This window comes from Lentzea alba (genome assembly GCF_047445655.1).
Classification (GTDB): domain Bacteria; phylum Actinomycetota; class Actinomycetes; order Mycobacteriales; family Pseudonocardiaceae; genus Lentzea; species Lentzea alba_A.
In genome coordinates, this window is sequence record NZ_JAJAEG010000020.1 from 1 (window position 1) to 115,343 (window position 115,343).

Here is a 115,343-nt window from a genome sequence, read left to right on the forward strand (position 1 = left end):
TCGTCGCGAAGCGGCGATGACGCAACCAAAGCCCGTCTAAGGACCGCCCAACCACGTGAGCAACTACCGGCGCCGCCACCGGAGCCCGAGCAGAGCCCCGACCACTGCCCCAGCCCCGAGCATCAACGAAGGCGAAGGCCCGGACCGGACCGAGACCACGGGCTGGATGACAGCGGGCGGCGGTGCGGGAACGACCTCGGGCTCCCGGTTCTCCCGAGCAGTAGCCGTCCAAGCCGCGATGAACAGCAAAAACTGCGCCACCAGGTTCGCGAACACCAGCACACCGATGACCGACCCGAAAGCAGCCGAGGTCGGAGACGAGGTGACGAACGACAAGAACACCGTGGCGGCCTGCTTCAACACCTCAAAGCCAATGGCAGCAGCGAAAGCGCCGCGCAGAGCCGAGCGCCACCCCACCGGTTTGCGCGGCAGCCGGGCCAGCACCCACAGGAAGACCATCCAGTTCGCCAGCAGCGACAGGATGATCGTCCCGAGACGCAGCAGGGCGTGCGCCCATCCGGCGTTCTCCAGGCCCAGCCACTCCAGCATCTCCTCGGCGAACCAGGACCCGGCCGCCGTGATGCCGAAGGACAGCACGATCGCCAGGCCGAGGCCGACCAACGACAGCAGGTCGCGCCACAACGTGCCCAGGAACGGCAGGTTCTCCTTGGCGTGGCCCCACTGCGCGGTCAGCGCGTCGCGGAGGTTGCTCATCCAGCCCAGGCCGGAGTAGGCCGCGCCGAGCAGGCCGATGATGCCGACGGTGCCTTTGGAGTCCAGGGCGGTGTTCACGGCCTCGTTGATCTGCTCGCGCAGGTCCTTGTCCGGCACGGCCTCGGCGATGGCGGAGCGCAGTTGGGCCAGCAGGTCGGGCTGTGACTGCAGCACGAAGCCGGCGATCGCGAAACCGATCATCAGGATCGGTACGAGGGACAGCACGCTGAAGTACGTGACCGCGGCTGCGTAGTGCGTGCCGTACTGCGCGGTGTAGCGCTCGTACGCCAGCATGATGTGGTCTAGCCACGCGTACTTCCGCCGCCACTTGTCCACGGTGAAGACGCTAGTGCAAGTGCACTACTCGGGCAGAACAAACCCGATCTTCTCGTACGAGCGGCGCAGCGTGACCGAGGCGACCTCGCGGGCGCGCTCGGCGCCGCGAGCGAGGATCTTGTCCAACGAGGCCACGTCGTCGAGGTACATGCGGACGCGTTCCTGGACCGGCGTGACCCATTCGGTGAAGACCTCGCCGAGGTCCTTCTTCAGGTCGCCGTAGCCCTTGCCGTCGTAGTCAACAACCAGCGACTCGACGGAACGGCCGGTCAGGGCCGAGTAGATCGTCAGCAGGTTCGAGACGCCCGGCTTGTTCTCCACGTCGAAGATGATCTCGCGGCCGGTGTCCGTGACCGCCGAGCGGATCTTCTTGGCCGAGCGCTTCGGGTCCTCCAGGAGCTCCACGACGCCGCCGGGGACCGACTTGCTCATCTTGGCGGTCGGGTCCTGCAGGTCGTAGATCTTGGCGGTGTCCTTGACGATGTACGCCTCGGGCAGCCGGAACGTCTTGCCGTAGCGCGAGTTGAAGCGCGTCGCCAGGTCGCGGGTCAGCTCCAGGTGCTGGCGCTGGTCCTCGCCGACCGGCACGTAGTGCGCCTGGTACAGCAGGATGTCCGCGGCCTGCAGGATCGGGTACGTGAACAGGCCCACGCCGACCGCGTTCTCGGAGCGCGAGGACTTGTCCTTGAACTGCGTCATGCGCGACGCCTCGCCGAAGCCGGTCAGGCACTGCATGATCCAGCCGAGCTGGGCGTGCTCCGGGACGTGCGACTGCACGAACAGCGTCGCGCGGTCGGGGTCGATGCCCAGCGCCAGCAGCTGCGCGGCCGAGACGCGGGTGTTCTGGCGCAGTTCCTTCGGGTTCTGCTCCACGGTGATCGCGTGCAGGTCGACGACGCAGTAGAACGCGTCGTGGTCCTCCTGCAGGGCCACCCACTGCCGCACCGCGCCCAGGTAGTTGCCGAGGTGGAACGAGCCTGCGGTCGGCTGGATGCCGGACAGCACTCGGGGGCGACTGGTGGGTGCGTTCTCCGTGGACACGGACGAAATCTTCTCAGACCGGGTGAATCAGTTCTGCGCGGTGTCCTGCGGCGCCAGGTCGATGCGCTGGTTCGCCGCCGGGATGGTGGCCGGCTTGCGGCGCTTCACCAGGCCGTACACCAGGCCGCCGACGCCGGCTGTGACCGCGACCAGGCCCACGGGACCCGCAGCAGTACCGGTCATGCTGCTCTCAACCGCAGCGCTCAGTACCAGACTCATGCCGTGCACTTGCCGAGCCTCCCCAAGGCACAGGTCCACCCCGGAAGGGTGAACCTTGCTGACTGATTGGCCGCCAAGCTACCGAAGGCCGGTAGCGTCGATGCGCCGAAACAGACTATCGGTCACTGTTGATCGGTTCGCACTCGCCCATATGTCGTAGTCCGCTGACGGGCGTTACGCCCTGCGAGCGAAGCCATGGCTTCAAGCTCACGCACAGTACGCGCGGACCCGTGTTCGGAGCCCGCCATGCGGCTGATGGTCTCCTCCATCAACGTCCCACCCAGGTCGTTTGCGCCTCCGTTGAGGATTTCGGCGGTGCCCTCGTCGCCGAGCTTGACCCAGGAGCACTGAATGTTGTCGATTCGGCCGTGCAACGCCAACCGCGCGAACGCGTGCACGGCGCGGTTGTCGCGGCGGGTCGGGCCGGGGCGCGCGACGCCGGCGAGGTAGATCGGGGCGTTGCGGTGCACGAACGGCAGCGCGACGAACTCGGTGAGCCCGCCGGTCTGGTCCTGCAGCTTGGCCAGCACGCGGAAGTGGCTCAGCCAGTGGCCGGGGTGGTCCACGTGGCCGTACATCATCGTCGACGACGAGCGAATGCCCAGGTCGTGGGCCGTGCTCACGACGTCGAGCCAGGTCTGGGTCGGCAGCTTGCCCTTGGTCAGCACCCACCGCACGTCGTCGTCGAGGATCTCGGCGGCGGTACCGGGAATCGTGTCGAGTCCCGCCTCCCGAAGCTCCGTCAGCCACTCGCGCACGCTCACGCCCGCCTTCGCCGCGGCGGAGACGATCTCCATCGGGCTGAACGCGTGCACGTGCATCTCTGGCAGACGCTTCTTGATGGTGCGCACGACATCCGCGTAGTAGGTGACCGGCAGCTTGGGGTCGATGCCGCCCTGCATGCAGACCTCGGTGGCACCCGCGTCCCACGCCTCCTGCGCGCGGTCCGCGACCTCGTCAGCCGAGAGCCGGAACGCGTCCGCGTCGCGTTCCCGTTGTGCGAAGGCACAAAAGCGGCAACCGACGTAGCAGACGTTCGAGAAGTTGATGTTCCGGTTGACCACGTACGTGACGTCGTCGCCCACCACCTCGCGGCGCAGTTCGTTCGCGAGACGCGTCATCTCCTCCAACGCGGCGCCGTCCGCCGTGAGCAACGCCATCGCTGCGTCGGTGTCGTCGAGCAACGCGGCCGGATCGTTCGAGGCGATCTTCAGTCCACGTTGGACGTCTTCGGGAAGCCGGTGCGGCGCAACGGGAATCTTCAGCTCGTCCCAGTCGCCGTAGACCTCGTCGAAGTCACCTCGCCGGTCGCCCGTGCGGCCTTCGGTGTCGATCGCGGTGTTGAGATCCGCGCGCCCGAACGTGTCCAGCCCGCCGTCCGGCTCCTGCCACTCCCGGCCGACGACCTCAGCGTCGGGGTTCGCGAGGCCGTTCTCCAACGACAGCGCGGAAACGTGCGCGGTGAGCCGGGTGTCGATCCACTGCCCCGCCGCCGCGCGGACGTAGCGCGGGTAGACGTTCAGCCGCTCCTGCAAGGAGAAACCGGCCTCACGCGTGATCTCCGCGAGCTTGTCGACCTGCGGCCACGGCTTCTCGGGGTTGACGTGGTCGGGCGTGATCGGCGAGACGCCGCCCCAGTCGTCGACGCCGGCGCGCAGCATGAGGTCGAACTCCTCGCCGACCAGGTTCGGCGGCGCCTGCACGCTCGTGGTCGACGGCATCACCAGGCGCGCAACGGCGATCGTCGCCGCGAGCTCGGTCAGGTCGGCGTCGGGCATGCCGCGCATCGCCGTGTCCGGCTTGGCGCGGAAGTTCTGGATGATGACTTCCTGGATGTGCCCGTACTGCTTGGCGACCTGCCGCATCGCGAGCAGCGACTCGGCGCGCTCAGCGATGGTCTCGCCGATCCCGATGAGGATTCCGGTGGTGAACGGGACGTTCACGCGGCCGGCGTCGGTGAGCACCCGCAACCGGACCGCGGGCTCCTTGTCCGGGCTGCCGTAGTGCGGCCCGCCCTTCTCGCTCCACAGCCGCTCGGCCGTGGTCTCCAGCATCATGCCCATGCTGGACGCGACGGGCTTGAGCCTGGTCAGCTCCTCCCAGCTCAGCACGCCGGGGTTGAGGTGCGGGAGCAGACCCGTCTCCTCCAGCACCGCGATGGCGCTGGCCCGCACGTAGTCCAAAGTGGACTCGTAACCGCGCGCCTCCAACCACTCCTTCGCGGCGGGCCACCGGTCTTCCGGCCGGTCCCCGAGCGTGAACAGCGCTTCCTTGCACCCCTGCGCCGCACCGGCCCGCGCGATCGCCAGCACCTCGTCGCGTTCCAGGAACGCGGCGGGCACCTTGTGCGGCACGGTCGCGAACGTGCAGTAGTGACAACGGTCCCGGCACAGCCTGGTCAGCGGGATGAACACCGACCGGCTGTACGTGACGATCCCGGGACGCCCCTCGGCGAGCAGGTGCGCGTCACGCACCTTGCCCGCCGCGACGAGTAACGCGTCCAGGTCGTCGCCGCGCGCGTGCAACAGCACGGCGGCCTCGGTCGCGTCGAGCACAGCGCCGTCCGCAGCCCGGCGCAGCGCACGCCTCATGGCCGCCGCGCTCGGCCGGGGCTGCGGTGCGGTTAGCGAGATGTCCACTGCCACGTCAACGACCTTAGGCCGCGTAAATTCCTGATCTTGCGGATCAGGATGTGGCACATCCCATATCAGCGCACGCTGACCAGCAGCTCCGTGTTCCGGTCCAGGGGCGTGCCGAGCGGGTTCGTTCGGGAGTGGATGTCGTTGTAGGTGAACTCCCGGCACAGGCTCGCCACCGCCGTGTCCGACCTGTCGTCGTAGTCCACCTGGTACGGCGCGTCAGCCTCCAACAGCGTCGTGAACAGCGACAACGTGCCGTCGCCGTTGTCCGCCACCTCGATCACACGGGCGTGCTGCGGGTAGTCGACGTGCGCGGCGGTGTTGATCTCCCAGAAGCTCCTGCCGGGCGTGTCGTGCCGGTGTGGCGTGATCACGTTGCGGTGCGTGTGACCGTTGACCCACGCCAGCACGTTCGGGAACCGGTGCAGCAAGTTCACGAGCGCGTCGCCGTTCATCCGCGGGTCCAACGGTCGCCGCCGGTCCGGGAGGACGTTGCCCATCGACTTGGATGTGTGGTGGCTGAAGAGGACGAACAGCTCGTCGGTGACGTTCTGCCGTGTGGGCCTGCCGAGCCAGTCGTAGTAGAGCGAGCTGTTGCGCTTGAGGGTCTTTTCGATCCAGTTGAGCTGGTGCAGCCCGATCGAGCCTTCGGAGAACCCGGCGAGGTTGGTCGTGTCCATGCTGATCCCGGTCACGCCCGGCGCCATCCGGAACGTGTAGAAGACGTCGACACCGTCCGCGTTCGCCTCCGTGTAGCCGTGTCCGCCCGTCGGCAAGTGCTTGCGCACGTACTCACCGGTCGTGAACAGCCGTCGTCGACTGTCTGGCGTCACGGTCCGGACGACGCCGCCGTTCGCGATGATGGCCAACGCTTCGGGGAGAGCTTTCGGGTCGTTGAAGGCCTTCGCGACCTTGGCGTTCTGCACGGGGTCGCCGAACCCGACGATCTTCTTGCGCCCGGTGTACCAGCTGTCGAGGAGGCCATCCGGCAGCGCGCCGACCACACTGTCGTCGTGGTTGCCGATCGTGGCGTACCAGGGGATGTTCAGGCCCGGGCTGCTGAACTCTCTTACGGCCGCGTCGAGGAGCCCCTGCAGCTGCGGGAAGCCTTTCGCCTTGTAGTCGTCCGCGCCGCTGAGGTCCGGCTGCCAGAACGTGCTGATGCCCGCGTTCTGCACGCCTTCGTACCTGCTGTCACCGGTGTTGGGCGTGATCCGGCCACCGTTGAGGACCGTGAGGAACCAGTCGAGCTCGATGTGCTCGTGGTTGTCGGTGTTGTCGCCGGTCGTCATGAGGAAGTCGAACGGCCGGCCGGTCAACGGCCCGTTGCGGACCGCGTTCACGCGCTTGACCAACGACGTGGAGCCCTGCGCGGTGAGCGTCTCCTGTGGCCGGTGCGCGCTGGAGCCCATGATCGGGTGCAGGTACTCGAACCGCAGCGGGCTCTGCGCGTCGCAGATGTGCATGTCGGAGAACTGCACGAAGCTCGTTAGTGCTGCACGGCGCGCCTCCCTGCCGGCCTTGGCCTGCACGAGATCGCTGCGCACGACGGTCGGCCACCCCGGCCCGGCCGCGAGCCTGCGGTAGCCGCCGGCACCGATCGGCGCCGCCGTGACGTCGAGCGTGGTGCCCGCCGTCGACGCAAACGCTTGGGAGTCGAGCAACGGCACGCCCGCCGCGCCCACACCCATCGCCAGTAGGAACGAACGCCTGCTGAAACCCGTCATGAGCCGCCCCGATCTCATCGATGGTGAATCATGTTCAGGTTCGATGAGCCGACAGGTGAAATCGAGCCGTCAGGCGGGGGACGAGAGCGGTAAAGGCTGGTCGGACTGGGTCAGTCGGAGTACTGCAACGACCACGCGCCGGTCAGCGTTGAAGTGCCGGAGGTGTGCTGTGACGGACGGGTTCCTCCCCGCCCCTGACGACGACACGGAAGCCGATCGGCATCGCTGGTTCGCGGCGGCGGCGCTCCTCATCGGCGTGCTGATGCTGGCCTTCAGCCTGCCGGCGCTGCCGAAGGCGACCAGGATCGCGTTCGAGATCGGCACGCCCGGCACGTACGTGGTCGACAACGTGCCCGAGTGCGCTGCCTCCCGCTGCTACAGCCGCTCCGGGACGTTCATCAGCGACGACGGAACGCTCACACGCACCGACGTCCACGTGCGCAACGCCATGTCGAGAATGCTGAAGCAGGGTGACCGGATCCGCGCACTCGATCTCGGCGACCCGCACGAGGTGTTCACCACCGAAGGGCACGGCGACTACCCGTTCGAGTTGCCGATCTTCTTCGGGCCGTTGGGGCTGGTCGCGATCGGGCTGGCGCTCCGCCACTTCTGGCGCCGCAGGAAACGCCGTCAGTCCCCGTAGACGACCGTGACCGGCGCGTGGTCCGACCAGCGCTCGGCGTACGTCGCGGCCCGCTCGACGACCGCGCTCTGAGCCCGAGCCGCCAACCCGTCGGTGGCGACCTGGTAGTCGATCCGCCAGCCCGAGTCGTTGTCGAAGGCCTTGCCGCGGTACGACCACCACGAGTACGGCCCGACTGCGTCCGGGTGCAGGGAGCGCATCACGTCGGTGTACCCGGAGGCGAAGACCGAGGACATCCACTCGCGCTCGTACGGCAGGAACCCTGACGACTTCTGGTTCGTCTTCCAGGCCTTCAGGTCCTCAGCCCGGTGCGCGATGTTCCAATCACCACAGACGAGCACCTCACGGCCCGATACGGCCGCCTTCTCGCGCAACGACACCAGGTACGGCAGGAAGGCCGCCATGAAGCGGTCCTTCTCGTCCTGCTTCTCGGTGCCGACGTCGCCCGACGGCAGGTACAGCGACCCCACGACGACGTCCGGCAGCTCGATCTCCACGTAGCGGCCGCTCGACTCGAACTCCGCGGTGCCGAAGCCCACACGGACCGATGTCGGCTCAACGCGCGACATGATGCCCACGCCCGCGCGGCCCTTCAGCGACGACGGCGCGTACACGCCGTACCAGCCGGCGGGTGAGTGGACGTCGGCTGCGAGCTCGGCCGGTTCGGCGCGCACTTCCTGCAGGCACACCACATCCGCCGAAGAACTGGCCAGCCACGAGAGGTAGCCCTTCTTCGCGGCAGCGCGCAGACCGTTGACGTTGATCGTGGAGACCGTGAGCACGACGGAGGAGCCTACTTGGAGGCCAGACCCCAGGGCTTCGGGTACTCGGCGCCGCAGCCCGCGCAGTGCGCGGTCAGGTCCAGGTACCCCACCAGGGTCGCCATCTCGTCGCGGGGCAGCGCCAGCTGACGCTGGCCGTCGATCTCGGTGTAGAGGCCCTGCCACTCGGGCGTGCAGGAGCACTGCGTGACGGCCTTACCCCGGCCCCACCGAAACATGTTCCGCAGCATGCCCCCAAGTTTGCCACACGCCACCGAAGCCGTTGACCAATGCAAACCGGCATTTCGGTGAACACGAACAAGTAAAACCCGCCTCTTGAACGTGCGGATCGCCGTCGGCCAGATTTTCACCGGGCCCAGGAAATCTCCCCAAAGCACGAAGCATCAAGGAGAAGAAATGAACGCGATCAAGGGTGTTCTCGTCGGTCTCGCCGCCACCGCCGTGCTGTTCGGTGGCGCTGCCCAGGCCGTCGCCGCGCCGGCCACGAGCCAGTCGGCCGAGGCTTCGGCGAACGTGACCGGTGAGGTCGTCGCGGTCGTCAAGGGCAAGTCCATCAAGGTCAGGATCGACGCCTCCACGACCGTGGACGTGGACTACGACGTCAAGAAGACCGTCATCTCCGGCGAGCTGAAGGTCGGCGCGTCGGTCAACGTGAACGGCAAGAAGGTCGACGGCAAGATCGTCGCGTCGGGCATCGTCGTCATCAAGTGACACCCTGAGCGGAAAAGGCCGGCGCCGCCCTCACGCGCCGGCCTTTTCCAATGCCGCCGCCAGATCCCGGCGACCGGAAATTCCCAGTTTTCGATACGCACGCGTCAGGTGGAGTTCAACGGCTCGTGGCGTCACGAACAACTCCGCTGCGATTTGCCTGTTGGTCAGACCGTGCACGGCCCGGCGCACGATGTGTTCCTCCTGTGCCGTCAGCACCGAACCCGACGGCGTTCGAGCCGGACGACCGCCCGCCGCGCGCAGCTCCCGTGCCGCCAGGCCCATCAACGGGATCGCACCGCACTTCTTCGCCACGTCGTGCCCCTGCCGCAACGCCGCCAGCGCCTCCGGACCGCGCCCGGCAGCTCGCAGCACCACACCCCAGTCGACCAACGCGCGCGCCAGCTCCAGACGGGCAGAGGACGTCCGCAACGTCGACACGGCTTCTTCCAGCAACGCGACATCCCCCGTCACCACACCGGAAATTCGCAGTGCCACGCCGATCGGGACCGCAAGGCCCCAGTCCCGCGCCAGTTCCAGCTCCTGCGCGACCAACCGCTGAGCGTGATCCCGTTCCCCCAAAGCCAAGTGCGCCAACGCCGCGTGCGAACGCCACGGCTGCAACGCCGGGTTGCGCGCTCCACGCCGTTCCATCCGCCGGCCGCAGTCGAGGTGGTCGCGCAAAGAAGAAACCGGGTCACCCAAAGCCATGTGCAGCCGGCCGCGCTGGTGCAGAAGTGCGTGGTAGTGCGCGTATTCAGGAAGCTCGCCGTCCAGCTCGCGTTCCCGCACGAGCCGCAACGCCGACGCGATGTCACCGGTGTCCACCCACGCGCCGACCAGTCCGGCGACGGTGATCACCACGGTGCCGTCCTGGTTGGCGCCCAACGCGTCGAGCTTCTCCAGCGACGTCATGCCGAGCCGTTCCGCGTCCGGCAACGACCCCAGCCGCCGCGCCACGTGGCACCGCAGCCCCTGCACCATCGCCGCGCACACGGCGAGATCGCGCTCCGCCGTCACCCGCAGCGCCTCGTCGCACTGGCGATCCGCCTGCTCGTACTCGTCGATGCCGATCAACGCCACGATCAGGTGCGCGAACGAGAACTGGTCGATCAGGTCACGTCCGATGTGCAACGGCAGCGACGACTGCACCCGCCGCCGCGTCTCGCCGGGATTCGCACCCACGCAAGCACCCCGGTACGCCAGCAACGTGTTCAGGAACCGCTCGTTGCGCCCGGAGGTCATCCGCGAGCCGGACAACCGCGCGATCCGGGTCTCCACCTCACCGGAGAAGAACGACTCCTCCAACCCCAGCGACAACGCGTACAGGTCCAGCCGCTGAGCCAGATCCGCGTCGACGCCGGACACCCGCGCGATCACCGACTCGACCTTCGCGACGCCGTCCCGGTACAGCCGCCGCCCGGCCAGGTCGTAGGCGAGCAGCAACGCCATCCGCCCCTCCGCGAGCACGTCCATCGACGCGCTCGCGGCCTTGTTCAACGACGCGATCGCCGCACCGGGATCGACCAGCGACTGCGCCTCGCTCAGCTCGACCAGCACCTCGCCACGCAGGTCGTCCGGCAACGGCTCGCGCAAGAGCCTGCGCAGACAGGCGATCGCGAAGTCCGAAGTGGACCGTCGGGCGGCGATGCGCAGCACGTCCCGCACCCAGTCCTCGCCGATCGGCGCCGCCTCCAGCAGTTGCGCGGCCACGTCCTCGACCGGTGCCTGGTCGTCGTGCCGGAACCGCGCCGCCCGCGCGTGGATCGCCGCCCTGTCCAACGCGGTGGTGCTCTGCGCCAACGTCGTCAGCACCATCGGCACCCCCGCGAAACCCAAGCCGCTCAACGCCCGTGACGCGTCGACGGCCTCGCGCGGCCCCAGCCCGGCCGCCGCGCCGGCCAACGCCAGATCCGCCTCGCCGAGCACCGCGAACGCCCGCGCCAGCGCCACCACCTGCGGCCCTGCCTGCGCCAGCCGCGCGACCAGCTCGCTCGACCGTTCGCCCAGGTCGCGAGGACGCAGACCGAGGAGATACGGGTTGCCGCAGGTGGCGACGCGCCAGTCGGTGACCACCTCGTCGGTGACCCCGCTCGAGAAGATCGTCCGCAGGAACCGGCCGCACGCCGCCTGGTCGAGGCCGGCGAGCCGAACGCGAGTAGCTTCACCGACCACCTCGCGCAGCAACGGCGTGGCGTCGACAGCGAGCCCCCGCGTCACGACGACGGCCACGGGCAGCTCGCCCAACCGTCTTCGCAGGTAGGACAGGAAGTTCAACGACGCTGCATCGGCCTGCTCGACGTCGTCCACCGCGAGCAGCACCGGAGACCCCGCGGCCATCTCGCGCACCAGCCGGTGCAGCCGGTGCATCGCGGCCTGGTCCGCGTCACCGTCGAGGATCTCGTCGGCCTCGCTCTCGAAGAGCTGCGCGGCCACGCCGAACCGGAACCCGGTCTCCGACACCGAACATTGCGCGCGGAACACCGCGAAACCCAGTTCGCGAGCCATCCGCACGGTCTCGGTCAGCAGCGACGTCTTGCCCATGCCGACCCGGCCCTCGACGCACACCACCGAAGGCACGCCGACCGCGGCCTCCTCCAGCGCATGCCGCAGCACCGTCAGCTCACGCCTGCGGTCGGACACCACGGAACCCGTGACCGCCACCTGGATACGCCCCTTCGCCGCAACGCAGTTCGAACACGTGGCGGCGCGTTCTGGGCCGTCCTGCCTAGTCCAGCCGGATCAATCCTAAGGAGGGCCACCCAGCGGTGGAAAGGGCTTTCCCAACCGGGAAACCCCTCGAACTTTCGGAGCAATCCTCACGTGCAGGTCGAGTCACTGGTCAGCGCGACGAACTGGCTGCTGACCCAGCGGCGATCGCTGAGCATCCGGTACCCGTTCTCCACCCGCGCCTGGGCGTCGGCCACGGCGTCGCGCTGCATCGTCGAGACGATCGGCTGCATGTCACCGGGACCGGACCGGACGTTCAGGATGTCCGCGGTCACCGTGACCTTGCAGATCTGCGGGCCCTTCTCGCTGCCCATCGGCTTGCCGCCGTTGGCCACGTACATGACACCGGCGATGCCCAGCACGCCAATCACGATCATGCCCCGGACGGGAACACCCAACATGGCAAGCCTCCCAATAGCGCACTGCCCGCACTGCACTGTGCTCAATTCCCTCTGGAGCTGCAGATATAGCGGCTGCGAAGGCCCCGTGGAGGGCTCGAAGCGGCAACCACCCGCAAGAGGAACCGACCGGGTGACGCGCAACGAGAAAGGCCACCCCGGCGTGACCGGGGTGGCCTTCAGAACTACGTGAATCAGGCGAACGCCAGAGTCGGACTCAGAACGACGCCATCTTCTTCTTGAGGTTCTCGTCGAGCGCACCGAGGAAGTCCTCGGTGGTCAGCCACGCCTGGTCCGGGCCGACGAGCAGGGCGAGGTCCTTGGTCATCTGACCGGCCTCGACCGTCTCGATCACGACCTCCTCCAGCGCCTCGGCGAAGCGGATCACCTCGGGGGTGTTGTCCAGCTTGCCGCGGTGCATGAGGCCACGGGTCCACGCGAAGATCGACGCGATGGGGTTCGTGGAGGTCGGCTTGCCGGCCTGGTGCTGGCGGTAGTGGCGCGTCACGGTGCCGTGCGCGGCCTCGGCCTCGACCGTCTTGCCGTCCGGCGTCATCAGGACCGACGTCATCAGGCCGAGCGAGCCGAAGCCCTGCGCGACCGTGTCGGACTGGACGTCACCGTCGTAGTTCTTGCACGCCCAGACGTAGCCGCCCTCCCACTTCATGGCAGCGGCGACCATGTCGTCGATGAGGCGGTGCTCGTAGGTGAGGCCCTTGGCGTCGAACTCCGCCTTGAACTCCTCGTCGAACACGCGCTGGAAGATGTCCTTGAAGGCGCCGTCGTAGGCCTTCAGGATCGTGTTCTTCGTGGACATGTAGACGGGGTAGCCCCGCTGCAGGCCGTAGGAGAACGAGGCGCGGGCGAAGTCCTCGATGGACTTGTTGTAGTTGTACATGCCCATCGCCACACCGCCCTCCGCCGGGAACTCGGTGACGACGTGCTCGATCGGGTCCGAGCCGTCCTCCGGCTGGAACGTGATCGTGAGCTTGCCGGCGCCGGGCACCTTGAAGTTGGTGGCCTTGTACTGGTCACCGTGCGCGTGACGGCCGATGATGATCGGCTTCGTCCAGCCCGGGACCAGACGCGGGACGTTCGAGATGATGATCGGCTCGCGGAAGACGACACCGCCGAGGATGTTGCGGATCGTGCCATTCGGCGAGACCCACATCTTCTTCAGGCCGAACTCCTCGACGCGCGCCTCGTCCGGCGTGATCGTGGCGCACTTGACGCCGACGCCGTGCTTCTTGATGGCGTTGGCGGCGTCGATGGTGACCTGGTCGTCAGTGGCGTCCCGGTGCTCGATGCCCAGGTCGTAGTACTCAAGGGTGACGTCCAGGTACGGGTGGATCAGCTTGTCCTTGATGAACTGCCAGATGATCCGGGTCATCTCGTCGCCGTCGAGCTCGACGACGGTGCCCTGAACCTTGATCTTGCCCATAACTCCGGGCGCTCCTCTCGCGACGATGCAAGCAAGACAAGCGTACTGGTAAACCGCTCGGGTGTGCCTGCGACCCTGGTTACACCGATTCAGGCGCTCTCAAGATCGAAGTCCGTCGACCGGCTCACGTGCTCCCACTTGTCGATTTCAGCGTTTCGTGCCTGGTCCGCCATGCGCACCATGTCCACCGCGTCACTGCCGAGCAGAAGACTCAGCGGAGGCTCGTCCATGGCTACCACGTCCAGCATGACCCGCGCGGCCCTGGCCGGATCACCAGGCATGTTGCCGTGCGCGCCACGCATCATGTCGAGGAGGGCCCCGACAGACGGAACGTAGTCCTCTCCCGGCTCGGTCACCACCAGAGAGGGGCCGGTCCAGTCCGTCTGGAAGCCGCCGAGCTCGACGATCGTGGCCTTGACGCCGAACTGCGCGCACTCGGCGGCCAGCGACTCCGTGAAGCCGCGCAGCGCGAACTTGCACATCACGTACGGGGCGAGCCCACCGCCGAACGCCATGTGCCCCGCGGTCGAACCGACCTGCAGGAAGTGGCCGGACCGCTGGCCGCGCAGGACCGGCAGTGCGGCCTTGGTGACGTTGACGACGCCCATGAGGTTGATCTCCAGCTGGTCGCGGAAGTCCGCCTCCGAGCACTCCTCGATCGACGTGACGCGACCTGCGCCGGCGTTGTTCACGACGACGTCGAGCCGGCCGAACTCCCTCACCGCGGTCGCGACGGCCTCTCTGGCTTGCGCGGTGTCGCGCACGTCCAGTGCAACAGATCTGACCCGGTCGCCGTGTTGAGAGACGAGGTCGTCGAGATCGCGCGGGTTGCGTGCGGTGGCGACGACCTGGTGCCCGGCGGCGAGCACGGCTTCCGCGGTCTTGCGGCCGATGCCGCGGGAACTGCCGGTGATGAGCCAAACCTGCGCCATGTCCGTGCTCCTTCGGAAGGGAATCAGTTGTCCGGACATATGGAGTTTCGGCTCTGGCGCTTGATACCTACGGCTACTGTTCCGACCATCGGGTGATCACTAGAAGGGGCGTAAGTGTCAACTGGGCCAACACATGCGATGAGCGGGCTGCTCGCCTGGAGCGCTGTCACCGCACTCGCGTCGAGTCACCCGATCGGCCAGCTCTCACCGCAGAGCTGGGCCGTTGGCGCGGTTCTCGCTACTGGAGCGGCACTTCTGCCGGACCTGGACCACCCCGGATCGACCATCTCGCGCACGTTCGGAGCATTGAGCGGCGGGCTGTCGGCCGGCATCAACGTGGTCAGCAGCTTCGTTTACCGCACAACACGCCTGAAGAGGGATTCCAAGCGAGACGGCGGGCATCGCGGTCTCACACACACGCTCGTCTTCGCGATTCTCGCGGCGCTGTTCACCACCGCAGTCGTGCAGAACAGCCAGAAGTGGGCGCTGCCGGCGCTGATGTTCGTGTTCGCAGGCCTCGCGGTGCGCGGGATCCTGAACGACTGGAACCCCAAGCAGGACGCGCTGATGATCACCGTCGTGTCCGCGGGCGTGACGTGGGCGATGATCGCGTGGACCTCGCAGACGAACGCTTCCGCCGCGGCGTGCGGGATCGCGGTCGGCGTCGGGTGTTTCGCGCACTACATCGGTGACGCGATCACCGAGCAGGGCTGCCCGATGCTGTGGCCGATCCCGATCATGGGCAAGACGTGGTTCCCGGTGGCGCCGCCGAAGATCATGCGCATGAAGACCGGCGGCGTGGTGGAGATGGCGATCGTCGGCCCGGTGGTGACGATCCTCTCGGTGTGGCTGGGACTCGCGGCGTTGCAGGCGACCGGTGCGTTGCCGTTCCTGGACTGGGTCGACCTCCTACCGATCTAGTTCGTCTGCCAGCCATTCAGCGGCTACCTGCGGCTCACCCGATCGGTCTAGCCTCCACGGACCCCGACCTGTCGCGTGGAGGATCAGCCGTGTCCGAAGTAGCCCGCAGACGCTTCCTGCAGGGAGCGAGTGCGTTGGGTGTGGCAGGAGTCCTGGGCACGGGACAGGCCTCCGCGTCCTCCCGCTATCACTGGCTTTCCGGTGACCACCACACGCACACGCAGTACTCGTACGACGGCATGTACACCATCGAGCAGCAGATCCGCGGTGCGTTGCGGCACGGCACGGACTGGCTCGTGATCACCGATCACGGTCACGCCTCGCACGAGGCGCACTCCGTCGAGGCGACAGCGGCGGACATCAAGCGGGCGCAACGGAAGTTCCCGCAACTGCTGCTGTGGCACGGCATGGAGTGGAACGTCCCCGGCGCCGAGCACGCGACCCTCTTCTTCGAGGACTGCCGCGACGAAGCCGGTGTGCTGCGCGACTTCGAGCGGCAGTTCGACTGGCGGTTGAACGGGCAGGAGGCCTCGAACCCCGCGAACGAGAAGAAGGCGCTCGACGCGATCCGCTGGCTCCAGACCAAGATCCGCAACGGCACCATGAAGTCCGCGCTGGTCTTCGTGAACCACCCGATGCGCAACGGCCGCGTGGCGCCCTACGAGTTGCGGAACATGCGCGACCTCGCTCCCGACATCGTTGTCGGCATGGAAGGTGCGCCCGGTGCGCAGGGCGACGGCGACCCGTTGCGCGGCCCCGGCGGCCACCGCGGCGGTTACGCGAACAGCCCCGGCTCGAACTCGTACCCGGCCTATCCGGTGGAGGCCTACAGGTCCTACGGCGGCTTCGACTGGATGACCGCGAAGCTCGGCGGCGTCTGGGACTCGCTGCTCGCCGAGGGCCGCGGCTGGTGGATCACGTCGAACTCCGACTCGCACTTCAACTCGCGCGACACGATCGTCCGCGTGCCGGAGCCGGGCAACCAGTTCGACCTCACCGGCAAGCACCTCGACCCGCTCGACATCGGCCCGCCGCAGGTGTTGCCGCCCTATGTCGACTTCTTCCCCTGCGAATTTTCGAGGACCGTCGTCGGCGCGACACGCCGGACACGCGGTGCCGTGATGGAGGGTCTGCGGGCCGGTCGGGCATGGGTTTCGCACGGCGGTCTGGTGGACAACCTGGAGTTCTCGATCTACGGCATCGGGGGCTCCGCGACGCTGGGCGAACGGCTGCGCGTGCGACGTGGATCCGACGTGACGGTGCTGGTCAAGGCACGTCTGGCGACTCGCCCGAACAGCGCGGGATTCGTGCCGCGCCTACGCCGTTTGGACCTCATCAAAGGCCTGGTAACCGGTCCGGCGTCATCCGAAACGTTGTCCACGCCACATGTGAAGGTCGAGCGATCCTACGAGCCGCGCTGGCACTATGCGGTCTTCACGCACACGTTCCGCAACATCCGAGAGCCTTTTTACCTCCGATTGCGCGGAACCGACGGCAACCGCGGCGCGTTCGAACCGCAGGCGGACACTCCGGGAGCCGCGAACCCGTGGGAGGACCTGTGGTGCTACACCAACCCGATCTTCGTGGAGGTCAGGTGACCAGCACCTTCATCGGCGTCGACGCCGGCTACGAGAACCGCTGGGAAGCGGAGAAGATCGCGCTGGAGCTGCACGACACGTTGCTGACCACGGCCCGAACGGTCGTGGTGCACGAGGTCGAGGGCCACTACGCGATGTCCTTCCTGGTCCCCGTCCCCCCGTCCGACGCAGTGGTGAACACGCTGGTCGAACAGGGTTTCGGGGTAGCCGTGCGCGGCGCCTCGTCGGGGCGCCTGGTAGGTCCGGAGGCGCTTCGAGTAGGCGCCTCCGTTGCTGCTGAGGCCCACCAGTACCGGCGTGAGGGGCGCGCTCTGCGGTTCCAGGGCCAACGGTCGTTGCGCGGTCGTCACGGCGTGTCGGACATCCTCGCGTTCACGGCGATCGAGGCCGTATTACCGCGCGGCACGCACACCGTCGACACGCGCGGCAACCTGACCCCGTTCTTCCAAGACGGCAAGCTGGTGCTGGTCATCGACTAGGTTCGGGGTGTGCGTGACATCGCTGTCTTCAGTGGTTCTGCCCATCCCACCCTCGCTCACGAGATCTGCCGACATCTCGGAGTCGAGCTGTCACCGACCCGCGTCACGAGGTTCGCCAACGACTGCCTGGAAGTGCAGTTGCAGGCGAACTGCCGGGAGCGGGACGTGTTCCTGATCCAGCCTCTCGTGCCACCAGTGCAGGAGAACCTGGTCGAGCTGCTGCTCATGCTGGACGCCGCCCGCGGCGCCTCAGCGGCGCGAACAACGGTCGTGCTGCCGCATTACGCGTACGCACGATCGGACAAAAAGGACGCGCCACGGATCTCCATCGGCGCACGGCTGGTAGCCGACCTGATGGTGTCCGCCGGTGCCTCACGCGTGCTGGCCCTGACCTTGCACTCACCGCAGGTGCACGGTTTCTTCTCCGTTCCCGTCGACCACCTGCACGCGCTGCGCGAACTGGCCGGCTACTTCTCGCGCTACGACCTGTCCAACACCGTCGTGGTGTCCCCGGACCTCGGCAACGCCAAGGAGGCCGCGCACTTCGCGCGGATCGTGAACGTGCCGGTGGCGGCCGGTGCCAAGCAGCGGTTCGCCGACGACAAGGTGCAGATCTCGACCGTGATCGGTGACGTGTCCGGGCGCGACGTGATCGTGCTGGACGACGAGATCGCCAAGGGCAGCACGATGATGGAGCTGCTGGACAAGCTGCGAGAGCGCGGGGCTCGCTCGATTCGCGTCGCCTGCACGCACGGGCTGTTCACGTCCGGCGCGCTCGACCGGTTGCAGGCGCAGGAGGACGTGCTGGAGATCGTGTCGACGAACTCCGTGCCGATTCCCGAGTCGAAGATGGTGCCCAAGTTGAAGGTGCTGTCGATCGCGCCGGCGCTGGCCGAGGCGATGCGGCGGATCAACATCGGCGAGTCGGTCTCAACCCTGTTCGAGGCTCCCTGACTTCACGGCAACACGATCAGGTTCGGCATCTCGCGTTTGAGCGCGGCCAGCATCTTGCGCGTGGTCGGCCCATGATCGACCGCCACCACCTTCTTCAAGGAGCCTTGCCATCGCTCGATGCCGTCGAATGAAGCCAGGGAACCGCCTGTGACCCTCAGCTCGACGACGGACTCCACGAAGTCGAGCGAACGGAGGTCCGGCAGCCTCATGTTCTCGAGGACGAGCGTCGCGAGACGGAACCTCGTGCCGATCAGGCGGAGATCCGATCGCGGCCAGCTGTTGAGCCGCAAGGTCGAGACCTGTGGCAGCAGGCCGTACCGGTGTGCGAACGCGCGGGTGTCGTCGAGGTGTTTGAGCCCGAGCTGGTCCAGCGAGGTCATGTACCTCGCCGCCACCAGCTTGAGCTCGCTGTCCACGTACATGCTGGTACGCCTCGACTGAGACAGGACGGACTCGCCGTACGCGCGCTCGTCGAAGAAGGACGCACCGTGGACGATCTCCTCGAACACGCGATCGCTCGTGCTCTTGGCCGCAAATCTCGCGAGCACGGGCAGGGCCTCGTCGAGACGGGTCTCAGCGAGCGCCCGGACGGTCGCGGTCTCCTCGTCGATCGTCTGCGGCCGGCAGTCCGCGAGCAGATCGATCACGTACTCGCCCGCCGACGCGATCGCCTTGGCCTTGTTCATCGAGTTCGGCGGCAACAGGCGCATCGTCTTCACCTGGATCTCGCCCCGCAGTGACGTGCTCAGCTCAGGCGCCGTCTCCATCGAGGCGAGGACGAGCAGGTGCAGGTCACCCCGGTTCAGGAGGCCGTGAAGCAACTCCTCGCGTTGTCTCTGGGACGCATGTCCCACTGCCATCACGACAACCTCGTGCCACTGGTCGAGGTGAGCGCTTTGCACGACCGTGCCCACGTCGTCGGTGGTCATGGCGTCCCTTGCCGCCAAGTACTCCTGGAAGGTTCGGTGCACGAAGTCGACCCGTCCTTCGACCGGCTCGCGGAGCAGGCCGGAGCGTTCCAGCAGATGCCGGTACACGTCCTGGATGCTCGCTTTGGCCTGCGGCATGTGGCTGAGGCGCTGGGAGAGCCGGTAGAGCGCCCGCGGCACGTCCACCTCGGTGTAGCCGTTGCGGATCAGCCAGTAGGCGAGATCGCCCAGCAGCAACAGCTTCTCGGTCCGGCCCAGCCCGTCGATCGCGTTGATGCCGCGTTCGACGTCGCGGCGCTCCAACAACATCTGGAGCGCCACTTCGTACAGCTCCATGCGGTTGGACGGCAGGGTGGCACGGCGATCCTGGTACAGGGCGCACAGCAACGCGCACAGCAACGGGTAACCGGCCAGCTTGCGCAGGTGTGCGCGGCTTGCCAGCAGTTCGAGCAGGCCTTCCTCGTAGTCGTGGAGCCGCCTGCGCGACTCGTCGTCCACGCACGTCACCTGCATCGCCGCGTGCCAGCGTGCGACGAACAGCCGGACGTCTCCCCTGCTCATCGGTTGCAGGTCCAGCACGGAGAACCCCTCCGCACCAAGCCACTGGGCCGGAGCGCCACCCGGCCGGGACGTGACGACCACCCTGGTCCGGGGGAAGGCGTTGACCAGGTCGCGCAGCCACGTGCGGGCCTCTTCGCGGCGATCCGCCACCATCTCGTCCACGCCGTCGATCAGCAGCACCGCGCTGCCGTCGCGCAGCTTGTCCTGCACCCAGCCGCGCGGCATCTCGTCCGCGATGTACCTGCCGACTTCGTCGAGGAACCGCTCCGGCGCAGGCAGCTCGCGTCCCGCATACCGCCGCAACGGCACGAAGAAGGGGATGGTGCCGTTCCAGTCCGCCAGCTTCTCCGGGAAGTCTCCGAGCGCACTGCGCACCGCGATCCACTGCAGCAAGGTCGTCTTGCCGAGCCCGGCTTCACCGCGGATGAAGAAATGACGGGCACCAGCCAGTAGATCCTCGACCCGGTGCACCGACCCGAGGTCATCGTCGGTTGAAGCGGTGAGGCTGATGTAGGCCACCGAGAGCGGATATCTACGGCTCGCGTCGGCGAGTGTCACGCCGAACATGTCGACGCGATCCAGCTTGCGAGCGACGAGCTGCCGGTAGTCGTAGTCGAAGCCGGCTGTCCGGTCTCGTTGCGGCAGACGGGCCAGCACCTCGCGGATGCCGTCGAGCATCTCGCGGTCCCGGCGGAGCAGCTCGGTGAGCGCGTTGGCCGAGAACACCGGCAGGCCGCGGGAGATCTCGATGACGTAGCCACAGCACTCTCGCAGCAGCAGGTCGTACAGCGCGGTCGCGTCAGCCGACAGCAACCTGGTCCGAGGTGGGACCCGGCGGCGGATGGAGCGGTCCAGGTGGCCCGCGTCGAGGTCGGCCGCGAACAGGTCGGCGTCGTCAAGTGACGCCTCTTCGAACGTGTCACGCACCGCGTCGATCGCCGCGAGCTGCTCGTTCTCCTTCAGGGCGCGGAACTCCGCCTCGATGATGGGCTCGAGCCGGTCGACCACGGCCTCGGCGAAGTTGTCCATCAGTCGCACGAGCTTGCGCTTGTCCCGCTCCTTGGTGAGCTTGAGCGAGAGCTGGTCGACCGCCGCCGCACCCACCTCCGCGGCGACCTTGTGGTCGCCGAGCCAGAGCTTGGTCGCCGTGCGGACGGCGACCGTGCCCAGTGAGATCAGCGCGGTTTCGACGGGCATCCGCCCATCAAAACTCATTCGGGCCGGTACGGCGGGGTACGTGACCCGAATGCACCAGCGGCTACTTCAGGTGCGCCAGCGCGGTGATCAGGCGGTCGGCGACGTCGGCTGGTCCCGGCATCTTGCGCACCACCGCACGTTGGTGCGCAAGGCCGTGCAACCCCAGCCACAACGCCACCGCGTCGCCGTAGAGGTCGTCGCTGGCGTGCGCGATCCCTTGTGCCACACAGGCTCCGAGCACCTCGGCGAGCAGCGTGAGTGCCTTGGCGCCCAGTGACTCCAGGTCCTCATCGGTGATCGACGTGTCGTCCGCGGACGGCGTCCAGAGGCCGCCGAACATGATCCGGTAGCGCTGCGGGTGTGACTTCGCGACGTCCAGGTAGGCGTTGCACACCGCGAAGAGCCGCTCGCGCGCGTCCGGGCCCGCGTTCTCGTCGGCCTCGCGCAAGGCTGCCGCCAAGCGGTCCATCTCCTGGCTCACGACCGCGAGCATGATCGACGGCTGGTCCGCGAAGTGCGCGTAGATCGACGGCGCCGCGATGCCCGCCTTGCGTGCGACCGAGCGCAGCGTGACCGCGCGTTCGTCGCCGCCCTCGTCCAGCAGCGCCACGGCCGCGGCGATGATCTCTTCCCGCAGTTTGCCGCCTTCACCTCGGCGGTTGCGCCTGCGCGGCTCCGTGTTCGTCACAGCCGTAACCATACACCTGAAAGTTTATGGGTGTTAGGTCTTGCACTCTTAGACTTACGGACGTTAGCTTACGTCTGTCAGTACAACACGGAGGAGCCACCCATGAACGCCATCACCGAGATCGTCCTGCCGGGCGTCGTCGAGCCGGAGGGCCTGCAGGTGCAGGTCCGCGACCTGCCCGCGCCGGGTGAGGGTCAGGTCGTGCTGCGGATGGAGGCGACCGGCGTCTCGTTCGCCGAGCAGCAGATGCGCCTGGGCAAGTACTTCGACCAGCCGGCGTTCCCGTTCGTGCCCGGTTACGACGTGGTGGGCACGGTCGTCGCTGTCGGCCCCGGCGTGGACCGCGACCTGCGTGGTCACCGGTTCGCCGCGGTCACCAAGGTCGGCGGGTGGGCCAGCCACCTGATCGTCGAGGCGGCCGACCTGGTGCCGGTGCCCGATGGTGTCGACGCCGCCGCCGCGGAAACCGTTGTGGTCAACGGCGTCACGGCGTGGCAGATGATGCACCGGACCGCGAAGGTCAAGCGGGGCGACACGATCGTGGTGCTGGGCGCGAACGGGGGCGTCGGCTCGACGTTGGTGCAGCTCGCCCGCCACGCCGGGATCAGGGTGATCGGCACGGCCTCGGCCCGCCACCACGACGCGGTGCGCGAGCTCGGCGCGATCCCCGTCGACTACCGCGACCCGCAGATGTACTCGCGCATCCGCGAGATCGCGCCGGACGGTGTCGACGCGGTGTTCGACCACGTCGGTGGCGCCGGCCTGATGGAGTCGTGGAAGCTGCTGCGCCGCGGCGGTGCGCTGGTCAACTACGGGTCGGCCGCGACGAAGGACGAGCCGGGCAACGCGATGCTGCCGGTGCTGAAGCTGTTCGGGCGCTTGATGATGTGGAACCTGCTGCCCAACGGCAGGCGCGCGGGCTTCTACAACTTCTGGGCGGGCAAGCGTTTCCGTCCCGCCGCGTTCCGCGCCCGCCTGCGCGACGACCTCTCCGCTGTACTGCGACTGGTCGGCGAAGGTGTGCTCACGCCGCAGATCGCCGCGCGCATCCCGTTGTCGGAGACCGCTGCCGCGCTGGCGCTGGCCGAGTCGCGGACCGTGCTGGGCAAGGTCGTCATTGTCCCCGAGCCGTGAGGCCGTCGTAGCCGCTGCGGCTGCTTTGGTGGACCGCGGCTGCGCCGTGACGCTGCGCGCCGTCGCACGCGAGGCGCAGGCCTCCACTTCGTCTGTCCACCAGCACTTCGCTTGTCCTTCGGCGATCTTGCAGACCGTGTGCCACGCGGCCTTCGCCGAACTCTCCGCCGCTGTGCTCAGCGCTTCCGACGTCCACGCGGCAGGCCTCGCCTACCTGGACTTCGCCGCTCGCCATCCCCGTCGCTACCGCGTGATGTTCGGCGTTCTCGACCTCGTCGAACCCGCACTCCAGCTGTTCACCTGCCACACCCCGAACGCCCTGGCGCTCTGGCTGGGCCTGCACGGCCTGGCCGACCAGCGCGCCGCAAGCCGCTCGTGGCGGTTCGCCGAACTCGCACCGCGCCTGATCACGTCCCTCATCTGACTTCTCGGAGGTTCCCACGATGAACGCCACCGCCCTTCGCGCCGACGCCCTGGCGACCGAGGTCGACAACGGCGCCGCCTACCTGGGTTTCGCGTTCGCCTACGTCTTCGGCCACGGCGCCGCGCTGCTCGCTCGATCCGGTGCGGTCGCGCTGCCGGGATGGCTGCCGATCGCGTTGCTGGGCGGCGGACTCGTCGTCGGCACGATCCTCGCCATGAGCGCCTCGTTACGTGCCCAGCGCGGCGCTTCGGAGGCCCGACGCCGTGCGGAGAAGCTGGTCGGCACGGCCTGGGTCACCGGGTTCGTCGCGCTGGCGCTGGCGATCACCGGGCTGAGCACGGTGTTCGACAAACCGGAGCTGCAGACCGTGCTCTGGCCGGCCGGTTCGACGATCGTGGTCGGGCTGATCTACATCGCCGAGGGAGCCGTCCGAGCCAACGCGTTGCACTACAACCTGGGCACGTGGCTGGCGCTGGTCGCGGCCGCTTCGCTGTTCGTACCGGCGCCCGGGTTCTTCGGGGTGCTGGCGGTGCTGGGCGGCGGCGCCTACCTGGCGGCCGCGTTCCTGGAACGCCGCCGATTGGCTGCTGTGTAAGGGTTTCAGAGCTGCACTCGCACCGTGACCCGACCTCGGTCGTCACGGTGCGATGTCGCGTGTCCGACCTTTTCGGCGCCGTCGAGTTCGAGCGTGAGCGGGCCGCCCTCGCCGTTGAAGTTGCGCCACCACGTCTTCGCGTCCGGCATCATCACCTGGATCTCGACCTGGTCGCCTTTTCGTCGGTAGCCAACGGGTGTGGTGAACGTGCGACCGGAGCGGCGGCCCGTGTAGGACACGACGGTGATGCCCTTGCGCACGAGCTTGCCCACGATCGGCGCGTCGCGCAGTGCGACCATCACGTTGTTGATGCGGCGCACCCACGGTCCCTTGAAGTCCATGGCTTCCAACGTAGCCTGCTAAGTGGAGACCCCCGTCCGCTTGGCCGGAAGTGAGAAGAAGTGACCGCCTCGGATTCTCAGTTGCGTGCAGACGCGCGGGCGAACCGCGCACGAGTGCTGGCCGTCGCACGGGAGTTGTTCGCCGAGCGCGGCCTGGAAGTGCCGATGGCCGCGATCGCCCGACGCGCGCGCGTTGGTGTAGCGACGTTGTACCGGCGCTTCCCCACCAAGGAGTCGCTGGTCCTGGAGGCGTTCGGCGAGCAGTTCGCGGTGTGCCAGGCCGTGATCGAGGAGGCGCTGACCGATCCTGACCCGTGGCGCGGGTTCCACACGGTGCTGGAGAAGGTGTGCCTGCTGCAGGCGACCGACCGCGGGTTCACCGCCGCCTTCGTCGCCACGTTCCCCGACCTGCACTCCGAGGTGCGGGACCGCACGTGGCACGCGTTCGCGGCGCTGGTGGAACGCGCGCAGGCCAGCGGACAGCTGCGAGCCGACTTCTCGCCGCACGACCTGACGCTGGTGCTCGTGGCCAACGGCGGCCTTGCGAGCGTGCCGGTGGAGCAGGCGGTGGCCGCGTCGCAGCGCCTGGTCGCCTACCTCTTGGAGGCGTTCCGGGTGGGCACGGACGAGCTGCCGCCGCCCGTGCCTCTGAGCCTGGACCTCGTACTCGGTTAACCCGGATGGGCACCCACGGTGTCGCGGATCTGCGCACCCAGGTCCGCAGACGCGGAACGCGCGCAGTGGGCACAGCAGAAGAAGCGGCCCTCCACCTCCACACCGTGCCCGATCACGCGGCAGTCGCAGTGCTCGCAGCGCGGGGCAAGGCGCTGGATCGCGCACTCGAAGCTGTCGAACGTGTGCACGCCGCCGCCGACGGTGCGCACCTCGAAGGCCATCCAGTACTCGTTGCCACAGACGTCACAGGTCGCCATGCGCGGAAGACTGCGGCAGGTCAGCCGGGTCGGCAACTCGATCGTCGAGTTGCGCGACCAGCGTCTTCGGGGCAATCACCCGATAGGCGTCCTCGACGAGGTCCGCGATCACGTCCCAGTCCAGGGGGACGTCGAGGTAGACGCCGAGCCAGCCGCGGTGGCCGACGTAGGGCGGGCGGAAGTAGCTCTCCGGGGCCTGGGCCACGAGTGTTTGCTGGACGTCCGGGCCCGCGGCGCACCAGAACGCTCGCCGGTCGTCGTGGTGGTGGTCGGCGAACGTCACGAAGGTCTTCTTGCCGCGGACGAACCAGGTGGGTTCGCCGTGGCTCAGGCGTTCGGTGACCTCGGGCAGCGCAAGGCAGAGAGCGCGCAGGTGTTCGAGTGCGTCCACCCGAACATCCTGCGCCGATCCGACCCTTTGTGTCTGGTCAAATGCCTCGATCACACCGTGAACCCGGCTCTACGTTGATCCTGTGAAGAACAAACTGCTGACCAGTGCAGCCGTGACCGCTGGGCTCACCGTCGCGATGCTCGGTGGCGCCACGGCCTCCGTGAGTGCCGCTCCGACAGCAGCGCCGGTGACGGCTGCCGTCACCTGCACGGGCGCCGGCTGCGACCACAAGGACCCGTACGACAGCGGGTGCGGGGCGAGCCGGGTCGAGGCGGGCCGCAAGGCGAGCTCGAAGGGCACTTTCTTCCTGTACTACTCCACCGTGTGCAAGACGAACTGGATCGAGGTGCCGAACTACGGGGGCGGCACTCCCAGCCTGGAGCTGTCCGTGGAGGACACCGGACGGGGCAAGATCGTCCGCTACGACGCCAGGCCCACGCCCGGCCGGCACTACGGCAACCTGATCTACTCGCCGGGAAGCACCTGCGCGTTCGGCCTCGCGGACTGGGACGCGGACTCCACCTGGGAAGTGATCGTCCCGTCGAGCGGCTGCTGATCGTTCGTGCCGGACCCGGTTTCGCCGGGCCCGGCACGCGTGGTTCGTCAGCCGATGCCGCTGCGGATCGCGCTGATCAGCTCACCGTTGGTCGTGTCACCGGAGAGCTCCCAGAAGAACACGCCGCCCATGTTCTGGCCGCTGGCCCACGAGATCTTGCTGCGGACCGTGGCCGGGGTGTCGTAACTCCACCACTGGCTGCCGCACTTGGCATACGCGGTCCCGGCGACGGTTCCGTTGGCCGGGCAACGGCCCTTGAGGACCTTGTAGTCCTCGATGCCTGCCTCGTAGGTGCCCGGTGCGGCGCCGGTGGCCGTGCCGCCGGGTGCGGACTGGGTGACGCCGGTCCAGCCGCGGCCGTAGAAACCGAGGCCCAGCAACATCTTGTTCGCCGGGATGCCCTTGCTCTTCAGCTTCTGGATCGCCGCGTCGGTGTTGAAACCCTGCTGCGGGATGCCGGGGTAGCTGGTGAGCGGCGAGTGCGGTGCGGTCGGGCCCTGCGCGGCCCAGGCGCCGAAGAAGTCGTACGTCATCGGGTTGTACCAGTTCACGTACTGCGCGGCGCCGGCGTAGTCCGCCTTGTCGATCTTGCCGCCGGTGGACGCGTCCGCGGTGATCGCGGCGGTCACGAGGTTGCTGCTGCCGAAGCGGTTGCGCACGGCCTGCATCAGCGTCTTGAACGAGTTGAAACCGCTGGTGTCACAGGTGAGTCCGCACGCGTTGGGGTACTCCCAGTCGATGTCGATGCCGTCGAACACGTCCGCCCAGCGCGGGTCCTCGACGAGCCGGTAGCAGGAGTCCGCGAACGCCGCCGCCGCGCTCGGACTGCTCGCTGCCGCCGGGAAGCCGCCGGACCAGGTCCAGCCGCCGAACGAGAACAAGATCTTCAGGTTGGGGTGCAGCTTCTTCAGCTTGCGCAGCTGGTTGAAGTTGCCGCGCAGCGCGCCCGTGTCCCACGTGTCGGACGTACCGTCCACAGAGGACGCCGCGTCGTAGAACTTGTCGTAGTCGGCGTAGGCGTCGCCGAGCACGCAACGGCCGCCGGAGACGTTGCCGAACGCGTAGTTGATGTGCGTGAGCTTGCTGGACGAGCCGGACGTGCGGATGTTCTTCACGTGGTAGTTGCGCTGGTAGACGCCCCACTGCACGAAGTAGCCGACGACGCGGTTGGCGATGGCCTGAGCGCCGACGTCTTCCTGCGCTGCTCGTGATGCCGGTGCCGCAAGGGTGGCTGCCGTTAAGAGGGCTGTCGCTGCCGCGATGATTCTGCGCCTGAACATGCGGTCTCCTCGATGGGTGACGGCGCGGCGGCGCTTGCTCCCCAAGCTAGGTGGACTAGACCACTGACGTCAATGGCTGAACCGGGAACGCGACCGGGCCGTAGACGTTCGAGGGAAGGACCGAGCCAGGGAGGATGCCTCGTGCTGAGCGGGACCGGCCGGATTCGAACCGGCGTTCTCCCTCCGTGCCGGAGGGCGCGTCGACCACTGCGCTACAGGCCCCTTCGCACTGCGTACGACCACACTAGTCCGTGAACTCCGGGCCGTATGCCCTGCGAAAGTGTTGGACCCAATAAGGTTCATGCACCAACCTCGGACTGGACGGTGTCGTGCCAGGGATCGACTACTACGAGTTGCTCGGTGTCAGCCGGGGCGCCAGTGCCTCGGAGATCAAGTCGGCCTACCGCTCTCTCGCCAAGGTCATGCACCCCGACGCGGGTGGGACGTCTGGCAGCTTCCGCCTGCTCCAGGAGGCCTACGAGACGCTGAAGGACCCGGTCCGGCGCGCCGACTACGACCGCCCGGCCGCTCCCCCGCCACCGGTCGTACGCCCCCAGGCACGCCCGCGACCTCGCCGAACGGGGCGCGCGGGCCGGCTGCGCGACTTCGGTGACGACCCGAACTTCCACGCGCCGCGACCCCGTGTCGACCTCGGCTCGATGGACTGGTGGAACCGCATCGACCTGGGCCAGCGGGTCCGCTACGTGCCCGCAACAGGCCTCGGGCACGCCCCGGCGGCGGCCGCGATCGGCGGGTGGTTCGTCCTGCTCATCCCGTTGGCGATGCCGTTGTCGCCGCTGTTGCTGGCCGTCTGGCTGCCGCTCGTGGCGGGCGCCGGTTACGGGGCGTTCCGACTGGTGCGCCGCTACATCACGACCGTGCGGGCCGAACGGGCGTTCGCCGGGGAGTACGACGGGAACACCATTTTCGGCCGTCCGGGTGAAAACAGACGCGAACGGCTGACGGCCGGACTGCTGACCGAGTACATGACGCAGCTACCGGGAGTGCGCATCTTCCACGGCCTCGCGTGGCCCGGTTCGGTCTTCACCGACATCGACCACGCACTGCTGTGCGGCAGGCGGTTGGTCTTGATCGAGTCGAAGTCGTGGCTGCCCGGCCACTACTACTGCGACGAGGACGGCGAGCTCTGGCGCAACGGCCACCCGTTCCGCGGCGGCGGCTCGCAACTGCTGGACGGCGTCGAGCGCTTCGCGGAGATGCTGCCGTGGCTGGAGATCCGCGGCGCCCTGATCATCTACCCGAGCCGCGCCGGCGAGGTCACGTGCGACGACGACCTCGACTTCGAGGTGCCGCCGATGACCCCGGACCAGTTCGTGCGCGAGATCGGCGACTGGCTGGCCGACGACCCGGCCACGGTCGACCGCGAGGCGCTGCGCGTGCTGGTGCGCCAGGTGGTCTCCGAGGTCAGGGTCGCCGGCGCCTGACCCGACCTCGTCCGGCCCGTCACGCAATCCGTCTCATCTGGAACTTCCCCTTCTCCGGAACCCTTGCGCCGGGGGACGGAAGCAGTCGCCGCACGCGTTGCAGACCGGCCCGGTGACCGGGCCGAGTCGTGAAGGACGGACGAGCGAGCGTTACGCGATATGGGCCACTTTAAATGAGTCTTGACTTGGCGACCACAGCCTGAAATATTCCCTCCAGCACTGGGGGGATCTCACACATCACGTTCGACCTGCACAGGTCTCACGCGTACCTCAGCGCGCTTTTTTGACATGAAAACAATCTTGGGGGAAATGCTAGATGAAGATCGCCGGTAGAGTCGCCACGATCATCGCCGCCACCGCGGCCGCCGTCTCGCTCGCGTTCGCCGGCTCGGCCCAGGCCGCGCCGAACTGGGACCGCGCCGACATCCCGAGCAAGTCCGACATCAAGGCTGCCGCCGCTGCGCCGACCGACCCGTTCTACTGGGTCCTCTCGCCGAAGCACATGGACCTGCTCCAGTGCGTCGACCTCTTCAACGGCGGTGCCGACAACGGCGCGGCCATCATCCAGTGGGACTGCCACGGCCTCGAGAACCAGCAGTTCGCGCCGCTGTTCACGGTCGACGGCAACTCCGAGGGCATCTCGGTCGTGTTCATCAACCGCAAGTCGGGCAAGTGCATCGACCTCTACAACGGTGACCTCGCCAACGGCACGCCGATCATCCAGTGGACCTGCCACAACGGTGCGAACCAGAAGTGGGAGTTCATCGACGTCCTGAACGACCCGAACACCCCGGACGACGACACCGTTCTGCTGAAGAACCGCAAGTCCGGTAAGTGCCTCGAGGTCTTCAACGGCTCCACGCAGCGTGGCGCCATCATGACGCAGTGGGACTGCCACAGCGGTGCCAACCAGCAGTTCACCGCGTACCAGGCTCCGTAACTAATCCTGGTACCACTCGCACGAATCGTAAGAACATTTCCTCGAAGGGGCGGTCGCTTTCCAGCGGCCGCCCCTTCGGGCTGTTTCAGGGTCTTGAACGCGACTCAGGGCGTGAGCACGATCTTTCCCCGGATGTCGCCCGCCTCGCTCCGCCGATGCACCTCGCGCAATGCGTCGAGCGACAGTTCCTCGGAGACGTCGAGCACCAGTTCGCCGCGGTCGACCAGAGACACGAGCGCTTCGAGCACGGCGCGGTCGTAGCGCGCGATCACATGTGTGCCGATCTTGGTCGTGACGGAGACGATCCGTCCCGCCGGCACCTCCACCGCGGCAACGAGGTTGAGCACGACGTCCACGTCCCGCGGCAACGGATCCCGCGTGTAGTCGACGACCTCGCCCGCCCCGAACGCCTTCACCACAGCCGCACTGCGCTCCGACGCGGTCGCGATCACGTGTGCACCGGCCCGTTTCGCAAGCTGCACGACAAACCCGCCGATGCCCCCGCCCGCGCCGTTGACCAGCACCCGTTCCCCCGGCTGCAGACGCGCCTCCGCGACCGCCTGCCAGGCGGTGAGCCCCGCCAGCGGCAGCGCGGCCGCGTGACGCAGCGACACACTCCGCGGCGCCGGCACGAGCCTGTCCCTCGGGGCAACGACGAACTCGGCCGCAGCGCCACCGTCGAGGAACCCGATCACCCGCTCGCCGGTGCCCACCACCGTGCCCGCGACATCCCAGCCGAGCGAGAACGGCAGTGCCACCGGGACCAGCCCCTGGCGCACCCCGACCTCGGTGGGGTTGAAGCTGGTCGCCTCCACCCGCACCAGCACCTCGTCCGGCCCTGGCTGCGGCAGCGGCACGTCGTCGAACCTGATCACGTCCGGACCACCGAACTCAGCTATGCGCGCGATCTTCACATCCCCGACGCTATGGCCGAGGCTCCGAGACGATCCATGTTTGTTCGGCTCAAGTTCATGTGCGAGCGTCTCGCCATGGACGTGCTGAGCGACGTGCTGACCGTGATGCGCACCGGCACACCGCGTTCGCATCGCAGCGAGTACGACGGCCCGTGGGAGCAGTGGTACCCACCAGTGCCCGGCTCGCTGGGATTTCACGTCGTGGCCTCGGGAACCTGTCGGGTGGACGACCAGACGCTGCGAGCCGGCGACATCGTCGTGGTGGCCGACAAAGGCCACATGATGTCCGGTGACGGCCCGTGCGTGACCCTGTGCGGCGCCTATGAGGTCGACCCACCCCGCATGCACCCGCTGCTGCGCTCGCTGCCACCGCTGCTCCGCGGGTCCTCTCCCGCCACCACGCTGCTGAACACCGAACTGGCCCAGCCGAACCTCGGCAGCGCAGCCCTGATCCCCGCATTGCTGGACGTCCTTCTGGTGCACGCACTCCGTTCCTGGTGCGGCACCACGACCACAGGCTGGGCCGCAGCGTTGCGCGACCACCCGACGGCCGCCGCTCTGCAGGCGATGCACGACAACCCCGCCGCAACGTGGACCGTGGCCTCACTGGCTCGCACCGCAGGCCTGTCCCGCGCAACGTTCGCCCGTCGCTTCACCGCACAGACCGGCCAACCACCGCTGGGCTACCTGACGTGGTGGCGGATGACCCTCGCGGCCCGCGAGCTGCGCTCCACCGACGCACCGCTCAGCGCGGTGGCCACAGCAGTCGGTTACACCTCGGAATTCGCCTTCGCAGCGGCGTTCAAGAGGGCGTTCGGAGTCGCGCCCGGCCGGTACCGGCGATCTTCCGGGTGACGTGTCACGATGTGCGCCATGACCCGCACGGTGTGCCTCGCGCAGAACCCCGACGCGGACGCCCTGCTGGCGTCAGACCGGTTCGCACTGCTCTTGGGAATGTTGCTGGACCAGCAGATCCCGATGGAGAAGGCCTTCTCCGGCCCGAAGGTGCTCGCCGACCGCATGGGCGGCCTGGACGTGCACCGCATCGCCGAGGCCGACCCCGAGGCCTTCGCCACGATCATGGCGACGCCGCCCGCCGTGCACCGCTTCCCCGGTTCCATGGCCAAGCGGGTGCAGGCGCTCTCGCAGTTCGTCGTCGAGCAGTACGACGGCGACGTCACCCGCATCTGGGCCGAGGGCGACGGCGATGCGGTGTTCAAGCGGCTCAAGGCGCTGCCCGGGTTCGGTGACCAGAAGGCCAAGATCTTCCTCGCCCTTCTGGGCAAACAGTTCGACGTCACGCCCGAGGGGTGGCGCGAGGCCGCTGGGCACTACGGCGAGGCCGAGAGCAGGCGCAGCGTCGCCGACGTGACCGATCAGAAGTCGCTGCTCGAGGTCCGGGACTTCAAGAAGGCCGCGAAGGCCGCCGCGAAGAAGTAGCACCGAAACGCCGCTGTCTGGTCCACTGGACGCACGCCGCCAGCCCGACCGAGGTGCCACAGCATCTCGTGCGAGAAGGGGCGTTTGCGTTGCGCATCAAGGTTATTGGCGTGTTCGCGGTCGTCGCGCTGGGGATGATGGCCGCCTCCGCGGGCGCTGCCACCACGTGGCCTGGCGACTCCGCCACGAAGACCGCTGACGGCACGAACGTGTTCGGGACGAACCTGAGCGGGCTGTCGTTCGAGAGCCCGAACGTCGTGTGGGCGGTGAAGAACGGGCCGTCGACGCTCTACCGGCTCGTGCCCAGCGGCAGCACGTGGAAGGTCGACCAGAAGCGGTCGCTCAAGTTCAAGGACGGGCAGGGCGACCCCGACGCCGAGGGTGTGGTCTTCACGCCGGACGGGCTCTTCGTCGCCGTTGAGCGGGACAACAACAACGGCGACACCAGCTCACCGATGATCCTGAAGTACGGCACCGGGAGCGCCGCCACAGCCGAGTGGGCGCTCGGGGGCATGCCCGAGGTCGACCCCAACGACGGGCCCGAGGCCATTTCGTGGCTGCCGGACTCCTACCTCACGAGCAACGGCTTCAAGGACAGCAGCGGGAAGACGTACAACCCCGCCGACTACCCCGGTCACGGCAGCGGGTTGTTCGCGGTCGGGCTTGAGGCCACCGGTGAGGTGTACGTCTACGCCCTGCAAGGAACCGCCAAGCTCATCACCAAGTTCGCCAGCGGGCACAAGCAGGTGATGGACCTGGAGTTCGACGGCGGCAAGCTGTGGGCGGTCTGCGACAACAACTGCAGCGGGCGCTCCACGACCCTCACGGTCAGCGGCGGGAACTTCAAGGTCTCGGCCACGTACGACCGGCCGAGCAAGCTGCCGAACGTGAACCTGGAAGGCTTTGCGATCTCGCCGAGCTGTGTCAACGGCAAGAAGACCGTTCTGTGGTCTGACGATGACAACACAAGTGGCCACGCGCTGCGGAGCGGATCACTACGCTGCGGGGCGTGAGCGCACCGCACGTCCCCGGCCTGACCGATCTCCGACCACTCGGCCACGGCGGGTTCGCCACCGTTTACCGGGCGCGGCAGGCTCAGCTGGGGCGGGAGGTCGCCGTCAAGATCGGTGACCGGCCCCTGCACGACGAACGGGACCGGCGGCGGTTCCTGCGCGAGGCGCACGCCGCCGGTCGCCTGTCCAGTCACCCGCACGTCGTGACGGTGCACGACTCCGGGATCACCGCGGACGGGCGGCCGTTCCTGGTCATGGAGCTGTGCAAGGGAACGCTCGCCGACGAGCTCACCGCAGGACCGCTGAAAGCCGAGCGGGTGCGGGAGATCGGCGTGCAGCTCGCGGACGCCGTGGCGACTGCGCACGCGCAGGGCATCCTGCACCGGGACATCAAGCCGGCGAACGTGCTGGTCGACGCGCACGGCGCGGTGAAGCTCAGCGACTTCGGGCTGGCCGCGATCCTGGACGGCAGCGCGGACAGCACGGCGACGCGGGATGCGCTCAGCCCCAACTACGCGGCGCCCGAGGCGTTCGCGATGACCGCACCGACGCCGCAGACGGACGTCTACTCTCTCGCCGCCACGCTCTACACGTTGCTGGCGAATCGGCCGCCGAGGGAAATCCCTTGGCCCGTCAAGAGCTTCGACCACCTGGCGGAGATCCTGAAGTCGCCGGTGCCCACGGTTCCGCAGGCGTCCGAGCAGTTCATGGAAACGCTCGTCCACGCGCTCGAGCCCGACACCGAGCGCCGGACCAAGAGCGCCGAGCAGTTCCGGGACGAGCTCAAAGGCAAGGAGGCCAAGAGGAACCGCTGGCCGTGGATCGCGGCAGCCGTGGTCGCGCTGCTGGTCATCGCTGGCACCAGCGGCTACTTCCTGTTGCGCGGCACCGAGAAGTCGAGCGCCGGCCTGGTCGAGTGCGGCGACGGGATGTGCCTCAGCGAGCCTGCCTGCTACCAGCGGGTGATCACCATCGACGGCAAGCGGTCGGCTCCGCGGGCGCCGACCTGCGACGAGGAGCACGTCTGGGAGGCGTACAGCGGTGGGTGGCTGCCGCCGAACGCCGCGGAGCTGACGCTCAAGGAGATCCAGGCGCTGCCGGAACCCAGGAAGTTCTGCACGGAGAGGGTCATGAAGGAGCGGGCCCGCAAGCCGGTGGAGTTCACCGCGTGGGCCGTGCTGCCGCTGACGAAGGGCAAGAAGCCCTACTTCCACTGCATTGCCGGGCCAGGCAAGAACGTCACGAGCAAAGGCAGCGTCTTCACCGGTTAGGGTGCGCGCGTGACCGCACCCCACATTCCCGGCCTGACCGACCTGAGACCGTTGGGCGCAGGCGGGTTCGCCACCGTCTACCGCGCCCACCAGGCCCAGCTGGGCCGTGACGTCGCGGTGAAGATCGACAACCGGGTGCTCGCCGACGAACGGGACCGGCGCCGGTTCCTCCGCGAGGCGCACGCGGCGGCCAAGCTGTCCGGGCATCCGCACGTCGTCGGGGTGCACGACGCGAACATCACCGCCCAGGGCACGCCGTACATGGTCATGGAGCTGTGCACGGGCGGTTCGCTCGCCGACCAGCTCGACGCACGCGGGCCGTTGCACCACGAACAGGTCCGCGACCTCGGCGTAAAACTCGCGGACGCACTCGCCGCCGCACATCAAGAAGGCGTGCTGCACCGGGACATCAAGCCCGGCAACATCCTCGTCGACCGCTACGGCACGCCGAAGCTGGCCGACTTCGGGCTCGCGGCGCTGCTCGACGCGCAGGGCGGCAGCACGGTCACCAGGGACGCCCTGAGCCCCAGTTACGCGCCGCCGGAAGCGTTCGCGATGGCCGAACCGACGCCGCAGGCCGACGTCTACTCGCTCGCCGCCACGCTCTACACGTTGCTCGCCGGCAAGCCGCCGCGTCCGGTGCCGTGGCCGATCAGCAGCTTTGACCAGCTCGGCGAGATCCTGCGCAGGCCGGTGCCCGCGGTCAACGGAGTACCGCCGGCGCTGCACGAGACCCTCGCACGGGCCCTGCACCCCGACGCCAACCTGCGCACGCCAAGTGCGGCACAACTGCGCGACGAGCTGCTCGACCCGATGCGGCAGCCCACGGTGCCGGTTGGAGCGCCGCCGAAGCGCAAGGTGTGGCCGTTCGTCGCCGCCGCGGCACTTGTCGTCGTTCTCGTCGGCGGCGTGATCGCGTGGAACCTGTTCGACAACAAAAAGGCAGGCGCCCAAGGGCCTGGGCCGGCGACGACCCAGCAGGGCGGGGCCGAGGACGTCCCGCCGTTCCTCAAGAAGTGCGACAGCGGGTTCTGCATCGACCAGTCGACCTGCTTCCGCGGCATCAACGAGGTCGGCGGCCAGCCCGCCACCGCTCGCAAGGTCGGCAGCTGTGCGGACGAGCACTACTGGGAGGCGTTCGCGGGCGGCTGGCTCTCCGGGGACATCCCCGGAGTCAGCTCGGAGGAGATGCTGAACTCGGCCGAGATCGTGAACGTGTGCACCCCTGCGGTGATGAAGGCGAACACGCGGCCGACCGTCGACACGACCGGCTGGGAGATGGCCGCCGTCGGGTTCAAGGACGGCACGCGCAGCTACTTCCTCTGCCTCGGCTCGGACCCCGAGGAGGGCGAGGTCGTGAACAGCGCTTTCGGCAGTTGAACAATTCCACTTGCGACGGTCTGTAACGTGGACCGACGTGCGTGTTCACGCCGATTTGATCATTGCTGGATTCCGAAGGTACTCGACCTACCGACAAGCGATGCTGGCCGGAATGACCGCGAACGTGGTCTTCGGCCTGCTCCGGGTCTCCGTCATCGTCGCCGCGCTCAAGGCGGCGAACGGCGAGATCGCGGAATACGACGTCGCTGCTGCTAACACCTACGTCTGGATCGGGCAGGGGCTGCTCGGGTTCATCCTCTTGTGGGGGAACAACGAGCTCGCCGAGCGCGTGCGATCCGGTGACGTCGTCGTCGATCTGTACCGGCCGTGGCACCTGCAGGGTGCGCTCCTCGCGGAGGACCTCGGCCGCGGCGGGTACGCGTTCCTGGCCAGGCTCGCGCCGCCGATGCTGATCGGCATGCTGTTGTTCCCGTTCCGGTTCCCCGAGAACGCCTACCAGTGGCCGCTCTTCCTGGTCAGCTCGGTCATCGCGCTGGTCATCTGCTTCGGCTGCCGGTTCCTGATCGAGATCAGCGCGTTCTGGCTGATCGACAACCGCGGGCTGTTCGGGTTCTGGAACATCTCGTCCGGCCTGCTGTGCGGGCTGACCGTGCCCGTCGCGTTCTTCCCGGAGTGGGCGCGGGAGGTGCTGTGGATGACGCCGTTCCCGGCGCTGCTGCAGGCACCGATCGACGTGTTCCTCGGGCACGGCAACCCCGGGAAGCTCCTGCTCTACCAAGTGTTCTGGGCTGCGGTGATCCTGGCGCTGGGCCACTTCGCGTTGCAACGGGCCGTGCGCAAGGTGGTGGTCCAGGGTGGCTGACGTCATCTACCCCAGGCTCATCGGCGCACGCCTGCGCAGCCAGATGTCGTACCGCGCCTCGTTCGCGCTGGACTTCGTCACCCAGATCCTGGCGCAGTGGATCGAACTGATCGTCATCCTGGTGCTGTTCGGCCAGGTCAGCGCGCTCGGCGGATTCACCAAGAACGAAGTGCTGCTGATGTACGCCATCGCGGGCGCCGGGTTCGGGGTCGCGGACCTCTTCGCCGGGCAGCTCGACAACCTGCCGACCTACATCCGCACCGGCAGCTTCGACGTGCTGCTGATGCGGCCGCTCGGCACGTTGCCGCAGATCATGGTGTCGGACATCCGGCTGCGCAGGATCGGGCGCATCGTCGGCGCGCTCGCCGTGATGATCTACGCGCTCACCCACGTCCCCGTCGAGTGGACGGCGGCGAAGGTCGCGCTGACCATCGCCGCGCCGATCGCCGCGGCGGTCATCTTCAGCTCGGTCTGGATCGTGGCGTGCTCGGTGTGCTTCTGGATCATCGAGGGCCGCGAGTTCTCCAACGCCGTCACCTACGGCAGCAACGCCTTCACGTCGTACCCGATCAACGTCTACACGCGGCCGCTGCGCTTCGTGATGGCGTACGTCGTGCCGGGGGCGTTCGTGGCGTACTACCCGAGCCTCGCTCTGCTCGGGAAGCAGGACCCGCTCGGCCTGCCTGGCTGGGTCGGCTGGACATCACCGCTCGTCGCGGCACTGGCGGCGACCGCCGCCGGGCTCGTGTGGCGCTTCGCGGTCAGGCACTACCGGGGAACAGGATCATGATCGAGGTCAGGGAGCTTCGCAGGGAGTTCAAGGTCGCCACGTCGAAAGGCTTGCGGCGCAACTACAAGACCGTCACGGCGGTCGACGGCGTCACGTTCGACGTCAAGGCCGGTGAAGCCGTCGGATACGTCGGGCCGAACGGTGCCGGCAAGTCCACGACGATCAAGATGCTGACCGGGATCCTGGTGCCCACCAGCGGTCACCTCCGGGTCAGCGGCGTGGATCCGTCCAAGGCAAGACGCGATCTCGCGAAGCGCATCGGCGTCGTGTTCGGCCAGCGCAGCCAGCTCTGGTGGGACCTGCCGCTCAAGGACAGCTTCGACCTGCTCAAGTCCATCTACCGGGTGTCGGCGCAGGACTACAGAACCAGGCTCGACGAGTGCGTCGAACTCCTTGGCCTGCAAGAGCTTCTGATCACGCCGGTGCGACAGCTCTCGCTGGGCCAACGGATGCGCGGCGAGATCACCGCGGCTCTCCTGCACGCGCCGGAGCTGCTGGTGCTCGACGAACCGACGATCGGCCTGGACCTGGAGTCCAAGGAACGCCTGCGGGAGTTCCTCAAGGACATCAACATCCGCCGCGGCACGACGCTCCTGCTCACCACGCACGACCTGGACGACATCGAGCGCCTCTGTCCCCGGTTGATGGTGATCGACCACGGCAAGGTGCTCGCCGACGGCCCGCTGGACGTGCTGCGAGAGGAGGTCACCCCGGAACGCGAGCTCGTCATCGACCTCAGGGAACCCGGCCCGGCGCCGGACGTCCCTGGAGTAACGGCGGTGCGCAGCGAGGCGAACGGGCTGCGTCACCACCTCACGTTCAGGAGGGCGGAGACGACGGCGGCACAGTTGATCACCCAGGTGGTGCGGCAGGTGGAGGTCCACGACCTCGCCGTCGTGGAGCCGGAAATCGACGACGTCATCCGCAAGCTCTACCAACGCCAGGTCGCGCAGGACGTACCTCGGTAGAGTCGTCAGTGACACAAACGGACACATCGGGCAAGAGGAGAGCGAATGCGCCTAGTTGGGACGCTGGCGGCAGCCGTCATCGCGTTGGGAAGCCTGACGGCGTGCGACGCGATCCAGGGCGTCAGTGACACCGCGGACAAGGTGAAGCTGTGCGCCGACGCGATCCAGCTCGTGGGCTTCTCGCCGGACCTGAGCGACCCGCAGAAGGCGCTGGAGGAGACCCAGGCCAAGGCCAAGGAGCTCGAGAACCTCGCGAACTCCTCGCCTGACGAGCAGGTGAAGAAGGCTCTGGAAGAGGCTGCGAACGGCATGCAGAACGTCAACTCCGCCGCGGACTGGGTGCAGCAGAAGGCCGACCTCGTCGCGAAGGTCTCCGCGGCCTGCGGCGGATGAGCACTTGAGCCCTGTTGCGCACCTCCGGTGTCGGCCTAGTCTTTAACGCGTTCAACGCGCCAAGCCTCACGCCGCACACCGGAGGTGTTGCAGCATCATGCAAGCAACAGTTGGTGACAGGCTCCACGTCCACAGCCGCTCAGTAGGACTAGAAGAGCGCCTGGGCGAGATCCTCGAAGTGCGCGGGACCGACGGCCAGCCGCCGTACCTGGTCCGCTTCAACGACGGCCACGAGGGCCTGGTGTTCCCCGGCCCCGACTGCATCGTCGAGCCGCGCGGATCCGTTTAGCCGTCGAGCACGGTTTTGATCAACTCCTCGGCGAGCTGAGGGGTTGCTGCCGCCACGCCTGACCACCGGTGGGTCAGGTCGGGTTCGAACGTGAACGGGCGCCCCTTCAGGTCGACCAGCACGCCGCCTGCCGCGGGCACGGTGACCAGCGCCGTTGCCAGGTCCATGATCCGGTGCGTGTCGCTGCCCGGATCGATGAAGGCGTCGACGGTGCCCTCGGCGACCAGCATGGTCTCCAGGCAGGTCGTGCAGAGGACCCGGATGCGGTCGGCGCGGTTCGCGATGCGCAGCCACGCGTCCTGCGTGCCTGTCTTCGGCCGCATCAAACACACGGACGCGCCATCCAGCGTCGTACGTCCGGTCGTGCGGAACGACGTCGGAACTCCTGCGCGCGCATGCCACGCACGGCCCGTGTCGAACCATGTCGTGAGTGCTTCTTTGGCCGTGCCGTCCTCGACGAGAGCGCCGGCGAAGCACGAGAGAGGAACGCCGAACGCGGCGTTCGCCGACCCGTCGACCGGGTCGATGACCAGGGTGATCGAGGAACCGTTGTCGACGAACCCGGCTTCCTCGGACAGCAGGTTCACGCGACTGCGGTGGATGGATTCCAGGATCGCGTCCTCGACGATGCGATCGACACGCATCGTCGGTGTTCCGTCGGCGCCGTCCGCCACTTCTTCGCGGAGCTCGAGGCGCGTGTGCAGTGATCGGGCGCGTCCGTACGCCGCTGACGCCGCACGGGCGGCGTCAGCGAGCGCAGGATGCACGTCATCGGAGAGCTGTGGCTGGGGCACGTCCCATGGAATGCGCACGTGCTCACAGTGCCACGATTTAGATGAGGCCGAGGCCCTTCACGGCGTCGCGCTCCTCGACCAGCTCGGCCACGGAAGCGTCGATGCGGGCGCGGGAGAACTCGTCGATCTCCAGGCCCTGGATGATCTCGTACGAGCCACCGGAGCACTTGACCGGGAACGACGAGATGATGCCCTCGGGCACGCCGTACGAACCGTCCGACGGGATGGCCATCGAGGTCCACTCGGTGCCGTTGACCCAGTCGTAGATGTGGTCGATGGCGGCGTTCGCGGCCGAAGCGGCCGAAGACGCGCCACGGGCCTCGATGATCGCCGCACCGCGCTTGGCGACGGTCGGGATGAAGTCGTTCTCCAGCCACGCCTGGTCGTTCACGGCCTCGGCGGCGGTCTTGCCACCCACCTTGGCGTGGAACAGGTCGGGGTACTGGGTGGCCGAGTGGTTGCCCCAGATCGTCATGTTCTCGATCTCGGTGACCGCGACGCCCAGCTTCTTCGACAGCTGCGACAGGGCGCGGTTGTGGTCGAGGCGCGTCATCGCGGTGAAGCGCTCGCGCGGGACGTCCGGCGCGTGCTGCTGGGCGATGAGGGCATTGGTGTTGGCCGGGTTGCCGACCACGAGCACCTTCACGTCGTCCGCGGCGCCGGCGTTGATCGCCTCGCCCTGCGGCTTGAAGATGCCGCCGTTCGCCTCGAGCAGGTCGCCGCGCTCCATGCCCTTGGTGCGGGGGCGGGCGCCGACGAGCAGGGCCACGTTCACGCCGTCGAACGCGGTCTTCGCGTCGTCGGTGATCGTGATTCCCTTGAGCAGCGGGAAGGCGCAGTCGTCCAGCTCCATCGCGGTGCCCTCGGCGGCCTTCAGCGCCGGGGTGATCTCCAGCAGGCGAAGGTTGACCGGGGTGTCCGGGCCGAGCAGGTGGCCGGAAGCGATGCGGAAGAGCAGTGCGTAGCCGATCTGGCCGGCCGCACCGGTGACAGTGACGTTCACGGGCGTGCGGGTCATGAGCCTTCCCGAATGACGGTCCTCGTTGACGTCGGGCAGGTCGCCCGGCAACCCGCACGTTACCAACACGTGGACAGTGCGAAAGTGTGAGAGTGGACAACCCTGTCGAAGAGATCGGTGAGGACTACTCGGACGCAGTGCTGCCAGGTCAGCACTGGGAGAAGAGGTCTTTCACCGACTGCGACTTCACCGAAGCCGATCTCCGCGAACTCGTCACGACGGGGTGCACGTTCACCCGGTGCGACTTCACCCGGACGGACCTCGGTGAGTCGAAGCACCACGCGACGGCGTTCCGGCAGTGCACCTTCGACCGCACGGTGCTGACGCGGTCGTCGTTCGACTCGTGCAGCCTCATGGGCTCGAACTTCGTGGACTGCGTGCTGCGGCCTATCACCTTCACCGAGGTCGACTTCACGCTGGCGTCGTTCATGAAGGCGCCGTTGTACGACCTGAAACTGGGTGGGCAGCGGTTCCGCGAGACGAACCTCAGCGAGGCGGACCTGCGCAACACCGACCTCGGCGAGGCGGACCTGATGGGCGCGCGGCTGCTCGACGCGAAGCTTGAAGGCGCGAACCTGCGCGGGGCGAAGCTGGACGCGAACGGGCTCCGGCAAGCCAAGCTCGCCGGAGCCCTCATCGACGTCGACCAGGCGATCGCTTTCGCGGCCGCGTACGGCCTAGTTGTCGGCTGAACCCGTGATCTCCACCAGAACGCCGTCCGCGACCATCTCCTCGATCGCCTTGGGCAGCAGGTAGGCCGTACCGCCGCCGGGCTGCTCGAACCACGGCACCGCGACACCGCTCAGCACTTCGAGCGGACGGCGCAACCGGTACACGCGGTACGGGCGGTTGATCCACGACGGCACGAGGCTGCGTTCGGGGAACGGCGTGCCCGCCACGTAGACGAGGTTGCCGGCCTGGTCGCCGTAGCGGTCGACCTCGGTGCCCGCCGGCAGCTCGAACATCTGCTTGTGGCGGAACAAAGTCAGCGGCGGCTCGCCGGCCAGCGGTGAGATCGGGAACTTCCGCTTCGACGGTTCTTCCTGCTGGACGGCGACCGGTGCCGGTGCTGGTGCCGGCGCTGCAGCCGGTGCCTGTGGCGGAGGAGGCGGCGGCGCCTGCTGAGCCTGCGGCTGAGGCATCGGCGGGCGCTGCGGCGGAACCGGGCGGCGCGGCTCCTCGCGGAAACCGTTGGCCATCGGCCGTTGCGGAGGCGGGGGCGGGGTACGCACGATCGTGCGGAAGTTGCCCAGCACCAGCTTGCCGACCAGGTACGCCGAAGCGTCCTCGACCTTGTCGAACCGCACCGGGCTCTTCGGGCCGTGGTCGAACCAGCAGACCTCCCAGCTGTCGCCGTCGAGGTGCAACGTCCACGTGCGGTCTGACGGCTCGCCGATCCGGTACACGCCGTGCGGCACGCTCAGGTCGTCCAGCGCGCGGCGGGTGCCGGCCAGTTCGCGGTCCTCCTCCGGCGTGACGACCCGCGGCGGCTTCACCGGCTCCGGCTCGGGTTCCGGCTCCGGTTCGATCTCCGGTTCGTTGAAAAGGGCCGCGTCGAACTGGGTCGTCTCCTCGACGCGTGCGGGAGCGGGCACTGGAACCGGCAGCACCGGAAGAGGCTCGGCGACCGGCTCCGGCACGTGAACCTGCTCGAACGGCTCAGCTTCGAACGACTGAGCTTCGAACGGCTGGGACTCGAACGGCTGCGACTCGAAGGACTGGGACTCGAACGACGTGGTGGACTCCAGCTCGTCCTCGGCCAGGTCCGGCTCGTCCTCCGCGACCGCGACGACCGGGTGTTCCTCGGTCACCTCGGCCGGGCTCTCCAGCGGCTCGTCCACCGCCGGGGCCCACGCCATCGTGTCCTGCATGACGTCGCGCGGGCGGTCCTCGACGTCAGGGACCAGGCTGTCCGTCCGCTCCTCCTCGCGGTGGTGCGTGAGGAGTTCGGGCTCGTCCGGCCCCGCGGTCGGGATCTGAGGCTCGTCGACAACGTCCACGACATCTTCTTCGTGGCCGACGTCAGGTTCGTTCGGTTCTTCTGCCGGAACTTCCGCCACGACCACCGGCTCCTCGACCTCGCTCGGGTGCGGGGCGAAGAGGTCCATGCCCGCGCCGTAGGTGTCGCGCAGGGTCCGGTCGTCGACGTCGGGCACGCCGTCGGAGTCGAAGACCACCCGATAGGGCGGACCGTCGCCGGCCATCGGAGGCACCGCCACCGCGACCGTGGCACCGATGTCGTCGACGTCGTCAGCGCGGTCGGACTCCGGCTCGGCCTGGACCTGCGGCTGCTCGGTCGTGACCTCGGCGGCCTCCGGGTCGGAGGTCAACGGCTCGAAGTCGTACTCCTCGACCTCGGCCTCGGGCTCGTCGTCGAAGTCCGGCTGCTGGACGTACTGCGTGGCGTCGGCGTGCGGCTCCTCGTCGAACGCGGGCGCCGGCTCGTCGTCGAACTTCGGCTGCTGGACGAACTGCGTCGCGTCCGCGGCCGCGGCCGGTTCCGGCTCCGGCTCTGGTGCGGGCGGCACAGGCAGCACGGTGCCGGGAGGTGCGGCCGGCGCACCGAGGTTCGCGGCGGCGGCGAGCCTGGTCTCCTCGGAGATCTCCGGCAACGTGAAACCGGCGGCGCGGGCGCGTTCGACCAGCTCCGGCTCGGGCGGCACGCCGTACTTGCGCAGGTAGTGGGAGACGCCGGCGGGCCAGATCCAGGCGCCGTCGGTCTGGAAGCCGGACGGCACGACCTGCGGGCTGTCCGGGTGCAGGACGTCCGCGTCGAAACCGCGACCGGCCACGGCGACCGGCGCGTTCGACAGGTACGCGAGCAGCGGCGCGACCTCGGGCTCCGGCACCGGCGGCCGGTTGACCGACGGGCGGCCGCCAGGACCGGCGCCGTCGAACACCCGGACGGTGCGGAAGACCGGCGTCGGCGGGTTCAGCCTGCGGCGCAGCCAGTCCGGCACGTTCTCGTCCGCGCGCGGGAAGAACCGCATCTCGTCGAAGTACGCCTGCTGCGGCGGAGGCGTCTGCCAGTTCGGCTCGGCGCGGTCGAAGTCGAGGTTGTAGCTCGACGGGTGATCCAGCTGGTAGCGGGCGTTCGTCCAACTGCCCCGGCCCTCGCGGTGCATGCCGGCCCGCAGCCGCGCGAAGAGCGTCGCGACCTCCTGCGGCACCGCCCACGCCCGTTTGCTGCCGTCCTGCAACCTCAGCTCGGACTCGAGTTCGAAGTACCGGCCGGTGGCTCGGTACTGCGCGACAACACTGCGCCAGTCCTCCGGCGCGGCCCGCATGAGAGTCAGGCCGATCTGCTTAACCAGAGCATCTTGCTCGGTAGGGTTCAACGGCTTCGGCTCGGACACGCCAACATCTTCCCCCGCAACTCGCCGGATCGCACACGTCCCCCGCCACTGCGCCGAACGGTGGAGGCCCGACCATAACGCGGGGCAGGTGCCAGGTTAAAGCTGATCAAGAACCCTGATGTCTCGGCTGGAGGAGCGTTGTCACGGTCCACGCAGGTGACCGGTGGTGTGCTCGCGGCCGTCGGCGGCGTGGCGATCGCGGTCCAGGGGCGGGTCAACGGGTCGCTCGCGCAGGGGTTGCACAACGGGTTCCTGGCCGCGCTCATCTCATTTGGCGGCGGTCTGCTCGTGCTGATCGCCTTGGTCCTGTCGCGACAGTCCGGACGGGACGGCATCGCGCGGTTGCGAAGTGCGCTCGTGCACAGGCGGATCCGCTGGTGGGAGTGCATCGGCGGGATCAGCGGCGCGTTTCTGGTGGCGTCGCAAGGGATCGCGATCGCGACCATCGGTGTGGCGGTGTTCACGGTCGCGGTGGTCGTCGGCCAGGTCGTGAGCAGTCTGGTCGTGGACCGGCGCGGGCTCGGGCCGGGAGAGCCCAAGCCGTTGACGATCACTCGCGTGCTCGGCGCGGCGGTCGGTGTCGTCGCCGTGGTGATCGCCGTGTCGCACCAGTTCACGTCGCCGGGCGCGTTGTGGCTCGCGGTGCTGCCACTGGTCGCGGGCCTGCTGATGGGGTGGCAGCAGGCGGTGAACGGGCTGGTGCGCGAGGCCACCGGGCACTCGGTGGCCACGATCTTGGTGAACTTCACCACGGGCACGACGGCGTTGCTGCTCGTGAACCTGGTGGCCACGCGCGGGATGCCGGAGTCGTTCCCTTCCGAGTGGTGGCTCTACCTCGGCGGGTTGCTCGGCATCGTCGGCGTGGGCGGCGCGATCGTGTCGGTGCGGTTCATCGGTGTGCTGATGGTCGGGTTGTGCGCCGTGAGCGGGCAGCTGATCGGGGCGGTGCTGCTGGACGCGGTGAGCGGGCACCTGGCGTTGCCGACGGTGATCGGCGTCGTGCTGACGCTGGTGTCGGTGGGCATCGCGGCGCTGCCCAATGGGAGGATGAGGACGTGACTGCGACGCTGCTCAACGGCAAGGAAACCCGAGACGCGCTGTTCGAGGACCTGAAGGCGCGGGTCGCCGCGCTGCCGGTCCAGGTCGGTCTGGCCACCGTGCTGGTCGGCGACGACCCCGGCTCGCACTCGTACGTCAAGGGCAAGCACTCGGCGTGTGCGAAGGTCGGCATCAAATCGATCCGCCGCGACCTGCCTGCGGAGACCACGCAGGAAGAGCTCGAAGCCGTCATCGACGAGCTGAACGCGAACCCCGAGGTCACCGCGTACATCGTCCAGCTGCCGCTGCCCAAGCACCTCGACGCGAACGCGATCCTGGAGCGGATCGACCCGCGCAAGGACGGCGACGGTCTGCACCCGGTCAACCTGGGCAAGCTCGTCCTCGGCGAGGAGGCCGCGCTGCCCGCGACGCCGCGCGGCATCGTCGAACTGCTCCGTCGTTACGACGTGCCGATCGCCGGCCAGAACGTCACCGTCGTCGGCCGCGGCGTCACCGTCGGGCGCCCGATCGGCCTGCTGCTGACCCGCCGCACCGAGAACGCCACCGTGACGCTGTGCCACACCGGCACCAAGGACCTCGCCGCCGAGGTGCGCCGCGCGGACATCGTGATCGCGGGCGCCGGCAGCGCGGGCCTGATCACCAAGGACATGGTCAAGCCGGGCGCCGCGGTGATCGACGTCGGCATCACCCGCACCGACGCGGGCCTCGTCGGCGATGTCGCTCCGGACGTCCGCGAGGTCGCCGGCTGGCTCGCCCCGATGCCGGGCGGATCCGGTCCGATGACCGTCGCGATGCTGCTGACCAACACCGTCGAAGCCGCCGAGCGCGCCCATGCAGCGGTCTGACGCCGAAGCGCTCATGCCGGAACAGCGCTGGCGGTCGGGACCCGGCAAGCACCTGCCGTTCGCGCTGGTGCTCGGTGTCGGCGTGCTCGGCCTGGTGCGGATCTTCCAGTACCACTGGCGCCAGGGCGCGGTGCTGCTGGGCGTGTCGCTGCTGGTGGCGGCGGTGCTGCGGATCCTGGTGACCGACGAGCAGGCGGGTCTGATCAAGATCCGCGGCCGTGGCATGGACGCTTTCCTCTATTCGACTTTGGGCATCGTGGTGATCGCCGTGGCTCTGACGATCACCGGCGGCCCGCTGAGTCGTTAGTTTGGGCCGATAGCGCGGTCGACGAGGACCTCGATGAGCTCGTCGAGGTCCATCGGCTCGACGATGTCGGGCAGCGTGAGCCGTTCGTAGATCAACCCCGTCAGCGCGAAGTACAGCGTGAGGACGGTCATCCGGTCGCCCGGCAGCTTCGACTCCTCGTTGAACGCGATGTTGAAGTCGAGGTTGTCGGCGACCGTCTTCGTCAGTGCGGTCCGCAGGTCCGGCCTTCGCGTGGCTTCGAGCCTGAGCTCCATCATCGCCAGGTAGCAGGCCTTGTCGGCGTCCGCCCGCTTGACGATGTCGTGCATGAACCTGAGGGTCAGCGACCTGTCCCGGGGCAACGCCAGCCTCTCCTCGACCAGCTCGTCGGGCGGCATGAGCCGCTGGTTCACCCTGATCGCCACCTCCGACATCAGGTCGTCGCGGCTCGCGAAGTAGTTCGACGCCGTGCCCGCCGGCACCTGGGCTTTGGCGTCGATCGCGCGGTAGGTCAGGCCCCGCGCGCCCTCCTCCGCCAGGACGTCGATCGCAGCGTCCAACAGGGCGGTTCGCCGTGCTTCGTTCTTGACCACGAATCCTCCTTGACAACCACTACAGGCATAGTACTACAGTTGTCGTGGTTCAAGCGAGACTGAGGGGGATGATCTGCATGCGAAAGCTCGTCTACTACGTGGCAGTTACTTTGGACGGGTTCATCGCGGCCGAGGACGGGACCTTCGACGGGTTCATCTTCGAAGGCGACCACATGACCGGCATCAACGCCGAGTACCCGGACACGCTGCCCACCCAGTTCCGCGAGGCACTCGGCCTGCAGGACGCACCGAACCGGCACTTCGACACGGTGCTGATGGGCCGCCACACCTACCAGGTGCCCGGCGGACTGACCTCGCCCTACGCGCACCTCCGGCAGTTCGTGGTCAGCTCTTCGTTGATCGACACGCCGCACGACGTCGCGGTGATCCGCCAGGACGTCGTGGGCCGCGTGCGGTCGTTGAAGGAGGAGGACGGCCTCGACATCTGGCTCTGCGGCGGCGGCAAGCTGGCCGCGGAGCTGCTGCCGGAGATCGACACGCTGCTGTTCAAGATCCACCCGGTGGTGTTCGGGCGCGGGATCCCGGTGTTCGACGGGAAGGTCGACATCACGAAGTTCAAGCGCACCGCGGCGCAGCTGTTCGAGAGCGGGGTTTCGTTCATGACCTACGAGCGTTTTTAAATGATTGACGGGCGCCGTGTGTGCCCGTAATACTTGGCACCAACATCAAGGGATTAGGGGAACCGCCATGACGAGCCAGCCGCAGCGCCGACGCTTTAGCAGCGTCAGCTTCGTGCGCCCGTCATCGCGACCGTTTTCGCCGGTGAGCGGCGCAGGCTCCCCTCCATGACCTCGTAAGACGTCATGTTCAGGGAGCCGCCCCTCGGGAAACCGAGCAGGGCGGCTCTCTTTGTTCAGCACGCTTTTGTTTCTTGCCCTTGTAGCTCAATGGAGAGAGTGCGGCGCTACGAACGCCGAGATTCAGGTTCGACTCCTGGCAGGGGTACTTCCGGATGCGAGGGAGACGGCAACCCGCCTCATTTGGGATGAGGAAACACCGCGTTCGACTCGCGGGCATCCGACTGGCGCCTTCTCAGGCGCACCAGGCTCTTTAGCTCAACTGGCAGAGCACCGGGGTGAAGACCCGGCGGTCAGGGTTCAACTCCCTGGGGAGCCACGACGTGGAGGATTGGCCGAGCCCGGTAAGGCAACCGTCTCGAAAACGGTGGTCGGCGCGCGAGCGCCGCGCAGGTTCGAATCCTGCATCCTCCGCCACACCCCCGTGGTCCAACGGACACGACACCGGCGTCCGAAGCCGGAGACGCAGGTTCGACTCCTGCCGGGGGTACTTCGGTCGTGCCGTCATTAATTTGTCCTCTTTTTGAGGCGCGGTGACACATTCACCCGCGTTATTCCACCCGGCTGCGCCCATGCCGTTGTGGCAAAGTGTGCCTGCCTCTACCCGTCCTCAACCGGTCAGGCGTTGTGCGTCATTTGATGTGGTGCTGAAACTAGGTGATCTGGTATCCGTCGCGTCGACAGGTCGTCGTGGGGAGAGGACGGGCACGTGTCACTTGCGCCGACAGACCACCGGACCATCGTGACGGTGGACGTCGCCGACTTCTCCAACCCGAGCCGGCGCGCCGCGCACATGTCCGACCTGCACGACGGCCTCTACGGCGTGTTGAGGCGCGCTTTCAACGGCGCCGGAGTCGACTTCGACACGTGTGAGACCGAGGACCGCGGTGACGGCGCGTTGATCCTGGTGCCCGGCACCTTCCCCAAGAGCGAGCTCGCGGACAAGCTGCCTGGACGGCTGGTCGCCGAGATCCGCCGGTACAACTCGACCAGGGTCGACGCAGCCAAGATCAAGCTGCGGGTGGCGGTGCACTCGGGTGACATCCGGCGGAACACCCACGGCTGGATCGGCCTGCCCGTGATCCTGGCCTTCCGGATCCTCGACGCCCAGGAGGCCAAGCAGGCGTTGCGGCGGCCAGGCAGCGTGCTGGCGATCATCGCCTCGGACCACTTCTTCTCCGAGGTCATCAGCGAGGACCCCGGCAACGACCCCGAGTCCTACCGCCGGATCGAAGTGACGATCAAGACCTTCACCGGGCACGCGTGGCTGCGCCTGCACGGTGAGGACGCGGTCGTGAGCCGGCGACCTCCGCCTGCCGAGGACGAGCTGGGCGTGCTGCCGCTCGCCGCCGAGGACGAGTTCAAGGAACTGCACGCCTGGCTGGTCGCGGTCGAGACACCCCACCTGTCGATGCTCGTGCGCCGTGCCATCGGTGCGGGGATGCCGGTGCCGCGATTCGCATCCGTGTGGGACGCGTTCCTCTACGTCTCCGACCTGAACGCCGGCCCGGACGGCATTCCTCCGGCGGTCCTGTTCGTCGAGCTCGTGGCGAACGAGGTCGGCGGTGACATCGGTGCGCATCTGACGGACTGGGTGGACCAGAGCGTGCGCAAGTTGCGGCGCACCAGCGTGCTGGACCAACAGCGCGAGACGCGGCCACCGATTCAGTTCGAGCCGCACCTGCACCTGTTGTTCGCGATCGAGCTGGACTCCATCGATTCCGACCGGTGCCTCCTTTCTTTCTGGAGGCAGGACGATCCGCTCGAGTGGCCACCACCGCGCGGCGGCGTGCGCGAGTTGGGCATAGCCGACTTGGAATACAAGGTCGACGAAGTGATCATCGCGGCGGAGAGCGCGTGGTCCGGCCTGGCCGCGTCCGTCACCCTGGAATTTCTCCTGGCACGTCCGCTTCTACAATTGCCGATCTACACATGGCGCAAGGAACACTCTTCCGGCGATCCACGCCCACTCATCCTCGACTACACTCTGGCACTGCGATCACTCGAACGAATGCAGGCAAAATTCTGGCATCGCGCGTGGCGCGTGCGGTGGGACTCTATGGTGGAGAACCCGACGTTGAGCCGAATTCACCCAATTGGTGGAGCACAAACCGGAGAGAATGCTCTGGACACTGTGCTGGTTGATTCCAGATGGATTGGGCTGGTGATGGACGAGCCTCCACCGGCCCGCCCTTCGCCGCGCGCCGCACCGGAGGCGCTGACCGCGGCGCTGCGCGCGGGCCTGCCCGTGATCATGTGGCATCCGACGGCACGACCAGAGGACCTGCACGCCCTGGTCGGCCGGCTGGCCGGTGGGCAAGGCGGTGTGCTCGACCTGCCGGAGCAGCGCAGGGCGGCCCACCTCTCCGCGGACGCCGGCGACCTCGTCCGAGATCTCGTGCTGATCTGGGACGACCCCAACAGAACGGTCGTTCTTGATCAGCCGTCGTCGGATCCGGCCGGGCAGTGAGGGGCGAGTCGAATGAGCGCGAGCGAGCCGAGAGTGGACGGCCACCAGCACGCCGAGCCGCCCGACTGGTGGATCTACCGGGGCACCGGGCGCCCCATGTACGACATCGACCTGACGGAGATCCTGCCGCCGCCCCCGCCGTGGCGTGACTTCGGCGGGTCTCTGCCGGAGCCGGACGTGCAACCACCGGAGGACGACGGCGAGGCCGAACGCAGGCTGGGCTCGGAGTTCCACCTCACCGAGGAGCACGTGGATCCGCACGAGCTCGACATGGTCAACGCCAGCCTGTACCTGAGGCGCCCGCTCCTGCTGACCGGCAGGCCCGGCGTCGGCAAGTCCGCACTCGCATGGCGAATCGCCCGCGAACTCCGGCTCGGCCGGGTGTTGCGGTGGCCAATCACCACTCACACGACGCTCAATTCCGGATTGTACAGTTATGACGCCATTGCTCGCGTCCAGGCGGCCGCGACCAGCCAATCCGAGAACACCGAGGAACCCCCGATCGGGGATTTCATCAGGTTAGGCCCGCTGGGCACAGCCTTCCTGCCGCGAAAACTGCCGCGCGTGTTGCTGATCGACGAGCTCGACAAAAGCGAAGCAGATCTTCCGAACAATCTCCTCAGCGTCCTCGAAGACGGAGAGTTCCTCATCGACGAACTGGCCCGAATTCGCCATTCGTCGTCCGAGGTGAAGGTGCACACCGCCGATCCCAACGAGACGGCGACCGTGGTGGACGGCCGGGTCAGGTGTTATGCGTTCCCGATCGTCATCATGACCAGCAATGGCGAACGAGAATTCCCTCCGGCCTTTCTCCGGCGCGCACTCCAGCTCGAAATCAAGGACCCGAACGTCGAACAACTGGCCGCGATGGTGGCCAACCACCTGCTGGACCAGGAGGGCGAGCACCGCGACCGCCTGGTGCGGGAGTTCGTGGAGCGCAGCCGTGCCGAGAACGGCCTGCCCGCCGACAGGCTGCTGGACGCCGTGTTCCTCGCGACCTCCGGCGCCTACAAGCCGGACGGCGTCGCCTGGCCTCGACTGATCGACGCGTTGTGGCGTCGGCTCGCGACGGGCCGGTGACATGGGCACGCCCGGCGCCGACAGAGCCGCGCCCGTGATCGACGAACTCGGCTGGACCGAACTGGGCGACATCGTCTGGCTGGCCTCTGCCATCCGACCTGTCCATCCCGAGCCCTCGGAGCCGGAGAGCGCCGAACCGGTCGAGCCCGAGGACGTGCAGCCGGAAGTCGTCGACCGACCGCCCGCCGAGGTCGAACCACACCGTCAGCCGAATGCACGTGACGCACCTTCCGGCGAGGAATCCGAACCCACACCGATCGACGAGCCGGCGCGGCCGGAGTTCGCCGTCACCGCTGAGCCGAGTTCGTTCGGCAACGGCGATCACGCTGCGGACGCCCCCAGGATCGACACGCTGGAGTGCTTCCGCGCCTTGCGATCGCTCAAACGCGACGTGCGCTCGTGGCGCGACGACGCGGTGGTGCTCGACGAGCAGGCGACGGCGGACCACATGGCGCACACCGGACGTTGGTGGCCGGTGACCCGGTCGAGAACGGAACGATGGCTCGACCTGACACTCGTCGTCGACCGCAGCCCGCTGATGACCCTGTGGCGGTCCCAGGTCACGGCGTTCGCCGAGATGATGGCCCGGCTCGGCGCATTCCGCTCGATCCAGATCCGCCTGCTCGACGTCGTCAGAAACGCTGACGGGTCAAAGGTGCCGATGCTGCGGGGCGGCACCGAGGGCGCACCGCCACGGGATCCCGCAGAGATCATGGACTCGTCCGGCCGGCGGATCGTCCTCCTGCTGACCGACGGCGTGGGCGACACCTGGCAGCCGGACGTGTTGCTGCCCATGCTGGCGCGCTGGGGTCATTCCATGTCGGTTGGCGTAGTTCACCTGATGCCTCAATGGCTCTGGGGCCGTTCCCGAGTGCGGCCCCACCGAGCGGAACTGAGCGTCCACGGGGCGATGAAGCCCAACAGCCGTTGGTCGTTCGAACTGCCCGACGCCTGGCTGGAACCCGATGCCGCCGCATTGACGCGCCCCGGCACCGTGCCGATCCCGTTGATCGAGATGCGCCCCCGGTTCCTGCGCTGGTGGAGCGGCCTGGTCACCGGCGAGACCCACGGCCCTGTCACCGGCACAGTCCTGCTGGCCACCGAGGACCCGGCAACGCCCGACGCCGGCCCTTTGTCAGCGCAAGAACACATTCGCAATTTTCGCAGTCAAGCCTCGCCGCAGGCGTTTCGGCTGGCCACGCTGCTGGCCGCCGTACCCGCTCACTTGGACGTTGCCCAATTAATTCGGGAACGCTTCGTGCCGGAAGCAGGAATAGAGCACCTGGCGGAGTTGGTACTCGACAGACTGCTGTACCCTGCGAACCCCGAGGTTGATGGGTCAACCCGGGATTCAAGCGATTTCGTCTTCCCGGAGGCAGTTCGTGAACTGCTGCTCAGCGGCGCGCGACGGTCTGAGACCGCCAGCGTTGTTCGGGCTGCCGCCGCCCAGTTCTCGGATCGGATGCCTGTTCTCAGCCGCCTTAGAGCAGCCATAGCCGATCCGCATAACGCCCCGGATCCACCGACCAGCGCAAATTCCGCTGATGTCGAACTGGAGAGCGCCGTCATGAGAGCCCTCTCCGGCCCATACCTCTCTCGTGCAGACCGGCTGCGCAACGCCGTCCTGCACGAGCCTTCTTTTTCGCCAGCATCTGAATCAATCAAGACCAGAGCGACGACTGCGAGCGAGGACATGCCCGAATTGGCCGAGCGCCCCAGCGAGTCTGCGACTACGTCCACACCGGACGCCTATACGGCTCGGCCCAGCGACACGAGCATTTCTGATTCGCCCACCAGTTCTTCGGCCCCGACTGCCTCGCCTGGCCTCAGGGCGTTCCACAAACGGCAGCAGGACGATCCGCCACCCGTTTGGGGGAATGTTCCACCCAGGAACCCCAACTTCACCGGACGCGAAGAGCTGCTTGAGCAACTGGGCAAACGCCTGACCGCGGGCGGCACCACGGCGGTGCTGCCATCGGCTCTGCACGGCATGGGCGGTATCGGAAAGACCCAGATGGCGACCGAGTACATATACCGCCATTTGCACGACTACGACCTGATCTGGTGGATCGAAGCCGCCAGGGCCACCCAAATCCGAGCCAGTCTCACCGAGCTGGCCAGGCAACTAGGTCTACCTGGCGCGTCAGAGGCGAACACGGCGGTACCGGCAGTCCGCGAGGCACTGCGTCTGGGGAGGCCGTTCCGGCGCTGGCTGCTCGTTTTCGACGCGGCAGAGAGTCCGGAGGAAGTCCGCCCGTTCTTCCCCACCAACGGTCCGGGCGAAGTGCTCATCACTTCACGCAACCCGGACTGGGCCGGGGTGGCAAGGCCGCTGGAACTGGCTGTGTTCAAGCGCGAGGAGAGCATCGAACTGCTGGGCAGGCGCGGCCCGGAGATCGACCCCCGCGACGCGAACCAGCTGGCCGAGAAACTGGGCGATCTCCCCCTCGCCGTTGAGCAGGCTGCAGCCTGGCGAGCGATGACAGGCATGCCTGTGGCTGAATACCTGCGCCTGTTCGACGAGTCCGTGGCAGAAATCCTCGACACCTCCGCACCGCCTGACTACGAGGTCTCGGTCGCAGCAGCCTGGAACGTCTCGTTCGACGAACTGAAGACCCGCAACCCGGCCGCCCACCAGATGCTGCACATCTGCGCGTTCTTCTCGCCAGAGCCGATCTCGCGGGACCTGTTCACCGGTGTCAGCCGAGTGTCGATCTCCCCGGAACTGGACGCGGCGCTTCGTGACCCGATCAAACTCGCGAGGGCGATCCGCGACATCAACCGCTACGGCCTCGCAAAGATCGACCACGGGAACAACACCCTCCAGCTCCACCGACTGGTCCAGCTGGTTCTGCGCAACCGCGTGATGGCGCCACAACTGCAGGCCCAGATGCGGCACGGCGCACACCAGCTGCTCGCCAGCCTCGACCCGAACGACCCCGAGTCGGCTCGTCATTGGCCGCGCTACCGCGAACTGCTGCCCCACGCCTATGCGGCCGACATCGTCGACTGCGAGGACGGCTGGGTCCGTCAGCTCGCCATCAACCTCATGCGTTTTCTCTTCGCATGGGGTGACCACGACGAAGCCACCAGGCTCGCCGAGTACGCGCACAAGAAGTTCGAGCAGGGGCTGGGCCCGACCCACGCGCACACTCTCGACGTCGCCCAACGGCTCGGCTTCTACCTGTGGGTGCTGGGCCGCTACGAAGAAGCCGCCAGGATCAACCAGCTCACCCTGCAGCGCCGCATCCAGGTGTCCGGCGAGGACAGCGAGGAAACGCTGGCGTTGCAGACGAACATCGTCACCGACCAGCGCGCGAAGGGCGATTTCGCCCAGGCAGCGAAGTTGAGCGACGAGATCTACCACAAATCCAAGCAACTGTTCGGTGAGGACGACCCGGACACGCTTCAAGCCGCCTTCCAGCACGCCCTCAGTCTCCGGCTCTCCGGGGAATACCGAGCGGCGGCCGAACTCGACGAGAACACCCTGCGACGACGCGTCGAGGTGCTGGGCCCCGACCATCCCAGGACGCTCAGCACCAACGCCGCTCTCATCGTCGACCGGCGAGAAGCAGGCGAGTACATGCGAGCCCGGATCGACCAGGAGAAGCTCACAGGGCTTTACCAGGCGCGATTGGGCGATGACAACCCCGACACCGTGGCCCAGGGATTCCTGCTCTCGGTCGCGAGGCGCAAGGACGGTGAGCACACGACCGCGCTCGCGCTGTCGACGACCGCCCTCGAACAGTTCACCGTGGCGTACGGCGCCGACCACCCCACCACCATGGCCTGTGCTCTGGCGCACTCGATCGACCTTCGCCACTCCGGTGACCTCGCGGCGGCGAAGGCGCTCGGCGAGGAGACGTTCGAGAGGTACCGCCGCAGCCTCGGAGAACATCACCCGCACACGATCGCCGCGACGGTCGACCTCGCGGTCACGTTGCGGTTGCGGGGCGAAGCGGCCGACGCACGGGTGCTGGACGAACGCGCTCTGGAGCATTACCGAGCAGGCATCGGTCCCAACCACCCCTACGCGGTCATCGCCACCATCAACCTGGCCAGCGACCTGGCGGCAACAGGTGAGACCACGATGGCGGTAGCACTGGATCAGGACGCGGTCGAACGCTCCGAGCGCGTGCTGGGTGTCAACCACCCCACGACGCTGGCAGCGGCGATCAACCTCGGTCTCGATCTCCGTGCGGCAGGCCGGGCTGAAGATGCGGAGCCCTACCGCGGCCCGATCCTGGACAGGTATCGCAAGGTCCTGGGTGAGGCGCACCCCGGCACCATCGCCGCCATCAAGGGCGCACGAGCGGACTGCGACATCGACCCGATTCTGATGTGACTAACCGGAGACGAGCTGGCCGATCCACGCCGCCACGTCCTCCGGCCCCGGTATCTCAGCGGCGGTGCATCGCAACTCCCGATGCACCGCCCGCACCAACTCCGGGCGGTGCAGCAGAGCGCGCGCGGCCGGCGTGGATCCCGTTGCCGCCAATGCGAGTCCCAGTCCCACCAGAGACGCCGGCCGATCTGGATCCGCCCGCAACTCCGCGCGGTAGCCCCTGGCCGCATCGGCGAACCGGCCGGCCGCATAAGCGAAATCGGCCGCGGTGGCGTCCGGGACAGCGTGCAGCCCGGCCTGACCTGCGTCAGTCAGGCCGAATCTGATCAGTGTGGCCCGGCTGCGCGACCAGGAACCGTCGGGCACCGGTGTCGGAGGTACCTCGGCTCGGCTCAGCACAACGGGTGGCCGGGATCGTCCTGCCCTCCAGGCACGCGCCAGATCGGCAACCACTGCAGGGTCCGGCCGCAGGTGTCGCAGACGCCATCCGGCCAGATGGTCCGCGGCCAGCGCGGTTGCCAGCACCACGACGTCGTCTGGAGCGGGCTCTCGCTGCCACGGACCGAGCACCTCCGCGATGCCGTCCAGGAATCGCCGGCCTGCCTCGGTGAGCGTCGTGTCTTCCCGGAGCACGAGCAGCGTGCGCCAGGTCTGTCCGCGCCAGAACACGAACTCGAACCACGCCCGTCGAGTTGCCGGCCCGACTTCGGTTCCAGCGAGTGCGCGCCAGAACGCGGTCACGCCAAAGAAGGCGTAGGCCCCCTGCACCGCCCCGCGAAGTGGCCGAGGGTCATCCCGCCACGGCACGTAGATCCGTTCACTCGGATCGCTTTCGTAGAGCTGCGTGAGGTGCAGAATTCCGCCGAGCACGATGTGCTGGAACTCGTGGACCAGGGTTGCGGCCAAAGCGGGGCCATCCGTCGGTCGGCCGACTACAGCGCTACCGAACGCCTCGCCGGTCGACGCGCTCGGGTTCTGGAACGGCACACGAGGCTTGGGCACCAGCGAGCTCAGGCCGGCGGAGAGGACTGGGGCGAAGTCAGGCAGGGCCGAGACCAGTAGCCGCCAGGCGTCGTCGAGCAACCGGCTCCACGCGTCGAACTCGGCGGCGCCGAGCCTCTGCGGAAGCAGCGGTTCGTACAACCCTCGATACGGGTCCACGTCGTCGAGGAACACCGTGAACCTGTTTCGCCCTGCGCCACACCGACGTTGACAAACATGCCGCCAACCGGGGGCGTCCACGTCAGGAGGATGCGGCACGTGCACTTCGGCGGCATCGTTGGCAACCACGTAGTTCCCGCGCCCACCGCGCACCGTTGCCGTCGAGAACGCAGTCGAGGACGGCAGCTGCGCTGTACCGAGCGAGGGCAGTGACGCGTTCCCGTCCCACACGGGAACCGCGATCTCGAAATCCAGGCCTGCCTTGATCGCAGCGGCCGCCGCGAACGCGTGCACGTGGCCGAGATGCATCCACAACGGACATGCCCCGTCGATGCCGTCACGCAGCAGACGGGTCGTGTAGCCCGCCCAGCTTCCGGTGTAGGGATGGGTGAGCAACCGTTCGAACGCGGCAGGGCACGCGTCCTCGACCCGAGCCAGCAGCTCCCACACGTCCTCGATCGGAGGCATCGGCCCGTACAGCTCCGGTGTCTTCGCAGAGGCGTCCAACAGCGCGTGCAACAACAGCTTCCGCCTGCTGCGCTCGGCTCGCCGCAGCCGGCGCACCATCGACGCATCACCCTCAAGGCGCGCGAATGCGTCGAAGTCACCCCAGGGCATGCGGTGAAACATCAGTCGATCCGCTCACCACCGGAGGAGTTGCTGCTTCGGTAGGGCGCCCGGACGAGGCGGGCTCGTTCGACCACATGGTGCAACGCACTGCGCAGGGTTTCGTCATCCAGCTCGCGCAATTTGGTGAACGGGACCCTCTCGAGGTCGAGCAGGTCGGATTCGACGCCAGGTTCGATACCCGAAGAAGTCATGTTCTTGTCCCCTCACGCCGCAACCCCGGTAGAGCAGGTAACACCATGATGACGCAACCGCGAGCGGTTGCGGAAGGCCGACGCCCTGGCACGGGCGTTCACCGATGACGGGCACAAAATATTCGCATTCAGGTGTGCTCGACTCGAACGCGCGAATGTCACAGCCCGCCGACAACGTTCACGAAGGAACTCCAACCTTCCTTGGAGATAGCGATTTCAGGCTGGCCGACACGCCGATCCTTGCTGTCTCGAACCAGGACACAGCGAGCGTCGAATTTGACCTCGACACAGCTCCCCGAAGAGTTGGTGTAGCTGCTCGTGAACCATCCGCTGCGACCACGAGGCGACACCGGGACATTCTGGTCGATCAATCCAGCTCCTTGATGCGGCGATGAATCAGTTCCAACGAGTTCGACTTGCTCAGGGCGCGCCCGAGCGCATCGTTGTAGGTCGCGGCGATATCACGCACCAAATCGGGATCATCGATTATCGCACGCGTGGTAACGCTTTCCTGCCAGGCCACCGTGGGCAGCCGAGGATTCGCAAAGTCGATCAAGTGCGTAGTCGCTGCCCCGAAGAGACCACACCATGTCGCGGTAAAAGGGACGACTCTGACTTCAATGTTGTCAGGATGACTTTCGATGGTTTGTGCGAGGTGCTCGAGCTGCGCGCGATAGACCTCCGGACCGCCGATCTCCTGACGAAGTGCCGCCTCGCTGATGATGGCCGTCATGTGCAAGGGGTTGTCGCCTGTGAGGTACTGCTGCCGCAGAAGACGAACCTCCACGCGATGGTCGACCTCAACTCGGGGCTCGGTGACAGAAGGGATCATCAGCGCCTTGGCGTAGTCAACCGTCTGCAGGAGCCCTGGAATCAGAACACTCTCGTAGTACCGAACTCTCCTGGCACCGGCTTCCAGACCGATCAGCCGTTGGAGCTCGCTGCTGAGCACTCCCGAGTAGCTCATCCACCAGGCACGGCCCTTGGCCGCCGCCCGGAGCTCCAGCAGTTCCTGCCGCTCCTCCTCGTCGTACTCGAACAGCTCGACGAGGTTGATCAGATTCTCTTCAGAGAGGATCTTGCGCTCGTTCTCGACGGCGGACCAGTAGTTGCGCGTGAAGCCCAACCTCTGCGTGATGGTCTTGACCTCGATGCCCAGCTCGTCGCGGCGCTGTCGTAGCCGAAGTGCGAGCTCCCACGCTGCGACGACGGGTGATGTCGGCACCGGCACGACCCCCCTTTCGGCGGCCATCTGTTCGGACGAACCGCACAGGTATATCACGCGGTTACGCATACCGGAGGCAGAACTGGTTACAGTAACCCAACAATCACCTGGTTACGGTAGTACGCGCATCGCGCGTCCCCTTACCGTCAGGTTGCCAGCACGCTGTCGCAGCACCTTCGACGCCCCGTAGCCGGGAGGAACGCGATGATGAGCAGTCCCTCACCCGAGCCGGGCGAACTGCTGGTCGAAGCCGGGGACGAGCGCCTCATGCTGACCACGGCGCACTGCACGGTCATCGCCGCCGACATCGAAGGATTCGGGCAGCACAGCCGGAACAACATCAACCAGGTGCGGATTCGGCACGGCATGTACAAGGCGATGCAAGCCGCCTTCGACGCCGCTGGGATCCCCTGGTCATCGTGCCGTCACGAGGACAGAGGAGACGGTGTTCTTGTGCTCGCGTCTGCGGACGTGCGTAAGAGGTTGTTCGCCGACCACTTGCCGAACGCGCTTGTCGAGGCGTTGGTGCGCCACAACCGGATCCACCCACCGCGGGAGCGAATACGGCTGCGGCTCGCACTGCACGCGGGTGAGATCAACTACGACCAGCACGGGGTTACCGGGTCCGCGATCAACCACACGTTCCGGCTTCTCGACGCCGACGTTCTCAGGAGTGCGCTGGAGAGCTCATCGGCTGTGCTGGCGGTCATCGGTTCGGCGTGGTTCTTCGACGAGGTCATCCGGCACAGCGAACTCAGCCACGCCAAGGCGTACCGGCCTGCGGACGTGGCGAACAAGGAGACCACCACCCAGGCGTGGGTCCGGCTGCTCCGGCCGCCTGTGCGGCGGCTGCACGCGCCGCCGCACAAAGGCCAGAACCTTTAGGGCTCGAGGATCGTGAAGTAGTACCAGTTCTCCAGCGATCTCGCGCCCGTCGCCGTACGGGTGTTGACGACCAGGTACGTCCCACCGGCCCGAGTCGGCGTCCAGTCGAAGGTCGCCGTGCCGTCCGCACCCACCGGTGCGGTGTGCTCGACGCCGTCGATCTTGTACACGAACTCCGCGGCACCGGGCTGGTTCGACTTCAGCGTGAAGCTGCCCGAACGCCACGGCACCGTGCGGTTCTCCGGGAACTCCGCCGAGGTCACGTCAGGAATGTCGCTCACGTTGAAGGCTTGGCTGCCCTCGGCCGACCAGATGCCCGCCGCGTTGCGGACACGCGCGAGCACGTGCTGGTACCCGGCGACCGGCGGGACGAACGTCGCCGTCGCCTTGCCGTCAGATCCGGCCGCCACCCGATGCTTCGTCTCCCGGTCGTAGCTGAACCAGTACTCGTACTCGACCGGGTTCTCCATCTGCGTGTTGAACGTGATCGTGCCCTGCTGCTCCGGGTGCTCGGCACCGGTCAGGGTCAGGTAGGGCGCGACGCCGTCGACCATGAAGCTGAAGTAGGTCTCCGTCGACACGGTGCCGGCCGCGTCACGGCTGGTCGCGTGCAGCACGTCGATCTTGTCGGTGGTCGGCGTCCACGCGGAGGTCGCGGTGCCGTCCGGGCCCGCGGGCACGATCACGGGTTCCGTCGCCGTGCCGTCGCGGTGGGTGAACCAGTAGCGGTACTCGACGGTGCCGGGCAGGCGCGGGGTCAGCGTGATCTGGCTGACCGAGCCGACCTTCGCGCGGTCGATGGCCACGCGGGGTGCGCTGTCGACCTTGAAGCGGTACTCGCGGGTGAGTGAGCGTTCGCCGGTGGAACTGACGCTCTGCACCTTCAGGACGTTGATGTCGCCCTTGGTCGGTGTGAAGGTGACCGTCGCGGTGCGGCCGGCGACGGTCTGCTCGGGGTCGCCGTTGAAGCTGTAGGCGTAGCTCGCGACGTCCTGGAGCCAGGAGCTGAACTCGAAGTCGCCGGGGACACCCGGGCCGCCCTCGTAGTTCGTCCCGTTGTCCGGGTACATGCCGGAGAAGACGATCGGCCTGCTCTCCAGCACGGTGAACGAGTAGAAGGTCGACCAGTTCGCGTGGTTGCCCGCGCGGTCCACCGCGTACACCTCGACGGAGTTGGTGCCCGAGTTCTGCGGCGTGAAGCTGACGGTCGCGGGACCGCCGAGCTCTGCGGGGCGCACGACCGCGAAGTCCGACTGGCCGGAGAAGCGGTATCGGTACGTGGCCACGTCTGTGGAGGTCGACGCGAACGTGAACTCACCAGCGACACCGATGCCACCGTGCGGGTCCCAGCCCGGCGGGTAGGCCGCGGACGTCACGGTCGCGGGCTCGGGGCGCGTGCGGTCGACGGTGAGGTAGCAAGGGGCGGTCTCTGCGGAGGACGCGGTGCCGTCGTGGGCGCGCACGGTCCACGCGTAGGTGCCCTCAGTCTGGTACCACTCCGAGACCTGCGCGGTGGTGCTGCCGTCCTCGCGGACAGGCCAGCGCACCGACTGCCGGGCGGCCGGGTCGGCCACCGGCCACGTCGAGTACTCGGCCTCCAGCACGTCGCCGGGGTCGGGATCGGTCACCTTCGCCTGGAACACCACGCCCCCGTCGGTCAGGCGCGCCGGGTTGACGTACGTGCCTGGCGAGACCGGGTCGCACGGCAGGTTCGGGTCGCGCTGCCGTTGGATCTCCAGGCCGACCGGCACGTTCGGCGGCTTGTTGTGCGACACCACGAGCTTGAGGTCGTTCGCGACGCGGCGGCCGTAGCCCTGGTCGCGTTCCTGCGCCTTGGGTACCCGCAGCTCCAGGGTGACAGCGCTCTCACCGCGCTGCACGGCCGCCTTGATCGCGGCGGTCAGGTCGAAGGTCATCGGGTCGGCCGGGCACTGCTGCGCCGGGCCGGCCGTCGCGAGCAGCTCGCGCTCCTTCGGCGGGCGCAGCCAGGACGACTTCGTGGTGAGCGGCTCGGTGCGCCACACCTGGACGGCGCGCTCGGCGCAGTCCCCCGCCGCGGTCTCCTTGCCGGTGAGCGTCGCGCCCAGCACGTCGGCGCTGCGCAGACCACCGAGGTCGAAGCGGAAGTACGACCTGCTCACGTGGTTTCGCGGCCATGCGCCGACGGGTGCGTCACCGGCCGGGTTCAGGTGTGCGCGGTTGGGTGTCGCCAGGTCGACATAACCCCATTCGGCACGGGTCAGCGTCGTTGACGGCACGTGGTCGTCGGCTTGCGCGGGTGCCGTCACGACACCGAACGCCACTGCCGCGACGGTCACGGACAGCACAGATCTTCGCCACCGGTTCATCGGATCTCTCCCCCAAAATCGACAACGGTGCAGCGGCCGAATGATTACAGGCGACCTGGCACCGAAGCCCACCTTTTGGAGATCCCGCACATGTCCCGGTTCAGCGGGCGAGTGCTTCCACCCGGATGCCGTTGAGCAGCAGGCGCAAGCCGTACTCGAACTGCTCGTCGGAACCCACGACGAACAGGTGATCACCGGGCGGCCCGCCGACGACGTGGTTGACCTGCGCCCAGCGTTCGTCCCGGCGGCCTGCCCGCACGGTCATCGCCAGCGCGGCCGCGAGGTAGGCGACGAGCGCCTGGGAGGCCCGCACCACGTCGGCAGGCGGCAGGCCCGCTTCGGTCAGTGCGGCGGTCATGCCGGAACCGAGCCGACGGCCGTTGTCGCCCAGTGGCGGGCGGGCCGCGAGGTGAGCCGAGATGCCGGGGTGGCGCAGGGCGGCCGCGCGGATCTCCGTCATGACCGCGCGCAGCCGCTCGGCCCACGGCGTGCCGGGACCGGGGTCCCTCGCGTCGGCGAGTGCGGCGTCCGCGACCGCGTCGAGGAGCGCTTCCCCGTTCGCGAAGTGCCGGTAGAGCGTCATCGGATCGCACCCGATGTCGGCGGCGATCCGGCGCATGGACATGGCCTCCGCGCCTTCCCGATCGCCGAGGCGCAGCGCGGCGTCGACGATCACCTCCGGGGTGAGCCGTCCTGACCTGACCATGCGCGTCAATCTACACCGTAGACCTGCAGGTCGAGACCGGTCTACGGGGTAGACATCTACAGCGTAGACCGGGGGACCCGTGCACGCCGTCTGCCGAGTGGCGGCCTTCGCGTTGAGCGTCGGCGCCGCTCTCACCGGAAATCCCGCGACCTCGAAGGAATCCGCAGATCGAGGTGCTGCAACCGGTCCGCCATCACGCTGACCACGCCCTCCGCGGACTCGACCACGCCCCGCACGAGCATCGCGCCGCTGCTGCGCGCCACCCGCCGGTACCGCGCCCACAATCCCGGTGAGCACACGACGTTCACCATCCCGGTCTCGTCCTCGATGTTGAGGAACGTGACCCCTCCCGCCGTCGCCGGTCGCTGCCGGTGCGTCACCGCGCCGCCGATCAGGACTCGCGTTCCTCGCCCCACCGAGGAAAGCGCGGCAGCGGGCAAGGCACCCATCGAGTCCAATGTGGACCTGACGAACCGGGTCGGGAAGCTGTCCGGGGACAGGCCCGTTGCCCAGACGTCCGCGACCGCCAGCTCGACGTCGTCCATGCCTGGCAACGACGGCGCGTCGACACCGACCACGGTGCCCGGCAGGCGATCCGGGCGGATCGCGGCCACCGCGCCCGCCGCCCACAGCGCCTCGCGGCGTTCGAGACCGAAGCACCCGAAGGCGCCCGCGGTGGCCAAGGCCTCGACCTGGGCGGTGGTGAGCTGCACGCGGGAGCCGAAGTCCTCCATGTCGCGGAACGGTTGGGCGGCAACGATTCGCGCAGCATCTCCAGCACCGATCCCGCGCACCTCCTCCAACCCGATGCGCACGTCGTTCTTGCCCTCGGAACCACGCTCCAGCCCCGCATGAGGGAGCGACCGGTTCACGCACGGGCCGTGCACCGTCACGCCGTGGCGACGAGCGTCGATCACCAGCGATTGCGGCGAGTAGAAGCCCATCGGCTGGGCGCGCAACAACGCCGCGCAGAACGCCGCCGGGTAGTAGAGCTTGAACCACGCGCTCACGAACACCAGATGCGCGAACGACAGCGCGTGCGACTCGGGGAAGCCGAAGTTGGCGAACGCCAGGAGCTTCGCGTAGATGCGGCCGGCCAGCTCCTCGTCGATGCCCTGAGCCGCGCACCCCTCGTAGAAGCGGTCGCGCAGGCGTTCCATCCGGGCGGTCGAGCGTTTGGCACCCATCGCGCGGCGCAGTTCGTCGGCCTCGGCTGCGGTGAAACCGGCGACGTCGACCGCGATCTGCATGAGCTGTTCCTGGAACAACGGCACGCCGTAGGTCTTCTTAAGAGCGTTCTCCAGCAACGGATGGTCGTAGTCCCACTTCTCCAGCTTGTTGCGGCGCCTGATGTACGGGTGCACCGAGCCGCCCTGGATCGGCCCCGGCCTGATCAGCGCCACCTCGACGACGAGGTCGTAGAACTCACGTGGCTTCAGGCGCGGCAACGTCGCCATCTGCGCACGGCTCTCCACCTGGAAAACCCCGACAGAATCGGCTTTCTGCAACATCTCGTAGACGGCGGAGTCAGCGAGATCGATGCGACCCATGTCCACGTCGACGCCTTCGTGATCGCGCACGAGATCGATGGCGTAGTGCAGCGCCGAGAGCATGCCGAGGCCGAGCAGGTCGAACTTCACCAGGCCGATCGACGCGCAGTCGTCCTTGTCCCACTGCAGGACCGTGCGGTTGTCCATGCGCGCCTTCTCCACCGGGCACACCTCGCTGACGGCGCGGTGGCAGATCACCATGCCGCCGGAGTGGATGCCCAGGTGCCGCGGGAAGTTCTCCAGCTGCGCGGACAGTTCCAGCACGTCACGCGGGATGTCGCAGTCGTCGGTGATGGTGGTCAGAGGACCCCACCTGTCTATCTGCTTGCTCCACGCGTCCTGCTGGCCCGGCGAGTGGCCGAGCGCTCGGGCCATGTCGCGCACGGCGGACCGGGCGCGGTAGGTGATGACGTTCGCGACCTGCGCGGCGTGCCGGCGGCCGTACTTGCGGTAGACGTGCTGGATGACCTCCTCGCGCCGGTCGGACTCGATGTCGACGTCGATGTCGGGAGGGCCGTCGCGGGCGGGGGCGAGGAAGCGTTCGAAGAGCAGGTCGAAGCTGACCGCGTCGACGTTGGTGATGCCGAGCGCGAAGCACACCGCGGAGTTCGCGGCGCTGCCCCGCCCCTGGCAGAGGATGTCGTTCTCCTTGCAGAACTTCACGATGTCGTGCACGACGAGGAAGTAGCCGGGGAACCCGAGCTGTTCGATGATCTTCAGCTCGTGCTCGATCTGCAGGAACGCCTTCTCGTGGTCATCCCCGTAGCGACGCCGCGCGCCCTCATAGGTGAGCTTGCGCAGCCAGCTGCTCTCGGTGTGGTCGGGCGGCACGTCGAACGGCGGCAGCTTCGGCGCGACCAGCCGCAGGTCGAACGCCAGCTGCATGCCGAGCAACGCGGCGTTGTGCACGGCGCCGGGGTAACGGCGGAAGCGGTGCCACATCTCCTCGCCGCTGCGCAGGAACGCGGCAGGCGAGGGCGGCAGCCAGCCGGCCATCTCGTCGAGGCTGCTGCGCGCCCTGACCGCGGCCATCGCGGCAGCGAGCCGGCCGCGGTCCGGTGTGGCGTAGTGCGCCGCATTCGTTGCCACGACCGGGAGTTTGAGCTCCATCGCCATCGCGTAGAGGAGGTCGTTGCGGCGGCTGTCCTCCGGCAGGCCGTGGTCGGTCAGCTCGACGTGGACCCGGCCGCGGCCGAACAGCTCGGTGAGCCGGACGATCTCCCGGTAGGCGGCGTCCGGCCCTTCTCGCACCAACGCCCTGCGCACGGTTCCCTTGCGGCATCCCGTGAGCACCACGACCTCGCCCTTGGTGTCCGCGACGATCTGCTCGACGTCGTAGACGGGTTTGCCCTTCTCCGCGCCGTCGTCGAGGTGGCCGGTGGTGAGCGTGCGGCACAGCCGGTGGTAGCCCTCCTGTTGGCGCGCGAGGAGAAGCAGGTGATCACCTTCGGGGTCCGGTTCGCCGTTGGCCGGCTTGCTCAGTCCGATGCTGAGCTCGGCACCGAAGATCGTGTGCACGCCGAGCTCCTTCGCGGCCTCGGCGAACCGGACCACGCCGTACATGCCGTCGTGGTCGGTGAGCGCGATGGCGTCGAGCTTGAGCCGTTGCGCGGTCTCGACGAGCTCCTCCGGGTGACTGGCGCCGTCGAGCCAGCTGAAGTTGGAGTGGCAGTGCAGCTCCGCGTACGGCACGCGCTTGCGGGTGACGCTGAGATCGTCCACGCGCAGCTGGAAACCCGGCGGCGCGGTGTACCGGTCGCGGTGCCGTGACCAGCCGGGACCGTCGCCGCCGTCGGGTTTCTGCTCGAACGGTTTACCGGAGAGAGCCCGTTCCAGGTCCTTCCAGCGGACCGGCGGGTTATTCCAGCCCATCCGGAGCCTTGCGCGGCAACGGGATCAGCAGCTCCAGCACGTCCCAGTCCTCTTCGGACATCAGTCGTACACCCCTTCCAGAAACCACCTCTGGTTCCTGCGGATCAGCAGGAACGCCTGGTCGTTCGTCTGCACCTGGATGCGCGCGGCCCGGTGCGGGTCCGGCGCCCACCACCGCTCGTCGACCGGCCACGGCCCGGCCCACGCGACCACGGCTGCCGTTTTGCCTTTGGCGGTCAGCTTTTTCGGCTGTGCGGTGAGCTCCAGGCGACCGGTCACCCCGACCTCGTCGCCGTTCTCGTCTTCAAGACGTGCGGGATCGTCGGCGAGCGTCGCAGGCGCCCTGGTGAGCCGGCCGGGCCACGGGTGGTCGGGGTTGCGCACCGGCACCCGTTCGTCGCCCCAGGGCACGAGCCTGACCTGCTCCTTCGGCCCCCTGCCACCGTCGAGCACCGGCGTCAGCACCCCGTCCGGGCCGAGCAGACCCTGAACGTGCAGCAGCGCGCGCACCGCGCGTTCGTCGTCGTGGCCCCACAGCCCGAGCTGCAGCGCGGTCCCGTCGACGACCTCGACCGGTTCGAGGGTGAGCGTGCGGATGCCGGAGGTGAGGCGTTCGCGGGTCAGCCAGCCGTCGAGCTGCCAGCGCACCCGGTCCGCGATCCCCCGCGGTGTCAACGGTTCCGCGGCCCGCCACACCCGGTGCAGCTCCTCGTCGTTCTCCGTGCGGGCGTGGATGCCGAGCCTGGTGCACGCGAGGCTGCGGTCCGCGAGGTTCTCGTGCAGCCGTTCCGAGAGGATCTTCGCGGCGAACGCGGCCGCGTCGATCCGCTCGACCGGTTCGTCGAACGTCTCCGTGACGGCCAGCTCGGGGGCCGGCCTGCGCTTGTCGAGCGGACGTTCCGGCAGGCCGCGGGCCAGCCGGTGCTGCCTGGTCGCCGGTCCGCCGAACCTCGACGCGACGGCGTTCTCCGGGACGTCCGCGAAGGCGCCCAGGGTTTTCAGGCCGAGTCTTCTGAGCAGGTCGACCAGTTCCGGGGCGTCGAGCTCGTGCACGCCCAACGGCCGCAGGAACTCCGCAGTCCGGTTCGGCGGCACGATCACGTTGCGGTGCGCGGCTTTCGTGGCCGCGAACAGGCTGTCGGCCATGCCCACCTGCGCCTCCGTCCCGGTCCGGGTCGCGACGTGGTCGACGATGCGTTCGGCCGCCTGCTCGGCGGTCTTGAAGTAGCCGACCGGGCCCTGTGCCTGGACCGCGACCAGCCCCGGCTGCACGACCTCGATGCCGGGCGCGAGCTCTTCGACGGCCGCCGCGACGGGCTCGAAGAACTTGGCGTCGCGCTGCGGGTCGTGCTCGAACGTGACCAGCTCCGGGCACATCGACTCGGCCATGCGTTTGCGCATGGCCCGGCGGATGCCCTCGCCGCGGGCCACGGCCGAGGTGGCCACGATCTCGTTGCCGTCGACGACCGCCACCGGCACGTGCGAGCTGGTGGAGGTGGCGGTGCAGGCGGCGATGACCGGCCAGTCGGGGCACCAGACCGTGAGGAGCCGGGTGTCCTTCACGCAGGACGCCCTCGTGTTGTAGCCCGCCTGGAGGCCAGTTCGTCGACCCGGTCCGGACCGGCATCAGCCGGCTCGTCGGACCCCGTCGGTTCACCGGCCACCAGCGGGAGCTCGATCTCTTGTTCCCCGAACGTCAGCAGCACGTGCTTCGGCTTGCCCGCCGAGCCGCGGCCACCGCTGCGCACGCTGATCTCCTGACGCCGCAACGTTTCCGCACCGTCGTCGAGCGGGTTCCAGCGCACGGACTCCGCGGTCAGCTCCACGTCGGCCGAGGGCCAGGAGCCGAACGCGATCAGCACGGCTCGGCGTTGACGAGCGCGAGCCGTGAGGCGCCGCGCGAGCGAAGGAGGTAGTGGGCAGGCGACGGCCACCAGGTCGATGCCGTCGAGCAGGGCCGCGATCACCGGGCCGGGATCGGAGCCGGGACTGGGGACGAGTGCCAGCCGCTGCACCGAGACCCCGAGCTCGGCCGCGGCCAGCACACCCACCTGCGGGAGGCCGACCACGGCGGCCCAACAGCCGTCCGCGGTCGCGCCCGCCAGCAGAGCGAGCAGCAGCGATGTCGATCCGCCCACCGACACCGTGCTGCCTCGCCGCAAGCCGCCCCACGGCAGCAGGCCCGCCAGATCCCCGCGAACCGGCAGAACCCGCCCCGTGGCGTGGTCGGTGGTGGTGCTGGTCAGCTCGCTGGCCGGGTTCACCCCGAGCTCGGACAGCGACGCCGTTGCCGACCTGGACACTCCACCCACCTCCCGTCTCGGACCGTGCGCACCCCTGTGCACGGCCGCCGAGGGAAGTTCGGCGACTTGCTTATTCGAACTCCTGTTCGAACGAACGGGATGATCGTAGCGCGCCGCAGCACCCTCGTGTCAATGCCGGAAGCCACCCGATCGGGGGAATCGCATTCACCGAGACGCACCACGCGGAACCTCAAGGTCAACTACGTTGGCCCGGACCGTTCTTCTGACGAGGAAGCTCCAGTGAACTCACCTCAAGGCTGGCCGCAGCAGCCTCCGCAGCAGGGCTGGCAGCAGCAGCCTCCACCTCCTCAGCCGGGCGGACACCCGCCGCAGGGCTACCCCCAGCAACAGGGCCATCCGGGTTACCCGCAGCAGCCGCCGCAGAAGAAGGGCAAGGGCCCGATCGTCGCCGTGGTGATCATCGGCGTGATCCTGCTGCTCGGCGGACTCGGCACCGGTGGTTTCTTCTTTTTCAACGCGCGCAAGGACCACGGCGTCCCACTGCGCACGGGTGCCATGCCGGAGCTGTGCACCAGCGTGTCTCCCGAGACCCTGGCCAAAGCCCGCACCACGAACCCGGACGTGCAGGGATCCAGCAATCCGCAGAGCGACACCACGAACTGCCGCTGGGATCAGACCGTCGGCCGTGACAACCCCGGCTACCGGTTGCTGTGGATCCAGATCTGGGAGGGCGAGGGCAAGTTCGACGACATGGTCGGCATGGTGACGGCCTACAGCAACGCCAAGGAGGTCGGTGGCATCAGCAGCATCGGCGATGAAGCCAAGGGCTTCGTGACCGTACGGCCGAGCGAGGCGTCCGCCGAGTACTCGCTCGTGGCTCGCAAGGGCGACCACTGCGTCCTGGTCGAGTACATGGGAGCGGATCCCGGGCTGTTCAGCCTGACCAATCCCGACATGGACGAGCTCGCGGAGATCTCGAAGACCGTCATGAACGACGTGCTGGGGAAGTTGTGAACCAACCACCGCCGCACGGCTGGCACCAGCAGCAGCCACCACCGGGCTGGGGCTATCCGCCACCGCCGCCGAAGAAGAGCAAGGCACCGTTGGTCGTCGGCATCATCGCCGGCGTCCTGGTGCTGGGCATCGCGGCCACCTTCGGGATCCTTTACTTCGGCGCGAACGCCGACAGCGGCAGCCCCAAGCGCGGCGGCACGATGCCGAAGGTCTGCGCGGACATCCCTCAGGCCGCGCTGGCCAAGGCCCGCACCACGAACCACAACCCCGCGATGTCGCGCGAGTCGAAGCGCCAGGACACCACGCAGACGTCGTGCGCCTGGGACCAGACCAAGGGCGTCGACGGGTCGGGACTGCGCAACCTCGACGCGTACGTCGTGGTGGGTGGTGCCGCAGAGGAGTACGAACAGCGGGTCTCGCAGTCGAAGCAGAACAACCAGGGCACGATCAACGAACGCCCGCTCGACGGGCTCGGCGACGACGCCACGGCCGTGCTGGTGGACGGCAAGTCCGCGTTCCTGCAGCTCGACATCATCGTGCGCAAGGGCGACACCGTCGTCGAGGTCGAGTACACCGGCTGGGACTCGGGCATGTTCGGGAACAAGCGCCCGGACGTCACGGAGTTCGAGGACGCCGCGCGGGGCGTCGCGGAGGCGTTGCTCGCCGAGGTGTGAAAAGGGCCGCTCCCAACGGAAGCGGCCCTTTTCAGAGAACGTCAGTGCGCGAAGTGGCGCGTACCCGTCAGGTACAGCGTCACGCCCGCCTCTTCCGCCTTCGCGATCACCTCGGGGTCGCGCACGGAGCCACCGGGCTGCACGACCGCGCGAACACCGGCCTCCAGCAGCACCTCGAGGCCGTCCGGGAACGGGAAGAACGCGTCCGAAGCCGCGACCGCACCCCCGGCCCGCTCACCCGCGCGCTTCACCGCGAGGTGCGACGAGTCGACCCGGTTGACCTGGCCCATGCCGACACCGACGGTCGCGCCGTCGTTCGCCAGCAGGATCGCGTTCGACTTCACCGCGCGGATGGCACGCCACGCGAACTCCAGGTCCGCCAACGTCTTCTCGTCCGCGGGCTTGCCGCACGCGAGCGTCCAGTTCGCGGGCGAGTCGCCCTCGGCGTCGATGGCGTCACGCTGCTGCAGCAACAGGCCTCCGGACACCGGACGCATCTCCGCACCACCGCGCTGCGGCGCCTCGGCCACGAGGATGCGCACGTTCTTCTTGCGCTGCAACACCTCCACCGCACCGTCCGCATAGGACGGAGCGATGATGACCTCGGTGAAGATCTCGGAGACCTTCTCCGCCATCTCCACGGTGACCTCGCGGTTCGCCGCGATGATGCCGCCGAACGCGCTGACCGGGTCGCACTCGTGCGCCTTGAGGTGCGCGTCCGCGATGCTCACGTCCGACACCGCGATGCCGCACGGGTTCGCGTGCTTGATGATCGCGACGCACGGCCGTTCGTGGTCCCACGCGGCGCGCCACGCGGCGTCGCCGTCGAGGTAGTTGTTGTACGACATCTCCTTGCCGTGCAACTGCTTCGCCGACGCCAGGCCAACGCGGCCGTCGCCCTGCGTGTAGATCGCGGCGCTCTGGTGCGGGTTCTCGCCGTAGCGCAGCACGTTCGAGCGGTTCCAGGTCGCGCCGACCCAGCCGGGGAAGCCCGAGCCCTCGTCGTCCGGCGCCAGCACGTTGCCGATCCAGGACGCCACGGCGACGTCGTAGGACGCGGTGTGCCGGTACGCCTGAGCCGCGAGCTGCTGACGGTCGGCCAGGGTGAAGCCGCCCTCGCGGACGCTCTCCAGCACCCAGTCGTAGCGCGCCGGGTCGACGACGACCGCGACGTTCGCGTGGTTCTTCGCCGACGCCCGGACCATCGCGGGACCGCCGATGTCGATCTGCTCGACGCACTCGTCCGGGCTGGCGCCGGACGCGACGGTCTGCGTGAACGGGTACAGGTTCACGACCAGCAGGTCGAACGGCGCGATGTCCATCTCGCGCAGCTGCTGGACGTGCGACTCCTTGCGCAGGTCGGCCAGCAGCCCGGCGTGCACGCGCGGGTGCAGCGTCTTGACGCGGCCGTCGAGGCACTCGGGGAACCCGGTCACCTGCTCGACCGGCGTCACGGGGACGCCGGCGTCGGCGAGCACCTTCGCGGTGCCGCCGGTCGACACGATCTCGACTCCGGCCGCGTGCAGGCCGGTGGCCAGTTCCAGCAGGCCGGCCTTGTCGGAGACACCGATCAGTGCCCGACGAACCGGTCGCCTCTCGGCAGGAGTGGTCACGGAATGCTCACCTTTCGTCCGTTCACGGTGCAGCCCTCACGGGCCAGCCTGCCGACCGTCTCGACGAGCAGCCGGCGTTCGACGACCTTGATGCGTTCGTGGAGGGTCTCTTCGGTGTCGTCGGGTTCGACGACAACGGCCTCCTGCGCGAGGATCGGCCCGGTGTCCACGCCCGCGTCGACCAGGTGCACGGTCGACCCGGTGACGTGCACGCCGTAGTTCAGGGCGTCCCGCACGCCGTGCGCGCCGGGGAAGGCGGGCAGCAGTGCGGGGTGGGTGTTGATCATCCGGCCGCCGAAGCGGGCGAGGAACTGCTCGCCGATGATCTTCATGAAGCCGGCTGACACGACCAGATCCGGTTCGTGGGAGGCGACCGCCTCGGTCAGTGCGGCGTCCCACGCGGCTCGATCGGCGTGGTCGCGCAGCTTCACGGCGAAGTGCGGCACCCCGGCGCGTTCGGCGCGCTTGAGACCCTCGATGTTCTCGCGGTCGGCGCCTACCGCGACCACCTCGATCGGGAGGTCGGTGGCGTCCAGCAAAGCCTGCATGAGGGTTCCGGAACCGGAGACGAGTACGACGACGCGCGCCGGTGTGGGAAGCCGAAGTTCGGTGCTCAGCGTCTACTCCTGGGCGTAGCGTGTTGTAGCAGCTCAGGGGCAGTTTAGGCCGTCACCGTTCCGGCTTTTCGTCCAGGTCCTCCTCGGCCTCCATACCGAGCATCTCGTCGAACTCCGCGTCGAAGTCTTCCTGTTCGTCCACAGGGTCTTCTTCGCCGTCGACGTCTTCTTCTTCGTCGGTGTCGTCGTCTTCTTCGACGAGGTCTTCGGGCTCTTCGTCGTCGTGCTCGTCGTACTCGTCGTCTTCGTAGTAGTCGTCTTCGAGCTCTTCCTCGACCTCGAACTCGTCCTCGTCCACGACCTCGTGCTGATCAAGCTGCTCGAACTGCTCGGTGAGCTCGTCGTCCTCGAACACGACGTCCTCGTCGACGACCTCTTCGTCCTCGTCGTAGTCCGGCTCGACGAACTCGGCGTCGCCGTCCACGACCGCCTTCGCGCGGGACCCGGCGAGCCAGGCGACCAGTGCGCCCGGCACCAGCACCCACAGCGCCACCATCAACGCGAGCAGACCCGCCGGCACCGTCACGGGGTCGAACGCGCCCGCCGCCAGCCGCCCGCCCGCGGTCGCGGCGAGGACCAGGCTGCCCACCGCCGCGGTGATCGCGGCGACCAGCACCGCCCGGATCCGCGAGGCAGGTCGGTCCGACACCTTGCGGCAGGTCCAGCCGACGAACGCGCCGATCGCCGCCGCGCCCACCAGCACCACCGGGCTCCACGGGAACTCGTTCTCCGGCATCGCGGCCAGCAACGGCAGCGCCGGGGCCTCACCACCGACGAACCGCATCGGCGAGATCTCGATCCCGCCCAACGAGAACCCGGCGCCCGCGACGTACGAGAAGCCGGCGATGATCGCGTTCGGGAGATAACCGACGCACAGCAGGAAAACGCCGAGGCCGACCCCGACCGACGGACCGGCCTGCGCGAAGTGGCCGCTGGTCGTCGGCCACGAGATCGCGAGCCCGGCCGCCACCGCCAGCGCACCCGCGCTGACCAGCGCGAACAACGCCATGAACCCGGCCCGCAAGCCCTGCAGCGCCACCGGGTCGAGCTTGTCGAACACCATCTCGACGAGGCCGCAGCGGCGGGCGACGCCGATCGTGGCGGCAAGACCGGACACCGCGGCACAGCCGAAGAACGCGACGGCCGGCGTGGCGCGCACAACGCCGTCGCCCATCAGCAACGCGATCGTGCCGCCCACGACCGCGTGCGCACCGGAGATGCTCAGCACGACACCGCGCGCCTGAAGCGGTTCGTAAAGACCGAGCCGGTCCGCCGCGCCCGCGGCGGTGCGGCCGACGAGCAACATCAGCAACGCGGTCGGCAGCAGCGGGAGCACCCCGAGCTGACCGGCGTCGAAGCGCAACGGCACGTGGTGCGCGGCCAGCCAGGCGGGCGCGGCGGCGGTGAGCACCCCGGCGGTGGAGAACTCGGCGTACGTGGCCGTCGCGGAGACCAGTGCGAGCACCGCGGCCACCGCTGCGTACCCGACGACCACCGACCCGATGGCAGCGGCGACGAGCACGCGCACCCGTTCGGAGCGCGAGAACTCCGGCGGGCGGACGGTGTTCACCTCGCGAGTCGCATCGCGTTGCAGCACGGGCATTTCCCCACTGTGTCAGGCGGACTGAGCCATTCGGGGCAGGCACGCCGCGTCATACGACAGGGGTGGTGCCGGAAGCACCGGCACCACCCCTGGAGAACCTACGAGCCTGCTTACTGCTGCGGGCCGCCGAAGCCACCGGGCGGCGTGCCCGGCGAGCCGAACTGGCCCGGCTGCGGCATGAAGCTGGTCTGCTGCGGCGGCTGGCCCGGCTGCTGGGGCTGCTGCGGCTGCTGGCCGAACTGCTGCTGCTGGCCGAACTGCGGCTGCTGCGGTGCCTGCTGCTGGGGCGCGCCGTGCTGGGGCTGGCCCTGCTGCGGGAACGCACCGGACTGCGGGTTCCAGCCACCGGGCTGACCGTGCTGCTGCTGGCCGGCGTACGGGTTCGCGGGCTTCGGCTCGAACTTCACGATGCCCTCGGCGAGCAGCAGCGTGAGCACGATCGCCGCGGCCTGCACCAGCGCCACGATCAGCAGGACGATCTGCATGCCCTCGACCGACGGGCCCTTGATGATGCCCTGGAGCACCAGGAGCATCTGCACGACCGACAGTGCACCCGCCACCGGGATGAACTTCGGGGCGTTCGGCAGGAGAGTGAGACCCGCGAGCGCACCCGCGACCATCAGCCAGAGGGCGTCGCCGGAGCTGACGTCGTCGGCGAAGGCGAGCAGGTAGGCGACCAGGCCGAGACCCGCCGCGACCAGCGGGAGGATCAGGCCCAGGTTGATGTTGTTCGCGCCGGGGGCAGCGCCGGGCTGCTGCGGCGCCTGGTGATGCTGTGCCGGACCCGGCGGCTGCTGTTGGGGTGCGCCGTAAGGCACGGACATGTCGAGGTCTCCTCCTACCGAGTGATTCTCAAAACGCTAGCCCACGCGCTTGCTCAGACGATGACCGGATCATGCCGGTTCCGCCATACGAGCGAGGGCCGGACTCCGAAAGTACTCGGAATCCGGCCCGTGTGTTGCTTTACGTGCGTCGCTCGCTCAGAGGGCGCTCATGATCTCGCGCATGAGAGCGGCGGTCTCGGACGGCGTCTTGCCGACCTTGACGCCGGCGGCCTCGAGGGCCTCCTTCTTCGCCTGCGCGGTGCCCGCCGAGCCCGAGACGATGGCGCCGGCGTGGCCCATGGTCTTGCCCTCGGGGGCGGTGAAGCCCGCGACGTAGCCGACGACCGGCTTGGTCACGTTCTCCTTGATGTACGCCGCGGCGCGCTCCTCGGCGTCGCCGCCGATCTCACCGATCATCACGATCGCGACGGTCTCCTCGTCGGCCTGGAAGGCCTCGAGGGCGTCGATGTGCGTGGTGCCGATGATCGGGTCGCCACCGATGCCGATCGCGGTGGAGAAGCCGAAGTCACGCAGCTCGTACATCATCTGGTAGGTCAGCGTGCCGGACTTCGACACCAGACCGATCTTGCCGCCACCCGCGATGTTCGCCGGGATGATGCCGGCGTTCGACTTGCCGGGGCTGATGATGCCGGGGCAGTTCGGGCCGATGATCCGGGTCTTGTTGCCCGTCGCGACGGCGTGCGCCCAGAAGTAGGCGGTGTCGTGCACCGGGATGCCCTCGGTGATGACGACGGCCAGCTCGATCTCGGCGTCGATCGCCTCGACCACGGCGGCCTTCGCGAAGGCCGGCGGCACGAAGATCACGGTCACGTTCGCGCCGGTGGCCTCCATGGCCTCCTTGACGGAACCGAAGACCGGCAGCACCTGGCCGTCGAAGTCGACCTTCTCGCCGGCCTTGCGCGGGTTCACGCCACCGACGATGTTCGTGCCGGACGCGAGCATGCGCTTGGTGTGCTTGGTGCCCTCGGCACCGGTCATGCCCTGGACGATGACCTTGCTGTTCTCGTTGAGGAAGATAGCCATCGTTCTCAGACCCCCGCAGCCGCGAGCTCGGCGGCCTTGGCGGCCGCGTTGTCCATCGTGTCGACAACGGTCACCAGCGGGTGGTTGGCCTCGGCGAGAATCCGGCGGCCCTCCTCCACGTTGTTGCCGTCGAGGCGGACGACGAGCGGCTTGGTGGCCTCGTCGCCGAGGATCTCCAGCGCCGCCACGATGCCGTTGGCGACCGCGTCACACGCGGTGATGCCACCGAAGACGTTGACGAACACCGAACGCACGGCCTCGTCGCCGAGGATGACGTCCAGGCCGTTGGCCATGACCTCGGCGGACGCGCCGCCACCGATGTCGAGGAAGTTCGCGGGCTTCACGCCGTACTGCTCACCGGCGTACGCGACGACGTCCAGCGTCGACATGACCAGACCGGCACCGTTGCCGATGATGCCGACCTCGCCGTCGAGCTTGACGTAGTTGAGGCCCTTCTCCTTGGCCTTCGCCTCGAGAGGGTTCTCCGCCGCCTTGTCGACCAGCTCGGCGTGGGCCGGGTGGCGGAAGTCGGCGTTCTCGTCGAGCGTGACCTTGCCGTCCAGCGCGACGATCTTGTCCTGCGGGTCGCGGACCAGCGGGTTGACCTCGACGAGCGTGGCGTCCTCGGAGACGAAGGTCTCCCAGAGCTTGACGATGACGTCGATGACCTGGTCCTTGACCTCGGCCGGGAAGTTCGCCGCGTCGGCGATCTCCTTGGCCTTGGCCGCGTCGACACCCTTGATGGCGTCGATGTGGATCTTCGCGAGGGCCTCGGGCTTGGTGGCCGCGACCTCCTCGATGTCCATGCCGCCCTCAACGCTCGCCATGGCGAGGAAGGTGCGGTTGGCACGGTCGAGGAGGAAGGAGAAGTAGTACTCCTCCGCGATGTCGGAGGCAGGCGTCACCAGCACGCGGTGAACGATGTGCCCCTTGATGTCCAGGCCGAGGATGGCGGTCGCCTTCTCCTCGGTCTCCTCGGCGGTGGAAGCGAGCTTCACACCACCGGCCTTGCCGCGGCCGCCGGTCTTGACCTGGGCCTTGACGACGACCGGCTGGCCGAACTTCGCGGCGATGGCCTTGGCGTCGGCGGGGTTGGTGGCCACATCGCCCGGCAGTACCGGGACGCCGTGGGCGGCGAAGAGGTCCTTCGCCTGGTACTCGTACAGGTCCACTCGGGTCTCCTGCGACGTCGGTGTCGGAACACCGCGCCTGGGTGGTCCTCAAGGGGCCAAGCGAACCCACTTGACGCGGCTGGGCCCAGACACTATCGAGCTGCAGGTACCGCTCGCACGCCACCATCGGTGAGGTCTGTCTCAACGGCGGTGAGGTCGATCACGGGTACGCGCGCATGTAGAGGAGTGCGCGCGTTCAGCGGCTCGCGCGAGCGCCCGTCAAACCCGCCGCGACCAGCAACGCCGCCACGCACGCCAGCGCCAGCCACGTGCCGGGTCCCGCCGCGACGCCTTCGATGCGGCCGCCTGTCAGCGGCAGCTCCAGCGCGCGCACGCCGGCGACGAGCGCGGCACCCGCGAGCAGCCCCGCCCCGCGTTCCGGACGCGACCGCAACGCGACGACCAGGGCGATGACCAGCACCAGCAGCGAGCCGAGCAGCGGACCGGACTCCACCGCGTCGCCCGCGAGGATGCTCGGCGCCGTGTAGTCGGTGCCGCGCATGGTCGGCAACGCGAACGCGCCCGCCGCGAACAGCCCGGCGAGCAGCACCGCGCCCAGCTCGGCGATCGGGAGCTCCTGGCGCTTGATCGTCTCGCGTCGTTCCGTGTTCTCCCGCTCCATCGCACCGGCGACGGCAGCGCAGATCACCGCGATCACCGCGAGCGGGCCTTCCGCGATCACCAGCCAGAAGCCGGTGCCGGGCTGGGCCAGGCTGGACTCGCTCGCGGCCAGCACCGCCTGCACCGAGGCAGTGGTGGCGAGCGAGACCGCGTAGGCCGCCATGATCAGCGCCGGCCGGACGGCACCGGCGATGTTCTTGCCGAACATCAGCAGGCCCAGCACGGCCAGGGCGATGCCCGCCGGCCAGATCAGCCTCGCCGCGAAGAACTCCGGTGTCTCTCCGATGGCGACCACGAGCTGCGGGGCCATCGCGCCCGCGAGCACGACCACCGCGGCAAGGACGGCGAACGCACCAGCCGCCGCGTGCACCTTGTTCAGGGTGGGCAGCGCGATGTCCGCCTCTTCCTTCTCCTCGCCCTCGTCGAGGAAGAAGAACATCGCGATGAGTGCCGCGGCGGCCACGAGCGCGACGATCGGCCCCCAGGTGACGCTCAGGCCGTTCGCGGTGCTCGCCGCGACGAGCGGAGGCGTGACGACCGCGGCGATGCCGAGCGCGACGCCGAGCTGGTTGCCCCGTCGGGTGTCCGGGTCGGGCGAGCTGCCGCCGAACGCCGCGGCGGCCAGCGGTGCCGCGGCGATCAGGAAGCCGCCGACCAGTCCGATGAACGGGAGGTCCCACGGGCTGCGGGCGAGGAGGTACGCGTCCGACGACGAGTAGCCGTCGCCGAGCAGACCGACCGTGGCCAGCGCGGCCACGGCGAGGAAGAGGAGAACGTGGTTCTGCTGGCGTTGCTCCGACTCGTCCGCGGGGACACCGGCGCGACCCGCCGCCATGACGCCGGCCGCGAAGGTCAGCAGGTGGCCGAGGAGGAGCAGCCAGAGACCGGGTGCGGCGTCGAGCGGGTCCAGCGAGGTCGGCCGGAAGAGCTCGGGCCGTCCCACCGCCAGCGCGTCGGCCACGATCTGCACGTCGCTGAGCAGTCGGCCGATGGCGAACGCACCTGCTGCGGCGAGCACTCCCGCGGCCACGAACGGACGTCCGCGTTGCAGCAGCACGCCGGCGACCACCGGCGGGAGCAGCGCGAGGACCGCGAGCAGCGGCCACGACGTGTACGCGGGTTCGGCGCCGTCGACGACGCCGAGCAGCGGGCCTGCCGCCAGGAAGAGGGAACCCGCCGCGGCGAGCGCCCACGCGGTGCGCAGCCTGCTGGCCGCCGGGGTCTGGTTCTCGAGCTCGGTTCGAGTCATCGCGGGCGAACCTAGCAAGACCTTCGTTGAGTTCGGTGTCACCGTCCGCGACCTACTGAGACGAAATTCGTTCGCATGTGGAAAACATCCGCCGGGTACTCCTAGCCGGTGACTTCATCACTTACCGTCGCTCATATGAGCGACAACGGCCGGTCGTGGGTGACGCGTCTGACTGACGCGGTTCTCGATCGTGCCGGGTGGGGCGTGCACACCGCACGCGACGTCGCCGAAGAGGTCAAGGTCGCCCTGCGCGCGATGGCCACGCCCGGCGGAATGCGCGGCGTCGCCATGGAAGCTGCCTGGTTGACGGCCCACGCGGTGCTCTACCCGTGGGGAGCGATCACCGAACAGCTGCGCCCGGACGGCCAGTTCCGGCACTACCGCACCGACGGCCTGCCACCCCGCCAGCGCGGGTTGATGGTTTCGGCGATGGACGCGGCGGGCACCCCGATCGTGTTGGTGCACGGCATCGGGGACAACCGCTCCGCCTTCGCGGTGCTGTCGGGGGCACTGCGAAGGCGGGGTTTCGGGGTCGTTCACGCGATCAACTACAGCGTGCTGACGGCGTTGACCGGTGACGTCCGCCGCTCGGCCGCCCTGCTCGGAGCGCACATCGAGCGGATCTGCGAGCAGACCGGCGCGGATCAGGTGCATGTCGTCGGCCATTCCCTCGGCGGTCTCATCGCCAGGTACTACGTGCAACGGCTGCACGGTGACTCACGCGTTCGCACACTTGTGACCTTGGGGTCGCCGCACAGCGGCACCCTGCTGGCGTATCTGATGCCGACCTCGCTGACCAAGCAGCTGCGACCGGGCTCGGAACTGCTGGAGGAGCTCGCCGAGCCGTGCCGGCCGTGCGCCACGCGGTTCGTCGTGGTCTGGTCGGAGATGGATCAGATCATCGTGCCGCAGCGCAACGCCCGACTGGAGCACCCCTCGTTGCTCGTCGAAGAGCACCAGATACGTGATTCAGGTCACCTTTCTTTGCCGGTTGACACGAGGACGCTTCACGTAGTTGTGACCGCCATCACCCGATCGGACGACTCTGCCGGTCACCCCATCGCCGCTGGCGGTGAGGCGTGTCGGGCGCCCGGAGTGACCGACGGTCACAGTTGACAGTTGAAACCCGCTGGTTGCCGCCCGTTCGGACGACATAACGAACTGGGGTTTGCCCTCCGAGGCTTCCCGCCGTTACTGTCCCCCGGTCCGTTGTCACGGTCTGATCACAGAAGGACACCGAGTCAGAACCCCGAAATCTGACTCACCGGGAATCCCCCGCCCGGCAGTCCACAGATCAGGCTCCCCGAAGGCGGAAGGGCAAGCTTTGAGTCACCACCGCTCCCCCGGCGGCCATGAACGCAGTGCTGCGCTTGATGAGGCAGTCGACCGTGCCTCCACGCGCACCATCAGCTCCCACCGGCTCCCCCCGCCACCGTCGGCGCTTCGCGGACGCATCGTCGTCGCCGCCGTCGCAGTAGGCGCGTTCGCCGCAGCAGGCGCAGGCCAGACCCTGCAGGCCGCCGCGGACGACAGCAAAGACGTTCAGCTCGCGAACCACGCCGATGGCGCCGCCACGTTCGACGGCGTGGGTGGCGACTCCACCTCCGCGCCCCAGATCCTCGCGGTCTCCAAGACCGCGTCGGCCGGTTCCGCCGAGGCCGCCAAGCTCCTGCGCAGCCAGCAGCTCACGACCGAGCGCGAGGCCGTCGAGGCCGAGAAGAAGCGCCCGAAGTTCGTCCGCCCCGCAGCCGGTGACTTCACCTCCGGCTACGGCGGCCGCTGGGGCACCATGCACCTCGGCATCGACATCGCCGGGCCGATCGGCACCCCGATCCTGTCCGCCGCTGATGGAGTTGTGATCGAGGCCGGCCCCGCTTCCGGGTTCGGGCTCTGGGTCCGCGTCGAGCACTCCGACGGCACGATCACCGTTTACGGGCACGTGGACACGTTCAACGTTCGCGAGGGTCAGCAGGTCAAGGCTGGTCAGCAGATCGCCCGCATGGGTAACCGCGGGTTCTCCACTGGGCCGCACCTGCACTTCGAGGTGTGGAACCCCGGTGGACAGAAGATCAACCCGTTGACTTGGTTGAACGCTCGCGGTGTGACCGTCTGATTCGGTTGTTCCTGAACTACGGCTCAGTAGCTTTGTGACGGCTCGGGTGTGGTTGCCCGCCTGTCCGGGTTGGGGCGGGGGTTCTGAGGGCCTCAGGAGCCCCAGGGGGCTCATTGGGCTCCAACCTCGCTTGAGTCCCACGTATTCCGGTGGACGGGTTCCGGTTTTTGGTCCGGGAACCGAGCGGGCCGTACCCGTGCTCCGCGTTCAAGCCCGGCGTTCAAGCCGGGCTGGTGCCGCACTCGTGCGGGATGAAGTACGTGGCGGCTACTCGCCAGACTGAGCACATGTGTCTGCGCCACCTTGGGCCGCAGGCTTTGCAGGCTCCTCTGTCGGTTGGTTCGTGGTGCGTCAGCAGGGTGCGCCAGGCTGCTGTCAGGGTTGAGGTTTCTGGGGATTCCAGTTGGTTGAGGATTGCGAACACACGTTCGTGTAGCAGGTTCGCCAGTACGTGGTCCATGCCGAGTGCTCCCGCGGGGTTGGTTGCCTCACGCGGTTGATGATGCTCGGGGGGTCTGACAATTTTGGCCGGCTGGCGACTCGCACTGGGCCGTATGGCGACTCGCGGTACCTGAGCCAGGCTGAGGATGGCTGCGCAGAGCCAAAACCGGGCCCTTCGATGCCTTGCAGGGCCAGAAGACAGTCCGGAAGAGACAGTACGGCCGGACCGCTCTCCCGTTCGGTCCGGCCGCACCTCGCCGCGAAGTTTCGGCCCCCGCCGGTCCCTTCGCTCCCCTTGTCGTCAGGCTGCTCCCGTTGCCTTGGATCGCCCCGAACGCTTCCTCGGCTGTGCTGCTTGCGACACCCACATAGACGTACTAGGTGGCTGGTCGTTGCGCTGGATTTTGGAAATTCTTCGAGATTTCTCAAGGGGAGCTGAAGTTGCTGGTCAGGGTGGGTGTGGGGTGCCCGGTTTGGGAGGGTTGAGGCTTGTGGGGTGGGGCTGCGGCGGGGTGGGTTGCTGGACGCGCCGGTTTCGCAGGGCGTCCCCCTGGTGCGTTGGCGGGCGCCGGTTTCGAGTCCGTAGGTGGGTCCCGTTGCGTGCGGGTGGTCACCTTGAGGGACGCGCCGGGCGGGGGTCGCCTTGCGAGACGCGCCTTGCGAGACGCGACCATGCGGGCGGCGAGTCCTGTTTCGTGCTTCTGGGAGCTCCGCCCCAGACCCCGCCAATCTGATCAAAGACCGGCCAGCGCCGCACGCGGGTTGATGGCACGCCTGTTGCGTTGGGCGGCTTGCGGTTTCGTAGTTTGGTTGCGGTGGTGGGGTGGTCCTACCCATCGGCGGTCCCATCCACCTGCGGTGGATGGGACCGATGGCGCGGGATGGCTGCGTGGCTAGAGCTTGGTCATGGGGACGCTGCCGATCAGCATCAGGCGGACTGTGCCGGAGCCGCCGAAGTCGATCGTGGCTGTGGCCCTCAAGCCCGCGCCGTCCACTGCCACCACGCGGCCCAGGCCGTACTTGTCGTGGGTTACGCGGTCGCCCACTTCCAGCTTCATGGCTGGGGCGTCTTTCCAGCCCGCCTTGGAGGGGGCTGGCCGGGACAGGCCGCGGGAAGCGATGCCGCCTGAGGCTGAGCGGCCCCAGGTTGTTGCTGCTGCTGGGCCTGAGCGGGAAGGTTCTACTCGGCGCCAGTCCAGGAGGTCCTGGGGGATTTCGCCCAGGAAGCGGGAGGCCGGGTTGGCTGAGGGCTGGCCCCAGGCTGAGCGGACCAGGGCGCGGGAGAGGTAGAGGCGGCGTTGGGCTCGGGTGATGCCGACGTAGGCGAGGCGGCGTTCTTCTGCCAGTTCTGCTGGGTCGCCCAGGGCTCGCATGTGTGGGAAGACGCCGTCTTCCCAGCCCGTGCTGAAGACGACCGGGTATTCGAGGCCCTTGGCCGTGTGGATGGTCATCAGGGTGACCACGCCGTCTGACTCGGCGTCTGGGATCGAGTCGGCGTCGGCGACCAGGGAGACTCGTTCCAGGAAGGCTGGGAGGGACGGGACTGGTTCGGCGCCTTCTGGGAGTTCCAGTTCGGTGAACTCGCGGGCGACCGTGACCAGCTCGTTGAGGTTTTCGATCCTCGTGTGGTCCTGGGGGTCTTCGCTGGCTTCCAGTTCGGTGCGGTAGCCGGTCTTTTCCAGGACTGCTTCGAGGATGTCGGCCACGTCGTCCTCGCGGGCGACCATCTCACCGAGCTCGTCCATCATTTCCACGAAGCCCGCGATTGCGTTGCGGGAGCGCGGGTTCAGCATGGGGACGCGGTCCAGGTCGCGGAGGGCTGCGGCGAAGCTGATGCGTTCGCGTTCTGCGTAGGCGGAGACGCAGGCTTCTGCTCGTTCGCCGATGCCTCGCTTGGGGACGTTGAGGATTCGGCGGAGGGAGACCGTGTCTTCCGGGTTCGCCAAAGTCCTCAAATAGGCCAGGGCGTCGCGGACTTCGCGGCGTTCGTAGAAGCGGACGCCGCCGACCACGCGGTAGGGGAGGCCCAGGCGGATGAAGATTTCCTCGAAGACGCGCGACTGGTTGTTGGTGCGGTAGAAGACGGCGATCTCGGAGTTGTTGACCTCGCCGCTGTCCACCAGGTTGTCGATCTCGCGGGCGACGAACGCGGCCTCGTCGTGTTCGTTGTCGGCCACGTAGCCGACGATCTTCTCGCCCTCGCCCAGGTCGCTCCACAACGACTTGTCGCGGCGGTTCGGGTTGCGGGAGATGACCGCGTTCGCCGCGGTCAGGATGTTTTGGGTGGAGCGGTAGTTCTGCTCCAGCAGGATCGTGGTGGCGTCGGGGTAGTCGCGCTCGAACTCCACGATGTTGCGGATGGTGGCGCCGCGGAAGGCGTAGATCGACTGGTCGGCGTCGCCCACCACGCAGAGTTCGGCCGGGGGGATCTCGCCGCCTGCGACTCCTACCAGTTCGCGCACCAACGTGTATTGGGCGTGGTTGGTGTCCTGGTACTCGTCCACGAGCACGTGGCGGAAGCGGCGGCGGTAGTGCTCGGCCACGTCCGGGAAGGTTTGGAGGAGTTCGACGGTCTTCATGATGAGGTCGTCGAAGTCGAGCGAGTTGGACTCGGTCAGGCGGCGTTGGTAGACGGTGTAGACCTCGGCCACGCGGCGTTCGAGGTCGTTCGTCGCGTCTGCCGTGGCGGTCTCGGTGTCGATGAGCTCGTTCTTGAGGTTCGAGATGTGGATCGCGAGGGTGCGCGCCGGGTACTTCTTCGGGTCGAGATCGAGGTCTCGGGCCACGAGGGTGATCAGGCGGCGGGTGTCGTCGCTGTCGTAGATCGAGAAGTTCGACGACATGCCCAGGGTCTTCGCCTCGCGACGCATCACGCGGACGCACATCGAGTGGAACGTCGACACCCACATCGAGCGGGCGCGGGCGCCCACCATGTCGGCCACGCGCTCCTTCATCTCCGCGGCGGCCTTGTTCGTGAACGTGATGGCCATGATCTGGCCTGGGTGCACGTCGCGTTCGGCGAGGAGGTAGGCGATCCGCCTGGTGAGGACGCGCGTCTTGCCGGAGCCGGCTCCTGCCACCACGAGCAGGGGCGTGCCGGAGTGCTCCACGGCACGGCGCTGCGCGGGGTTCAGGTCGTCGAGCAAGTGGCCCGCGCGGGAAACGGGGGGACTTGAGGGCAAGTCGAACAAGGCGCTCATCGTTCATCCACGGTACCGGGCGGCACCGACAAATCCGGTACCGCCCGACCATGTGTTCGATGACCGGGGTCGATCAGGTGCGCGGACGTGGAAGTGGTCGCTATGTGAGACGCCCGGAGCCCATAGCGGGAAGCTGTGGCACACTAGATCCGTGCGCGCGACGTTCTTCGAGTTTTTCTACGGGATCCGGACTCCGGCTCCCGTGGTCGTCTAGCGCTGAAAAGCCACCACGAAGCCCCGGAGTCCTCGGACCCCGGGGCTTCGCTGCTTCCGGGCCAGGACTCGAAGAGTTCCGAGAGGTCACCATCATGGACACCACCACCGAGCCCGACATCAACGAGCTGCGCCAGGAGATCGACCACCTGGACGCGGAAATACTGCGCCTCGTGCAACGCCGCGTCGAGGTCTCCAAGGTCATCGGCGCGGCCAGGATGGCGGCCGGCGGCACGAAGATCGTGCACAACCGCGAGATCGACGTCCTCAACCGCTACAAGCCGCTCGGCCCCGAGGGCAAGGACCTCGCAATGATCCTGCTGAAGATGGGCCGCGGCCCGCTCGGCAGGTAGGAGACGCAGCCGGCCCGGCGTCTACAGCACGCCGGGCCAAAAAGGCTTCAGGGCCGCGCGAACGATCTCGAAATCCGCGTCCACGAGCTGGGAGTCGTCCGGCACGTAGGCCAGCGGGTCCTCGAGCAGCGGCTCCGGCAGGCGCAGCAGGCCCTCGATCAGCGAGTGCAGGCACAACGCGGCGTATCCGCGCAGGTAGCCGCCCTCTTGGGCGAGCACGACGCGGGTGCCGAACGACGCCACGCGGCGCCCGATCTCGCGGTATCCGGCGCCGGTCAGGTTGTGCCGGCCGTTGGGGTCGAACGCCGACCCGTCGAACCCGGACGCGCACACCAGCAGGTCCGGCGCGAACTCACGCAGCAGCGGAAACGCGATCTCGTCGAGCGCGCGCAGATAAGCCGTGTCGCCCGCACCCAGAGACAGCTCGATGTTCACGTTCCGCCCGTGCGCGCCCACTTCCGACGGCGCACCTGTTTGCGGGTGGTTCGTGCCCCACGAGCCGTGCCGCATGTGCACCGAGATCGTCAGCACGTCCGGATGGTCGTAGAACACCTCCTGCGTGCCGTTGCCGTGGTGCACGTCCCAGTCCAGCACGGCGACCCGCATCCCTTGGCGCCGCGCGGTTTCCGCCACCAGCGCGGCGTTGTTCACGAAGCAGTAGCCGTCCGCCATCGAAGGCTGCGCGTGATGCCCCGGCGGCCGCACGAGCGCGTAGGCGAGTGGTGCACCGGACTCCAACGCCGCCAACGAAGTCCCCGCCGCCGCGCACACCGCACGCCACGTCTCGGGCCCGACGACCGTGTTCACCTCCAGCGCCACACGCGAGGACACACGCAACGAGTCAAGGTGCGATGCCGTGTGCACGCGCAGAAGCTCGTCAACGGACGCGTGGCGTCCCTCGTGCCACTTCAAGTGCGAGGCCACCGGGCCGTGCTTCAGCGCATGCCGGAACGTGCGCAGCCGCGCCGCGTTCTCCGGGTGCGGTTCGGCCACGTCCAGCCACGGCCAGGAGCCCGGGAGCTCCCACAGGCCCTCGCCCGCGTCGTGCTCCAGACAGTCGTCGTGCCAGAACATGTCCACCCCAACCGGATATCAGGGCGATCACGGATGGTCCACCGAAAAAATCTGGGGGCACACTGGAGGCATGGGCCTCATCGCCGCACTCATCGCCATCGCCGGCCTGCTCGCCGCCTTGGCGCACGACGCTTACCTGGGCATGCTCGGCTCGGCCGCGAACAAGAAGGGCCTCGCCGGAGCACCTGTCTCGCAGTTCGTCCGCACCCGCTGGAAGACCGCCATCCTGACGACCGCGGGCGCGGCGATCGGTCTGCTGATCACCAACGGCGACAGCCTCGGCGCCGACGTGATCGGCGCGCTGATCGCGGGCGGCAGCGGTCTCGTCGCCATCAACGGCGTGCAGAAGACGCACAAGCAGTTGAACAGCGGTCAAGCCCAACTTCCGCCCCGGTAGAAATTTCACACAAACGTGTGTCACTCGTCCTGAACGCACCCTTTTGGTTGGTTCGGTACCTCCGTACGGCCCTACCCTGATGTTCGTCGCAGAGGGGTGTCGGGATGGACGAACTGCCGGGCAAACATCGTCTCGACGACGGTGTCGCGGAGCCACTACCGCGCCCCGTCGTCGGTGGTGATCGCATCCCGCTGCCGCGCCGCCGCCAGATCGACCCGCTGCAGGACACGGACGGCCTGAGGAAGTTCAACATCGGCCTGGTGCCCGCCTCGGTCACGCCGCCGCGCACGTGGAAGCGCGCGGCCTGGTTCGCCGTCGTCTCGTCGGTGCTCGTGCTCGTCGGGCTGAGCGTCGCCGCGGCCAAGCTCGTCGGCGGCGGTGGCGCGGTCGAGACGGTCGGCCTGCCGGGCTACCCGTCGGACGTGCCGCTGATCTCCGCGCTGCCCACCGGCGGCACCACGCCGTCCGCCACCGGGACCAGGCCCGCGCCCGCGAACACCGGGCGGGGCGCTCCCGTGCCGGGCACCGGTACCAGGACGACGCCGGGCAGCGGGTCCGCCACGAGCGCCAAGCCGTCCGGCACCGCGCCGCCCGTCATCACGACCGTTCCGGTCTCGCAGGCGCCGATCGTCGACGGCTCCAAGATCGCCCAGCGGACCGAGCACTTCTACCAGGAGATGGCGACGAACGCGGACACCGCGCTCGCCATGACCACGGACACCGTGCGCGCGAACGCCGACGCGCTGCTCGAGGGCCGGCTCTCGGACATCTCGCTGATCGAGGTGAAGGAGATCGTCGTCGACCCGAGCAAGGGCCTCACGGTGAGCCTGCTGCAGGTCACGAAGAAGGACGGCTCGGTCAGCACGGAGAAGCGCGAGCTGAGCTTCACGCTCGGTGAGCTTCCGTTGATCAGCGGTGAACGGTTGAAACTCGGCGGCTGAACGTCGCACGGGTGGCTAAAGGTCACGGCCCGAGTTACCGACCGTAATAGGTAGCACCATCGAGCGAATCCGAGCTCCGCTGGACGCCACGAACGGCTGAAGTCGACTGAGACGCTGGCGTTGTCGCGTGAGGCCACGGTACGTCTTCTGGTGACCACGGACAGTACGGAGGACCAGGCCAGTGCAGCGTCCCGCGACGACCGGGCGGCGGCACACCCGCGCCGGCTCGATCAGCGTGGCTGAGCTGATCAAGCAGCAGCCGAGCCCGATGCGCATCCCGTCGAACGAGGAAGCCGCCACCGACGCTCTCGTCACATCACTGCTCGGTCCGACCGAGAACATGACCGCGACCACGGCCGTCATCCCGGTCGTCCCCGGTCGTCGCCGCCGCTCGAAGAAGAACCCCGTCGCCAAGGCCGCAGGCCTGCTGACCGGCGCGATCGTGCTGGTCTCGTCCATCGCGGGCGCGGCGGTCCTCGCGGGCAACCGCCCGGCGAACACCGGCATCCCGGCCTCCCAGCGGCCCGTCGCGCTGTCCGGTGCGAGCGCACTGCGGCCGGACGTCCTGTCCGCCCAGTTGCCGAACGAGAACGCGCCGCTGCGGACGACCGACACCCCGATGCCGCAGCCGTCCGCGCTGCTCCTGGAGACGCACGAACCGGCAACGCCCGAGGTCTCGACCGGCCCGCAGCCGCAGATCGACGTGGTTAAGCGGTTCTACGAGCTGCTCACCACCAAGCCGAACTCGGCGGCCAAGCTGCTCTCCCCCGACCTGGTCGGCGCCAACCCCAAGGAGTTCGTCGAGTCCTGGGGAATGATCAAGACGGTGAACGTCGACCAGACGTCGCTGCGGCCGGACGGCTCGGTGCTCGCGGTCGTGTCGATGCAGGAGCTCGACGGCAGCTGGCTGCGCATCGAACAGCTCTTCTGGCTGACCGACACGACCCAGCCGCGGATCGTCGGGACCGAGGTCCTTTCGGCGCAGAGGAGTTAGGCCGCACCCAACTGGACTCGCCGTTCGCAGTCGAACGGTGACCGCTCGTCGCGAAAACCTAGTTCCGGTCGTGAAAATTCCCCCGAAGGGGTTACATCTCGGGTCACGATTCGGTATCCATGTTCCCGCCAGTGCGCGAACGCGAACTTGGAAGGGTGAACGAGCGGTGTCGATTGAGGACCATCGTCGGCGGCTGAACGGAACGGCTGAGTCGACCGGCCAGCTGTCCGTCGCCGAGCTGATCGCCCGCCGCGAGGCGGAGACCATGCCGATCCCGCGGATCACCGACGACTTCACCCCCGAGGACTTCGACGAGCCCGAGGTGCCGGAGGAGCCGACGATCAAGTTCAAGTCGGTCAAGGCACCGGGCAGCAAGCCGAAGAAGCAGCCCATGCGGGAGCTGCACATCACCGAGCTGTTGCGCCGTGAGGGCCGGGCCGACGACACGCAGCGCGGCGGGTTCACCGTCGGCAAGCTGGCCGCCGCGGCCAGCGGTGGCGTGGTGCTCTGCGGTTCCGTGGCCTTCGCCGCCTCCTCCTGGTTGTCCCCGACCGACGAGCGCCCGCTCGCCGAGGTCCGGTTCGACGAGCGGGCCCAGGCCCGTGGCGCGAGCGCCGGCACCGAGGGCGTCGTGAAGCTGCCGTCGAACAAGACCCAGCAGGAAGACGCGACCGAGACCGAGTCGGCCGACCCGACGACCGAGTCGTCCCCCCGCGTCGCGCCGTACACGCAGCAGCAACAGCGTCCGACGCAGCAGCAGACGCAGACCCAGCAGCCGACGCAGCAGCCCACGTCCGAGACGCCGCCGACCGCGAGCACGCCGTCGTCGTCCACGGAGACGAGCACGCCGAGCACGCCGCCGTCCAGCGAGACGCCCGCGCCGCCGACCTCGACCTCGGGCAACCCGCCGAGCAGCAGCACTCCGCCCAGCTCGAACCCGCTCCCCACGCCGTCCAACCCGGTCGACGTGAGCGTGGACCTCGGCCTCCTCGACCCGGTGCTGAACACCGTGGGCGACACCGTCGGCGGCTTCGACTTCTTCTCCCCGGCGAACTGACGTACGACGGGTAGCTCAGCGGCGGCCCACGACAGGTACCCTGTGCGGGCAATTCCGGACGACCGCTGACTACCGCACGAGGAGCACGAGCGTGGGACCTGCTGCCGCAGCCGCGGTCTCCCCATCGCCGCGCGAGGTGGTCTTGTGACGACGTCCGACACCTCGGACGGCCGTCTGATCGCCGACCGCTACCGCTTCCTCGACCGCATCGGCTCCGGCGCGATGGGCATCGTCTGGCGCGCCCACGACGAGCGGCTGGGTCGCGAAGTGGCGATCAAGCAGCTGCTCCTGGCGCCTGGACTGGACGAGGCCGAGCAGGACGAGGCCATCCAGCGCGCCATGCGCGAGGGCAGGATCGCCGCCAAGCTGCACCACCCGAACGCCATCGCCGTGTACGACGTCGTCGAGGAAGACGGCGTCCCGTGCCTGGTCATGGAGTACCTGCCGTCCTACAGCCTCGCCGACGCGCTGGCCGAGGGCGGGCCGATGGACCCGATCGAGGTCGCCTCCATCGGTGCGCAGTGCGCGGCCGCACTCGCCGCGGCCCACGCGGCGGGCATCGTGCACCGCGACATCAAGCCGGGCAACGTGCTGATCGCCGACAACGGCGTCGTCAAGATCACCGACTTCGGCATCTCCCGGGCCTCGGACGACATCACGGTCACCAAGACCGGCCTCATCGCCGGCACGCCCGCGTACCTCGCACCGGAGATCGCGCGGGGCCAGGACCCGACGCCGGCCTCCGACGTCTACTCGCTCGGTTCGACGCTTTTCGCCGCGATGGAGGGCGAGCCGCCCTACGGAGTGAGCGAGAACACTCTCGGTGTTCTGCACGCCGTCGCGGCCGGGCGGATCAACCCGCCGACGGTGGACCACCCGCTCGCCGACACGCTGCTGTACCTGCTGAACTACGAGCCGGACGACCGGCCGACCATGCCGCAGGCGCGTGAGCTGCTCAACGCGGTCGCGCACGGCCGTTCGCCGTCGTTCAGCGGTCTGCCGGTACCGGCAGGACCCGATCCGACTGCCATGATCGAACCCGACCGGACCCGCGTGGTCCGGCCGGTGGCGCGAACGACCGCACCTCCCCGCACGGCGCCGCCGATGGTGCCCGCGGGCAAGCAGCAGGACAACAGGCCGTTGGTGATCGCGGCGGTGGTCCTGGCGTTGTTGCTGGTAATCGGCGGACTGATGGTCGCGCTGGGAGTCTTCAACAAGGACAAGGAGAACCCGGTGGTGCCACCGGCCAGTTCTTCTTCGGTGGTGACACCGACGTCGTCGACACCTGAGGTGACGACGACCACGCCCGAGGCAACGACCACGCGCGAAACGACGTCTACCACTACGACGACTACAACTACGACCACCACGACGACGACCACTACGACCACAACGACGACTCCGCCGCCGTCAAGCACGACGACGACAACCACCACGACGACGGCACCGTCCGTCAAGCCGGGTGGCTGAGCACAAATCGGTCGTAGATATCTCGTAAGGTGGGTACCCGCACCGTTGGGTGAACTGAACCCGATGGTGTGATCAGCCGTTGAACAGAGAGCAAGTGACCGCACAGCGGGGAGCAACTGTGACCGACGATGGCCGATTGGTCGCTGGTCGCTACCGATTGAGCCAGCGGATCGGTAGTGGCGCCATGGGCGTCGTCTGGACGGCACACGACGAGCGTCTGCACCGCACCGTCGCGGTCAAGCAGCTTCTCCTGCAGCCCGGACTGGCCGAAGCCGACACCGACGAGGCCAAGAGACGTGCCATGCGCGAGGGCCGCATCGCCGCGCGCCTGCAGCACCCGCACGCCGTCGCCGTCTACGACGTGGCCGAGGACGACAGCCAGCCGTGGCTGATCATGGAGTACCTGCCGTCCAAGAGCCTTTCCGCGGTGCTCTCCGAACGCGGCACGCTCCCGCCGCGCGACGTGGCGTCGATCGGAATGCAGGTCGCCTCCGCGCTGGCCGCCGCGCACAACGCGGGCATCGTGCACCGCGACATCAAGCCCGGCAACGTGCTGCTCGGCGACGACGGCACGGTCAAGATCACCGACTTCGGCATCTCCCGCGCGACCGGTGACGTCACGGTCACCGCGACGGGCATGCTCGCGGGCACCCCGGCCTACCTCGCTCCCGAGGTCGCGAAGGGGTACGACCCGGGCTCGCCGTCCGACGTGTTCTCCCTCGGCTCGACGCTGTACGCCGCGATCGAGGGCACGCCGCCGTTCGGTCTGAGCGAGAACACCATCGCGTTGCTGCACAAGGTGGCGTCCGGCAAGGTCGACCCGCCGCGCAACGCCGGCCCGATGACCGCGCTGCTGATGCGCCTGCTGCGTGCCGAGCCGGAAGATCGCCCGACCATGGCCGAGGCCCGCGACGCACTCGCGTCCGTCGCGAACGGTCAGGCCGCTCCTGCCTTCACGCCGGCTGTGGTGGCACCGACGCACCCGCCGTCGTGGCGCGGCGCCCCGGTCCAGCAGCAGCCGCAGCAGCAGGCCGCAACGCGCGCCCTGACGCCCACGCCGCCCCCACCGAACGCCACGCGCGTGGACCTGCACACACCCCCGCGCGCCGTTCCGCAGCAGCAGCCGTCGAACCACCGCCCGGCCGCCGCACCGCAGTACTCGCAGCGTGCGAAGCCCGCCCCGATGTCGTCGTCCGGCAAGAGCAAGAAGTCGACCGTCTACACGGCGCTCGCCATCGTGGCGGCCGCGGTGATCGGCATCATGTTCGCGAGCATGATCTCGAACAACAACGACAACGGCGGCCGCGACAACAACGCCAACGGCAACACCTCGGTCCAGCCGACTGAGCAGAGCGGACCTTCCTCGGCGAACACACCGAAGCTGGCGGACAAGGCCGGCAAGTGGACCGCCGCGCCGACCGAGGACGAGCGCCGGGCGATGCTGGACGACTACTTCACGTTGGCCACCACCGACCCGGACGAGGCGTGGAAGCTCGGAAACTCCGATTTCCAGGCCAACTACCCCGGCGGCCTCGCCGGCTTCAAGAGTTTCTGGGCGAACTACAAGCAGGCCAAGGTCGCCAATGCCGACCAGCAGCAGGAGTTCTACTTCGTGGTCACCGTCGAGGTCACGAAGAAGGACGGCACGAAGTCGACCATTCAGCGCCAGATCTCGCAGTCGTGGCGCAGCTCGAACTTCCTGCTGAGCTACGACAAGCCGTTCGGCAACGGATAGCAGCTGGTCAGGAGGCCCTCGCGGCCTTCTCCAGTGCTTCCGCCAAAGCCACCACGGCAGGATTCCGCGCGGCATCTTCGCGGTACACGACGTGAATGTGCCGCACCGGCTCGGGATTGCGCAGCCTGCGCAGGACCACACCGGGGTGCGCGTAGCCGAGGCCCAGTCGCGGAATGATCGTCACGCCGAGTCCGGCGGCCACAAACCCCTGTGCGGTCGCGTAGTCGTCGCTTTCCACGGCGATCTGCGGTGAGAATCCGGCACCGGCGCACGCGTTCTTGACCAGGTCCTTGCACGGGCCGGTGGCGCCGCAGTCCCCGTCGATCCAGGGCTCGTCGGCCAGCTCGGCCAGGTCGATCACGCGCTTGCGGGACAGCGCGTGCCCACGCGGCAGGACTGCGAAGAGCGGATCCGCGAGCAGGTGCCGGGCGATCATGCCCTCGGGGGCGGGCTCGTCGGGCTCGAGCACGGTGATGGCGACGTCGGCGCGCCCCGCGGCGAGCTCTTCGAACGGGTCGGTGGGCTCGGTCAGTTTCAGGTCGAGCTCGACACCGGAGCGTTCGGCGCGGAAAGTGGCGACCGCGGGTGGCACCAGCGCCGCTCCTGCGGTGGCGAAGTAGCGGACGCGCAGAGTGCCCGCGCAGCCGTTGCGCAACGCCGTGAGGGCGCTCTCGGCCTCGGCGAGCTGTTCAGCGAGGCGACCGGCGTGCTCGGTGAGCAGACGGCCGGCGGCGGTGGGCCGGATGCCGCGTCCGACGCGTTCCAGCAGCGGCAGGCCAGCCTGCTTCTCCAGGCCCGCGACCTGCTGCGAGATGGCGGACGGGGTGTAGCCGAGGTTCGTCGCGGCCGCGGTGATGGAACCCGTGGTCACGACCGCCCTGAGCACCTGCATGCGTCGCACGTCCAGCATGCCTCAACCGTACAGCTCTGCTTAAAGGTTATGCACAACAATTAAATTGTATTCACGGGTTTAGCGGCGCATGGTTGACACGTGAACCAACGCGGAACGTTGATCAGGATGGGCGTGCTCGCCCTGCTGTGGGGATCCAGCTTCCTGTGGATGAAGCTTGCACTGGGGAGCCTCGCTCCCCTGCAGATCTCGCTCGTGCGGACGTTCTTCGGGGCGCTCGTGCTGTTCGCCGTGCTCGCGACGGCGAAGATGACGCTGCCCCGCGACCGCAAGATCTGGGGTCACATGCTGTTCGTCGCGATGTTCGGCAGCGCCATCCCGTTCACGCTCTTCGCCTTCGGCGGCCAGACCGTCGACTCCGGTGTCTCCGGGGTGCTCAACTCCACGACGCCGCTGTTCGCGCTGGCCATCGGGCTCGTCCTGGGCACCGAGAAGGTCAGCAACCTGGTGCGCATGCTCGGCCTCGGACTCGGCTTCGCGGGCGTGCTGCTGATCTTCGCGCCGTGGCAGCAGGCCAACAGCATCGCCAGCTGGGGCGCGGTGCTGTGCCTCGTGGGCGCCGCGAGCTACGCCATCGGCTACACCTACGCCGGCCGCTACCTGGTCAACACCGGCGCGTCGTCCACACAGCTCGCCGCCATGCAGCTGACCACCGCGATGGGCCTGCTGGTGCTGGCCACGCCGTTCGGCGGCCTGCAGCCGCTGCACCTGCACTGGGTCGGCATCGCCGCCGTGATGATCCTGGGCGTCTTCGGCACCGGCGTCGCGTTCATCCTCAACTACCGCGTCATCGCCGACGAGGGAGCCACCACCGCGACTACGGTCGGTTACCTGTTGCCCGTGGTTTCGGTACTCCTTGGAGCGATCTTCCTAGGAGAGCAACTCAACGCAAGGGTCGTCATCGGCATGCTGGTGGTGCTTCTGGGTGTTGCGCTGACCCGGAGGCAGCCCGTCTCGGCAGGTCAGACCGTCTCACCAAACGAGACGCGCGACCTGGTCAAACGCTGAACGGTGAGACGCACGTCTCCCCCAATAGGATGGTTCCGAGACGAATCGCGTCCTTATCGAGCTGGTTGGCCGTCTCCTCTTTGTGAGCGGACATGGAGACCAGCCTGGGAAGGACATCGACATGAACAACGAGAACCTGAAGGTCACCACCCGGACGACTTTTCAGCTCCTCGCCCCCGGCGCGGCTCCAGCGCCGGTCGAGGCCGAGCTCGTCTACGACCCCGAGGACCCGTACGCGGTCGCCGTCGTCTTCCACACCGGCTCCGGCCGCGTCGAGTGGATGTTCGCCCGCGACCTGCTGGCCGACGGTCTGCTGACGCCGTCCGGTGAGGGCGACATCCTGGTCCGCCCCGCGTCCGACGACCCGGAGCGCGTCCTGGTCGAGCTGAACGCGCCGACCGGGTTCGCCATCCTCAGCGCGGTCGCCGAGGACGTGGCGGCGTTCCTGGACAGCTCCTACGACGTCGTCCAGCCGGGCGAGGAGGACCTGTGGATCGACTTCGACCGCGAGCTGCAGAAGCTGGTCTCGACGATCGACTAGTTCTCGTGTCTCAGGTGGTCTGACGGGCGCGGGGCGAGGTGCCGGCGGGCAGCTCGTCACCGGAGACCACCGGCGGTGTTCGTCGTTGTGGGCAGCGGCGGCGAACCAAGGACTACACGGACTACTCGGTCGCCTTGGGGTGCGCACCGGCGTAGTCGACCCACACCGTGCGCTTCTCGACGTCGAGCAGGTACCAGACGCGGTCCCCACCCGTGACTTCGATCTGCCAGCGCGGCAGGACGCGGCCACCACGAACACCGGTGGCCAACCGGCGCGCAGGTTGTTGGCCGCCCGGTTTTCCAGTTCATCCCACCCACGCACGACGTCGGTGGCGAAGTAGCGGATGTGCCATTCAGCGCCGATCGTCGGCTGCGCTACCGGGTCGTTCTTCTTCGGGCTCACGCGGTGACGCGGTGACATCCGCCGGCTCAGGAGCCTCGTCAGCATCCTCATCGCCCTCGTCCAGACTCCGATCCCGAGTGAACATCTCGACCAGTCGCGGATCGGCCCACACCTCGACGGTGTGCTTCCACTCCGTGATCAGCTGGATGACCGGCGCCGGGCTGCCGAGGGAGTTCGAGGCTTCGAGGATCTCCACGAGCCCGACGACGAACCCCTCCTTCTCCTGAGGTGGTCGGAACCGCACCCACGGGAACACCGTCGGTATCAGCTCGGCGATCGTTCTGCGCGAACTCCTCGCTGTACTGCATCAAAGCGACGAACAGCGACGTGGTGGACGAGACGACCTCACGCATCTCCGCCGCCCTGCTGGCCGTGGTCAGCACCAGGTCCTCCTCGTCACCACGACGGTGCACGAGCAGGGTCTGATTCGGCGCCGCCTGCAACTTGTGTCTGAGCGATTTGCACCACCCCGTGCGCGTGATCCGCGAATGTCGGTCTCGGTGATTGATTAGTCTCGTGGTGTGACAACCACCATCGGAGGCCGCTACACGCTGATCGAGCGCGTCGGCAGCGGGGCGATGGGAGTGGTCTGGCGCGCGCGGGACGAGGTGCTGGAACGCGAGGTCGCGGTCAAGCAGCTCATCACCGGCGACCACCTGCGGGCCATGCGCGAGGCGCGCAACGCCGCCCGGTTGCACCACCCGCACGCGATCGCGGTGTTCGACGTCGTGGGCAGCGACGACGAAGAGCCGTGGATCGTCATGGAGTACCTGCCGTCGCACAGCCTGTCGGCGCTCATCGCCGAGCGGGGGCCGCTCAAACCGGCCCAGGCGGCGAGCATCGGGGCCAAGGTCGCCTCGGCTCTGGCGGCGGCGCACGCGGCGGGCATCGTCCACCGCGACATCAAGCCCGGCAACGTCCTGATCGGTGACGACGGCACGGTCAAGATCACGGACTTCGGGATCTCCAAGGCCTCCGGCGACGGCACGATGACCGACACAGGCATGATCTCGGGCACCCCCGCCTACCTCGCACCCGAGGTGGCGCGCGGTGAGCAGCCGAACGAGGCGTCCGACGTGTTCTCGCTCGGCGCCACCATCTACACGGCGATCGAGGGCGAGTCGGTCTTCGGGCCCAGCGACAACAGCTTCGGCCTCATCTACCGGGCCGCCAGCGGGCAGTTGCGGGACGCCAAGAACGCTGGCGAGCTCACTCCGTTGCTCAACCGACTGCTGGCGAAGGACCCGAAGGGCCGGCCGACCGCGCAGGAGGCCGCGGACCTGCTGGCCGCGGAGCCGCAGCCGTCCCAGCCGCTCCAGATCCCCCAGCCGCGCAGGCTCAAGGCGCCGAACCGCCGGATCCTGGTGATCCTGGGAGTGATCGCGGTGCTGGCCATCGGCGGTGGCGCGGCGGCCGCGTACTGGAACGGCACCAGCGGCACCCCGGTCAACCAAGGGGAGTTCCCCTCCTCGAACAGGGAGACCCGCTACTTCACGGCGGGCGAGGCGAGCGGGTTCGTCAAGGAGCACTACGCCCAGCTGCCCCGCAATCCCGACGTGGCCTGGCACAACCTCTACGAACGCGCGAGCGAGCCGCTGGAGAACTACGTCAACCGGTGGAAGGGCTACTCCGAGCTCCAGTGCCTCGACACCCCGGTGCCGGTGTACTCGAACGGCGCGGACTGGGTCGTCACCGTCGAGCTCGTCATGAAGACGGACAGGGGCGAACAGCAGCGCGGCGTCTACGAGGTCGAGATCCGCAACGTGAACAACGCGATGAAGATCGTCAGCACTAGACAGAAGAGCTGAGCAGCCAGAAGCTGCCGCCACCCACGATCACGCCCATCGCCGTACCGGCCAGGACCTGCGCCGCGGTGTGGTCACCGAGCTCGACGCGCGACCACGACACCAGCGCGGCCGGCAACGCGATCAGCAGCAGCCACGGTCCGTAGACGATCGCGAGCGTCACGACGGCGGCCCACGCCACCCCGGCGTGCAGCGAGATCTTCCACTTCACCCCGAACGTGATCGCCATGCTGACGATCAACGAGGCGAACATGCTTCCGGCCAGCGCCAACATGTTCTGCGGCGCGTCGCCCAGGACCATGATCACCGTGCCGGCGGCCAGCGAGGCACCGGCGGTCACCAGAGGCACCAACCGCCCCTCGCGGTTCGTGACGTGGTGCCCGTCCCACTTGCCTTTTCGAGCGCCGCGGACGATGACGGCCATCGGGATGACGGACGCCGTCACAGCGACCACGAACCCCCAGAGCAGCGTCTTCCACAGACCTTCGGAAGCAGCAGCCACCGCGAACGGCAGCAAAATCACCCAGACCCACGGCGCGAGCACCTCGGTCGCGCCGCGAGCGACCTTTTTGATCAAATCCCCCGGAAACCCTTCAGACCAGTCTGCGATCCGTGGCCCAGCGGGAGAGCTCGTACCGGTTGGAGAGCTGGGTCTTCCGCAGGACGCTCGACACGTGCGTCTCCACCGTCTTCACGCTGATGAACAGCTCGGACGCGATCTCCTTGTAAGCGTAGCCGCGCGCGAGCAGCCGCAGGACGTCACGTTCGCGAGGCGTCAGCAGGTCGAGCTCGGGGTCGCTGATCGGCGCGGCACCCGGCCGGTCGGCGAACGCGTCCAGCACGAACCCGGCCAGCCGCGGCGAGAACACCGCGTCGCCCTCCGACACCCGCACGACCGCCCTGACCAGCTCCTGGCTGGAGATCGTCTTGGTCACGTAGCCGCGGGCGCCGGCGCGGATGACGTTGATGACGTCCTCGGCGGCGTCGGACACCGACAGCGCGAGGAACGTGACCTCGGGGATCTTGGTGCGGACCTGCCGCAGCACCTCGGCGCCACCGCCGTCGGGCATGTGCACGTCCAGCAGCACCACGTCCGGCTTGTGGTGCGCGATCCCCGCCACCGCCTCGCCGACGCTGCCCGCCTCGCCGACCACCTCCACCTCGTCGGTGATGGTGTCGAGCTCTGCCCGCACTCCCGCGCGGAACAACGCGTGGTCGTCCACCAGGAACACCCTGACGCTCATGTCCTGGCCTCCGTCTTCCTCGGCATCTCGAGCTGCACCTCGGTCCCCTCTCCCGGAGCCGTGCGCAGTCGCACCTCCCCGCCGTGCCGGTCCATCCTCCCGCGAATGCTGCCCGCGAGGCCATGCCGGTCCTCCGGCACCGCCTCCGGGTCGAAGCCCTTGCCCCGGTCACGCACGAAAACGGTCACCTTGTCCGGTTCGACCTCGGCGTACACGCTGACCTCCGCGACGCCCGCGTGCTTGGCCGCGTTGACCACCGCCTCCTTCGACGCCTGGACGAGGGCGAACATCCCGTCCTCCAGCTCGCAGTCGCCCACCACGACCTGCGAGACGGCGATGGCGAAGTCGTCCTCCACCTCCGCGCACACCTGGGCGATGGCGATGCTGATGGAGTGCGGCTGCTCGCCCACCTCACGGCCGTAGAGCCAGCTGCGCAGCTCGCGTTCCTGGCTGCGGGCCAGGCGCTTCACCTCACGCGGTGACTCGGACTGCTTCTGGATCAACGCAAGCGTTTGCAGCACGGAGTCGTGCAGGTGAGCGGCGATCTCGGCGCGTTCCTCGGTGCGGATGCGCGCCCGGCGTTCCGCGTCGAGGTCGCGGACCAGCCGCATCCACAGCGGCACGGTCAGCACCGCGACGCCGATCAACGTCGCCAGCACGGAGAGCACGATGGTCGAGAGGTTCTGGAAGGAGCCGTTGGACACCAGGAACGCGGCGACACCCGCCGCCACCAGCGCGCCTCCCGCCACCGTCCGCACGATCCCCGTCTTCCCCTGCGCGAACGCCCCGTCCTTCCAGCGGCGCCGCTGTGCCTCGTCAGCCTCGCGCCACACGACCGCGGCGCCCACGAGTGCCACGGCGATCGGGCCGGTGATCCAGCCGCTCCACGCGCCGTTGAGCAGGCCGGTGAACACCGCGACGCCGATGCCGAGAGCGGCGAGACCGATGGCCTGCTGCCACTCCTTGCGGTCCTTCTCGGTCTCCGGTTCGATCACGGTCGACTGCGGGACGAACATCCACAGCAGGCCGTAGGCGATGATCCCGATCCCGCTCAGGGCGGCGAACACGGCGAAGACCGCGCGCACCCAGAAGACGGGTGCGCCGAGGTGGTCCGCCAGTCCGCTCGCGACGCCCGCGACCACCCGGCCGGTGCGTCGACGGCGCATCGGCTCGATCTGTGCACTCACCATCCGATCGTCACACGTCCCGGGCTGTTGTTCATCAGGGATGACCCCGGTTCGCAGAATCAGGGCTGGTCCCTGATGTGGTTCCAGGCGTGGCAGCGCAACCTTGTCACCGTGAGCGGGACTGAGAAGGCAATGCAGGGCGTGGCGGACACGCTCAGAGAGTTCTGGGCCCACCGGCCGGTGCGGCCCCGTGCAGGGCGCAAGCTCGGCGGCGTCGCCACCGGGATCGCCATGCGCTTCCAGATCGACCCGGTGATCGTGCGGATCGCGTTCGTCGCCCTCGCGTTGGCGGGCGGTGTCGGTGTGCCGATGTACCTGGCCGGCTGGCTGCTGCTGCCCGAGGAGGGCGACCAGGTCTCGCCGCTGGAGTCGCTGATCAACAAGGGCCACAGCTCCATGTCGCAGGCGCAGACGGTGCTGCTGGGCTTGCTGATGTTCCCCGCGCTCACCTTCACGTTCGGCAACGGCGGGTTCCAGGTCGTGGTGACACTGGCCGCGACGATCGCGTGCATCTACCTGCTGCAGAAGAACCGCGGGCACCTGCAGCCGGCCACCACGCTCGTCGAGCCGCCGCCAGTGCCACCGGTGCCGGGGGCGCCTGCCTGGGATCCGCTGGGTGCCGCTCCGTTCGCCTGGGACCTGCCGGAACCCGCTCCCAAGCCGCAGCCGCCTGCTCCTCGCCCGCGCAGGCCCAAGGTCGCACTGGCGACGCTGGGTGTGGCGGTCGCGGTGGGCATCGGCTCCGGCATCGCGGGGATGTGGTCGGCCTGGTTCACGGCTCCGCACGTCATCGGACTGCTGATCGCGGTGCTCGCGGCAGGACTGCTGGTCGGGTCGTTCGTGGGCGCCGGTCGCAGCCTGATCTGGCTGCTGGTCCCGCTGTCCGTGGTGGGCTTCGGCATGACGGCCATCGGCTTCGACGGGCCGAGCAACCTGGGCAGCGTGGCGGAGACGCCGCGCTCCGTGACGGATGTGAAGAGCCGGTACGAGGTGGGCGTGGGCAGCGTGATGCTCGACCTGCGGCAGATGCCGGACTCCGGCGAGGTGAAGACCGAGGTCGAGGCCAACCTCGGCGAGCTGATCGTGCACGTGCCGAAGAACGCCGACGTGACGTTCAACTGCGAGGCCTCGTCCATCGGTGAGCTCGACTGCCTCGGCAAGCGCGCGGAGGGCACCACTGTCCAGGTCGGCGGGACCGACCTCGGGGAGAACGGCAACGGCGGCCTGAAGATCGACCTGGACGTTCTGACGAACGTCGGAGAGGTGAAGGTGCTCCGTGACTGAGCAGACTTCTGGGCAGCAGCCGGTGATGCGCAGGCGGATCGACCCGCTGGGCCTGGTGTTCGGGATCGGCGGCGGGCTGATGGCGGCCTACGTGCTGAGCAACGGGACGTTCTGGTTCGACTTCCGATGGGCGCTGGGAGGAACGGCCATCGTGGTCGGGTTGGTCCTGCTGACCAACTCCTTGAGACGCAAGTCCCGCGCCTGAAATGCTATGAGGGTGACCTTCATGGACCTGAGGTCCATGAAGGTCACCCTCATGGTCGTATTACTCCCACTCGATGGTGCCCGGCGGCTTGGAGGTCACGTCGAGGACGACGCGGTTGACCTCGGCTACCTCGTTGGTGATTCGGGTGGAGATGCGTTCGAGGACCTCGTAGGGCAGGCGGGTCCAGTCCGCGGTCATGGCGTCTTCGGAGGAGACGGGACGCAGCACGATCGGGTGGCCGTACGTGCGGCCGTCACCCTGCACACCGACGCTGCGGACGTCCGCGAGCAGCACGACCGGGCACTGCCAGATCGTGCGGTCCAGACCGGCCGCGGTCAGCTCCTCGCGGGCGATGGCGTCGGCCTGGCGCAGCGTGTCGAGGCGGTCCTGGGTGACCTCGCCGATGATCCGGATGCCGAGGCCGGGACCGGGGAACGGCTGGCGCTGCACGATCGTCTCGGGCAGGCCCAGCTCGGTGCCGACGCGGCGCACCTCGTCCTTGAACAGCGCGCGCAGCGGCTCGACCAGCTCGAACTGCAGGTCGTCCGGCAGGCCGCCGACGTTGTGGTGCGACTTGATGTTCGCGGTGCCCGTGCCGCCACCGGACTCGACGACGTCCGGGTAGAGCGTGCCCTGCACCAGGAAGCCGTAGTCGCCCTCGGCCTTGAGGTCGCGCTCGGCCTGCTCGAACACGCGGATGAACTCGCGGCCGATGATCTTGCGCTTCCCCTCCGGGTCCGTGACGCCGGCGAGTGCGTTGAGGAAGCGTTCGCGGGCGTCGACCGTGATGAGGTTGATGCCCGTGGCGGCCACGTAGTCGCGCTCGACCTGGGCGCGCTCACCGGCGCGCAGCAAGCCGTGGTCGACGAACACGCAGGTGAGGCGGTCACCGATGGCGCGCTGGACCAGCGCGGCCGCGACCGCGGAGTCGACACCGCCGGAAAGCGCGCAGATGGCCTTGCGGTCGCCGATCTGCTCGCGGATCCGCTCGACCTGCTCGTCCACGATGGACGACGTGGTCCACTGCGGACGGATGCCCGCGATGTCGTGCAGGAACCGGCGCAGCACCTCCTGGCCGTGCGGCGAGTGGTGCACCTCCGGGTGGTACTGCACACCGGCGAAGCGGCGTTCGGTGTCCTCGAACGCGGCGACCGGGGCGCCCTCGCTGGTCGCGGTGACCGTGAAGCCCTCCGGCGCCTTGGTGACGGCGTCGCCGTGGCTCATCCACACCGGGTGGCTGCCCGGCAGCTCCTCGTGCAGCGAGCCGCCCGCGCCGGTCACGCCGAGGTCGGTGCGGCCGTACTCGCGGGTGCCGGTCTGTTCAACTGCGCCACCGAGTGCGCGCGCCATCGCCTGGAAGCCGTAGCAGATGCCGAAGACCGGGACGCCGGTCTCGAACAGCTTCGGGTCGACCTGCGGCGCGCCCTCCTCGTAGACGCTCGACGGGCCACCGGAAAGCACGATGGCCAGCGGGTTCTTGTCGAGGATCTCGCTCACCGTCGCGGTGTGCGGGACCACCTCGGAGTAGACCTGGGCCTCGCGCACGCGACGGGCGATCAGCTGCGCGTACTGGGCGCCGAAGTCGACGACGAGAACAGGGCGGTTGCTGGTGTCGGACACGCCGCCAAGGATCTCATGCGTGGACGGTGAACTGCTGACCGGTGGCGGGCTGAACCAGGTGTTCAGGGTGGGTGACGCGGTGCGCAGGCCGGCCGGGCCGTGGGCACCTCGGGTGCACGATTTGTTGCGGCACTTGGCACCGCTGGGGATCGCGCCGGTTCCGCTCGGACTGGACGACGAGCACGAACTGCTCAGCTACCTGCCCGGTGACGTTGGCCACGTGCCACCTTCGGACGACGCGTCGTTGATCGAGTCGGCCCTGTGCTGCGCAAGTTGCACGACGCGACGATCCCGCTCCTCGATCAGCTGGACGGGTGGCACCACCCCGCCAGGGAGCCGGTCGAGGTGGTGCTGCACGGCGACTTCGCGCCCTACAACACGACCTGTCGAGACGGCGTGCCGGTGGGCATCTTCGACTTCGACTCCGCCCATCCGGGTCCGCGCTGGTGGGACGTCAGCTGGGCGCTCATCCAGTTCGTGCTCGCGCTGCCGGACGAGCGCGAACGTCGTACGGAACTGTTCTGTGACGCGTATGGGTATGCGTACGAGGACGAACACGTCCTAATGCGACTGGACGACATGATCCGCACCATTCGCGAGCACCCCGCGTTCGTGCTTCAGCGGGCTGAACGCCATGACGAGTACTACGCAGGACTCGTCGGTTGGGTGTCAGGAACCGGCGAAGCCCGTTCCTGACACCCAACCGACTCCGTCTTCTAGGAGTGTGTCGAGTACGTGCAGGCCAATAGGGCTTAACGTGATCCCATGGACGCGTTCACGCCGCAACCCAGGCCGTGCTGGGTCGCCGGCCGCCCCGAGCAGGGCGAGCAGGCGTTAGAGGTCTTCCACCCGTTCGACGGCACCGAGGTCGCCTCGGTCGCCGTGCCGGGCAGAGATCAGGTGGAACGTGCGGTGACGGCGGCTCACGCGGTGGCGAAGGAGTTCCGTCGAACACCCGCGCACGTGCGGGCGGCGGCGCTGCTGAAGGTGTCCGAGACGCTGGCCGAACGCGCGGAGGAGATCGCCGAGACGATCACCGCCGAGAACGGCAAGCCGCTCAAGTGGGCCGAGATCGAGGTGGCCAGAGCGGTCAACACCTTCCGATTCGCCGCTGAGGAAGCCCGGCGGTTCACCGGCGGGCTGCAGCGGCTCGACACCGACGCCAACGGTGTGGGGCGGATGGCGATCGTCCGGCACGTGCCGCGCGGGCCGGTGCTCGCCGTGGCGCCGTTCAACTTCCCGCTCAACCTGGTGGCGCACAAGGTCGCGCCGGCGCTCGCGGTGGGTGCACCGGTGATCGTGAAGCCCGCCTCGGCGACGCCCCTTTCGGCTTTGCTGCTGGGCGAGATCCTGGCCGAGACCGAACTGCCGGAGGGCGCGTTCTCGATCCTTCCCGTGCGCGGCAAGGACATGGACGCTTTGGTGAAGGACGACCGGCTGCCGGTCATCTCGTTCACCGGCTCCACGAAGGTCGGCTGGTCGTTGATGGAAGCCGCGCCGCGCAAGCACGTCGTGATGGAGCTGGGCAGCAACGCCGCCGCCATCATCTGTCCTGATTGGACGGACCTGGACCACGCGGCGCAGCGCATCGCGACGTTCGGCAACTACCAGGCCGGGCAGTCGTGCATCGCCGTGCAACGGGTGATCGTCGACCGTTCGAAGGCCGACGAGTTCGTGCCGAAGCTCGTGGAAGCGGTGGGGGCGTTGAAGACCGGCGACCCGCACGACCCCGAGGTCGAGGTCGGGCCGTTGATCGACGAGGACAACGCCCGGCGCGTCGAGGAGTGGGTCAACATGGCCGCCGACGCGGGCGCGCGCGTGCTGCTCGGCGGCAAGCGGACCGGGACGACCGTCGAGCCGACCGTGGTGGCGGACGTGCCTTCCACCGCCAAGCTGTGGACCGAGGAGATCTTCGGGCCGGTGCTCGTCGTCTCGGTCGCGGACGGTGTCGAGGACGCGTTCGCGCAGGCCAACGACACCAAGTACGGGCTGCAGGCCGGTGTCTTCACCCGTGACGTGCAGGTGGCGTTCGAGGCCGCGGCCGAGCTCGAGGTCGGTGGCGTGATCATCGGTGACGTGCCGTCCTACCGCGCCGACCAGATGCCCTACGGCGGCGTGAAGGGCTCGGGCACCGGACGTGAGGGCGTCCGGTCGGCGATGGAGGACTTCACCGAGGAGCGGATCACCGTGCTGACCGGAATTCAGATCTAGGCCAAGGGTCCAGCTACAGACCCTGCTGGAACCCCAGCACGCGGTCCGGGTCGTAGCGTCGCCTGACCTTCCTGAGTCGGGCGACGTTGCGGCCGTAGTAGGCGGTCGGCCAGTCGGGCATCTCAGGGTCGATGTAGTTCACGTACCCGGTGGTGCCCAGGCCGAGCCCGTCGCGCAACGACGCCACGATCCGGCGCCCCTCCGCCTCGGTCCGGCCGTCCAGCACGTTGACGTAGACCTGGGCGCTGGTCTTCGCCGCCCGGTGCGGGAACGCCGTGGCGTCCGGTGCGATCCGGCCGAGCGCGCCACCGAACGAGTCGAGCTGGATGCGGCAGTTGGTCCGCCCCGTCAGGAGTTCGTCGACCCGTTCGCCGTCGATCCGGCCGTACGCCATGCGCGACGACGCCACGAACGGGAACCCGGTCTCGTAGCCGCCGGCGAAGAACCGCATGGCGTCCAGGTAGCTCAGCTCCTCGACATCGCGCCTCGGCGCCTTGGGCAGGCGGTCCAGCAACGGGTTCAGGTCCTTGGCCGGGCCGAGGTAGGTGCCGTCGATCTCGGTGATCGTCGGTGAGCCGGCACCCGTTCCGCAGACGCCCCAGAGCTCGTCGGGCGCGTTCTCGAACCAGTCCTGCCAGGCCTCGACGACCTCCGCCGTGGCACCACCCGGATACGCCACGTAGAAGCGCGTGATCATCGGCGCTGGGAAGCTGCGGAACGTGAACGAGGTGACGATGCCGAAGTTGCCGCCACCGCCGCCTTTGAGAGCCCAGAACAGGTCGGGCTCCTGGTGCTCGGACACCGTGTGCAGGCAACCGTCCGGCGTGATGATCCGGGCGCTGACCAGGTTGTCGCAGGTCAGGCCGTACTTGCGGGCCGTGACGCCGATGCCGCCGCCGAGCGCGAGCCCGCCGAGGCCGACCGATCGGCACGAACCCGCAGGCACCGAACGCCCCTGGGCGCCGATCGCCTCGTAGAAGTTGTCGAGCCTGGTGCCGGTGCCGGCCTGGACATGCGTACCGCGGACCTGCACGTCGTTGAACGCGCTGAGGTCGACGATCAGGCCGTTCTCCGGCGCCGAGTAGCCCGCGTAGCTGTGCCGGCCGCTGCGGGCCGCCACCGGGATGCGTTCGTGCGACGCGAAGTCGAGGCACGCCTGCACGTCCTCGGTCCGGACGCACTTCGCGATCGCCGCGGGCCTGCGGTACGCGTAGACCTCGTTGTACGGCAACCTGATCTGGTCATAGCCCGGGTCCTGCGGCAGTACGAGCCTGCTGCCGAGCCGTTTGCGCAGCCTCGCCCAGTTGGTGTCGGCCGCCGCGGTGCCCGTCCCCAAGGCTGCTGCGGCGAGTGCGGTCCCCTGCATGAACGTTCGCCTGCTGATCCCCATGTGACCCAGTTCACCAGCCGAGCGCCCGGCGCGTCACCTCATCGGTCCGATTCCCCGCGACGTGGCCGTCCGGTCTGATCAGGCGATTCCCGGCGACGCTGAATCCGGGGCCGGCTGTGCGCGACCCTTCGATCAGCTCGCCTCCGTCGGTCGTCAGCGGGGAGTTCTCGTAGGAGAACGGCGTGAAGAGCTTGCCCGAGTCGATGCCCTCGCCCGATTCGAGCGCTCGTTCTCGTTTGTCCCGTTCCTCAGGAGTGCCCGGCACCAGAAACCGCATGGTGGCGCCGGTGATGCGGAGGTTCTCGTCGGCGGCGGCACCGCGTTCGACGTTGTAGGACTCCAGCAGGTGCGGGCCTGCCTCGCCGTTGCGATCAGCGGCGATCTTCCAGGCCGCGTTGTCGGCGTCGCAGATCCCGGAGTTCAGGCCGCGGGCGCCGAACGGGCTCATCACGTGCGCCGCGTCGCCCGCGAGCAGGATCCGGCCGATGCGGAACGTCGTCGCGCGCCGCTGGTGGAAGCGGTAGGTGGACTGCCAGACGACCTCGTACGGCTTGTCGCCGACGATCGCGCGGATGTGGGCGTCGGTGAGCTGCACGTCCTCGGCGACCTGCCAGTCGATCCGCCAGACGCCGTTCGGTTGCGGGTGCAGGAGAACCTGACGGCCGGGGTTCCAGGGCGGGTCGAAGTAGAAGCGGCGTTCGGGTGTCTCGAAGTCCAGGTCGACGCGGACGTCGGCGATGATGAACCGGTCGTCGAACGAGAAGCCCTCGAACGGGATGTCCAGCAGCTGCCGGACCTTCGAGTGCACACCGTCCGCGGCGATGCAGTGCGTCGCCCTGATCCCGTCCTGTGTGGACACTCCCTCGTCGTCCTGGGTCAGGCTTTCCAGGGCGTGCCCGTAGCGGAGCTCGATCAACGGCTCGGCGCGGACGCGTTCCTCCAGCAGCTGCTCCACGACGGTCTGCGGGGTGTTGACGAACGGCGGGAAACCCTTGGCCTCGGGGAAGGTCAGGGTCAGCACCTCGCGGTCGCGGTGGTAGGTGCGGCCGGTGTACCAGGTGACGCCCGCGTCGGCGACGGCCTGGCCGACGCCGATCCGTTCCAGGATCTCCAGCACGTCGCGCTGCACGCAGATCGAGCGGCTGCCGGTTTCCTGACGTCGCTCGGCCTTCTCCAGGACGACGCTCGGCACGCCGGCCCGCGCGAGGAACAGCGCGGCGGTGAGCCCGACCGGCCCGGCGCCGACGACGAGCACCGGGTTCATTGCAGGGCGTCCCAGACGGCGCGGTCGCGTGCCGCGGTCCAGATCTCCGGCCAGTCCTTGCCGTCGAGCTCGTCCCAGTAGCGCTTCACGTCGAACGGCAGGCAGTGCTCGAAGATCGGCCAGCGCCCGTACCGGGGTTCGAGCGTCTTGTGCGCCAGCTCGAAGGCCTGCTTGAGCGTGCCGCCGTCGCCGTGGACGCCACCGACCGTGCGACGCAGCTCGTTGAGGAAGTGCCTGGTCTGGCCGATCGCAGCCTCGACCTCGATGCGGTCGCGGGCGACCTTGCCCCGCCCGCCGACCAGGACCTCGGCGCCGAGGTCCTCGATCTCGTCCAAAGTGGACGACGCCCACTCGTCGTGGAACGCGTCGCCGGTGTAGAGCGCGGCCTGCGACTCGACGAGGTCGCCGGCGAAGAGGATCCGCTGCTGCGGCAGCCAGGCCACGATGTCGCCCGCCGTGTGGCCGCGACCGAGGTGCTGCAGGACGAGGTCGCCGCGTTCGTCGCCGAGCGGGATCGTCATGCGGTCGGAGAACGTGAGCGTCGGCCAGGTCAGTCCCGGGATCTCCTCCGGCTGCTCGAACAGCCGCGGCATGCGGCCGTACTCGCTCTCCCAGTCCTGCTGCCCGCGTTCGGCGATCAGCACCCGCGTCATCTCGTGCGCGACGATCTCCTGGGCGTCGAACGCGCTGGCGCCGAGCGTGCGGACGGCGTGGTAGTGGCTGAGCACGAGGTACCGGACGGGCTTCTTGGTGTGCTTGCGCAGCGTGGTGAGCCACCGGCGCGCGGCCGCGGGTGTGGCGCGCGCCTCGAAGCAGATCAGGAAGTCCTCGGCCTCGATCGCCCCGACGTTGGGGTCGCCTTCGGCGGTCAGGGTGTAGACGCCCTCGGCGAGCTCGACGAACACCTCGTCCTTCGGGGCGAGGTCGGCACTGGAGGCGAATGGCTTCTTCGGCGGCTTTTTGGCCATACCTCCACCGTGTCAGGACGCCTTCACGATCGGCAACCGCAATGCGGCTGGAGCTTGATCGGGAACCGCCGGGTTCTTCGGCTTCGTCGGGTTGATCCGCCGGTACGGCTGGCCCTGCTCGGGCCGCTGGTCCTGTTCGCCCTTGTTCGGCCACAGCGAGAACGCCCGCTCGGCCTGCGCGGTGATGGTGAGGCTCGGGTTCACGCCGAGGTTCGCACTGATCGCCGCACCGTCCACAACGGACAGTCCGGGGTAGTTGAAGACGCGGTGGTACGGGTCGATCACGCCTTCTTCCTCACTGGACGCGATCACGCAGCCGCCGATGAAGTGCGCAGTCAGCGGGATGTTGAACAGCTCACCCCACGTGCCACCCGCCATGCCGTCGATGTGCTTGGCGGCCAACAGGTTCGCCTCGTGACCCGCAGGGATGAACGCCGGGTTGGGCTCGCCGTGGCCCTGCTTGCTGGTGAGCTTGCCGCGCTTGAGGAACGTCGTGATCGAGTTGTCCAGGCTCTGCATGACCAGCAGGATCACGGTCCGCTCGCTCCACCTGTGCACGCTGAGCAGCCTGAGGAGCTTGAGCGGGTGCTTGACCGCTTCCTTGATGAACTGCAGCCACCGCGGGGTGCTCGCCGCGCCGTCGGTGGCCAGTGTCTGCAGCAGCCCCATGGCGTTGCTGCCCTTGCCGTACCGCACGGGCTCGATGTGCGTGATCTCGTCCGGGTGGATCGAGCTCGTGATCGCGACGCCCTGCGTGAAGTCGTTCTTCGGGTCGACCGAGTACCGCGCGGCCCCGATGATCGACTCGGAGTTGGTGCGGGTGAGCTCACCGAGCTTCGCGGAGATCCTCGGCAAGGTGGAGGCCTTCGCCTTGTGCAGGAGCTGCTGCGTGCCCCACGTGCCGGCGGCGATGACGACCTGGTCAGCGGTGAACGCGGCTTTCGCACGGCCGCCGGTCTTCCTGACGTCGATGGTCCACTTGCCGTTGCTCTCGTTGAGCGCGGTGACCGTGGTCAGCGGGAAGACCTTCGCGCCGAGCTTCTCCGCCAGATACAGGTAGTTCTTGACCAGCGTGTTCTTCGCGCCGACCCGGCAGCCCGACATGCAGCTGCCGCACTCGGTGCAGCCCGTGCGTTGCGGACCGGCGCCGCCGAAGTAGGGGTCGTCGGCTGGTTTGCCGGGCTCGCCGAAGAACACCCCGACCGGCGTCGCGTGGTAGCCGTCCTCGACGCCCATGTCCTTCGCGACCTTCTGCATGACGACGTCGCTCGGGGTGGTCGTGGGGTTCGTGACGACACCCAGCATCCGGCTCGCCTGGTCGTAGAACGGCTCCAGCTCGTCCTGCCAGTCGGTGATGTGCGCCCACTGCCGGTCCTCGTAGAACGGCTTGAGCGGCCGGTACAGCGTGTTCGCGTACACGAGAGAACCGCCACCGACGCCCGCACCGGCGAGCACCATGACGTTGCGCAGGAGGTGGATGCGTTGGATCCCGAAGCACTTGAGCTGCGGCGCCCACAGGTACTTGCGGAGGTTCCAGCTGGTCTTGGCGAACTCGTCGTCGGCGAACCGGCGCCCCGCCTCCAGGACGGCGACGCGGTAGCCCTTCTCGGTCAGGCGGAGCGCGGCGACGCTGCCACCGAACCCGGAGCCGACGATGACGACATCGAAGTTACCGGCGAGTTCACCCATGAACCGGAGAGTAGGCGTTACTTCCGGTAACGCCTAGTCCCCGATCGGTTCAGACGGCGGTCGAGAACTGTCGACGCCTCGGCGTAGACCCCGGCACTCGAGCGCGCGACAACAGACTTTCGCAGACCTCGGGCGCAACATCTGGCCCAAGACGTCGCAGGTCATCAACAGCCGTGTCGGTGAGCAGGACCTCAGCCATCGAGCGAGTCTTCGTCCTCCACTGCTGCCAACGATTCGCGTGTGTGCCCGAACGTCTCCAGGACATCGTCGAGGGAGGCGCGGCGACCTGAGTCCGCCACCGACCGCGCGAGCACGAGCGCCAAATCCCTCAGGTCGGCTGCCGCCTCGTCGATCTCAGCCAGCCGGCTCATCGGTACGACGGCGGCCACCGGGCGACTGTGCCTGGTGATCATCACTGGACCACCCTGCTCGGCGTCAGCGACCAGACCGGCGACGCCAAGCTTGGTGGCCCGGTGACGGTCAGCTCGCGAGCTCCGTGAAGGCCGGTCATGAACCTCATTTTGCAGGCCCTACAGCACCAGGCCCTCGATGACCCACACCATGAAGGCCACGACCAGCGCCGTGATCACCAGACCACCGCCGATGAGCAGGGCCAAGACCTTCCAGCCGATGCCTTCCTGCTCCTCCGCGGGTGCTTCCTCCACCGTCTCGACGCTGCTGTCACCGAACAAGGCATCCAATTCCACGCTCAAGAGGACGCGCGGGACGGGGCATCGGTTGCAAGATCAGCTTTGCGCCCAGGCCGCGATCGGGAGGCTGAGGTAGACGCCGACCTGTGCCAGTCCGGTCGCCTCTTCGATGGCCTCGCACAGGCCGTCGACGCGGTCCTGGCGGTTCTCGGCGCGGCTCTCGAACCACTTGGACCGCACCTCGACCACCACGTCCATGTCGCTGACGTCCCACAGGCCTCGGGCACGGAAGTACAACTCGACGTCGCCAGGCTGGAGGTCGCCGTCGTAGGGCTCCTCCGGGCACTCCACGGCCACCGAAACGGCGTGCGGGAGCATCTCGGCGAGCTTCCTCAGGACTTTGTGGGAGAGGTTGGGCGCGTAGGTGATCTCAACGAGCGGCACGTCGTCCAATAAAGCACGAGGGGCGCGCCCCTGTCGGAGTGCGCCCCTCGTTGCCGAACTGATCAGCCGCGGATCGTCAGGCCGACCTTCTGGAACTCCTTGAGGTCGGAGTAGCCGGTCTTGGCCATGGCCCGCTTGAGCGCGCCGAACAGGTTCGTCACACCGCGCGGGTCCGACGACGGCCCGAACAGCAGCTTGCGCAGGTCGAGCTCCTGGTCCACGGCCTCGGCGACGAGGCTGCGCGGCACCGACGGGTGCGCGGACGAGGCCGTCCAGTACAGGCCCTGGCCGGGAGCCTCGGTCGCGGCGGCGAGAGGCTCGCCCAGCATCACTGCGTCGGCACCGCAGGCGATGGACTTCGCCACGTCGCCACTCGTCATGACACCGCCGTCGGCGATGACGTGCACGTAGCGGCCGCCGGTCTCGTCGAGGTAGTCGCGGCGGGCGGCCGCGGCGTCGGCGATCGCGGTGGCCATCGGCACGCCGATGCCCAGCACGGTGTCGGTGGTGGTGACGCCCGGCGTGTAGCCGTAGCCGACGATCACGCCCGCCGCGCCGGTGCGCATCAGGTGCATGGCCGTGCGGTAGTCGCCGACACCGCCGGCGATCACCGGGATGTCGAGGTCCGCGATGAACGACTTCAGGTTCAGCGGCTCGCCATCACGTGACACGTGCTCGGCCGAGATGATCGTGCCCTGCACGACCAGGATCTCCACGCCCGCGGCCAGCAGGTCCGGGGTGAGCTCCGCGGCGCGCTGCGGGCTGACGCGGACCGCCACCGTGACGCCCGACTCGCGGATCTGCTTGATCGCCTCGGCGATCAGGTCCATCCGCAGCGGGGCGGCGTGCAGCTCCTGCAGCACCTTCACGGCAGCCGCCGGGTCGTCGCTGTCCTCGGTCGCCTGCACCAGGCGGAACAGCGCCTCGTCGACGTCGCCGTGCCGAGCCCAGAGGCCCTCGGCGTTGAGCACACCGAGACCGCCCAGCTCACCGACCGCGACCGCGACGCCCGGCGACACGATCGCGTCGGTCGGGTGGGTGATCAGCGGGATGTCGAAGCGGTAGGCATCGATCTGCCACGTCGTGGAGACGTCCTTCGACGACCTCGTGCGACGGGACGGGATGATCTCGATGTCGTCCAGCTCGTAGGCCCGCCTCGCGGTCCGGCCCATGCCGATCTCGACCAGATCGCGCACCTGTGGTTCCTCTCCTTCGTCCAGGGGTCTGGGGGCCGCCCCCAGAGAAGACACTGCGAGCGACCTGGGTTCGCGCTTTCCGCGGACACACGTCGCCCTCAGCGAGCGCCGACGAACCCTAACGGGTGGTGTAGTTCGGGGCCTCGACGGTCATGGTGATGTCGTGCGGGTGGCTCTCCTTCAGGCCCGCCGCGGTGATGCGCACCAGCTGCTGGTTCTGCAGCTCGGCGATCGTGCGGGAGCCCGTGTAGCCCATCGCCGCGCGCAGACCACCGTTGAGCTGGTGCACGACCTGCGACAGCGGGCCGCGGAACGGCGTGCGGCCCTCGATGCCCTCGGGGACGAGCTTGTCCTCGTTGAGCACGTCGTCCTGGAAGTAGCGGTCCTTCGAGTACGACTTGGCGTCGCCGCGCGACTGCATGGCGGCCAGCGAGCCCATGCCGCGGTAGGTCTTGAACTGCTTGCCGTTGACCAGGATCAGGTCGCCGGGCGCCTCCTGGGTGCCCGCGAGCAGCGAACCGAGCATCACGGCGGACGCACCGGCCGCGATGGCCTTGGCGATGTCGCCGGAGTACTGGATGCCGCCGTCACCGATCACCGGCACACCGGCCGGGGTGCAGGCGAGCGAGGCCTCGTAGATCGCGGAGATCTGCGGCACACCGACACCCGCGACAACGCGCGTGGTGCAGATCGAGCCGGGGCCGACGCCGACCTTCACACCGTCCGCGCCCGCGTCGACCAGCGCCTGCGCACCAGCGCGGGTGGCGACGTTGCCGCCGACGACGTCAGCCGAGTCGCCGAGCTCCTTCTTGATGCGGGCGACCATCTCCAGCACGCCGCGCGAGTGGCCGTGCGCGGTGTCGACCATCAGCACGTCCACGCCCGCGTCGGCGAGCGTCATCGCACGGACGAACGAGTCCTCGCCCACACCCACGGCGGCGGCGCACAGCAGGCGGCCGTCCGGGTCCTTGGTGGCGTTCGGGTACTGCTCGGTCTTCACGAAGTCCTTGACCGTGATCAGGCCCTGCAGCTTGCCGTCACCGTCGACGATCGGCAGCTTCTCGACCTTGTGCCGGCGCAGCAGCCCCAGCGCGGCATCGGCGCTGACGCCGACCTGCGCGGTGACCAGCGGCCCCTTGGTCATGACCTCGCTGACGCGCTTGGTGTGGTCGAGCTCGAACCGCATGTCGCGGTTCGTGATGATGCCGACCAGCTTGTTGTTCGAGTCGGTGACCGGGACACCGGAGATGCGGTAGCGCGCACACAGCGCGTCGACCTCGGCCAGCGTGTCGTCCGGCGAACACGTCACCGGGTCCGTGACCATGCCGGCCTCGGACCGCTTGACGGTCTCCGCCTGCCGCGCCTGATCCTCGACGGACAGGTTGCGGTGCAGCACGCCGATACCGCCCTGACGCGCCATCGAGATGGCCATCCGGCCCTCGGTGACGGTGTCCATCGCGGCGCTGGCCAGCGGAATCTTGAGAGTGATGTTGCGCGAGATCCTGGTGCTCGTGTCGACGCCGCTCGGGACGACGTCCGACTCGGCCGGCAGCAGGAGCACGTCGTCGAAGGTCAGTCCCAGCATGGCGAACTTGCTCGGGACTCCGTCAGCGTTGAGCTCGCTGGTCATAGCGGGTGACATGCCTTCCGTCGTGCGGTCTGCTCCCCCTCCTGCGAGCGTGGGTTTCCGCAGGCGGAGGCGGTGCGACCCATGGTATCTGGACGACCGTGGGGGTACGGCGGGTACCGTGCGGGGTCGTGCCGCACGACGCGTTGCCACCAGACCCCTTCGAGGGCGACCCCGAGGACCCCGCGCTCACCCTCGGCGAGCCGGACCACGACCATCCCCCGATGGACGAGGACGAACGAGCGGAGCTGGTCAGCGACCTGAGCGACCTCGCCGTCTACCAGGCCCTGCTCCAACACCGAGGCGTCCGCGGCATCGTCGTGGACTGCGGCGAGTGCCAGGAACCGCACTACCACGACTGGGCACTGTTGCGAGCCTCACTCGAACAACTCCTGGCCGACGGCCGCATGCGCCCCCACGAGCCGGCCTTCGACCCGGACCCCGGCGCCTACGTGAGCTGGGAGTACTGCCGCGGCTATGCGGACGGCGTGACCGCAACCGAGTCGGCCCGCTGACCGCTGCCACGACCGAGCCGGGTGTGAGGTCTCAGACACGGTGAGACTGCGCACGCACCCGCCACAGCTACAGCGGCCTCGACGTGTCGACGCCCCGGCTGGCGTGGCGAAGCGAGCCCGAAACGGCCTGCTGCCACGCAGGGCAATGGCGAAGCCGAGCCGCCCTTCCGCAGTGGCGAAGCGAAGCGAGCCCGTAAGGCCTGATGCCGCGCTGAGCTGCGGTGATAACGGCCACCGACGGTGCCAACGCGCCCACGCACGACGGCGATTGGGGCTTGACTTTGGGTTCGAGGCGCTACCTTCGCGGATCGG

General features: G+C 68.2%; 107 protein-coding genes and 5 tRNA genes. 55 read left to right on the top strand and 57 right to left on the bottom strand.

All coding sequences use genetic code 11. The features are described 5' to 3' along the window. Positions 1–63: 63 nt before the first annotated feature. From yhjD to LFM09_RS30270, 5 genes are all read right to left on the bottom strand, one after another. Positions 64–1,050 (bottom strand): inner membrane protein YhjD, encoded by a 987-nt coding sequence (yhjD, locus tag LFM09_RS30250; protein ID WP_414099984.1) that lies wholly within the window; start codon positions 1,048–1,050, stop codon positions 64–66. A 24-nt stretch (positions 1,051–1,074) separates the two neighbouring features. After that, entirely contained in the window at positions 1,075–2,091 is a 1,017-nt protein-coding gene (gene trpS / locus LFM09_RS30255; RefSeq protein ID WP_414099985.1) for a tryptophan--tRNA ligase, read from the bottom strand. Between the two features lie 27 nt (positions 2,092–2,118). Beyond that, on the bottom strand, positions 2,119–2,310 hold the full coding sequence (locus LFM09_RS30260) for a hypothetical protein (protein ID WP_414099986.1): 192 nt from the start codon (positions 2,308–2,310) through the stop codon (positions 2,119–2,121). Between the two features lie 122 nt (positions 2,311–2,432). Then, entirely contained in the window at positions 2,433–4,955 is a 2,523-nt protein-coding gene (locus tag LFM09_RS30265; RefSeq protein ID WP_414099987.1) for a bifunctional FO biosynthesis protein CofGH, read from the bottom strand. A 62-nt stretch (positions 4,956–5,017) separates the two neighbouring features. Beyond that, positions 5,018–6,676, bottom strand: a complete 1,659-nt coding sequence (locus LFM09_RS30270) for a TIGR03767 family metallophosphoesterase (protein ID WP_414100127.1) — start codon at positions 6,674–6,676, stop codon at positions 5,018–5,020. A 169-nt stretch (positions 6,677–6,845) separates the two neighbouring features. Between LFM09_RS30270 and LFM09_RS30275 the strand changes: the two genes are divergently transcribed. Next, positions 6,846–7,319: a hypothetical protein gene (locus LFM09_RS30275; protein WP_414099988.1), complete on the top strand. Its 474-nt coding sequence runs from the start codon at positions 6,846–6,848 to the stop codon at positions 7,317–7,319. On the opposite strand, the gene LFM09_RS30280 is transcribed toward LFM09_RS30275, so the two are convergent. Together LFM09_RS30280 and LFM09_RS30285 are read right to left on the bottom strand one after the other, a co-directional pair. Beyond that, complete coding sequence (locus tag LFM09_RS30280; protein WP_414099989.1) at positions 7,307–8,101, bottom strand: exodeoxyribonuclease III; 795 nt, start codon at positions 8,099–8,101, stop codon at positions 7,307–7,309. The two genes, LFM09_RS30275 and LFM09_RS30280, sit on opposite strands and share 13 nt — an antisense overlap. 11 nt (positions 8,102–8,112) lie before the next feature. Further along, entirely contained in the window at positions 8,113–8,331 is a 219-nt protein-coding gene (locus tag LFM09_RS30285; RefSeq protein ID WP_414099990.1) for a hypothetical protein, read from the bottom strand. Between the two features lie 166 nt (positions 8,332–8,497). Between LFM09_RS30285 and LFM09_RS30290 the strand changes: the two genes are divergently transcribed. Next, positions 8,498–8,812: a hypothetical protein gene (locus LFM09_RS30290; protein ID WP_414099991.1), complete on the top strand. Its 315-nt coding sequence runs from the start codon at positions 8,498–8,500 to the stop codon at positions 8,810–8,812. Positions 8,813–8,842: 30 nt separating this feature from the next. Here LFM09_RS30290 and LFM09_RS30295 read toward each other — a convergent pair whose 3' ends face one another. The 4 genes from LFM09_RS30295 to LFM09_RS30310 form a co-directional block, all read right to left on the bottom strand. Then, a complete protein-coding gene (locus LFM09_RS30295; protein WP_414099992.1) occupies positions 8,843–11,473 on the bottom strand; it encodes an AAA family ATPase in 2,631 nt (876 codons plus the stop codon). Between the two features lie 155 nt (positions 11,474–11,628). Then, a complete protein-coding gene (locus LFM09_RS30300; protein ID WP_414099993.1) occupies positions 11,629–11,916 on the bottom strand; it encodes an SH3 domain-containing protein in 288 nt (95 codons plus the stop codon). A 238-nt stretch (positions 11,917–12,154) separates the two neighbouring features. Then, positions 12,155–13,378 (bottom strand): NADP-dependent isocitrate dehydrogenase, encoded by a 1,224-nt coding sequence (locus tag LFM09_RS30305; protein WP_414099994.1) that lies wholly within the window; start codon positions 13,376–13,378, stop codon positions 12,155–12,157. Positions 13,379–13,467: 89 nt separating this feature from the next. Then, positions 13,468–14,310 carry an SDR family NAD(P)-dependent oxidoreductase gene (locus tag LFM09_RS30310; RefSeq protein ID WP_414099995.1) on the bottom strand — a complete coding sequence of 281 codons (843 nt, stop codon included), beginning with the start codon at positions 14,308–14,310 and terminating at the stop codon, positions 13,468–13,470. Between the two features lie 114 nt (positions 14,311–14,424). Between LFM09_RS30310 and LFM09_RS30315 the strand changes: the two genes are divergently transcribed. From LFM09_RS30315 to LFM09_RS30330, 4 genes are all read left to right on the top strand, one after another. Continuing rightward, entirely contained in the window at positions 14,425–15,231 is an 807-nt protein-coding gene (locus LFM09_RS30315; RefSeq protein WP_414099996.1) for a metal-dependent hydrolase, read from the top strand. 89 nt (positions 15,232–15,320) lie between these two features. Next, on the top strand, positions 15,321–16,829 hold the full coding sequence (locus tag LFM09_RS30320; protein ID WP_414099997.1) for a PHP domain-containing protein: 1,509 nt from the start codon (positions 15,321–15,323) through the stop codon (positions 16,827–16,829). Next, positions 16,826–17,308 (top strand): hypothetical protein, encoded by a 483-nt coding sequence (locus LFM09_RS30325; RefSeq protein WP_414099998.1) that lies wholly within the window; start codon positions 16,826–16,828, stop codon positions 17,306–17,308. Before LFM09_RS30320 ends, LFM09_RS30325 begins: the two co-directional genes overlap by 4 nt. A gap of 9 nt (positions 17,309–17,317) precedes the next feature. Then, positions 17,318–18,262: a ribose-phosphate diphosphokinase gene (locus LFM09_RS30330; RefSeq protein WP_414099999.1), complete on the top strand. Its 945-nt coding sequence runs from the start codon at positions 17,318–17,320 to the stop codon at positions 18,260–18,262. A gap of 2 nt (positions 18,263–18,264) precedes the next feature. Here the strand turns inward: LFM09_RS30330 and LFM09_RS30335 are convergent, their stop codons facing one another. After that, positions 18,265–20,949, bottom strand: a complete 2,685-nt coding sequence (locus LFM09_RS30335) for an NACHT domain-containing protein (RefSeq protein WP_414100000.1) — start codon at positions 20,947–20,949, stop codon at positions 18,265–18,267. 61 nt (positions 20,950–21,010) lie between these two features. Next, positions 21,011–21,637 carry a TetR/AcrR family transcriptional regulator gene (locus tag LFM09_RS30340; protein ID WP_414100001.1) on the bottom strand — a complete coding sequence of 209 codons (627 nt, stop codon included), beginning with the start codon at positions 21,635–21,637 and terminating at the stop codon, positions 21,011–21,013. Between the two features lie 102 nt (positions 21,638–21,739). Between LFM09_RS30340 and LFM09_RS30345 the strand changes: the two genes are divergently transcribed. The 3 genes from LFM09_RS30345 to LFM09_RS30355 are packed head-to-tail and all read left to right on the top strand — an operon-like array spanning position 21,740 to position 23,790. Continuing rightward, positions 21,740–22,771 carry a medium chain dehydrogenase/reductase family protein gene (locus LFM09_RS30345; protein WP_414100002.1) on the top strand — a complete coding sequence of 344 codons (1,032 nt, stop codon included), beginning with the start codon at positions 21,740–21,742 and terminating at the stop codon, positions 22,769–22,771. After that, positions 22,755–23,195 carry a TetR/AcrR family transcriptional regulator gene (locus LFM09_RS30350; protein WP_414100003.1) on the top strand — a complete coding sequence of 147 codons (441 nt, stop codon included), beginning with the start codon at positions 22,755–22,757 and terminating at the stop codon, positions 23,193–23,195. The genes LFM09_RS30345 and LFM09_RS30350 overlap by 17 nt, the downstream gene beginning before the upstream one ends. A gap of 19 nt (positions 23,196–23,214) precedes the next feature. Further along, complete coding sequence (locus tag LFM09_RS30355; protein WP_414100004.1) at positions 23,215–23,790, top strand: ABC transporter permease; 576 nt, start codon at positions 23,215–23,217, stop codon at positions 23,788–23,790. Between the two features lie 5 nt (positions 23,791–23,795). Here LFM09_RS30355 and LFM09_RS30360 read toward each other — a convergent pair whose 3' ends face one another. Next, positions 23,796–24,131, bottom strand: a complete 336-nt coding sequence (locus tag LFM09_RS30360; RefSeq protein WP_414100005.1) for a nitroreductase/quinone reductase family protein — start codon at positions 24,129–24,131, stop codon at positions 23,796–23,798. An 81-nt stretch (positions 24,132–24,212) separates the two neighbouring features. Between LFM09_RS30360 and LFM09_RS30365 the strand changes: the two genes are divergently transcribed. Further along, positions 24,213–24,806 carry a TetR/AcrR family transcriptional regulator gene (locus LFM09_RS30365; RefSeq protein WP_414100006.1) on the top strand — a complete coding sequence of 198 codons (594 nt, stop codon included), beginning with the start codon at positions 24,213–24,215 and terminating at the stop codon, positions 24,804–24,806. On the opposite strand, the gene LFM09_RS30370 is transcribed toward LFM09_RS30365, so the two are convergent. Continuing rightward, positions 24,803–25,063, bottom strand: coding sequence for a Prokaryotic metallothionein (locus LFM09_RS30370; RefSeq protein WP_109639071.1), 261 nt, complete (start codon positions 25,061–25,063; stop codon positions 24,803–24,805). The genes LFM09_RS30365 and LFM09_RS30370 overlap by 4 nt on opposite strands. Beyond that, complete coding sequence (locus tag LFM09_RS30375) at positions 25,050–25,454, bottom strand: MmcQ/YjbR family DNA-binding protein (RefSeq protein WP_414100007.1); 405 nt, start codon at positions 25,452–25,454, stop codon at positions 25,050–25,052. The genes LFM09_RS30370 and LFM09_RS30375 overlap by 14 nt, the downstream gene beginning before the upstream one ends. 82 nt (positions 25,455–25,536) lie before the next feature. Here LFM09_RS30375 and LFM09_RS30380 point away from each other — a divergent pair, with 82 nt between their 5' ends. Further along, positions 25,537–26,010 (top strand): DUF2690 domain-containing protein, encoded by a 474-nt coding sequence (locus LFM09_RS30380; RefSeq protein ID WP_414100008.1) that lies wholly within the window; start codon positions 25,537–25,539, stop codon positions 26,008–26,010. 47 nt (positions 26,011–26,057) lie between these two features. Here LFM09_RS30380 and LFM09_RS30385 read toward each other — a convergent pair whose 3' ends face one another. Both LFM09_RS30385 and LFM09_RS30390 read right to left on the bottom strand, forming a co-directional pair. Next, positions 26,058–27,290, bottom strand: a complete 1,233-nt coding sequence (locus LFM09_RS30385; RefSeq protein WP_414100009.1) for a glycoside hydrolase family 18 protein — start codon at positions 27,288–27,290, stop codon at positions 26,058–26,060. 149 nt (positions 27,291–27,439) lie between these two features. Continuing rightward, positions 27,440–27,513: transfer RNA gene (locus LFM09_RS30390), tRNA-OTHER, on the bottom strand. 106 nt (positions 27,514–27,619) lie between these two features. Here LFM09_RS30390 and LFM09_RS30395 point away from each other — a divergent pair. Next, a complete protein-coding gene (locus tag LFM09_RS30395; protein WP_414100010.1) occupies positions 27,620–28,735 on the top strand; it encodes a J domain-containing protein in 1,116 nt (371 codons plus the stop codon). A 316-nt stretch (positions 28,736–29,051) separates the two neighbouring features. Further along, complete coding sequence (locus LFM09_RS30400; protein ID WP_414100011.1) at positions 29,052–29,675, top strand: RICIN domain-containing protein; 624 nt, start codon at positions 29,052–29,054, stop codon at positions 29,673–29,675. A 104-nt stretch (positions 29,676–29,779) separates the two neighbouring features. Here the strand turns inward: LFM09_RS30400 and LFM09_RS30405 are convergent, their stop codons facing one another. Further along, positions 29,780–30,589 carry an NADP-dependent oxidoreductase gene (locus LFM09_RS30405; protein ID WP_414100012.1) on the bottom strand — a complete coding sequence of 270 codons (810 nt, stop codon included), beginning with the start codon at positions 30,587–30,589 and terminating at the stop codon, positions 29,780–29,782. A gap of 57 nt (positions 30,590–30,646) precedes the next feature. Between LFM09_RS30405 and LFM09_RS30410 the strand changes: the two genes are divergently transcribed. The 10 genes from LFM09_RS30410 (at position 30,647) to LFM09_RS30455 (ending at position 38,956) form a co-directional block, all read left to right on the top strand. Beyond that, positions 30,647–31,444: an AraC family transcriptional regulator gene (locus LFM09_RS30410; protein WP_414100013.1), complete on the top strand. Its 798-nt coding sequence runs from the start codon at positions 30,647–30,649 to the stop codon at positions 31,442–31,444. A gap of 18 nt (positions 31,445–31,462) precedes the next feature. Then, entirely contained in the window at positions 31,463–32,029 is a 567-nt protein-coding gene (locus tag LFM09_RS30415; RefSeq protein ID WP_414100014.1) for an HhH-GPD-type base excision DNA repair protein, read from the top strand. A gap of 110 nt (positions 32,030–32,139) precedes the next feature. Continuing rightward, positions 32,140–33,042: a hypothetical protein gene (locus LFM09_RS30420; protein WP_414100015.1), complete on the top strand. Its 903-nt coding sequence runs from the start codon at positions 32,140–32,142 to the stop codon at positions 33,040–33,042. After that, positions 33,039–34,313: a serine/threonine-protein kinase gene (locus LFM09_RS30425; RefSeq protein WP_414100016.1), complete on the top strand. Its 1,275-nt coding sequence runs from the start codon at positions 33,039–33,041 to the stop codon at positions 34,311–34,313. The genes LFM09_RS30420 and LFM09_RS30425 overlap by 4 nt, the downstream gene beginning before the upstream one ends. 9 nt (positions 34,314–34,322) lie before the next feature. After that, positions 34,323–35,693, top strand: a complete 1,371-nt coding sequence (locus LFM09_RS30430) for a serine/threonine-protein kinase (protein WP_414100017.1) — start codon at positions 34,323–34,325, stop codon at positions 35,691–35,693. 112 nt (positions 35,694–35,805) lie between these two features. Further along, positions 35,806–36,516 carry an ABC transporter permease gene (locus LFM09_RS30435; protein ID WP_414100018.1) on the top strand — a complete coding sequence of 237 codons (711 nt, stop codon included), beginning with the start codon at positions 35,806–35,808 and terminating at the stop codon, positions 36,514–36,516. Then, entirely contained in the window at positions 36,509–37,306 is a 798-nt protein-coding gene (locus LFM09_RS30440; RefSeq protein WP_414100019.1) for an ABC transporter permease, read from the top strand. The genes LFM09_RS30435 and LFM09_RS30440 overlap by 8 nt, the downstream gene beginning before the upstream one ends. Continuing rightward, positions 37,303–38,274, top strand: coding sequence for an ABC transporter ATP-binding protein (locus LFM09_RS30445; RefSeq protein WP_414100020.1), 972 nt, complete (start codon positions 37,303–37,305; stop codon positions 38,272–38,274). The genes LFM09_RS30440 and LFM09_RS30445 overlap by 4 nt, the downstream gene beginning before the upstream one ends. A 45-nt stretch (positions 38,275–38,319) precedes the next feature. Then, positions 38,320–38,667 (top strand): hypothetical protein, encoded by a 348-nt coding sequence (locus LFM09_RS30450; RefSeq protein WP_414100021.1) that lies wholly within the window; start codon positions 38,320–38,322, stop codon positions 38,665–38,667. Positions 38,668–38,764: 97 nt separating this feature from the next. Then, a complete protein-coding gene (locus LFM09_RS30455; protein ID WP_414100022.1) occupies positions 38,765–38,956 on the top strand; it encodes a DUF1918 domain-containing protein in 192 nt (63 codons plus the stop codon). On the opposite strand, the gene LFM09_RS30460 is transcribed toward LFM09_RS30455, so the two are convergent. Then, positions 38,953–39,768, bottom strand: coding sequence for an inositol monophosphatase family protein (locus LFM09_RS30460; RefSeq protein WP_414100023.1), 816 nt, complete (start codon positions 39,766–39,768; stop codon positions 38,953–38,955). The two genes, LFM09_RS30455 and LFM09_RS30460, sit on opposite strands and share 4 nt — an antisense overlap. A gap of 19 nt (positions 39,769–39,787) precedes the next feature. Beyond that, positions 39,788–40,768, bottom strand: coding sequence for a malate dehydrogenase (locus tag LFM09_RS30465; protein WP_414100128.1), 981 nt, complete (start codon positions 40,766–40,768; stop codon positions 39,788–39,790). A 92-nt stretch (positions 40,769–40,860) separates the two neighbouring features. Here LFM09_RS30465 and LFM09_RS30470 point away from each other — a divergent pair, with 92 nt between their 5' ends. Further along, complete coding sequence (locus LFM09_RS30470) at positions 40,861–41,460, top strand: pentapeptide repeat-containing protein (protein WP_414100024.1); 600 nt, start codon at positions 40,861–40,863, stop codon at positions 41,458–41,460. On the opposite strand, the gene LFM09_RS30475 is transcribed toward LFM09_RS30470, so the two are convergent. Next, on the bottom strand, positions 41,446–44,124 hold the full coding sequence (locus tag LFM09_RS30475; protein WP_414100025.1) for a TNT domain-containing protein: 2,679 nt from the start codon (positions 44,122–44,124) through the stop codon (positions 41,446–41,448). The two genes, LFM09_RS30470 and LFM09_RS30475, sit on opposite strands and share 15 nt — an antisense overlap. A 138-nt stretch (positions 44,125–44,262) precedes the next feature. Between LFM09_RS30475 and LFM09_RS30480 the strand changes: the two genes are divergently transcribed. The 3 genes from LFM09_RS30480 to LFM09_RS30490 are packed head-to-tail and all read left to right on the top strand — an operon-like array spanning position 44,263 to position 46,335. Next, positions 44,263–45,183 (top strand): DMT family transporter, encoded by a 921-nt coding sequence (locus LFM09_RS30480; RefSeq protein WP_414100026.1) that lies wholly within the window; start codon positions 44,263–44,265, stop codon positions 45,181–45,183. Then, positions 45,180–46,028, top strand: a complete 849-nt coding sequence (locus LFM09_RS30485) for a bifunctional methylenetetrahydrofolate dehydrogenase/methenyltetrahydrofolate cyclohydrolase (RefSeq protein WP_414100027.1) — start codon at positions 45,180–45,182, stop codon at positions 46,026–46,028. Before LFM09_RS30480 ends, LFM09_RS30485 begins: the two co-directional genes overlap by 4 nt. Before the next feature lie 13 nt (positions 46,029–46,041). Then, on the top strand, positions 46,042–46,335 hold the full coding sequence (locus LFM09_RS30490) for a DUF3017 domain-containing protein (protein ID WP_112262406.1): 294 nt from the start codon (positions 46,042–46,044) through the stop codon (positions 46,333–46,335). Here LFM09_RS30490 and LFM09_RS30495 read toward each other — a convergent pair. Next, entirely contained in the window at positions 46,332–46,907 is a 576-nt protein-coding gene (locus LFM09_RS30495; protein WP_414100028.1) for a TetR/AcrR family transcriptional regulator, read from the bottom strand. The two genes, LFM09_RS30490 and LFM09_RS30495, sit on opposite strands and share 4 nt — an antisense overlap. A gap of 77 nt (positions 46,908–46,984) precedes the next feature. Between LFM09_RS30495 and LFM09_RS30500 the strand changes: the two genes are divergently transcribed. The 8 genes from LFM09_RS30500 (at position 46,985) to fxsT (ending at position 55,620) form a co-directional block, all read left to right on the top strand. Then, positions 46,985–47,548 (top strand): dihydrofolate reductase family protein, encoded by a 564-nt coding sequence (locus LFM09_RS30500; protein ID WP_414100029.1) that lies wholly within the window; start codon positions 46,985–46,987, stop codon positions 47,546–47,548. A 253-nt stretch (positions 47,549–47,801) separates the two neighbouring features. Continuing rightward, positions 47,802–47,873 (top strand) — tRNA-Arg (locus LFM09_RS30505). 99 nt (positions 47,874–47,972) lie between these two features. Continuing rightward, positions 47,973–48,044, top strand: a tRNA-Phe gene (locus tag LFM09_RS30510). Positions 48,045–48,050: 6 nt separating this feature from the next. Then, a tRNA-Ser gene (locus LFM09_RS30515) sits at positions 48,051–48,142 on the top strand. Between the two features lies 1 nt (position 48,143). Next, positions 48,144–48,215: transfer RNA gene (locus tag LFM09_RS30520), tRNA-Arg, on the top strand. Positions 48,216–48,434: 219 nt separating this feature from the next. Next, positions 48,435–50,195, top strand: coding sequence for a hypothetical protein (locus LFM09_RS30525; RefSeq protein WP_414100030.1), 1,761 nt, complete (start codon positions 48,435–48,437; stop codon positions 50,193–50,195). Positions 50,196–50,207: 12 nt separating this feature from the next. Further along, on the top strand, positions 50,208–51,275 hold the full coding sequence (locus LFM09_RS30530; protein ID WP_414100031.1) for an AAA family ATPase: 1,068 nt from the start codon (positions 50,208–50,210) through the stop codon (positions 51,273–51,275). A gap of 1 nt (position 51,276) precedes the next feature. Beyond that, positions 51,277–55,620, top strand: coding sequence for an FxSxx-COOH system tetratricopeptide repeat protein (gene fxsT, locus LFM09_RS30535; protein ID WP_414100032.1), 4,344 nt, complete (start codon positions 51,277–51,279; stop codon positions 55,618–55,620). Here fxsT and LFM09_RS30540 read toward each other — a convergent pair whose 3' ends face one another. From LFM09_RS30540 to LFM09_RS30555, 4 genes are all read right to left on the bottom strand, one after another. Beyond that, positions 55,621–57,399 carry an aKG-HExxH-type peptide beta-hydroxylase gene (locus tag LFM09_RS30540; RefSeq protein WP_414100033.1) on the bottom strand — a complete coding sequence of 593 codons (1,779 nt, stop codon included), beginning with the start codon at positions 57,397–57,399 and terminating at the stop codon, positions 55,621–55,623. It abuts the gene before it with no gap. An 11-nt stretch (positions 57,400–57,410) separates the two neighbouring features. Further along, a complete protein-coding gene (locus tag LFM09_RS30545; protein ID WP_414100034.1) occupies positions 57,411–57,602 on the bottom strand; it encodes a hypothetical protein in 192 nt (63 codons plus the stop codon). A 158-nt stretch (positions 57,603–57,760) separates the two neighbouring features. Next, on the bottom strand, positions 57,761–57,952 hold the full coding sequence (locus LFM09_RS30550) for a DUF397 domain-containing protein (protein ID WP_414100129.1): 192 nt from the start codon (positions 57,950–57,952) through the stop codon (positions 57,761–57,763). Between the two features lie 17 nt (positions 57,953–57,969). Further along, positions 57,970–58,854 (bottom strand): Scr1 family TA system antitoxin-like transcriptional regulator, encoded by an 885-nt coding sequence (locus LFM09_RS30555; protein WP_414100035.1) that lies wholly within the window; start codon positions 58,852–58,854, stop codon positions 57,970–57,972. Between the two features lie 180 nt (positions 58,855–59,034). On the opposite strand from LFM09_RS30555, the gene LFM09_RS30560 reads away from it, so the two are divergent. Next, complete coding sequence (locus tag LFM09_RS30560; protein WP_414100036.1) at positions 59,035–59,712, top strand: hypothetical protein; 678 nt, start codon at positions 59,035–59,037, stop codon at positions 59,710–59,712. On the opposite strand, the gene LFM09_RS30565 is transcribed toward LFM09_RS30560, so the two are convergent. The 5 genes from LFM09_RS30565 to LFM09_RS30585 all read right to left on the bottom strand — a co-directional run bounded on the left by LFM09_RS30565 (position 59,709) and on the right by LFM09_RS30585 (position 68,491). After that, positions 59,709–62,060 (bottom strand): hypothetical protein, encoded by a 2,352-nt coding sequence (locus LFM09_RS30565; protein WP_414100037.1) that lies wholly within the window; start codon positions 62,058–62,060, stop codon positions 59,709–59,711. The genes LFM09_RS30560 and LFM09_RS30565 overlap by 4 nt on opposite strands. Before the next feature lie 100 nt (positions 62,061–62,160). Then, positions 62,161–62,766 (bottom strand): TetR/AcrR family transcriptional regulator, encoded by a 606-nt coding sequence (locus LFM09_RS30570; protein ID WP_414100038.1) that lies wholly within the window; start codon positions 62,764–62,766, stop codon positions 62,161–62,163. A gap of 131 nt (positions 62,767–62,897) precedes the next feature. Next, complete coding sequence (locus LFM09_RS30575) at positions 62,898–66,188, bottom strand: error-prone DNA polymerase (protein WP_414100039.1); 3,291 nt, start codon at positions 66,186–66,188, stop codon at positions 62,898–62,900. A gap of 60 nt (positions 66,189–66,248) precedes the next feature. Further along, complete coding sequence (locus LFM09_RS30580; protein ID WP_414100040.1) at positions 66,249–67,751, bottom strand: DNA polymerase Y family protein; 1,503 nt, start codon at positions 67,749–67,751, stop codon at positions 66,249–66,251. Beyond that, positions 67,748–68,491 carry a hypothetical protein gene (locus tag LFM09_RS30585; RefSeq protein ID WP_414100041.1) on the bottom strand — a complete coding sequence of 248 codons (744 nt, stop codon included), beginning with the start codon at positions 68,489–68,491 and terminating at the stop codon, positions 67,748–67,750. The genes LFM09_RS30580 and LFM09_RS30585 overlap by 4 nt, the downstream gene beginning before the upstream one ends. 240 nt (positions 68,492–68,731) lie before the next feature. On the opposite strand from LFM09_RS30585, the gene LFM09_RS30590 reads away from it, so the two are divergent. After that, positions 68,732–69,466, top strand: coding sequence for a hypothetical protein (locus tag LFM09_RS30590; protein WP_414100042.1), 735 nt, complete (start codon positions 68,732–68,734; stop codon positions 69,464–69,466). Further along, complete coding sequence (locus LFM09_RS30595; RefSeq protein ID WP_414100043.1) at positions 69,463–70,140, top strand: hypothetical protein; 678 nt, start codon at positions 69,463–69,465, stop codon at positions 70,138–70,140. Before LFM09_RS30590 ends, LFM09_RS30595 begins: the two co-directional genes overlap by 4 nt. A gap of 41 nt (positions 70,141–70,181) precedes the next feature. Here the strand turns inward: LFM09_RS30595 and purH are convergent, their stop codons facing one another. The 7 genes from purH to LFM09_RS30630 all read right to left on the bottom strand — a co-directional run bounded on the left by purH (position 70,182) and on the right by LFM09_RS30630 (position 78,883). Continuing rightward, positions 70,182–71,753 (bottom strand): bifunctional phosphoribosylaminoimidazolecarboxamide formyltransferase/IMP cyclohydrolase, encoded by a 1,572-nt coding sequence (purH, locus tag LFM09_RS30600; RefSeq protein ID WP_414100044.1) that lies wholly within the window; start codon positions 71,751–71,753, stop codon positions 70,182–70,184. After that, positions 71,750–72,370 (bottom strand): phosphoribosylglycinamide formyltransferase, encoded by a 621-nt coding sequence (purN, locus tag LFM09_RS30605; protein WP_414100130.1) that lies wholly within the window; start codon positions 72,368–72,370, stop codon positions 71,750–71,752. The genes purH and purN overlap by 4 nt, the downstream gene beginning before the upstream one ends. A gap of 52 nt (positions 72,371–72,422) precedes the next feature. Then, entirely contained in the window at positions 72,423–73,973 is a 1,551-nt protein-coding gene (locus tag LFM09_RS30610; RefSeq protein ID WP_414100045.1) for a DUF6350 family protein, read from the bottom strand. Between the two features lie 110 nt (positions 73,974–74,083). After that, on the bottom strand, positions 74,084–74,797 hold the full coding sequence (locus tag LFM09_RS30615; RefSeq protein WP_414100046.1) for a DUF5336 domain-containing protein: 714 nt from the start codon (positions 74,795–74,797) through the stop codon (positions 74,084–74,086). 156 nt (positions 74,798–74,953) lie between these two features. Further along, complete coding sequence (gene sucD, locus LFM09_RS30620; protein ID WP_414100047.1) at positions 74,954–75,841, bottom strand: succinate--CoA ligase subunit alpha; 888 nt, start codon at positions 75,839–75,841, stop codon at positions 74,954–74,956. Between the two features lie 5 nt (positions 75,842–75,846). Continuing rightward, positions 75,847–77,013: an ADP-forming succinate--CoA ligase subunit beta gene (gene sucC / locus LFM09_RS30625; RefSeq protein ID WP_414100048.1), complete on the bottom strand. Its 1,167-nt coding sequence runs from the start codon at positions 77,011–77,013 to the stop codon at positions 75,847–75,849. A 196-nt stretch (positions 77,014–77,209) separates the two neighbouring features. After that, the gene (locus LFM09_RS30630) at positions 77,210–78,883 is read right to left on the bottom strand and encodes a hypothetical protein (protein WP_414100049.1); all 1,674 of its coding nucleotides are present in this window, start codon (positions 78,881–78,883) and stop codon (positions 77,210–77,212) included. 135 nt (positions 78,884–79,018) lie between these two features. On the opposite strand from LFM09_RS30630, the gene LFM09_RS30635 reads away from it, so the two are divergent. Then, on the top strand, positions 79,019–79,999 hold the full coding sequence (locus LFM09_RS30635) for an esterase/lipase family protein (RefSeq protein ID WP_414100050.1): 981 nt from the start codon (positions 79,019–79,021) through the stop codon (positions 79,997–79,999). Between the two features lie 208 nt (positions 80,000–80,207). Continuing rightward, positions 80,208–80,996 (top strand): M23 family metallopeptidase, encoded by a 789-nt coding sequence (locus tag LFM09_RS30640; RefSeq protein WP_414100051.1) that lies wholly within the window; start codon positions 80,208–80,210, stop codon positions 80,994–80,996. A 1,334-nt stretch (positions 80,997–82,330) separates the two neighbouring features. Here LFM09_RS30640 and pcrA read toward each other — a convergent pair. Further along, positions 82,331–84,637, bottom strand: a complete 2,307-nt coding sequence (gene pcrA / locus LFM09_RS30645) for a DNA helicase PcrA (RefSeq protein ID WP_414100052.1) — start codon at positions 84,635–84,637, stop codon at positions 82,331–82,333. Between the two features lie 308 nt (positions 84,638–84,945). Here pcrA and LFM09_RS30650 point away from each other — a divergent pair, with 308 nt between their 5' ends. Next, positions 84,946–85,203, top strand: a complete 258-nt coding sequence (locus LFM09_RS30650) for a chorismate mutase (protein WP_086663866.1) — start codon at positions 84,946–84,948, stop codon at positions 85,201–85,203. 21 nt (positions 85,204–85,224) lie between these two features. Here LFM09_RS30650 and LFM09_RS30655 read toward each other — a convergent pair whose 3' ends face one another. Further along, on the bottom strand, positions 85,225–86,277 hold the full coding sequence (locus tag LFM09_RS30655) for a histone deacetylase (RefSeq protein ID WP_414100053.1): 1,053 nt from the start codon (positions 86,275–86,277) through the stop codon (positions 85,225–85,227). Between the two features lie 70 nt (positions 86,278–86,347). Here LFM09_RS30655 and LFM09_RS30660 point away from each other — a divergent pair, with 70 nt between their 5' ends. The 6 genes from LFM09_RS30660 to LFM09_RS30685 all read left to right on the top strand — a co-directional run bounded on the left by LFM09_RS30660 (position 86,348) and on the right by LFM09_RS30685 (position 92,871). After that, positions 86,348–86,674 carry a hypothetical protein gene (locus LFM09_RS30660; RefSeq protein ID WP_414100054.1) on the top strand — a complete coding sequence of 109 codons (327 nt, stop codon included), beginning with the start codon at positions 86,348–86,350 and terminating at the stop codon, positions 86,672–86,674. Between the two features lie 104 nt (positions 86,675–86,778). Beyond that, positions 86,779–87,615 carry a hypothetical protein gene (locus tag LFM09_RS30665; RefSeq protein ID WP_414100055.1) on the top strand — a complete coding sequence of 279 codons (837 nt, stop codon included), beginning with the start codon at positions 86,779–86,781 and terminating at the stop codon, positions 87,613–87,615. Between the two features lie 181 nt (positions 87,616–87,796). Next, positions 87,797–88,609 (top strand): hypothetical protein, encoded by an 813-nt coding sequence (locus LFM09_RS30670; protein ID WP_414100056.1) that lies wholly within the window; start codon positions 87,797–87,799, stop codon positions 88,607–88,609. Positions 88,610–88,775: 166 nt separating this feature from the next. Continuing rightward, on the top strand, positions 88,776–89,666 hold the full coding sequence (locus LFM09_RS30675; RefSeq protein ID WP_414100057.1) for a hypothetical protein: 891 nt from the start codon (positions 88,776–88,778) through the stop codon (positions 89,664–89,666). Positions 89,667–89,810: 144 nt separating this feature from the next. Next, the gene (locus LFM09_RS30680; protein ID WP_414100058.1) at positions 89,811–91,136 is read left to right on the top strand and encodes a serine/threonine-protein kinase; all 1,326 of its coding nucleotides are present in this window, start codon (positions 89,811–89,813) and stop codon (positions 91,134–91,136) included. A gap of 184 nt (positions 91,137–91,320) precedes the next feature. Beyond that, positions 91,321–92,871, top strand: a complete 1,551-nt coding sequence (locus LFM09_RS30685) for a serine/threonine-protein kinase (RefSeq protein ID WP_414100059.1) — start codon at positions 91,321–91,323, stop codon at positions 92,869–92,871. Positions 92,872–92,878: 7 nt separating this feature from the next. On the opposite strand, the gene LFM09_RS30690 is transcribed toward LFM09_RS30685, so the two are convergent. Continuing rightward, positions 92,879–93,781 carry a LysR family transcriptional regulator gene (locus tag LFM09_RS30690; RefSeq protein WP_414100060.1) on the bottom strand — a complete coding sequence of 301 codons (903 nt, stop codon included), beginning with the start codon at positions 93,779–93,781 and terminating at the stop codon, positions 92,879–92,881. Positions 93,782–93,862: 81 nt separating this feature from the next. On the opposite strand from LFM09_RS30690, the gene LFM09_RS30695 reads away from it, so the two are divergent. Together LFM09_RS30695 and LFM09_RS30700 are read left to right on the top strand one after the other, a co-directional pair. Continuing rightward, on the top strand, positions 93,863–94,789 hold the full coding sequence (locus tag LFM09_RS30695) for a DMT family transporter (RefSeq protein WP_414100061.1): 927 nt from the start codon (positions 93,863–93,865) through the stop codon (positions 94,787–94,789). A gap of 121 nt (positions 94,790–94,910) precedes the next feature. Then, positions 94,911–95,330 (top strand): SsgA family sporulation/cell division regulator, encoded by a 420-nt coding sequence (locus tag LFM09_RS30700; RefSeq protein WP_189257546.1) that lies wholly within the window; start codon positions 94,911–94,913, stop codon positions 95,328–95,330. 121 nt (positions 95,331–95,451) lie between these two features. Here the strand turns inward: LFM09_RS30700 and LFM09_RS30705 are convergent, their stop codons facing one another. Beyond that, a complete protein-coding gene (locus LFM09_RS30705) occupies positions 95,452–95,598 on the bottom strand; it encodes a hypothetical protein (RefSeq protein ID WP_414100062.1) in 147 nt (48 codons plus the stop codon). Positions 95,599–95,682: 84 nt separating this feature from the next. Beyond that, the gene (locus tag LFM09_RS30710) at positions 95,683–95,976 is read right to left on the bottom strand and encodes a hypothetical protein (protein ID WP_414100063.1); all 294 of its coding nucleotides are present in this window, start codon (positions 95,974–95,976) and stop codon (positions 95,683–95,685) included. 277 nt (positions 95,977–96,253) lie between these two features. On the opposite strand from LFM09_RS30710, the gene LFM09_RS30715 reads away from it, so the two are divergent. Further along, positions 96,254–97,540 carry a serine/threonine-protein kinase gene (locus LFM09_RS30715; protein ID WP_414100064.1) on the top strand — a complete coding sequence of 429 codons (1,287 nt, stop codon included), beginning with the start codon at positions 96,254–96,256 and terminating at the stop codon, positions 97,538–97,540. Here LFM09_RS30715 and LFM09_RS30720 read toward each other — a convergent pair. From LFM09_RS30720 to LFM09_RS30730, 3 genes are read right to left on the bottom strand one after another with little or no spacing between them, the layout of a single operon-like run. Further along, on the bottom strand, positions 97,524–98,114 hold the full coding sequence (locus LFM09_RS30720; RefSeq protein ID WP_414100065.1) for a hypothetical protein: 591 nt from the start codon (positions 98,112–98,114) through the stop codon (positions 97,524–97,526). The genes LFM09_RS30715 and LFM09_RS30720 overlap by 17 nt on opposite strands. A gap of 16 nt (positions 98,115–98,130) precedes the next feature. Further along, the gene (locus LFM09_RS30725; protein ID WP_189257545.1) at positions 98,131–98,781 is read right to left on the bottom strand and encodes a response regulator; all 651 of its coding nucleotides are present in this window, start codon (positions 98,779–98,781) and stop codon (positions 98,131–98,133) included. Continuing rightward, the gene (locus LFM09_RS30730; RefSeq protein WP_414100131.1) at positions 98,778–100,010 is read right to left on the bottom strand and encodes a PspC domain-containing protein; all 1,233 of its coding nucleotides are present in this window, start codon (positions 100,008–100,010) and stop codon (positions 98,778–98,780) included. The genes LFM09_RS30725 and LFM09_RS30730 overlap by 4 nt, the downstream gene beginning before the upstream one ends. 69 nt (positions 100,011–100,079) lie before the next feature. On the opposite strand from LFM09_RS30730, the gene LFM09_RS30735 reads away from it, so the two are divergent. Continuing rightward, the gene (locus LFM09_RS30735; protein ID WP_414100066.1) at positions 100,080–101,252 is read left to right on the top strand and encodes a PspC domain-containing protein; all 1,173 of its coding nucleotides are present in this window, start codon (positions 100,080–100,082) and stop codon (positions 101,250–101,252) included. Continuing rightward, positions 101,245–101,457, top strand: coding sequence for a hypothetical protein (locus tag LFM09_RS30740; RefSeq protein WP_414100067.1), 213 nt, complete (start codon positions 101,245–101,247; stop codon positions 101,455–101,457). Before LFM09_RS30735 ends, LFM09_RS30740 begins: the two co-directional genes overlap by 8 nt. 60 nt (positions 101,458–101,517) lie before the next feature. Here LFM09_RS30740 and guaA read toward each other — a convergent pair whose 3' ends face one another. Further along, the gene (gene guaA, locus LFM09_RS30745) at positions 101,518–103,077 is read right to left on the bottom strand and encodes a glutamine-hydrolyzing GMP synthase (protein WP_414100068.1); all 1,560 of its coding nucleotides are present in this window, start codon (positions 103,075–103,077) and stop codon (positions 101,518–101,520) included. 261 nt (positions 103,078–103,338) lie between these two features. On the opposite strand from guaA, the gene LFM09_RS30750 reads away from it, so the two are divergent. Continuing rightward, entirely contained in the window at positions 103,339–103,773 is a 435-nt protein-coding gene (locus tag LFM09_RS30750) for a phosphotransferase (protein WP_414100069.1), read from the top strand. A gap of 69 nt (positions 103,774–103,842) precedes the next feature. Then, on the top strand, positions 103,843–105,288 hold the full coding sequence (locus LFM09_RS30755; RefSeq protein ID WP_414100070.1) for an aldehyde dehydrogenase family protein: 1,446 nt from the start codon (positions 103,843–103,845) through the stop codon (positions 105,286–105,288). 13 nt (positions 105,289–105,301) lie between these two features. On the opposite strand, the gene LFM09_RS30760 is transcribed toward LFM09_RS30755, so the two are convergent. The 9 genes from LFM09_RS30760 to guaB all read right to left on the bottom strand — a co-directional run bounded on the left by LFM09_RS30760 (position 105,302) and on the right by guaB (position 114,519). Next, on the bottom strand, positions 105,302–106,678 hold the full coding sequence (locus LFM09_RS30760) for an FAD-binding oxidoreductase (protein WP_414100071.1): 1,377 nt from the start codon (positions 106,676–106,678) through the stop codon (positions 105,302–105,304). A 10-nt stretch (positions 106,679–106,688) separates the two neighbouring features. After that, the gene (locus LFM09_RS30765; RefSeq protein WP_414100072.1) at positions 106,689–107,942 is read right to left on the bottom strand and encodes an FAD-dependent monooxygenase; all 1,254 of its coding nucleotides are present in this window, start codon (positions 107,940–107,942) and stop codon (positions 106,689–106,691) included. Further along, complete coding sequence (locus tag LFM09_RS30770; RefSeq protein ID WP_414100073.1) at positions 107,939–108,910, bottom strand: MBL fold metallo-hydrolase; 972 nt, start codon at positions 108,908–108,910, stop codon at positions 107,939–107,941. The genes LFM09_RS30765 and LFM09_RS30770 overlap by 4 nt, the downstream gene beginning before the upstream one ends. 12 nt (positions 108,911–108,922) lie before the next feature. Then, positions 108,923–110,599 carry an FAD-dependent oxidoreductase gene (locus LFM09_RS30775; protein WP_414100074.1) on the bottom strand — a complete coding sequence of 559 codons (1,677 nt, stop codon included), beginning with the start codon at positions 110,597–110,599 and terminating at the stop codon, positions 108,923–108,925. A 191-nt stretch (positions 110,600–110,790) separates the two neighbouring features. After that, positions 110,791–111,126 (bottom strand): type II toxin-antitoxin system Phd/YefM family antitoxin, encoded by a 336-nt coding sequence (locus LFM09_RS30780; RefSeq protein WP_414100132.1) that lies wholly within the window; start codon positions 111,124–111,126, stop codon positions 110,791–110,793. 3 nt (positions 111,127–111,129) lie between these two features. Further along, positions 111,130–111,306 (bottom strand): hypothetical protein, encoded by a 177-nt coding sequence (locus LFM09_RS30785; RefSeq protein WP_414100075.1) that lies wholly within the window; start codon positions 111,304–111,306, stop codon positions 111,130–111,132. A gap of 39 nt (positions 111,307–111,345) precedes the next feature. Further along, the gene (locus LFM09_RS30790; RefSeq protein WP_414100076.1) at positions 111,346–111,693 is read right to left on the bottom strand and encodes a hypothetical protein; all 348 of its coding nucleotides are present in this window, start codon (positions 111,691–111,693) and stop codon (positions 111,346–111,348) included. A 62-nt stretch (positions 111,694–111,755) separates the two neighbouring features. Further along, positions 111,756–112,889 (bottom strand): GuaB3 family IMP dehydrogenase-related protein, encoded by a 1,134-nt coding sequence (locus LFM09_RS30795; RefSeq protein WP_414100077.1) that lies wholly within the window; start codon positions 112,887–112,889, stop codon positions 111,756–111,758. A gap of 118 nt (positions 112,890–113,007) precedes the next feature. Continuing rightward, on the bottom strand, positions 113,008–114,519 hold the full coding sequence (gene guaB, locus LFM09_RS30800) for an IMP dehydrogenase (RefSeq protein WP_414100078.1): 1,512 nt from the start codon (positions 114,517–114,519) through the stop codon (positions 113,008–113,010). A gap of 128 nt (positions 114,520–114,647) precedes the next feature. Between guaB and LFM09_RS30805 the strand changes: the two genes are divergently transcribed. Continuing rightward, positions 114,648–115,031 carry a DUF5319 domain-containing protein gene (locus LFM09_RS30805; RefSeq protein ID WP_166044613.1) on the top strand — a complete coding sequence of 128 codons (384 nt, stop codon included), beginning with the start codon at positions 114,648–114,650 and terminating at the stop codon, positions 115,029–115,031. The last annotated feature ends 312 nt before the right edge of the window (positions 115,032–115,343 follow it).

What these genes read in the sequence shown, in the direction of transcription:
- LFM09_RS30500 (WP_414100029.1), top strand. Translation starts at nt 46,985, where the DNA reads ATGCGAAAGCTCGTCTACTACGTGGCAGTTACTTTGGACGGGTTCATC.
- LFM09_RS30410 (WP_414100013.1), top strand. Translation starts at nt 30,647, where the DNA reads ATGTGCGAGCGTCTCGCCATGGACGTGCTGAGCGACGTGCTGACCGTG.
- LFM09_RS30700 (WP_189257546.1), top strand. Translation starts at nt 94,911, where the DNA reads ATGAACAACGAGAACCTGAAGGTCACCACCCGGACGACTTTTCAGCTC.
- LFM09_RS30345 (WP_414100002.1), top strand. Translation starts at nt 21,740, where the DNA reads ATGAACGCCATCACCGAGATCGTCCTGCCGGGCGTCGTCGAGCCGGAG.
- LFM09_RS30555 (WP_414100035.1), bottom strand. Translation starts at nt 58,854, where the DNA reads ATGGCCGCCGAAAGGGGGGTCGTGCCGGTGCCGACATCACCCGTCGTC.
- LFM09_RS30400 (WP_414100011.1), top strand. Translation starts at nt 29,052, where the DNA reads ATGAAGATCGCCGGTAGAGTCGCCACGATCATCGCCGCCACCGCGGCC.
- LFM09_RS30300 (WP_414099993.1), bottom strand. Translation starts at nt 11,916, where the DNA reads ATGATCGTGATTGGCGTGCTGGGCATCGCCGGTGTCATGTACGTGGCC.
- LFM09_RS30310 (WP_414099995.1), bottom strand. Translation starts at nt 14,310, where the DNA reads ATGGCGCAGGTTTGGCTCATCACCGGCAGTTCCCGCGGCATCGGCCGC.
- LFM09_RS30725 (WP_189257545.1), bottom strand. Translation starts at nt 98,781, where the DNA reads ATGAGCGTCAGGGTGTTCCTGGTGGACGACCACGCGTTGTTCCGCGCG.
- LFM09_RS30560 (WP_414100036.1), top strand. Translation starts at nt 59,035, where the DNA reads ATGAGCAGTCCCTCACCCGAGCCGGGCGAACTGCTGGTCGAAGCCGGG.
- LFM09_RS30435 (WP_414100018.1), top strand. Translation starts at nt 35,806, where the DNA reads ATGACCGCGAACGTGGTCTTCGGCCTGCTCCGGGTCTCCGTCATCGTC.
- LFM09_RS30760 (WP_414100071.1), bottom strand. Translation starts at nt 106,678, where the DNA reads ATGGGGATCAGCAGGCGAACGTTCATGCAGGGGACCGCACTCGCCGCA.
- LFM09_RS30685 (WP_414100059.1), top strand. Translation starts at nt 91,321, where the DNA reads ATGGGCGTCGTCTGGACGGCACACGACGAGCGTCTGCACCGCACCGTC.
- LFM09_RS30290 (WP_414099991.1), top strand. Translation starts at nt 8,498, where the DNA reads ATGAACGCGATCAAGGGTGTTCTCGTCGGTCTCGCCGCCACCGCCGTG.
- LFM09_RS30765 (WP_414100072.1), bottom strand. Translation starts at nt 107,942, where the DNA reads ATGAACCCGGTGCTCGTCGTCGGCGCCGGGCCGGTCGGGCTCACCGCC.
- LFM09_RS30540 (WP_414100033.1), bottom strand. Translation starts at nt 57,399, where the DNA reads ATGCCCTGGGGTGACTTCGACGCATTCGCGCGCCTTGAGGGTGATGCG.
- LFM09_RS30415 (WP_414100014.1), top strand. Translation starts at nt 31,463, where the DNA reads ATGACCCGCACGGTGTGCCTCGCGCAGAACCCCGACGCGGACGCCCTG.
- LFM09_RS30285 (WP_414099990.1), bottom strand. Translation starts at nt 8,331, where the DNA reads ATGCTGCGGAACATGTTTCGGTGGGGCCGGGGTAAGGCCGTCACGCAG.
- LFM09_RS30660 (WP_414100054.1), top strand. Translation starts at nt 86,348, where the DNA reads ATGGGCCTCATCGCCGCACTCATCGCCATCGCCGGCCTGCTCGCCGCC.
- LFM09_RS30655 (WP_414100053.1), bottom strand. Translation starts at nt 86,277, where the DNA reads ATGTTCTGGCACGACGACTGTCTGGAGCACGACGCGGGCGAGGGCCTG.
- LFM09_RS30270 (WP_414100127.1), bottom strand. Translation starts at nt 6,676, where the DNA reads ATGACGGGTTTCAGCAGGCGTTCGTTCCTACTGGCGATGGGTGTGGGC.
- LFM09_RS30450 (WP_414100021.1), top strand. Translation starts at nt 38,320, where the DNA reads ATGCGCCTAGTTGGGACGCTGGCGGCAGCCGTCATCGCGTTGGGAAGC.
- LFM09_RS30465 (WP_414100128.1), bottom strand. Translation starts at nt 40,768, where the DNA reads ATGACCCGCACGCCCGTGAACGTCACTGTCACCGGTGCGGCCGGCCAG.
- LFM09_RS30355 (WP_414100004.1), top strand. Translation starts at nt 23,215, where the DNA reads ATGAACGCCACCGCCCTTCGCGCCGACGCCCTGGCGACCGAGGTCGAC.
- LFM09_RS30610 (WP_414100045.1), bottom strand. Translation starts at nt 73,973, where the DNA reads ATGCCCGTGCTGCAACGCGATGCGACTCGCGAGGTGAACACCGTCCGC.
- sucD (WP_414100047.1), bottom strand. Translation starts at nt 75,841, where the DNA reads ATGGCTATCTTCCTCAACGAGAACAGCAAGGTCATCGTCCAGGGCATG.
- LFM09_RS30565 (WP_414100037.1), bottom strand. Translation starts at nt 62,060, where the DNA reads ATGAACCGGTGGCGAAGATCTGTGCTGTCCGTGACCGTCGCGGCAGTG.
- LFM09_RS30775 (WP_414100074.1), bottom strand. Translation starts at nt 110,599, where the DNA reads ATGGGTGAACTCGCCGGTAACTTCGATGTCGTCATCGTCGGCTCCGGG.
- LFM09_RS30690 (WP_414100060.1), bottom strand. Translation starts at nt 93,781, where the DNA reads ATGCTGGACGTGCGACGCATGCAGGTGCTCAGGGCGGTCGTGACCACG.
- LFM09_RS30530 (WP_414100031.1), top strand. Translation starts at nt 50,208, where the DNA reads ATGAGCGCGAGCGAGCCGAGAGTGGACGGCCACCAGCACGCCGAGCCG.
- LFM09_RS30455 (WP_414100022.1), top strand. Translation starts at nt 38,765, where the DNA reads ATGCAAGCAACAGTTGGTGACAGGCTCCACGTCCACAGCCGCTCAGTA.
- LFM09_RS30260 (WP_414099986.1), bottom strand. Translation starts at nt 2,310, where the DNA reads ATGAGTCTGGTACTGAGCGCTGCGGTTGAGAGCAGCATGACCGGTACT.
- LFM09_RS30490 (WP_112262406.1), top strand. Translation starts at nt 46,042, where the DNA reads ATGCCGGAACAGCGCTGGCGGTCGGGACCCGGCAAGCACCTGCCGTTC.
- LFM09_RS30575 (WP_414100039.1), bottom strand. Translation starts at nt 66,188, where the DNA reads ATGGGCTGGAATAACCCGCCGGTCCGCTGGAAGGACCTGGAACGGGCT.
- LFM09_RS30755 (WP_414100070.1), top strand. Translation starts at nt 103,843, where the DNA reads ATGGACGCGTTCACGCCGCAACCCAGGCCGTGCTGGGTCGCCGGCCGC.
- LFM09_RS30615 (WP_414100046.1), bottom strand. Translation starts at nt 74,797, where the DNA reads ATGTCCGTGCCTTACGGCGCACCCCAACAGCAGCCGCCGGGTCCGGCA.
- LFM09_RS30570 (WP_414100038.1), bottom strand. Translation starts at nt 62,766, where the DNA reads ATGGTCAGGTCAGGACGGCTCACCCCGGAGGTGATCGTCGACGCCGCG.
- LFM09_RS30335 (WP_414100000.1), bottom strand. Translation starts at nt 20,949, where the DNA reads ATGCCCGTCGAAACCGCGCTGATCTCACTGGGCACGGTCGCCGTCCGC.
- LFM09_RS30630 (WP_414100049.1), bottom strand. Translation starts at nt 78,883, where the DNA reads ATGACTCGAACCGAGCTCGAGAACCAGACCCCGGCGGCCAGCAGGCTG.
- LFM09_RS30770 (WP_414100073.1), bottom strand. Translation starts at nt 108,910, where the DNA reads ATGGCCAAAAAGCCGCCGAAGAAGCCATTCGCCTCCAGTGCCGACCTC.
- LFM09_RS30305 (WP_414099994.1), bottom strand. Translation starts at nt 13,378, where the DNA reads ATGGGCAAGATCAAGGTTCAGGGCACCGTCGTCGAGCTCGACGGCGAC.
- LFM09_RS30650 (WP_086663866.1), top strand. Translation starts at nt 84,946, where the DNA reads ATGGACACCACCACCGAGCCCGACATCAACGAGCTGCGCCAGGAGATC.
- LFM09_RS30360 (WP_414100005.1), bottom strand. Translation starts at nt 24,131, where the DNA reads ATGGACTTCAAGGGACCGTGGGTGCGCCGCATCAACAACGTGATGGTC.
- pcrA (WP_414100052.1), bottom strand. Translation starts at nt 84,637, where the DNA reads ATGAGCGCCTTGTTCGACTTGCCCTCAAGTCCCCCCGTTTCCCGCGCG.
- LFM09_RS30385 (WP_414100009.1), bottom strand. Translation starts at nt 27,290, where the DNA reads ATGTTCAGGCGCAGAATCATCGCGGCAGCGACAGCCCTCTTAACGGCA.
- LFM09_RS30635 (WP_414100050.1), top strand. Translation starts at nt 79,019, where the DNA reads ATGAGCGACAACGGCCGGTCGTGGGTGACGCGTCTGACTGACGCGGTT.
- LFM09_RS30545 (WP_414100034.1), bottom strand. Translation starts at nt 57,602, where the DNA reads ATGACTTCTTCGGGTATCGAACCTGGCGTCGAATCCGACCTGCTCGAC.
- LFM09_RS30445 (WP_414100020.1), top strand. Translation starts at nt 37,303, where the DNA reads ATGATCGAGGTCAGGGAGCTTCGCAGGGAGTTCAAGGTCGCCACGTCG.
- fxsT (WP_414100032.1), top strand. Translation starts at nt 51,277, where the DNA reads ATGGGCACGCCCGGCGCCGACAGAGCCGCGCCCGTGATCGACGAACTC.
- LFM09_RS30370 (WP_109639071.1), bottom strand. Translation starts at nt 25,063, where the DNA reads ATGGCGACCTGTGACGTCTGTGGCAACGAGTACTGGATGGCCTTCGAG.
- guaB (WP_414100078.1), bottom strand. Translation starts at nt 114,519, where the DNA reads ATGACCAGCGAGCTCAACGCTGACGGAGTCCCGAGCAAGTTCGCCATG.
- LFM09_RS30665 (WP_414100055.1), top strand. Translation starts at nt 86,779, where the DNA reads ATGGACGAACTGCCGGGCAAACATCGTCTCGACGACGGTGTCGCGGAG.